This window comes from Caulobacter sp. BP25 (assembly GCF_002737755.1).
Classification (GTDB): Bacteria; Pseudomonadota; Alphaproteobacteria; order Caulobacterales; family Caulobacteraceae; genus Caulobacter.
Genome location: NZ_PEGH01000004.1, coordinates 334,552 through 424,684, shown reverse-complemented (window position 1 = coordinate 424,684; position 90,133 = coordinate 334,552). Strand labels below are relative to the sequence as shown.

Annotated in this window: 80 protein-coding genes, 1 tRNA gene and 3 pseudogenes (1 of these 84 cut by a window edge); 48 read left to right on the top strand and 36 right to left on the bottom strand. The window is 66.0% G+C overall.

Features of this window, described 5'->3' with window-relative positions; genetic code table 11:
* The 3 genes and pseudogenes from CSW59_RS03230 to CSW59_RS03220 all read left to right on the top strand — a co-directional run.
* Positions 1 to 483, top strand: a pseudogene (locus tag CSW59_RS03230) (TrmH family RNA methyltransferase); the annotation flags it as partial.
* Positions 484 to 575: 92 nt separating this feature from the next.
* Positions 576 to 992: a host attachment protein gene (locus tag CSW59_RS03225; protein ID WP_099442667.1), complete on the top strand. Its 417-nt coding sequence runs from the start codon at positions 576 to 578 to the stop codon at positions 990 to 992.
* Positions 993 to 1,091: 99 nt separating this feature from the next.
* Positions 1,092 to 2,375 carry a DUF1254 domain-containing protein gene (locus tag CSW59_RS03220; RefSeq protein ID WP_099442666.1) on the top strand — a complete coding sequence of 428 codons (1,284 nt, stop codon included), beginning with the start codon at positions 1,092 to 1,094 and terminating at the stop codon, positions 2,373 to 2,375.
* On the opposite strand, the gene CSW59_RS03215 is transcribed toward CSW59_RS03220, so the two are convergent.
* Complete coding sequence (locus CSW59_RS03215) at positions 2,372 to 3,244, bottom strand: LysR family transcriptional regulator (RefSeq protein WP_099442665.1); 873 nt, start codon at positions 3,242 to 3,244, stop codon at positions 2,372 to 2,374. The two genes, CSW59_RS03220 and CSW59_RS03215, sit on opposite strands and share 4 nt — an antisense overlap.
* A 115-nt stretch (positions 3,245 to 3,359) precedes the next feature.
* On the opposite strand from CSW59_RS03215, the gene CSW59_RS03210 reads away from it, so the two are divergent.
* The 9 genes from CSW59_RS03210 (at position 3,360) to CSW59_RS03170 (ending at position 9,134) form a co-directional block, all read left to right on the top strand.
* Positions 3,360 to 4,469 (top strand): S-(hydroxymethyl)glutathione dehydrogenase/class III alcohol dehydrogenase, encoded by a 1,110-nt coding sequence (locus CSW59_RS03210; RefSeq protein WP_099442664.1) that lies wholly within the window; start codon positions 3,360 to 3,362, stop codon positions 4,467 to 4,469.
* Positions 4,470 to 4,599: 130 nt separating this feature from the next.
* Complete coding sequence (gene fghA / locus CSW59_RS03205) at positions 4,600 to 5,433, top strand: S-formylglutathione hydrolase (RefSeq protein ID WP_099442687.1); 834 nt, start codon at positions 4,600 to 4,602, stop codon at positions 5,431 to 5,433.
* A gap of 47 nt (positions 5,434 to 5,480) precedes the next feature.
* Positions 5,481 to 5,657, top strand: a complete 177-nt coding sequence (locus CSW59_RS03200) for an antitoxin (protein ID WP_201722702.1) — start codon at positions 5,481 to 5,483, stop codon at positions 5,655 to 5,657.
* Positions 5,609 to 5,911 carry a type II toxin-antitoxin system RelE/ParE family toxin gene (locus tag CSW59_RS03195; RefSeq protein WP_099442662.1) on the top strand — a complete coding sequence of 101 codons (303 nt, stop codon included), beginning with the start codon at positions 5,609 to 5,611 and terminating at the stop codon, positions 5,909 to 5,911. Before CSW59_RS03200 ends, CSW59_RS03195 begins: the two co-directional genes overlap by 49 nt.
* 74 nt (positions 5,912 to 5,985) lie before the next feature.
* Positions 5,986 to 6,366, top strand: coding sequence for a hypothetical protein (locus CSW59_RS03190; protein ID WP_099442661.1), 381 nt, complete (start codon positions 5,986 to 5,988; stop codon positions 6,364 to 6,366).
* 175 nt (positions 6,367 to 6,541) lie between these two features.
* The gene (gene rpsD, locus CSW59_RS03185) at positions 6,542 to 7,159 is read left to right on the top strand and encodes a 30S ribosomal protein S4 (protein WP_099442660.1); all 618 of its coding nucleotides are present in this window, start codon (positions 6,542 to 6,544) and stop codon (positions 7,157 to 7,159) included.
* A 264-nt stretch (positions 7,160 to 7,423) separates the two neighbouring features.
* Positions 7,424 to 7,738 (top strand): zf-TFIIB domain-containing protein, encoded by a 315-nt coding sequence (locus CSW59_RS03180; RefSeq protein WP_099442659.1) that lies wholly within the window; start codon positions 7,424 to 7,426, stop codon positions 7,736 to 7,738.
* An 11-nt stretch (positions 7,739 to 7,749) separates the two neighbouring features.
* Positions 7,750 to 8,703: a zinc metalloprotease HtpX gene (htpX, locus tag CSW59_RS03175; protein WP_099442658.1), complete on the top strand. Its 954-nt coding sequence runs from the start codon at positions 7,750 to 7,752 to the stop codon at positions 8,701 to 8,703.
* 89 nt (positions 8,704 to 8,792) lie between these two features.
* Entirely contained in the window at positions 8,793 to 9,134 is a 342-nt protein-coding gene (locus CSW59_RS03170) for a hypothetical protein (RefSeq protein WP_236632144.1), read from the top strand.
* Here CSW59_RS03170 and CSW59_RS03165 read toward each other — a convergent pair.
* The 3 genes from CSW59_RS03165 to CSW59_RS03155 form a co-directional block, all read right to left on the bottom strand.
* Positions 9,118 to 9,534: a thioesterase family protein gene (locus tag CSW59_RS03165; RefSeq protein WP_099442656.1), complete on the bottom strand. Its 417-nt coding sequence runs from the start codon at positions 9,532 to 9,534 to the stop codon at positions 9,118 to 9,120. The genes CSW59_RS03170 and CSW59_RS03165 overlap by 17 nt on opposite strands.
* The gene (gene grxD / locus CSW59_RS03160; RefSeq protein WP_099442655.1) at positions 9,531 to 9,872 is read right to left on the bottom strand and encodes a Grx4 family monothiol glutaredoxin; all 342 of its coding nucleotides are present in this window, start codon (positions 9,870 to 9,872) and stop codon (positions 9,531 to 9,533) included. Before grxD ends, CSW59_RS03165 begins: the two co-directional genes overlap by 4 nt.
* 79 nt (positions 9,873 to 9,951) lie before the next feature.
* Positions 9,952 to 10,188, bottom strand: coding sequence for a BolA/IbaG family iron-sulfur metabolism protein (locus CSW59_RS03155; protein ID WP_066685791.1), 237 nt, complete (start codon positions 10,186 to 10,188; stop codon positions 9,952 to 9,954).
* Between the two features lie 113 nt (positions 10,189 to 10,301).
* Between CSW59_RS03155 and CSW59_RS03150 the strand changes: the two genes are divergently transcribed.
* Both CSW59_RS03150 and CSW59_RS03145 read left to right on the top strand, forming a co-directional pair.
* Entirely contained in the window at positions 10,302 to 11,237 is a 936-nt protein-coding gene (locus CSW59_RS03150; protein WP_099442654.1) for a M20/M25/M40 family metallo-hydrolase, read from the top strand.
* A 118-nt stretch (positions 11,238 to 11,355) separates the two neighbouring features.
* A complete protein-coding gene (locus tag CSW59_RS03145; protein WP_099442653.1) occupies positions 11,356 to 13,158 on the top strand; it encodes an ATP-binding protein in 1,803 nt (600 codons plus the stop codon).
* Positions 13,159 to 13,238: 80 nt separating this feature from the next.
* Here the strand turns inward: CSW59_RS03145 and purL are convergent, their stop codons facing one another.
* A complete protein-coding gene (purL, locus tag CSW59_RS03140; protein ID WP_099442652.1) occupies positions 13,239 to 15,446 on the bottom strand; it encodes a phosphoribosylformylglycinamidine synthase subunit PurL in 2,208 nt (735 codons plus the stop codon).
* A 229-nt stretch (positions 15,447 to 15,675) separates the two neighbouring features.
* Between purL and CSW59_RS03135 the strand changes: the two genes are divergently transcribed.
* Positions 15,676 to 15,858, top strand: coding sequence for a hypothetical protein (locus tag CSW59_RS03135; RefSeq protein WP_099442651.1), 183 nt, complete (start codon positions 15,676 to 15,678; stop codon positions 15,856 to 15,858).
* 202 nt (positions 15,859 to 16,060) lie between these two features.
* Here the strand turns inward: CSW59_RS03135 and CSW59_RS03130 are convergent, their stop codons facing one another.
* The 5 genes from CSW59_RS03130 to CSW59_RS03110 form a co-directional block, all read right to left on the bottom strand.
* Complete coding sequence (locus CSW59_RS03130) at positions 16,061 to 17,992, bottom strand: CocE/NonD family hydrolase (protein ID WP_099442650.1); 1,932 nt, start codon at positions 17,990 to 17,992, stop codon at positions 16,061 to 16,063.
* 109 nt (positions 17,993 to 18,101) lie between these two features.
* Positions 18,102 to 18,764 (bottom strand): phosphoribosylformylglycinamidine synthase subunit PurQ, encoded by a 663-nt coding sequence (gene purQ, locus CSW59_RS03125; protein ID WP_099442649.1) that lies wholly within the window; start codon positions 18,762 to 18,764, stop codon positions 18,102 to 18,104.
* A 122-nt stretch (positions 18,765 to 18,886) separates the two neighbouring features.
* Positions 18,887 to 19,372 (bottom strand): DUF3291 domain-containing protein, encoded by a 486-nt coding sequence (locus tag CSW59_RS03120; protein ID WP_099442648.1) that lies wholly within the window; start codon positions 19,370 to 19,372, stop codon positions 18,887 to 18,889.
* A 73-nt stretch (positions 19,373 to 19,445) separates the two neighbouring features.
* Complete coding sequence (locus CSW59_RS03115; protein ID WP_099442647.1) at positions 19,446 to 19,625, bottom strand: rubredoxin; 180 nt, start codon at positions 19,623 to 19,625, stop codon at positions 19,446 to 19,448.
* A gap of 10 nt (positions 19,626 to 19,635) precedes the next feature.
* Positions 19,636 to 20,910: a cytochrome P450 gene (locus CSW59_RS03110; RefSeq protein ID WP_099442646.1), complete on the bottom strand. Its 1,275-nt coding sequence runs from the start codon at positions 20,908 to 20,910 to the stop codon at positions 19,636 to 19,638.
* 86 nt (positions 20,911 to 20,996) lie between these two features.
* Here CSW59_RS03110 and CSW59_RS03105 point away from each other — a divergent pair, with 86 nt between their 5' ends.
* The gene (locus CSW59_RS03105; RefSeq protein WP_099442645.1) at positions 20,997 to 21,620 is read left to right on the top strand and encodes a TetR/AcrR family transcriptional regulator; all 624 of its coding nucleotides are present in this window, start codon (positions 20,997 to 20,999) and stop codon (positions 21,618 to 21,620) included.
* On the opposite strand, the gene purS is transcribed toward CSW59_RS03105, so the two are convergent.
* Positions 21,617 to 21,856, bottom strand: coding sequence for a phosphoribosylformylglycinamidine synthase subunit PurS (gene purS / locus CSW59_RS03100; protein ID WP_099442644.1), 240 nt, complete (start codon positions 21,854 to 21,856; stop codon positions 21,617 to 21,619). The genes CSW59_RS03105 and purS overlap by 4 nt on opposite strands.
* Before the next feature lie 155 nt (positions 21,857 to 22,011).
* Positions 22,012 to 22,770: a phosphoribosylaminoimidazolesuccinocarboxamide synthase gene (gene purC / locus CSW59_RS03095; protein ID WP_099442643.1), complete on the bottom strand. Its 759-nt coding sequence runs from the start codon at positions 22,768 to 22,770 to the stop codon at positions 22,012 to 22,014.
* 389 nt (positions 22,771 to 23,159) lie between these two features.
* On the opposite strand from purC, the gene CSW59_RS03090 reads away from it, so the two are divergent.
* Both CSW59_RS03090 and CSW59_RS03085 read left to right on the top strand, forming a co-directional pair.
* Entirely contained in the window at positions 23,160 to 23,477 is a 318-nt protein-coding gene (locus CSW59_RS03090; RefSeq protein WP_099442686.1) for a DUF1476 domain-containing protein, read from the top strand.
* 308 nt (positions 23,478 to 23,785) lie between these two features.
* On the top strand, positions 23,786 to 24,208 hold the full coding sequence (locus CSW59_RS03085; RefSeq protein ID WP_099442642.1) for a DUF1842 domain-containing protein: 423 nt from the start codon (positions 23,786 to 23,788) through the stop codon (positions 24,206 to 24,208).
* 51 nt (positions 24,209 to 24,259) lie between these two features.
* Here the strand turns inward: CSW59_RS03085 and CSW59_RS03080 are convergent, their stop codons facing one another.
* The 5 genes from CSW59_RS03080 to CSW59_RS03060 form a co-directional block, all read right to left on the bottom strand.
* Positions 24,260 to 24,763 carry a DNA-deoxyinosine glycosylase gene (locus tag CSW59_RS03080; RefSeq protein WP_099442641.1) on the bottom strand — a complete coding sequence of 168 codons (504 nt, stop codon included), beginning with the start codon at positions 24,761 to 24,763 and terminating at the stop codon, positions 24,260 to 24,262.
* Positions 24,750 to 25,493, bottom strand: coding sequence for a 2OG-Fe(II) oxygenase family protein (locus tag CSW59_RS03075; protein WP_099442640.1), 744 nt, complete (start codon positions 25,491 to 25,493; stop codon positions 24,750 to 24,752). The genes CSW59_RS03080 and CSW59_RS03075 overlap by 14 nt, the downstream gene beginning before the upstream one ends.
* Before the next feature lie 4 nt (positions 25,494 to 25,497).
* The gene (gene purB, locus CSW59_RS03070; protein WP_099442639.1) at positions 25,498 to 26,808 is read right to left on the bottom strand and encodes an adenylosuccinate lyase; all 1,311 of its coding nucleotides are present in this window, start codon (positions 26,806 to 26,808) and stop codon (positions 25,498 to 25,500) included.
* Positions 26,809 to 26,995: 187 nt separating this feature from the next.
* Complete coding sequence (locus CSW59_RS03065) at positions 26,996 to 28,498, bottom strand: MFS transporter (protein ID WP_099442638.1); 1,503 nt, start codon at positions 28,496 to 28,498, stop codon at positions 26,996 to 26,998.
* Between the two features lie 106 nt (positions 28,499 to 28,604).
* Entirely contained in the window at positions 28,605 to 29,954 is a 1,350-nt protein-coding gene (locus CSW59_RS03060; protein ID WP_099442637.1) for an MFS transporter, read from the bottom strand.
* A 99-nt stretch (positions 29,955 to 30,053) separates the two neighbouring features.
* Between CSW59_RS03060 and CSW59_RS03055 the strand changes: the two genes are divergently transcribed.
* Entirely contained in the window at positions 30,054 to 30,683 is a 630-nt protein-coding gene (locus CSW59_RS03055) for a glutathione S-transferase family protein (RefSeq protein ID WP_099442636.1), read from the top strand.
* 668 nt (positions 30,684 to 31,351) lie between these two features.
* Positions 31,352 to 32,833 carry an NAD(P)/FAD-dependent oxidoreductase gene (locus CSW59_RS03045; protein ID WP_099442635.1) on the top strand — a complete coding sequence of 494 codons (1,482 nt, stop codon included), beginning with the start codon at positions 31,352 to 31,354 and terminating at the stop codon, positions 32,831 to 32,833.
* 10 nt (positions 32,834 to 32,843) lie between these two features.
* Here the strand turns inward: CSW59_RS03045 and CSW59_RS20720 are convergent, their stop codons facing one another.
* The gene (locus CSW59_RS20720; RefSeq protein ID WP_161495014.1) at positions 32,844 to 33,011 is read right to left on the bottom strand and encodes a hypothetical protein; all 168 of its coding nucleotides are present in this window, start codon (positions 33,009 to 33,011) and stop codon (positions 32,844 to 32,846) included.
* A gap of 210 nt (positions 33,012 to 33,221) precedes the next feature.
* Here CSW59_RS20720 and CSW59_RS03035 point away from each other — a divergent pair, with 210 nt between their 5' ends.
* The 7 genes from CSW59_RS03035 (at position 33,222) to CSW59_RS03010 (ending at position 50,242) form a co-directional block, all read left to right on the top strand.
* Complete coding sequence (locus tag CSW59_RS03035; protein ID WP_099442633.1) at positions 33,222 to 34,580, top strand: sugar MFS transporter; 1,359 nt, start codon at positions 33,222 to 33,224, stop codon at positions 34,578 to 34,580.
* Positions 34,581 to 34,739: 159 nt separating this feature from the next.
* Positions 34,740 to 36,086: a dicarboxylate/amino acid:cation symporter gene (locus tag CSW59_RS03030; protein ID WP_099442632.1), complete on the top strand. Its 1,347-nt coding sequence runs from the start codon at positions 34,740 to 34,742 to the stop codon at positions 36,084 to 36,086.
* Between the two features lie 71 nt (positions 36,087 to 36,157).
* Positions 36,158 to 38,461, top strand: a complete 2,304-nt coding sequence (locus CSW59_RS03025) for a glycoside hydrolase family 3 N-terminal domain-containing protein (protein WP_099442631.1) — start codon at positions 36,158 to 36,160, stop codon at positions 38,459 to 38,461.
* 369 nt (positions 38,462 to 38,830) lie between these two features.
* Positions 38,831 to 44,401, top strand: a complete 5,571-nt coding sequence (locus CSW59_RS21645; protein ID WP_304441812.1) for an ice nucleation protein — start codon at positions 38,831 to 38,833, stop codon at positions 44,399 to 44,401.
* A 20-nt stretch (positions 44,402 to 44,421) separates the two neighbouring features.
* Entirely contained in the window at positions 44,422 to 45,660 is a 1,239-nt protein-coding gene (locus tag CSW59_RS21125) for an ice nucleation protein (protein WP_236632143.1), read from the top strand.
* A 155-nt stretch (positions 45,661 to 45,815) separates the two neighbouring features.
* A complete protein-coding gene (locus CSW59_RS03015; RefSeq protein ID WP_099442630.1) occupies positions 45,816 to 47,828 on the top strand; it encodes an N-acetylglucosamine transferase in 2,013 nt (670 codons plus the stop codon).
* A complete protein-coding gene (locus tag CSW59_RS03010) occupies positions 47,825 to 50,242 on the top strand; it encodes an FkbM family methyltransferase (RefSeq protein ID WP_236632142.1) in 2,418 nt (805 codons plus the stop codon). Before CSW59_RS03015 ends, CSW59_RS03010 begins: the two co-directional genes overlap by 4 nt.
* Positions 50,243 to 50,289: 47 nt before the next feature.
* Here the strand turns inward: CSW59_RS03010 and CSW59_RS03005 are convergent, their stop codons facing one another.
* The 4 genes from CSW59_RS03005 to CSW59_RS02990 form a co-directional block, all read right to left on the bottom strand.
* The gene (locus CSW59_RS03005; protein ID WP_099442629.1) at positions 50,290 to 51,090 is read right to left on the bottom strand and encodes a MaoC family dehydratase N-terminal domain-containing protein; all 801 of its coding nucleotides are present in this window, start codon (positions 51,088 to 51,090) and stop codon (positions 50,290 to 50,292) included.
* Positions 51,090 to 52,256, bottom strand: a complete 1,167-nt coding sequence (locus CSW59_RS03000; RefSeq protein WP_099442628.1) for an acyl-CoA dehydrogenase family protein — start codon at positions 52,254 to 52,256, stop codon at positions 51,090 to 51,092. Before CSW59_RS03000 ends, CSW59_RS03005 begins: the two co-directional genes overlap by 1 nt.
* 596 nt (positions 52,257 to 52,852) lie before the next feature.
* Positions 52,853 to 54,109 (bottom strand): PD-(D/E)XK nuclease family protein, encoded by a 1,257-nt coding sequence (locus tag CSW59_RS02995; protein ID WP_099442627.1) that lies wholly within the window; start codon positions 54,107 to 54,109, stop codon positions 52,853 to 52,855.
* Positions 54,110 to 54,161: 52 nt separating this feature from the next.
* Positions 54,162 to 54,371, bottom strand: coding sequence for a helix-turn-helix domain-containing protein (locus CSW59_RS02990; RefSeq protein WP_099442626.1), 210 nt, complete (start codon positions 54,369 to 54,371; stop codon positions 54,162 to 54,164).
* A gap of 84 nt (positions 54,372 to 54,455) precedes the next feature.
* Between CSW59_RS02990 and CSW59_RS20505 the strand changes: the two genes are divergently transcribed.
* Complete coding sequence (locus tag CSW59_RS20505) at positions 54,456 to 55,001, top strand: hypothetical protein (protein ID WP_143754937.1); 546 nt, start codon at positions 54,456 to 54,458, stop codon at positions 54,999 to 55,001.
* A 38-nt stretch (positions 55,002 to 55,039) separates the two neighbouring features.
* On the opposite strand, the gene CSW59_RS02980 is transcribed toward CSW59_RS20505, so the two are convergent.
* Both CSW59_RS02980 and CSW59_RS02975 read right to left on the bottom strand, forming a co-directional pair.
* Positions 55,040 to 56,218, bottom strand: coding sequence for a hypothetical protein (locus tag CSW59_RS02980; RefSeq protein ID WP_099442624.1), 1,179 nt, complete (start codon positions 56,216 to 56,218; stop codon positions 55,040 to 55,042).
* A gap of 57 nt (positions 56,219 to 56,275) precedes the next feature.
* Positions 56,276 to 57,757: a phage/plasmid primase, P4 family gene (locus tag CSW59_RS02975; RefSeq protein WP_161495013.1), complete on the bottom strand. Its 1,482-nt coding sequence runs from the start codon at positions 57,755 to 57,757 to the stop codon at positions 56,276 to 56,278.
* Between the two features lie 605 nt (positions 57,758 to 58,362).
* Between CSW59_RS02975 and CSW59_RS02970 the strand changes: the two genes are divergently transcribed.
* The 6 genes from CSW59_RS02970 to CSW59_RS02950 all read left to right on the top strand — a co-directional run bounded on the left by CSW59_RS02970 (position 58,363) and on the right by CSW59_RS02950 (position 61,282).
* Entirely contained in the window at positions 58,363 to 58,665 is a 303-nt protein-coding gene (locus CSW59_RS02970) for a hypothetical protein (protein WP_099442622.1), read from the top strand.
* Positions 58,662 to 59,006 (top strand): hypothetical protein, encoded by a 345-nt coding sequence (locus CSW59_RS02965; RefSeq protein WP_099442621.1) that lies wholly within the window; start codon positions 58,662 to 58,664, stop codon positions 59,004 to 59,006. Before CSW59_RS02970 ends, CSW59_RS02965 begins: the two co-directional genes overlap by 4 nt.
* A 9-nt stretch (positions 59,007 to 59,015) precedes the next feature.
* Positions 59,016 to 59,180 carry a hypothetical protein gene (locus tag CSW59_RS20715; protein ID WP_161495012.1) on the top strand — a complete coding sequence of 55 codons (165 nt, stop codon included), beginning with the start codon at positions 59,016 to 59,018 and terminating at the stop codon, positions 59,178 to 59,180.
* Between the two features lie 71 nt (positions 59,181 to 59,251).
* Entirely contained in the window at positions 59,252 to 59,740 is a 489-nt protein-coding gene (locus CSW59_RS02960; protein ID WP_099442620.1) for a hypothetical protein, read from the top strand.
* A gap of 40 nt (positions 59,741 to 59,780) precedes the next feature.
* Positions 59,781 to 60,935: a site-specific integrase gene (locus CSW59_RS02955; RefSeq protein WP_099442619.1), complete on the top strand. Its 1,155-nt coding sequence runs from the start codon at positions 59,781 to 59,783 to the stop codon at positions 60,933 to 60,935.
* A gap of 71 nt (positions 60,936 to 61,006) precedes the next feature.
* Positions 61,007 to 61,282 (top strand): AlpA family transcriptional regulator, encoded by a 276-nt coding sequence (locus tag CSW59_RS02950; protein WP_201722701.1) that lies wholly within the window; start codon positions 61,007 to 61,009, stop codon positions 61,280 to 61,282.
* A 151-nt stretch (positions 61,283 to 61,433) separates the two neighbouring features.
* Here CSW59_RS02950 and CSW59_RS02945 read toward each other — a convergent pair whose 3' ends face one another.
* The 3 genes from CSW59_RS02945 to CSW59_RS02935 all read right to left on the bottom strand — a co-directional run bounded on the left by CSW59_RS02945 (position 61,434) and on the right by CSW59_RS02935 (position 65,802).
* A complete protein-coding gene (locus CSW59_RS02945) occupies positions 61,434 to 64,625 on the bottom strand; it encodes a DEAD/DEAH box helicase (RefSeq protein WP_099442618.1) in 3,192 nt (1,063 codons plus the stop codon).
* A complete protein-coding gene (locus CSW59_RS02940; RefSeq protein WP_143754936.1) occupies positions 64,618 to 65,451 on the bottom strand; it encodes a hypothetical protein in 834 nt (277 codons plus the stop codon). The genes CSW59_RS02945 and CSW59_RS02940 overlap by 8 nt, the downstream gene beginning before the upstream one ends.
* Before the next feature lie 275 nt (positions 65,452 to 65,726).
* Positions 65,727 to 65,802, bottom strand: a tRNA-Lys gene (locus tag CSW59_RS02935).
* A gap of 84 nt (positions 65,803 to 65,886) precedes the next feature.
* On the opposite strand from CSW59_RS02935, the pseudogene CSW59_RS02930 reads away from it, so the two are divergent.
* Together CSW59_RS02930 and CSW59_RS02925 are read left to right on the top strand one after the other, a co-directional pair.
* Positions 65,887 to 66,224, top strand: a pseudogene (locus CSW59_RS02930) (Hpt domain-containing protein).
* A 77-nt stretch (positions 66,225 to 66,301) separates the two neighbouring features.
* Complete coding sequence (locus CSW59_RS02925) at positions 66,302 to 67,129, top strand: AIM24 family protein (RefSeq protein WP_099442616.1); 828 nt, start codon at positions 66,302 to 66,304, stop codon at positions 67,127 to 67,129.
* 115 nt (positions 67,130 to 67,244) lie between these two features.
* Here the strand turns inward: CSW59_RS02925 and CSW59_RS02920 are convergent, their stop codons facing one another.
* Both CSW59_RS02920 and gcvA read right to left on the bottom strand, forming a co-directional pair.
* Positions 67,245 to 67,577, bottom strand: coding sequence for a chorismate mutase (locus CSW59_RS02920; RefSeq protein ID WP_099442615.1), 333 nt, complete (start codon positions 67,575 to 67,577; stop codon positions 67,245 to 67,247).
* 47 nt (positions 67,578 to 67,624) lie between these two features.
* The gene (gcvA, locus tag CSW59_RS02915; RefSeq protein WP_099442614.1) at positions 67,625 to 68,581 is read right to left on the bottom strand and encodes a transcriptional regulator GcvA; all 957 of its coding nucleotides are present in this window, start codon (positions 68,579 to 68,581) and stop codon (positions 67,625 to 67,627) included.
* Positions 68,582 to 68,810: 229 nt separating this feature from the next.
* On the opposite strand from gcvA, the gene cobA reads away from it, so the two are divergent.
* Genes cobA through CSW59_RS02890 form a run of 5 tightly spaced genes read left to right on the top strand, consistent with a single transcriptional unit; the run spans position 68,811 to position 72,925 of the window.
* Positions 68,811 to 69,674: a uroporphyrinogen-III C-methyltransferase gene (gene cobA / locus CSW59_RS02910; RefSeq protein WP_099442613.1), complete on the top strand. Its 864-nt coding sequence runs from the start codon at positions 68,811 to 68,813 to the stop codon at positions 69,672 to 69,674.
* Positions 69,671 to 70,036 carry a DUF2849 domain-containing protein gene (locus CSW59_RS02905; protein ID WP_099442612.1) on the top strand — a complete coding sequence of 122 codons (366 nt, stop codon included), beginning with the start codon at positions 69,671 to 69,673 and terminating at the stop codon, positions 70,034 to 70,036. Before cobA ends, CSW59_RS02905 begins: the two co-directional genes overlap by 4 nt.
* 6 nt (positions 70,037 to 70,042) lie before the next feature.
* Entirely contained in the window at positions 70,043 to 71,701 is a 1,659-nt protein-coding gene (locus CSW59_RS02900) for a nitrite/sulfite reductase (RefSeq protein ID WP_099442611.1), read from the top strand.
* Entirely contained in the window at positions 71,685 to 72,191 is a 507-nt protein-coding gene (locus tag CSW59_RS02895) for a DUF934 domain-containing protein (RefSeq protein WP_099442610.1), read from the top strand. The genes CSW59_RS02900 and CSW59_RS02895 overlap by 17 nt, the downstream gene beginning before the upstream one ends.
* Entirely contained in the window at positions 72,191 to 72,925 is a 735-nt protein-coding gene (locus tag CSW59_RS02890) for a phosphoadenylyl-sulfate reductase (protein WP_099442609.1), read from the top strand. Before CSW59_RS02895 ends, CSW59_RS02890 begins: the two co-directional genes overlap by 1 nt.
* 4 nt (positions 72,926 to 72,929) lie before the next feature.
* Here CSW59_RS02890 and CSW59_RS02885 read toward each other — a convergent pair whose 3' ends face one another.
* Together CSW59_RS02885 and CSW59_RS02880 are read right to left on the bottom strand one after the other, a co-directional pair.
* Complete coding sequence (locus tag CSW59_RS02885) at positions 72,930 to 75,116, bottom strand: acylase (RefSeq protein WP_099442683.1); 2,187 nt, start codon at positions 75,114 to 75,116, stop codon at positions 72,930 to 72,932.
* A 96-nt stretch (positions 75,117 to 75,212) separates the two neighbouring features.
* Entirely contained in the window at positions 75,213 to 75,737 is a 525-nt protein-coding gene (locus CSW59_RS02880; RefSeq protein WP_099442608.1) for a 3D domain-containing protein, read from the bottom strand.
* A gap of 411 nt (positions 75,738 to 76,148) precedes the next feature.
* On the opposite strand from CSW59_RS02880, the gene CSW59_RS02870 reads away from it, so the two are divergent.
* Both CSW59_RS02870 and CSW59_RS02865 read left to right on the top strand, forming a co-directional pair.
* Positions 76,149 to 77,177: a S1/P1 Nuclease gene (locus CSW59_RS02870; protein WP_099442607.1), complete on the top strand. Its 1,029-nt coding sequence runs from the start codon at positions 76,149 to 76,151 to the stop codon at positions 77,175 to 77,177.
* A 4-nt stretch (positions 77,178 to 77,181) separates the two neighbouring features.
* The gene (locus CSW59_RS02865; RefSeq protein WP_201722700.1) at positions 77,182 to 77,631 is read left to right on the top strand and encodes an NUDIX domain-containing protein; all 450 of its coding nucleotides are present in this window, start codon (positions 77,182 to 77,184) and stop codon (positions 77,629 to 77,631) included.
* On the opposite strand, the gene CSW59_RS02860 is transcribed toward CSW59_RS02865, so the two are convergent.
* From CSW59_RS02860 to pepN, 3 genes are all read right to left on the bottom strand, one after another.
* The gene (locus CSW59_RS02860; RefSeq protein ID WP_099442605.1) at positions 77,628 to 77,969 is read right to left on the bottom strand and encodes a UrcA family protein; all 342 of its coding nucleotides are present in this window, start codon (positions 77,967 to 77,969) and stop codon (positions 77,628 to 77,630) included. The two genes, CSW59_RS02865 and CSW59_RS02860, sit on opposite strands and share 4 nt — an antisense overlap.
* A 148-nt stretch (positions 77,970 to 78,117) precedes the next feature.
* Positions 78,118 to 80,646, bottom strand: coding sequence for an ATP-binding protein (locus tag CSW59_RS02855; protein WP_369825735.1), 2,529 nt, complete (start codon positions 80,644 to 80,646; stop codon positions 78,118 to 78,120).
* Between the two features lie 148 nt (positions 80,647 to 80,794).
* Positions 80,795 to 83,386, bottom strand: a complete 2,592-nt coding sequence (gene pepN / locus CSW59_RS02850) for an aminopeptidase N (RefSeq protein WP_099442603.1) — start codon at positions 83,384 to 83,386, stop codon at positions 80,795 to 80,797.
* Positions 83,387 to 83,655: 269 nt separating this feature from the next.
* Here pepN and CSW59_RS20710 point away from each other — a divergent pair, with 269 nt between their 5' ends.
* The 5 genes from CSW59_RS20710 to CSW59_RS02825 all read left to right on the top strand — a co-directional run bounded on the left by CSW59_RS20710 (position 83,656) and on the right by CSW59_RS02825 (position 87,893).
* Positions 83,656 to 84,240 (top strand): hypothetical protein, encoded by a 585-nt coding sequence (locus CSW59_RS20710; protein ID WP_161495011.1) that lies wholly within the window; start codon positions 83,656 to 83,658, stop codon positions 84,238 to 84,240.
* Positions 84,241 to 84,637: 397 nt separating this feature from the next.
* Positions 84,638 to 85,753: an acyl-CoA dehydrogenase family protein gene (locus CSW59_RS02840; protein ID WP_099442602.1), complete on the top strand. Its 1,116-nt coding sequence runs from the start codon at positions 84,638 to 84,640 to the stop codon at positions 85,751 to 85,753.
* A 124-nt stretch (positions 85,754 to 85,877) separates the two neighbouring features.
* Positions 85,878 to 87,101 (top strand): acyl-CoA dehydrogenase family protein, encoded by a 1,224-nt coding sequence (locus CSW59_RS02835; RefSeq protein WP_099442601.1) that lies wholly within the window; start codon positions 85,878 to 85,880, stop codon positions 87,099 to 87,101.
* Positions 87,102 to 87,318: 217 nt separating this feature from the next.
* On the top strand, positions 87,319 to 87,612 hold the full coding sequence (locus CSW59_RS02830) for an antitoxin of toxin-antitoxin stability system (RefSeq protein WP_099442600.1): 294 nt from the start codon (positions 87,319 to 87,321) through the stop codon (positions 87,610 to 87,612).
* Positions 87,609 to 87,893: a type II toxin-antitoxin system RelE/ParE family toxin gene (locus CSW59_RS02825; protein ID WP_099442599.1), complete on the top strand. Its 285-nt coding sequence runs from the start codon at positions 87,609 to 87,611 to the stop codon at positions 87,891 to 87,893. Before CSW59_RS02830 ends, CSW59_RS02825 begins: the two co-directional genes overlap by 4 nt.
* A 69-nt stretch (positions 87,894 to 87,962) precedes the next feature.
* Here the strand turns inward: CSW59_RS02825 and CSW59_RS02820 are convergent.
* Positions 87,963 to 89,506 (bottom strand): annotated as a pseudogene (locus CSW59_RS02820) (amidase).
* Between the two features lie 184 nt (positions 89,507 to 89,690).
* Positions 89,691 to 90,133 carry the 3' portion of a thioesterase family protein gene (locus CSW59_RS02815; RefSeq protein ID WP_099442597.1) on the bottom strand. Its footprint extends 346 nt past the window's final position, so 443 of the gene's 789 nt are visible here — the last part of the coding sequence; its start codon lies off the right edge, out of view; it ends in the stop codon at positions 89,691 to 89,693.

Sequence of the window (90,133 nt, the reverse complement as noted above, 5' to 3'; positions counted from 1 at the left end):
CGCGCATCTAGCCGAGGAAGTCGCGCTGGACCGCAAGGTCGGCCTGCTGTTCGGCGGCGAGCGCGCGGGGCTGGAGACCCACGACATCGCCCTTTGCCAGGCCATCGTCTCGATCCGATCGACGAGCGCTTTCGGTCGCTGAACCTGGCTCAGGCCGTGTCTATCAACGCCTACGAATGGAAGATGACCCAGGACGACCGGCCCTGGAAGAAGTTCGAGCTGAACGTCGAGGAGCCCGCCGACCAGGCGACGCTGCTGGGCCTCTACGAGCATCTCGAAACTGAGCTCGACAAGGCCGGCTTCTACCATCCGCCCGAGAAGAAGCCGTCGATGGTGCGCAACCTGCGGGTCCCGCTGGCGCGCGCGCGCCTCACCGACCAGGAGGTCCGCACCTTCCGGGGTGTGATCACCGCGCTCAGCAAGGGGCGTGGCCGGGTTCTGGCCAAGCTGGCGGAAAAGGCGGCCACGAAGCCGACTCCTTAAGGACGGGATTGGGCGGTAGATTTGACCTGGATCATCCGCCGCCGGATCGGAGAGGCGCAGGCTGCGTTTAGTGGTTAAGAAGGAGCCTCTCCATGAACCCGGACGCCATCACCCTCGTCGTCGTGGCCGACGGCCGCCGCGCCCGCCTGCTTGAGCAAGCGCGCATCGACGGTCCGCTGCACGACCGCCCCGAATGGCTGGCCGACGTGAAGGAACATCACGATCACGCCGCCCCCAGCCACATCACCCACTCGGGCGACGCTCGGGACCGGGCTGAAAAAGTGTTCCTGACGGGCCTCGCCAAGCGGTTGGAAGTCCTGGCTGGCAAGCATCACTTCGATCAGATCGTCCTGATCGCGCCGCCGCGCGCGCTGGGCCATCTTCGCGAAGCGCTGCCGACCGGCCTCGCCAAGAAGGTCGTCGGTTCGGATCCGCATGAGCGGGTCGACGCCACCATCATCACGCTGGAAGCTGCGGTTCACGCCGCGCGCTACGCCCACGCAGCCTAGTCCCATCCCGGCGGCTCTCCGGAAGCGGTAGACGGGCGGCCTTGCGCCGCTCGTCTTTCCCGCGTTCACTCCATCCAAACAAGTGTTGGGGAGAGCGCCGTGAACCGTCGGGAGCTGCTGGCCTTGGCCGGCGCGCTGGGCCTTGCGCCAGGCCTTCAAGTCCGCGCCGCCACGCCGGCGGACGCGACGGCGGCGCGCGACGCCTATCTCTACGCCCTTCCGCTGATCGAGATGGCGACCACCCGCGCGCGGATGCTGAAAGCGCCCGGCGCGGCGATCAACAAGTTGGACCACACGCGGACCCTGGCGGATCACACGTCTCGCCGCGTGACCACGCCCAATAACGACACCCTCTATTCCTGGGCCTTCCTGGACCTGACGAAGGGGCCGACGACCCTGACCATCCCGCCGATGGGCGAGCGCTATTACTCGGCGGCCGTGATGGACATGTTCACCAACAACAACGCGGTGTTGGGAACGCGCACGGTCGGCGGCGAGGGCGGGACCTTCACCCTGGTCGGGCCGGGACAAGCCGCGACGGGACCCAACCCAACCCGCATCGCCACGCCCCATGCCTGGCTGCTGCTGCGGGTGCTGACCGACGGCGGCGAGGACCTTGCCGCCGCGCACAAGGCGCAGGACGGCTTTGTCTTGAAGGGTGCTGTCGCCTCGCCCGGCCCCGCCCATGCGACGCGAGACGCCGCGCCCGAGGCCTATTTCGCCGCCGCCCGCGCGCTGCTGGCCAGCGATCCGGCGCCGCCGACCGACCTGCGGATCTTGCGCCGCACGGCCGCCTTCCTGGGCGCAGGACCCTTCGATGCCGCCAGCGCGGCCGACGGCGTCGATGAGGCGCGGCTGATCACCATGTTCGCCAAGGGGCGGCAGACCTTCACCGGCGGCTGGGCCTATCCGCGGCCCAATCTGGGCGACTATGGCCAGGACTATATCTACCGCGCCATCGTCGCCCTGCAGGGCCTGGGCGCGCTGCCGGTGGCAGAGGCCATGTACATGAAGGCGGCCGGGGACGACGGGGCGGGGATCTTCACCGGCGATGGCCTCTACCGGCTGAGCTTGCCCGCGCGCCTGCCGCTGGACGGCTTCTGGTCGCTGTCGATGTACGAGGCCACCAGCGATGGCCAGTTCTTCTTCACCGACAATCGGCTGGGCCGCTACACGATCGGTGACCGCACGCGAGGTCTGAAGCGCAACGCCGACGGCGCGCTGGACATCTGGATCGGCCGGACCGATCCCGGCGGCGAGCGCTCGGCCAACTGGCTGCCGGCGCCCAAGACAGGGCCCTTCGCGATGTACCTGCGCGCTTATCTGCCCAGGGCTGAGCTGCTGGGCGGCCGCTTCCGCCTGCCGCCGGTGATCAAGATCTAGCCAGCCAGGGCGCGCTCCAGGTGCTCGACCAGCAGGCGCACCTTGGCGGGCAGCAGACGAAGATGCGGATAGACCGCCCAGATCCCTTCGTCGCCCGGGCGGTGGTCCTCCAGCAACGGAACGAGCCTTCCCTGCGCGATCGCTGCGTCCACGTAGAAGTTGGGCAGTTGGCAGACGCCAAGACCGCTCAGGGCCGCGTCCAGCACGGCCTGACCGCTGTTGCAGCGCCAGCGGCCATTCGGCTGGAAGGCGATCTCACGCTCGCCATCCCGGAAGGGCCAGGTGTCGCTGGCGCCGAGCACGCAGGCATGCGCCTCCAGATCGACGATCCGTTCGGGCGCGCCGGCCCGCGCCAGATAGTCTGGGGATGCGCAGAGGCGGCGGGTGCGCGAGGCCAGCCGCTTGGCGATCAGGCGGCTGTCGGTCAGCCGGCCAAAGCGGATCGCCAGGTCGAAGCCCTCGCTGACGATGTCGCGGACCGCGTCGTCCAGGTCGATCTCGATCGACAGACGCGGATGGGCCAAGGCGAAGGTATTGACCGCCGGCGCCACGAAGCGCTCGCCATAGGCCGCCGAGCAGGTCATGCGCAGCAAGCCGCGGGGTTCGCCATCCTCCTCGCCGACAGCGGCCAAGGCCTCGTCGCGATCCTGGATGAGCTGACGGCAGCGGGCCAGGAAGGCGCGCCCGGCGTCGGTCAGGCTGACCCGGCGGGTCGTACGGTAGAGCAGGCGGGTCTGCAGCCTTTCCTCAAGGCCCGCCACAGCCCGGCTGACGCCCGAGGTCGACAGGCCAAGGCGCGCGGCGGCGCGCGAGAAGCTCTCGGCCTCGGCCGTCGCTACAAACTCGTCGATGCCATCCCAGCGGCTCATGGCGCGGTGGTGGGGGAATTGTCCCTGGTGTGCAACAATGTTTTGCGCGCGGCGGGATTATCGCCGGACCCGCGCGGGCGTACCAAGGACGCTGAAGATCTCAGGAGACCTGCCGATGAAGACCCGCGCCGCCGTCGCTTTCGAAGCCAAGAAACCGCTGGAGATCGTCGAGGTCGACCTGGAAGGGCCCAAGGCCGGCGAGGTGATGGTCGAGATCAAGGCCACCGGCGTCTGCCACACCGACGCCTATACGCTGGACGGTTTCGACAGCGAGGGCATCTTCCCCTCGATCCTGGGCCATGAAGGCGCGGGCGTGGTGGTCGAGGTCGGGGCGGGCGTGACGAGCGTGGCCGTCGGCGATCACGTGATCCCGCTCTACACGCCTGAATGTCGCCAGTGCAAAAGCTGCCTCAGTGGCAAGACCAACCTGTGCACGGCGATCCGCGCGACCCAGGGCAAGGGTCTGATGCCGGACGGCACCAGCCGCTTTTCCTACAAGGGCCAGCCGATTTATCACTACATGGGCTGCTCGACTTTCTCGAACTACACGGTGCTGCCCGAGATCGCGGTGGCCAAGATCCGCCGCGATGCGCCGTTCAAGACCGCGTGTTATTGCGGGTGCGGGGTCACGACGGGGGTTGGCGCGGTGACCAACACCGCCAAGGTCGAGCCGGGCGCCAACTGCATCGTCTTTGGCCTGGGCGGCATCGGCCTGAACGTCCTCCAGGGGCTGAAGATGGTGGGCGCCAACATGATCGTCGGGGTCGATCTCAACCCGGCCCGCGAGGAATGGGGCCGCAAGTTCGGCATGACCCACTTCGTCAATCCGAACGACGTGCAGGGCGATCTCGTCGCGCACCTGGTGGCCCTGACCGACGGCGGCGCCGACTACACCTTCGACGCCACCGGCAACACCGGCGTCATGCGCACGGCGCTGGAGGCCTGCCACCGCGGCTGGGGCGAGAGCATCATCATCGGCGTGGCCGAGGCGGGCAAGGAAATCTCGACCCGTCCGTTCCAGCTGGTCACCGGCCGCGTCTGGAAAGGCACGGCCTTCGGCGGCGCGCGCGGCCGCACCGACACGCCCAAGATCGTCGACTGGTACATGGACGGGAAGATCCAGATCGACCCGATGATCACCCACGTCCTGCCGCTGGACGAGATCAACAAGGCGTTCGATCTGATGCACGCGGGTGAAAGCATCCGGACCGTGGTGACGTTCTAGTTAGAGGCGATACTCCCCCCACCTGACCGCTTCGCGGTCGTCCGCCCCCAAAGGCGGGCGGAAGGAGACCCTTCTTCCCCCTGTGGGGGAGGAGCGCGAAGCGCGGAGGGGGCGAGTGACAGGAGTGATCATGACCGTCGAGACCCTCTCCACCCACCGCGTCCACGGCGGAACGCTGCGCTACTGCCGCCACGACAGCACCAGCACCGGCACGCCCATGAAATTCACGGTGTGGACGCCGGACGGCGAGGGGCCGTTCCCGTACCTCGTCTGGCTGTCGGGCCTGACCTGCACCGAGGACAATTTCACGGTGAAGTCGGGGGTCTACGAACACGCGGCCAAGCACGGGATCGCGATCATCGCGCCGGACACCTCGCCGCGCGGGGAAGGCGTCGCCGACGATCCGGCCTATGACCTGGGGCAGGGGGCGGGCTTCTATGTCGACGCCACCCAGGCCCCGTGGGCGCCGCACTTCATGATGCATTCCTACGTCACCGGCGACCTGCTGGCGGCGGTTGAGGGCGCCTTCCCGCTGGACGGCGCGCGCAAGGGAGTCTTCGGCCATTCGATGGGCGGCCACGGGGCGCTGACCATCGCTTTCAAGCATCCTGAGCTCTTCAAGTCGGTCAGCGCTTTTTCGCCCATCGTCTCGCCGCTGAACTGCCCCTGGGGCGACAAGGCGCTGAGCGCCTATCTGGGTCCCGATCGCGCCGCCTGGCGCCCCTACGACGCCTGCGCCCTGATCGAGGACGGCAAGGGGGCAAGCTTCGACGACATCCTGATCGACCAGGGCCTCGCCGACAATTTCCTGGAAAGTCAGCTGAAGCCGCAGCTGATCGAAGCCGCCGCCGCCAAGGTTGGCCGCAAGGTCACGGTCCGCCGCCAGGAGGGCTACGACCACAGCTACTTCTTCATCTCGACCTTCATCGGCGATCACGTGGCTTTCCACGCTCAAAGGCTGTGACCCCAGGGCGCCATTGAGAGGGTATGGCGATATGCTATGCTCCTCTCATGCTCCCCGAGCCGTCCATCTTTGAGATAGACGCGGAAGCCGAAGAGGCCGCCGACGCCGAAGGCATGGCTGACGTCGCCGCCGGCCGCGTTGTGCCCCACGAAGAGGTCTCGGCCTGGCTCGACACCTGGGGGACGCCCGAAGAAAAGCCTGCTCCCTCGACGTGGCGGAAGTAGTCTGGACTTGGCGCGCGCTGGCTGATCTGACGGCCATCCGCGACTACATTGGCCAGTTCAGCCCGCTCGCCGCCCAGCGGATGGCGCTCCGTCTCAAGGCCGCCGCTGACAGCTTGGTGGAGCATCCCAAGCGCGGCCGCCTCGTGACAGCGACGCTCCGAGAGTTGGTCGTCGTTCCGCCCTATGTGATCCGCTACTACGTCGGTGATGGCGTCGTGCATATCGTGCGAATCCGACACGCCGCCCGGTTGTGACTCTTTCGTAATTCATCCTGGGTTCAGGCGGCGGGCGCTCTTCTCACGGTCAAGCTGACTGGAGGGGAAGCACCATGAAATTCGCATCGCTCGCCGCCGTGATCGTCCTGGGCCTGAGCACCTCGGCGTGTGTGATCATCGACGCCGACGAGGTACGTCACGACGTCTCGGCGCCCCGGAGCGCGTCCGAGGGTCTAGAGCCGCTGCAGGCTGTCCGGGTGGATCGGGACGATCTGGTGATCCGCGTCGCGTCCAACGGCTGCACCCGGTCCGACGACTTCGCGGTCGAAAGTCAGCGCCGCGACGGCCTCACCGCCTTCACCTTCACCCGCAAACGGCCGGACATGTGCCGCGCGCTGATCGCCGAGGGTGTCGAGCTGCGCTATCCGCTGGAGACGTTTGGCGTCGAACGCGGCGTCCAGATCCGCGTGCGTAACCCGCTGGCGCGGCCCTGAACGGGAAGGGGCGGGGACACATTGACTCCCCGCCCGCCTTCGCTCATAAACCGCGCCTTCACGCCGCCGGCTCGCCGCGCGGCGCGATGATCTTATGACGGATTGACCCGAAGCCGCCGTTGCAATCGCACCTCTTTTTAAGGGGAGCCGGCCCGGATCGTTAGAAAGACTGACTATGTCGAAGCGCCATAGCGCCAAGTACAAAATCGACCGCCGCATGGGTGAAAACCTGTGGGGCCGTCCCAAGTCCCCGGTCAACTCGCGCTCGTACGGCCCCGGCCAGCACGGCCAACGCCGCAAGCAGAAGGTTTCGGACTTCGGCCTGCAGCTGCGCGCCAAGCAAAAGCTGAAGGGCTACTACGGTAACCTGACCGAGAAGCAATTCTCGCGCACCTACGAGGAAGCCGCCCGCCGCAAGGGCAACACCTCGGAGAACCTGATCGCCCTGCTCGAGTCGCGCCTGGACGCCATCGTCTATCGCGCCAAGTTCGTGCCGACCGTGTTCGCCGCCCGCCAGTTCGTGAACCACGGCCACGTGACCGTGAACGGCAAGCGCGTAAACATCCCGTCGTACCGCTGCAAGCCGGGCGACGTGATCGCGGTCCGCGAAAAGTCGCGCAACATGGCTCTGGTGCTCGAAGCCGTCGCCTCGAACGAGCGTGACTTCGCCGAGTACGTCTCGGTCGACGCCAAGGGCCTGTCGGCCACCTTCGTCCGCGCTCCGGAACTGTCGGAAGTTCCGTATCCGGTGAAGATGGAACCGAACCTGGTCGTCGAATTCTACGCTTCGTAAGCGTCGGATCCGAACAGAGATACGGAAAAGGCCCCGGAGCGATCCGGGGCCTTTTTTGTGGTCTACCCCTTGAACCTCATCGAGCGGCTGCATAGCTCAGTAACAGCGGGACCGGGCCCCTCTGACGAGCGATGCAAGCGCTTGTGATGTCGGACCGCATCGGGTGTTCTCGATGTCCTGGGTCCGGCCGCCTAAGCCCCCCTCCCCAAAAGGCGCCGCCTCGGGCCGAGAACACCCGATCCAACTTTGGACCGGAGGTTTTATATGCCGCTTCTGATGTGCCCCAATTGCGACGCCTCGATGCAGGGCGTCCAGCGCGCTGGCGTCGAGTTCGACATGTGCCCGCGCTGCCGGGGTGTGTGGCTGGATCGCGGCGAGCTTGAGAAGCTGATGGCCTTGGAGCGGGAAGAGACCCAGGCCGTTTACGGTCAGCCCAAGCCCTACAGCCGACCCGACCACCATCACGACCATCGGCCAGACCATCGGCCAGACCATAGGCGTCACGATGACGATCATCGCGGCGGAGCCTATGGCTATAAGAAAAAGAAACGCTTCGACCTGTTCGACATCTTCGACTGACAGACAAACCGATGAACCACCTCAAGACCTACATCCTGCTCGCGGGCCTGACGGCCCTGTTCGCGGGCGCCGGCTACCTGATCGGCGGCCCCACCGGCATGGCGATCGCCCTGGTCCTGGCCGTGGCGATGAACGCCTTCTCGTACTGGAACGCTGACAAGATCGTGCTGCGCACCTATGGCGCGGTCGAGGTTGATGAGAGCCACCCCGAGCCGCTGATCCGCAACTACGCGGTCGATGTGGTGGAGATGGCGGCCAAGGCTGGACTGCCGCGCCCGCGCATCACGGTCATCGACAGCGTCCAGCCGAACGCCTTCGCCACCGGCCGCGATCCGGCCCACGCGGCCGTCGCCGCCACCACGGGCCTGCTCTCGCTGCTGACCCGCGACGAGATTCGGGGCGTGATGGCCCACGAACTGGCCCACGTGAAGAACCGCGACACCTTGGTCATGACGGTCACGGCGACGATCGCCGGCGCGATCTCGGCCCTGGCCAACTTCGCCTTCTTCTTCGGCGGTTCGCGTGATGAGGAGGGCAATGGCGGTGGCATTGGCGGGATGATCGGTGCGATCGCCATCGCCATCCTGGCCCCGATCGCCGCCATGCTGGTGCAGATGGCCATCAGCCGCTCACGCGAGTACGAGGCCGACCGCGTCGGCGCCCAAATCGCCGGCGACCCCGACTCCCTGGCTCGCGCGCTGGAAAAGATCGAGGCCTATGCTCGCGGCGGCTACGAGAACGTCCAGGCCGAGCGCAATCCGGCCACGGCCCACATGTTCATCATCAATCCGCTGGCCGGGAAGGGCGCGGACAATCTGTTCTCGACCCACCCCGCGACCCACAACCGCGTCGAGGCGTTGATGAAGCTGGGCGTCTCGCGCCAGGCTCGTCGCCCAGTCGCGGCCATGGCCACCGCGCCTTCGGTCCCGTCCAGCCCCGGCCGCGAAGCTGGTCCCTGGGGGTAGTCAGCCGATCCCCCGTGGGGGATGCTGCGGCTCCTGGCGGTTAGCGGCGTGTGGAGCGAATGGCGGGTGAAGGCTCACGCAGGGGTTTCTTGCTCGCCGGCGCCGCCCTGGTGCTGGCCGGCTGCGCAACGACGCCCAGGCTGATCGCCGGCGAGACCTGGCCTGAACTCGAACCCTTGCTGGCGGTCTCGTTGGGCCGACATGGGCTGACGATACGCATCCAGAGCCGAGGCTGCGCCGACCGCGCCAACATGGTGTTCCGCGTGGACCGCAAGGACGGTCGCGCGGTGGTGGCCTTCGCCCGCCGACGGCTGGAGACCTGCAAGGGGCCTAAAGGCTGGGCGGATTTCACGTTCAGCTATGAAGAGCTGGGTCTAAGGCGCGGCGAGCGGATCGTCATCGCCAATCCGGTCATCAGCCCTTCGGCGTGAAGCGCTCGACCATCCAGGGCAGCACGCGCGCGGGGCGCTTGGCGGCGATGTCGATCAGGACCCAGTCGGTGCGGCTCTGGGCGCACATCTCGCCGTCGGGACCGTCGATGCGGACATAGCGCTCGAAGCGCGGCCCTTTCAGTTCGCCGACCCAGGTATAGCCGATGGCGGTTTCGCCCAGCAGCAGTTCGCGGCGGTAGTCGATCTCGTGCCGGCGCGCGACCCAGCTCCAGGGCGCGCGCTGGTCCTCGCTGGTCCAGGCCTCCCAATGGGCGATGGCCAGGTCCTGCGCCCAACCCAGATAGACCACGTTGTTGACGTGGCCGTTGGCGTCGATGTCCGACGCCTGGGGCTGGAAGGTTAGGGAGAAGGCGTCGCCCGGCGGCTCGAAGAGCTTCAAGCGGCGATGACGCCCTGTTCGGCCAGAAAGGTCTTCAGCTCGCCCGACTGGAACATCTCACGGACGATGTCGCTGCCGCCGACGAACTCGCCCTTCACGTACAGCTGCGGGATGGTCGGCCAGTCGGTGAAGGTCTTAATGCCTTGGCGCAGCTCGTCGTCCTGCAGGACATCGACGCCCACGAACGCGACGCCCAGGTGGTCGAGGATCTGCACGACGACCGACGAGAAGCCGCAGCGCGGCTGATCGGGCACGCCCTTCATGAACACCACGACCGGATTCTCGGCCACGGTCTTGGCGATGAAGTCGAGGGCGGGGGAGGCGGCGGCGTCGGTCATGGAGAAAGGATCCTTGGCGAAGGCACTCAGCTAGGCGCCGTCGCGGGCGGGGTCAAGGGCGACGATCAGGCTTGGCTTGCTAGTCCGCCGGCGCGGCGGTTTCGAGCGCCAGGGCGTGCAGGGTTCCGCCCAGCACGTCGGCCAGGGCCTTGTTGACCAGCTGATGCTGGCGAACGCGCGGCAGGCCCTTGAAGGCGGGGGAGACGATCCGCGCCTTCCAGTGGTCGTTATCGCCGGCCAGATCGGTCAGCACGATCTCGGAATCGGGGAAGGCTGCGGTCAGGCGGGCTTCGAGCTCGGCGTGGGACATGGGCACGGCGGGAACTCCGGTCTTTGAAAGCGTCACGAGGCTTGAGATCGACCTTGGGCGATCCCGCTCTGGGCGAGATTTAATTGAATTCGCCGAACGGCGCACGGCATGTAAGCGCCATGATCGCGCTTTCTCGTCTCAGCCCCGTCCTGCTCGCCCTCGCGCTGGCCGCTAGCGCCGCCCATCCCGCTTTCGCGGGGCCTGGCGACAAGGCGCTGGACGACGTCCGCATCCTGTCAGCCGACGACATGCAGGGCCGCGCTCCGGGCACGCCGGGGTCCGAGAAGGCCAGGGCCTATATCCTCTCGCGCTTCAACCATATCGGCCTTGCGTCGATTGGCGAGCGGTTCGAGCAGCCGTTCACCTTCACCCGGCGCGACGGCGCGACCGTCCAGGGCGTGAATCTTGTGGCGCGCATCAAAGGAACCGAGGGTGGCAAGGCGCTGGTCGTCTCGGCCCACTATGACCACCTCGGCGTCCGCGACGGCCAGATCTACAACGGCGCCGATGACAACGCCTCTGGCGTGGCGGGCCTGCTGGCCGTGGCCGAGGCCTTCAAGGCAAGCCCGCCAAAGCATGACGTGATCTTCGCCGTGGTGGATGCGGAGGAAGGCGGCTTGCGCGGCGCGCGCGCCTTCGCCGCCGCGCCGCCGGTTCCGCTGGAGACCATCGCGCTGAACGTCAACTTCGACATGCTCAGCAAGAACGCCAAGAACGAGCTCTACGTCGCTGGCGCGTCGCCCTTCCCGTACCTGAAGCCGATCCTGGTCAAGGTGGCCATGACCGCGCCAGCAACGCTGAAGCTGGGCCACGACACCGACGCCGACGGCAAGGAAAACAACTGGAGCAACCAGTCCGACCACTACGCCTTCGGCGAGAAGGGGGTGCCGTGGGTCTATTTCGGCGTCGAAGACCATCCCGAGTATCACAAGCCGACCGATGACTTTGCGACCGTGCCGCAGGACTTCTTCAAGCGTTCCGTGGCGACCGTGGTCCAGGCGAGCCTGGCGCTGGAGCGGGAGCTGGAGGCTGTCGCCAAGGCTTCGGGGCGCTAGGTCAGGCGGACCTGGCCCGAGCCGGGAGGTATTGGCGGAAATTCTCGTTTCTCCTTCGAGCGATGCAGGGCATCGTGGTGCGTAAGGCGCAGGGAGACGTAAGATCGACACCGTCGGCATGAGGGAACGGTTGCTGAAGGCCGTACCGACGGTCGTCCTCATCGTGGGCGCCGCCGTGGCGGCTGACTATGTGCTCAACGTCCTGATCCGAGGGACGCCCTCGGCCTTCACGCCACTGACCACTTTGATCATCGCCTCGGCCGTCGCCGCGCCCCTGGCCTTTTGGTTGACCGGTCAGCGCCTGCGCCTGGAGGAGCTGCGCGACGCCCTGTCGGCCAGCGTCCAGAGCAAACAGAAGGCCATCGAGGAGGCCGAGGAGGCCCTGGCCAAGTATCGAGAGGCCGATCGCCTCTATCGGCTCCTGGGCGACAACCTGACGGACCATGTGGCCCTCTGGAGCCCCAAGGGCGAGCGGATCTACAGCTCGCCCAGTATCGAGCGGATTTCAGGCTACAGCGCCGAGGAGTTCCTGAACCTCCCGCCGGCCGCTATGGTCAGCGAGGTCGATTTTGCGCGGGTCCAGGCGATCATCGCGGGACTTCAGCCTGGCGGCCTGCCCGCCAGCGCCGACTATGAATGCATCCGTAAGGACGGCTCGGTCATCTGGGTGGAAAGTTCCTATTCGCTGCTGGGTGACTGCTCGGGCATCCTGCTGGTCACTTCGCGCGACATCACCGAGCGTAAGCGGTTGGAGCTGGATATCGCCCGGGCGCTGGAGCTGGCCGAGGCGGCCTCTGCGGCCAAGTCCGATTTCCTGGCCAATATGACCCATGAGCTGCGCACGCCGCTGACCGCGATCATCGGCTTCGCCGAGGTTCTGCGCCGGTCTGGCCGGCTGGACGAGACGTCTGCGCGGCAGGCCGGACACATCCTCGACGCCAGCAACACCCTGCTCAGCGTCGTCAACGACGTTCTGGACTTCTCGCGCCTGGAGGCCGCGGGCCTGGAGCTGGATCCGGCGCCATTCGATCCCGCCGCCATGGCCTCGTCCTGCGCGGCCCTGGTCGAGGAGCGAGCGGGCGCCAAGGGGCTCGCCATCGTCGTAGAGACTGGAGAGGCTATCGCGCCGATGAACCTGGACGGGCCGCGCCTGTCGCAGGTTCTGCTGAACTTCCTGTCCAATGCCGTGAAGTTCACCGCGCGCGGCGGGATCACGGTGCGGCTGAGCCAGACGGTCGACGGTGATCAGGCCCTGTTGCGCGGCGAGGTGATCGACACCGGCATCGGCGTCGCGCCCGAAAACCGCGAGGCGATCTTCGACCGCTTCTCGCAGGCGGACGCGGCGGTCTCGCGGCGCTTCGGCGGCACCGGGCTGGGCTTGGCCATTTCGCGCCGCATCATCGAGCACATGAGCGGCAAGATCGGCGTCGACAGCGTCGAGGGCGAGGGCTCCACCTTCTGGTTCGAGGTGCGGGGGCCGCTGTCAGATGCGCCCTCTGCTCCGGCCGAGACGGTAGAGCCGCTAAACGCCGAGGCGGGCATCCGGCTGCTTCTCGTTGAGGACAACGCCGTGAACCGCGAGTTGGTCAAGGCGATGCTGGAGCCGTTCGGCGTGATCGTGGAGACGGCCAACGACGGCGTCGCGGGCGTCGAGGCCATGCGCCAGGGCGAGTTCGATCTGGTGCTGATGGACGTGCAGATGCCGGTCAAGGACGGCTTGACCGCCACCCGCGAGATCCGCGCCCTGGAAGGCGCTCGCGGGGCGGCGACGCCGATCATCGCCATGACCGCCAACGTTCTCCCAGACCAGGTCGCCAACTGCCTGGCGGCCGGCATGGACGACCACCTGGGCAAGCCGATCAGCCCGTCGAAGCTGCTGGAGGCGGTGGCGCGGTGGGCGGGCAGGAGTCACGTGGCCTAACCAGGGCCGCCCGTTCAGTTAGGCCTTGGGCCTCTGAAACCGGCGCGGCTGGCGATAGCCCCGCGCCGGTCCTTATCCGATCAGGCCTTGGGAGCGTTCATGTAGCCCGGCAGCCAGGCCTCATGCGCCGCGCGCAGGGTGTCGAGCGGAATGCTGAACAGGCCCTCCGAGGCGAAGGCCTCGCCGCCGGCGACGCCCGCGATCATGGCGTGGACGCCGGCGTCCTTGGCCGCCTCCAGAACCGCGTCCGCGTCGGGCGTGGCGATCAGGTAGCGGGCTTGGTCCTCGCCAAACAGGTACGGGTGAGCGTGGGCCTGGCTGGTGGCGTTCAGGGTGATCCCGACCTTGCTGGCCAGGGCCACGTCGGCCGCGGCGACCAGCAGGCCGCCGTCCGACAGGTCGTGGACGCCGGCCACCAGGCCCGAGGCGATCAGGCCGCGCACGAAGTCGCCGTTCTTCTTCTCGGCGGCCAGGTCGACCGGCGGCGGGGCGCCGTCCTCGCGACCCAGGATCTCGCGCAGATAGATGGAAGCGCCCAGTTCGCCGTGGGTATCGCCCACCAGCACCAGGGTGTCGCCCTCGGCGACGTTGCCGAAGCCCGTGCGCAGGTCGTAGTCCTCGAGTAGGCCCACGGCGCCGACGGTCGGGGTCGGCGGAATGGCGACGCCGTTGGTCTCGTTGTAGAGGCTGACGTTGCCCGAGACGACCGGGAAGTCCAGCGCGCGGCAGGCCTCGGCCATGCCGTCGGTGGCGCGGACAATCTGGCCCATGGTCTCGGGCTTTTCGGGGCTGCCGAAGTTCAGGTTGTCGGTGATGGCGATCGGCAGGGCGCCGGCGGCCGTCAGGTTGCGCCAGGCTTCCGCCACCGCCTGCTTGCCGCCTTCGTAGGGGTCGGCCTGGACGTAGCGCGGGGTGCAGTCGCTGGTGACGGCGATGGCCTTGCCCGAGTTGTGGATGCGGACGATGCCGGCGTCGCAGCCGGTGGCGCTGTCTTCCAGCGTGTCGGCCATGACGTGGCGGTCGTACTGCTCCCACAGCCAGCGCTTGGAGGCCATGTCGGGGCAGCCGACGACCTTCAGCACCGCCTTCGTCCAGTCGGTCGGGGCGGGGATCGTGGCCGGGTCGAGGCGCGGGTCGAGCTTGGGCTGGACCCAGGGACGGTCATACAGCGGCGCGTCGTCGAACAGCGGGGCCAGCGGCACGTCGCAGACGGTCTCGCCGTGATGCTTCAGCACCAGGCGGCCGGTGTCGGTGGTGTAGCCGATGACGGCGGCGTCCAGGCCCCACTTCTCGAAGATGGCGTGGCCATCCTGTTCGCGGCCGGGCTTCAGGACCGCCAGCATGCGCTCTTGGCTTTCCGACAGCATCATCTCATAGGCGCTCATGCCGGTTTCGCGCTGAGGGACCATGTCCATGTTCAGCTCGATGCCCACGCCGCCCTTGCCGGCCATCTCGACCGACGACGAGGTCAGGCCCGCCGCGCCCATGTCCTGGATGGCGGCGACCGCGCCGGTGGCCATCAGCTCCAGCGTGGCTTCGATCAGCAGCTTCTCGGCGAAGGGGTCGCCGACCTGGACGGTGGGGCGCTTTTCCTCGGAGTCCTCGGTGAACTCGGTCGAGGACATGGTCGCGCCGTGGATACCGTCACGGCCGGTCTTGGAGCCGAAATAGACGACCGCCAGGCCAGGGCCCGGCGCGGCCGAGTAGAAGATGCTGTCGGCCTTGGCCAGGCCCACGCACATGGCGTTGACCAGGATGTTGCCGTTGTAGCCTTTGTGGAAGTTGGTCTCGCCCGCGACGGTGGGCACGCCCACGCAGTTGCCGTAGCCGGCGATGCCGGCGACCACGCCGTCCACCAGGCGCTTGGTCTTGGGATGCTCGGGATCGCCAAAGCGCAGCGCGTTCAGCAGGGCGATCGGCCGCGCGCCCATCGTGAAGACGTCGCGCATGATGCCGCCCACGCCCGTCGCCGCGCCCTGGTAGGGCTCGATGTAGGAGGGGTGGTTGTGGCTCTCCATCTTGAAGATGATCGCGTCGCCGTCGCCGATGTCGATGACGCCAGCGTTCTCGCCCGGACCGCAGATCACGCGCGGCCCGTCGATCGGGAACTTCTTCAGCTGGTTCTTCGAGGACTTGTACGAGCAGTGCTCGGACCACATCACCGAAAAGACGCCCAGTTCCACCAGGTTGGGCTCGCGGCCCAGGCGCTTCAAGACGACGTCGTACTCGGCGGGTTTCAGGCCGAACTCGGCGGCCAATTCGGCCATGGGCTTTTGGGGCGTGCTCATGGGCGCGCCTTCTAACCCGGTCCCCGGGATTCCGCCACAGCCCTCGGGACTTCTTCTTCGGTCCGCGAAAAGGACTTGCCGATCTTGAACGGAATTTTGGGCGGAAAATATCGAAAATTCTGTAGCTTAAGCGGAATTAAGGCGACTTGACCGGAGGAACGGGGGGACTCGGCGTTCGTTCTATCTCCGCGCGTCACGAGCGCGCCCCCAAACCGAAGGAGAAGCCCCCATGGCCGAACAACCCCGCACCCCGCCGCAACAACCGAACGATCCCCAGCGCGCAGCGCCGGGTCAGCAACAAAAGCAAGGCGTTCAGCCTCAGACCGAGCAGCATCCGGCCAAGGGTGAACCGGCCAAGGGCGAACCCGCCCAGAAGGTCGAGCAGAGCTCCGACAAGAACGCCAAGCTCTGAACTTAGCGCGCTTGAAGACCTCTCCGTAGAGGAAGGGCCGGCGGTGATCCGCCGGCCCTTTTTTGTATGCAAATCCTCCCCCTAGCGGGGGAGGTGGCGCGAGGCGCCGGAGGGGGAAGTGCTGCTGAGCTTGCCTCTTCCCTCTCCGTCGTCGCTCCGCGCCGACACCTCCCCCGCTGGGGGGAGGATTTTCGACTGACCGCTACTTGGCGTCCACGACGGGCAGTTCGATGAAGCTGGCCGTATCGCCCGCGTGGAACACCCGCTGCGTCGCCTTCACGTAGTCGCCGGGCTTGGCGAAGAAGATGTTGGGCACGAAGGTCTGGGGGTTGCGATCATAGAGCGGGAACCAGCTGGACTGGACCTGCACCATGATCCGATGGCCCGGCTGGAAGGTGTAGTTCGCCGTCGGCAGAATGAACTGGTACTTCAGCGCCTTGTTTGGCGTGAGAGCCTTGGGCTGGCTGAAGCTTTCGCGATAGCGGCCGCGGAAGATGGTCATGCCGACGGGCAGCTGATAGCCGCCCAGTTCGGGCTGGCTGGGAACCTCGTCCGGATAGACGTCGATCAGCTTGATCACCCAGTCGCTGTCGGTTCCGCTGGTCGAGGCGAACAGGTTCACCTTGGGCACGCCGGCGATCTTCAGCGGCGCCGTCAGGGGTTCGGATGTGTAGGTCAGGACATCGGGACGGCCATCGACGCTGCGTTGGTCGGTGACCAGCCACGGGGTCCAGCGGCTGCGATCGCTGAACTGCAGCGGGCGGGGGATATAGGGCACCGGCTTGGCCGGATCGGAGACATACTCGTCATAGGCCGCGTCGCCCTTGGCCGGCGCCGGCGCGGTGAAGTCGAGACCGCCCTTGGCCTCCAGATAGAGGTTCTTGGTCGTCTGGGCGTTGGTCCCGCCTTGGGGCCAGCTGGCGTAGCGGTTCCACTTGTTTTGGCCGGGGTCATAGATCAGCACCGGCGGGGTGTCGGCCTTGGCGCCGTCTTTCAGTTGCTGGTCGAAGAAGGGCTTGAGCACGTCGCGGCGGAGCTGCAGCGCGGTGTCGCCGTCCCACTTGAACGGACCCAGGTTGTAGCCGTCGTAGTTGACCTGGCTGTGCCGCCACGGGCCCAGCACCAGGTAGTTCATGTCATTGTTCTTGTCCTTGGACTCCAGCGCCGGGTACGAGTGGACCGCGCCCCAGATGTCCTCCTGGTCCCACAGACCCTGGATCCACATGGTCGGCACCTTGAGCGGCGTCTTCTCCATGGTCTTGTCGAGGGCCTGCTCGCTCCAGAAGCTGTCATAGGCCGTGTGGGCGAACAGCTTTTGCACCCAGGGCAGCTGGTCCAGGCCATGGTTCTTGGCGTAGTCGCCGGCCGAGCCCTCGCGCAGGAAGTTGGAATAGTCGTCATAGCCCTGGCGCTGGACGCTGTCGCCCGAGCCGCGCACGGTCGTCTGGCCGGTGAAATAGTCGAAGTTGATCTGGCGGAAGGCGCCGTACTGGAACCAATCGTCGCCCATCCAGCCGTCGACCATCGGGCTCATTGGCGCGGCGGCCTTCAGGGCCGGGTGCGGATTAACGAGGGCCATCACCACCGTGAAGCCCTCATACGAGCTGCCCAGCATCCCGACCTTGCCGTTGGTCTCGGGGACGTTCTTCACCAGCCAGTCGATGGTGTCGTAGGCGTCGGTCGAGTGATCGACCTCGGAGCTGTTCAGCGGGCCCTTCAGCGGCCGGGTCATCACGTAGTCGCCTTCCGAGCCGTACTTGCCCCGGATGTCCTGGAAGACGCGGATATAGCCGCCGTCGGCCACGAACGGCTCGTCGCCCTGGGGCAGGGTGGCGACCATGCGCGGGCTGTCGGCGCGGGCGGCGCGCTTGGCGGCGTTGTAGGGCGTGCGGGTGAGCAGGATCGGCAGGTTCTTGCCGCCCTTGGGTACGACAATGACGGTATAGAGCTTGGTCCCGTCGCGCATGGGCACCATCACGACGCGCTTTTCGTAGTCGTAATTGACCTTCGCGGCGACGTACTTGCCGTCGATGTCCGGCGTCATCGCCGTGATCTGGGCGTGCGCGGCGACGGCGAACACGGAAGCGGCCGCGGCGGCCAGCAGGCCGGCGCGCAGGGCGGAAACGAAACTCATGGCGGACCCTCCTAAAGAGGGCGGCACCTTAGGACCGGGATTTTCCCGCTGCTACAATATAACAGCGCCGCTAGCCCCATTTTTCGTCGGCCGGCGGAAGAAGTCGCCGTCAGGCGCTCTGGAAGATGCTGCGGAACAGGATCGCGCCGTCTTCCGAGCCAAGATCGGCGTCGAAGGCGCGGTCGGGGTGGGGCATCAGGCCCAGGACATTGCCCTTGGCGTTGACGATGCCGGCGATGTCGCGGGCCGAGCCGTTGGGGTTTTCCTTGTAGCGGAACACCACCTGGCCTTCGCCTTCGATACGGTCCAGCGTCTCTTCGTCGGCGAAGTAGTTGCCCTCGCCATTGCCGACGGTCATGACCGCGTCGCGTTGCTCGCCGAAACCGGCGGTGAAGCGGGTCTGGCCGTTGGTGATATCCAGCTCGACGGCCTTGCAGACATACTTCAGGCCCGCGTTGCGCAGCAGGGCGCCGGGCAGCAGGCCAACCTCGGTCAGCACCTGGAAGCCGTTGCAGATGCCCACGACCGCCACGCCCTTGTCGGCGGCCGAGACGACCTCCTTCATGACGGGGCTCAGGGCCGCCATGGCGCCGCAGCGCAGATAGTCGCCGTACGAGAAGCCGCCGGGCAGGACGATCAGATCCAGATCGTCCGGCAGCGCCGTCTCCTGGTGCCAGACCATTTCGACACGCGCCCCAGCGGAGCGCTCGATGGCGACCTTGCAGTCACGATCGCAGTTCGAACCCGGAAAAACGATGACGGCGGCTTTCATGGCGCGGGCCTGTAGCACCGTTCGGGCCCCGCTGTCATCCCGGCGAAAGCCGGGACCGCCGGAAACACCGCGCCTCCTGTGGTCCCGGCCCTACGCTGCGCTTCGGCCGGGATGACAGCTCGCTACGCGCACTCATCCAATTCCGGCGCCGCAGCCTCGCCGCTGGGCGCGGGGAAGGGCGACTTGAAGGTGAAGGCCGCCGGTGTCGGGCCGTGGGCCTCCAGGTGCGCCAGCTTCTCCAGCGCCTCCTCGACGGTCGGGGTGTGCCCGGCCGGGACCCACCACAGCGCCATGTAGAGGTCCATATGCTCGAACCATTCGCGGCGGCGGCGCATGATCTCGACGTGGCCGCTGCGATAGACGAAGGCGCCCAGCGAGGGGATGTCTTCCCAGACCGACAGGTTCGGGATGAACAGCGGGTCGTCGCCGATGGCCAGGTCCGTGGCGTTGTTGCCATCGCCCGTCAGACGCCAGACGAAGCCCGGCGAGGCCTCGGCCAGGGCGTTGATGCGGTCGAGGTTGTCGGCGAAGTCCTTGATCATCGGGTGGTCGATCGGCGCTTTCAGCCGTCCGACATTGACCTGGGCCAGTTGGAACTTCGCGCTCATCGACAGTCTCCCTTCCGCTCGACGCTGAACATCGTGCGGCGAAGCTTCGAGCGGAAGAGGCGGGCGCGATTTTCTACAGCTCGATCATGTCGAAGTCGGACTTCGGCGTGCCGCACGCGGGGCAGATCCATCCCTCTGGAATATCCGCCCAGCGCGTGCCGGGCGCCAGGCCCTCGCCAGGGTCGCCCTGTTCCTCGTCGTAGATGTAACCGCACGTCCGGCATTGCCAGACCTTGAAGGGTTCCGCGCTCATCGCCGCCGCCTCAGTGCATCTTGAAGCGGATCGGCACCGATTTCGGGCCGCAGACGAAGTTGGCGGTCATGCGGGTGGGCGCGCCGTCCAGTTCGACGCTGTCGAGGCGGGACAGCAGTTCCTCCCACAGCACCCGCATCTCCATCCGCGCCAGGTGCTGGCCCAGGCAAATGTGCGCGCCGTAGCCGAAGGCGATGTGCTTGTTGGGCGTGCGATCGACCTTGAAGCTGAACGGGTCGTCGAACACCGTCTCGTCACGGTTGCCGGACGGGTAGGACAGGAACAGCCAGTCGCCCTTGGCGATCTTCTTGCCCGCCAGTTCGGCGTCGGCCGTGGCGGTGCGCATGAAGTGCTTCACCGGCGTGACCCAGCGGATCGACTCCTCGATCAGGCCCGAGATCAGCGACGGGTCGGCTTTTAACTTGGCGAACTGGTCGGGGTTCTCGGCCAGGGCCCACAGCGCGCCAGCGGTGGTCGAGGAGGTGGTGTCGTGGCCGGCCGTGGCGGCGATGATGTAGTAGCTCATCGCCTCCAGGTGGCCCATCGGCTCGCCATTGACCTTGCCGTTGGCGATCAGGCTGGCCAGATCGTCGCGCGGCTTGGCGCGGCGGTCCTCGGTGATGGCGTTGAAGTACATCATGAAGTCCATGACCACCGACTGGATGCTGTCGACGCCTTCGCCGGCGTCGGTGATCGTCTTGCCGCTGCGGTTCAGGTCTGGATCGGCGTTGCCGAACAGCTCCTGGGTCAGCTTCAGCATGCGGGGCTCGTCGCTCTCGGGAACGCCCAGCACCTCCATGATCACGTGCAGCGGATAGAGGAAGGCGACGTCGCGGGCGAAGTCGCAGCGGTCGCCGTGCTCAGCCATGCGGTCGACGAAGCCGCGCGCGATCTCGCGGATCCGGGCCTCCAGCGCCCGCAGATTCTGCGGCAGCAGCGCGCCTTGGGTGATCTTGCGGTAGGCGAAGTGGTCGGGGTTATCCATCTGCACCAGCGAGCGGACCAGGTGAGGGGACCCGCCCATCATCTCGCGCACCTTGCGGTCGGCCTCGATCGTGGTCAGCACCGTGGCGCGGTCGCCGTTGTGGAACAACTCGTTCTGGCGCTCGACCTCCAGGATGTCGGCGTGGCGCGTGACCACCCAAAACGGATCGAAGCCCTCGGGCTGGGCGATGTCCAGCGGGGCTTCCTTGCGCAGCCAGGCGAAGGCCTGATCGACACGGTCGCCGTCGGCATAGGCGGTGGGGTCGACAATGTCCTTGGCGATGTCGGCGGGGATCGTCATGCAGGCCTCCTGGCTCCTCCCGAGGATGGCTCTGCGGCCATCTCAATTATTTGCTTGTTGTCCAACAAATAACTAAGTTCGGCAAGATGACGTCGTCCCTTAAGGTTCCCGAGCGCCGCACCCAGTCCGACCGCCGCCAGCAGTCGGAGGCCGAGCTGCTGCGCGCCGCCGCCGAGCTGATCGCAGAACAGGGCGTGGCGGCGGCCACCTTTGAGAATATTGGGCTACGGGCCGGCTATAGCCGGGGGCTGGTCACCCAGCGGTTCGGCTCCAAGCAGGGGCTGATCGAGGCGCTGATCGCCCGCCTGCAGGCCCGGCTGGAAGCGCAGATGGACGATCGGCGCCTGGGTCAGCTCAATGGGCTGGAGGCGGTGCTGGGCTTTGTCGACGCCTTCCTGACGAACCTGTCGCGGGACGGCGAGATGAGGGCCTATTTCGTGCTGCTGGCGGGCGCGGTGGCCGATATGTCGGACCTGCGCGCGCCCTTTGCCCTGGCGCACAAGGGCGCCGAGGAACGGCTGGAGGCGATGGTCCTATGCGGCCAGGCTCAGGGCGTCATTCGCGCTGATCTCAACGCCGATGCGGCGGCCCTAATGGTCGGGTCGTTGCTGCTGGGGCTGTCCACCCAGCTGCTGATCGATCCCGGCATGGACCTGGAGCCCATCCGGGAGACCAGCCTGGCGATGCTCAGGACGAGCTTCGCCGCTTAAGCCACGTCGATGCGGTAGCTTTCGATGACCGTATTGGCCAGCAGCTTCTCGCACATGGCCTTGACCTCGGCCTTGGCCTTTTCGGCGTCGGTTTCGGCCAGGTCGAACTCGATCACGCGGCCGACGCGAGCGTCCTTGACCGACGGCCAGCCCAGACCGTGCAGGGCGTTCTCGACGGCCTTGCCCTGAACGTCGAGCACGCCGGGCTTCAGGAACACGTGGACGGTGGCTTTCACTTTAAATCTCCTCACCCGTGGAACGGGGGAGGGGGACAGCGAAGCGGTGGAGGGGGCGTCGCCCTGCCGTCCATCACTTCGGGCTTTGCGCCCCCTCCGTCACGCGGCCTCGCCGCGCGCCACCTCCCCCGCGAGCGGGGGAGGAGAACCCAAGCTTAGTGCACGCCGCCTTGGATGACGGTGGGCATTTCCTTCATGATCCCCAGGCGGCGGGCCACCTCGGTATAGCTCTCGATGACATTGCCCAGGTCGCGGCGGAAGCGGTCCTTGTCCAGCTTCTCGTTGGTCGCGGCGTCCCACAGGCGGCAGCTGTCGGGGCTGATCTCGTCGGCCAGGATGATGCGCGAGAAGTCGCCTTCGTAGACGCGGCCAAACTCGATCTTGAAGTCGACCAGCGTGATGCCGACGGCGCTGAACAGGCCCGACAGATAGTCGTTCACGCGCAGGGCGGTGGCCATCATGTCGTCGATCTCCTGGGTCGCGGCCCAGTTGAACGCGGTGATGTGCTCCTCGGAGACCATCGGGTCGCCCAGCTTGTCGTCCTTGTAGTAGAACTCGATGATCGAGCGGGGCAGGGGCTGACCCTCGGTCAGGCCCAGGCGCGTGGCGATCGAACCGGCGGCGATGTTGCGCACCACCACCTCGAGCGGAACGATCTCGACCTCCTTGATCAGCTGCTCGCGCAGGTTCAGGCGGCGGATGAAGTGGTTCTGCACGCCGATCGAGTTCAGACGAGTCATGATGTACTCGCTGATCCGATTGTTGATCACGCCCTTGCCTTCCAGGACCGCCTTCTTCTGCGCGTTGAACGCGGTGGCGTCGTCCTTGAAGTACTGGATCAGGGTGCCGGGCTCGGGGCCCTCGTACAGGATCTTGGCCTTGCCTTCGTAAATCTTCTTGCGGCGGGTCGTCATGGCTCTCGTCGAGGCCCTTTTTGGAAGCGCGCGCCGCCCTTGCCCGGAAAAACTTCCCGAGAAACGAAAAGCGCGCGCGGCGGATAGCTGCGCGCGGCTTTCGACTCAAGGCCGCTCACTAAAAAATGTCCTTCTGAACCTACCCGAATGAGCGCGATGGCGCAAACAAAGGCGGGGAGTTTGGTTTATGTTAAGATCATAAACGTCGCCTCGGGACGATCCCGAGATTGCGGACCCGACCGGCAGGATATATGCAGCCGGCGTAGGAGCATGATAGCCGAAAGTGGACGCCGGTTTTGGCGACCATCATGCTCAAAATGTTTAAAATTAGAGCTTGCGCGGCCAGATCGGTCGATCTGGCCGCGCAAGCGGGCGACTTTGGGGCCTTCATGACCACCTTCGACGAACGCGAGCAGGGTTTCGAACGCAAGTTCGCGCTGGACCAGGAACTGGAATTTAAGGCGGCCGCGCGCCGCAACCGCCTTCTGGGCGAATGGGCGGCCGGCCTGATGGGCCTGGCGACCGCCGATGAGTACGCGCGCGCCGTGGTCAAGTCCGACTTCGAACAGCCGGGCGACGAAGACGTTTTCCGCAAGGTTTTCGAGGACTTGAAGGGCTCGGGCGTCTCCATCAGCGAAGGCGAGGTCCGCATGAAGATGGCCGAGCTGCTGGCCCAGGCTCGCGAGCAGATCAAGTCTGGCGAATAGGCGCTATCGTCATTCTCGGATGAATGGGGCCGTCCTTCGGGGCGGCCTTTTTCGTGCGCGCTCGGCGGCCCGGAAGTCGTTCGATTTTTTCTAAAAAAACCTAGGGTAGAGGCTGGGGCGCCGCGTTTCAGCAAGGCCTTGCCCTGTCCGGAATTGGTTAACGCCTTTAGGCGAGCTCCGGAGTAAAATGCTCGCATCAGTTGTTAGAAATTCAAATTTTCGCACCGGTTTTATCTGGCGCTGGATGTCGGAAGGATCAATGTGCCGCCGGGCGGTCAACGGAACCGCCAATCTAGGGAGAACGTCCAATGGCCTCGGAAGTCGGTACGCTTCACACCCAGAAGACCGCCAGCGATGTGCTGGGTCTCTATTTCGTCAAGGCGGTGGTCGGCAATGTCGGCATGCCCGGCGCGCCGATCGTCAATCTCGCGCTTTCGGTGCAGGCGGCGTCGGGCCACGTGGCCGGTATCGCCGAGATCACCCAGGCAACCGCCAGCGGTAACCACCGCTTCCCGGTGACGGGCCAGATTTATCAGACGGGCTTTGGGCCCAACCACCAGCTCGTCTCGCTGCAAGGCGAGTTCGTCTACTCGGTGCCGCCGCCGGCCATCGGCACGTTCCTGGCCAAGTTCACCGCCGCCCTGGCGGTGGATCAGCAGTGGAACGGCACCGGCGGTTTTAACTACGTGACCACCCACGTCGAGAACGTGCCGGTCAAGAATATCGCCTAACCCTCCCCAAGGCGCTTGGCCCGCGTCGCCTCAGCCGGCGGCGCGGGCTTTTTATTGGGGCCGGAAGCTGACAAACGGCGCAAGCTGGCGCCAGACCTGCGCCTTTTGCTCAAAGCTGCGCGCGGCGTGGGCGGGCGACGAAGAGGGCAGGGCCAGGGTCGGGACGCGTCCGCCGATCAGCCGCCCGCCCAGCTTGGCCGCCGTCCCGCCGTTGAACGCCACGAGCCGCAGGGCCGGCAGGGTCTGGATCAGCGCCAACAGATCGTTCGCTGCGGGGGCGCGGATGGCCGCGTCCAGGCTTCCGGGCCGCTCGGCCTGCGCGATGACGTCCCAAAGGCCAACGCCCCGCGCCTTCAAGGCTGCCAGGCGGTCCTCGTAGGCGAGGGCGACTAGCGGCGTGTCCAGCACCTGTTCCATCAAACGCCAGAAGGCGTTCCTGGTATTGCCATAGTACTGCCGCGCGGCCAGCGAGGCCTCGCCTGGCAGGCTGCCCAGGATCAGGACACGGGTGTCGGCGTCGACGATTGGGGGAAAGCCGCGCTTAACCGCCGCCATGGGGCGGATCGTTCCTCAGCCAGCCGGTGATCATCAGCCGCGCCGCGCCGGCATAGGGCGCGACCGGCGCCACCGAGTGGACGCGCGGCACGCGAAACAGCGTCAGGGTGTTCCAGGCCGGCGCATAGCCGCGCTCGACATCGCCCTTGGCGTCGTGGAACAGCAACTGGCCGCCCCAGTCCGGCCGCCAGGTGCGCGTCAGGCCCAGGGTGTAGGCCGCCAGCCGCTCGCCAACGCCGGTGTCGTCGTGCTGGGTCAGGAAGTCGCCCGGGCGGTAGCACGTGGCCTGGCCGTCGATCTTGGTGACGGTCGTCTCGCCCGTCACGGCCGAGCAGAAGCCGATGAACGCCGGACTGTTGAGGAACTCGGTCAGGGCGTGGATCGGATGGCCGGGGTCTCGGCCCGCCAGATAGGCGTCGACCATCGGATAGCCGAGATAGACATAGGCGAAGCCGTCGCGGGCTCGCAGCGTCGCCGCGCGGAGCCGCTCGGCTACCGCGTCGCCGCCCAGGGCCTGGCGCCGCGCGCGGTCCAGCACCTCGGCCTTGCCGCGCTCGTCTGAGCAGATGATGTCCCAGTCGATGGTCTGTTCGAGGATGCCAGCCAGGCGATCGACGACCGCTGGCTCGAACACGTCAGGAATGCGCGCCACGCCCTCGCGGGCGTAGGCCGCCGCGAAGGCGGCCGGATCGAGCGCCGGGTTCAGGCGCAGGATCGGCGCGTCGTCCAAGGTCTTACGCGTCCTGGCCGAAGACGCGCTTGAAGATCACGTCGACGTTCTTGGTGTGGTAGCCGTAGTCGAACAGCTCCTCGAGCTCGGCGTCCGTCAGGGCCTTGGAGACCACAGGGTCGGCCTTCAGGAAGTCGAGGAAACGGCCTTCGCCGCGCCAGACCTTCATGGCGTTGCCTTGCACGGCCGCGTAGGCGTCTTCTCTGGAGACGTCCTTGTGGGTCAGGGCCAGCATGACCCGCTGCGAGAACACAAGGCCGCCCAGCTTGTCCAGGTTCTTGGCCATGTTGTCGGGATAGATGTTGAAGCGCTCGATGACGCCGGCCAGGCGGCGCAGGGCGAAGTCGAGGTGGATGGTGGCGTCGGGACCAATGCCGCGCTCGACCGACGAGTGGCTGATGTCGCGCTCGTGCCAGAGGGCGACGTTCTCCATCGCCGGCACCACGGCCGAACGGACTAGGCGCGCCAGACCGGTGAGGTTCTCGGTCAGGATCGGGTTGCGCTTGTGCGGCATGGCCGAGCTGCCCTTTTGGCCCGGATCGAACGGCTCTTCGGCTTCCAGGACCTCGGTGCGCTGCAGGTGGCGGATCTCGGTGGCCAGGCGCTCGACCGACGAGGCCACAACGCCCAGGGCCGCGAAATAGGCCGCGTGGCGGTCGCGCGGGATCACCTGGGTCGAGACCGGCTCGACAGCCAGGCCCATCTTGTCGGCCACGTGCTGTTCGACGCGCGGATCGACATTGGCGAAGGTGCCGACGGCGCCTGAGATCGCGCAGGTGGCGATCTCGAACTTGGCCATCGCCAGGCGCTCCTTGGCGCGCTGGAACTCGGCATAATAGCCGGCCAGCTTCAGGCCGAAGGTTACGGGCTCGGCGTGGATGCCGTGGCTGCGGCCGACGCAGACGGTCATCTTGTGCTCAAGCGCGCGACGCTTCAGCGCCTTCAGCACCAGGTCGACGTCTTCCAGCAGAAGGTCGGTGGCGCGCGACAGCTGCACGGCAAAGCAGGTGTCCAGCACGTCGCTGCTGGTCATGCCCTGGTGCAGGAAGCGGGCTTCGGGACCGACGATTTCCGACACATGGGTCAGGAAGGCGATGACGTCGTGCTTGGTGACGCGCTCGATCTCGTCGATGCGGTCGCTGTCCCAGACCGCGTCGCGGCCCTTCTCCCAGATTGTCTCGGCGGCGATCTTGGGGATGACCCCAAGCTCGGCCATGGCGTCGGCGGCGTGGGCCTCGATCTCGAACCAGATCTTGTACTTGGTCTGGCTGGACCAGATGGCGGCGGCTTCGGGGCGGGCGTAGCGGCTGATCATGGGCGGGCGTTTCGGCCTGGCGAGCCGATGAGTCAAGGGAAGAGGGTTATTACTTAGCGTCGTTGGCGGTCACTTGCCCCCTCCGCGCTTCGCGCTCCTCCCCCAGAGGGGGAAGAAGGATCGCGCGGTCTTCTTCCCCCTATGGGGGAGGAGGATGCGCAGCATCCGGAGGGGGCGAGTATCGCGCCTATGCCCCGGCCCGCTCCTTCATGTGCTTGACCAGCCCAATCGCCGCCAGGGCGTAGTGGACGCCGGCCCAGGCGTAGAAGCACAGCGAGACGATGATGCCTTGCTGGGTCGAGCGGGCCGAGGCGTCGGCGCAGGCCCGGGCGAGCTCGGGCGCGGAGCCCGCCGCAGCCAGGCCGCCGGGGCAGCTCAGCGTAAAGCTGTGAGCGCCGGCCTCGCCAAACGAGCCGGCCAGGGCGTGCAGGATGCCGGTCGAGCCCGGATTGTTGAAGTTGAACTGCGCCAGGTGGTCGATCAGCCAGCCAGTGAAGACCGGTCCGCCGCCCAGGGCGATCAGGTTGAGGAAAAAGAACAGCAGCGCCGTGGCGGTGGCCCGCCGGCGCGGCTCGACCGAGTTCTGCACCACGCCGAAGGTCGGGGCTAGGTACGTGTAATGGAAGATGCCCGGGATCAGCAGGATCAGCGCCGTGGCCTCCCAGCTGGTCTGCATATAGGCGGCGATATAGATCGGCGTGCAGATCAAGAGGCCGATCGCCGGCGTCAGGGCGTACCACTTGGCGCTCTTCTTGCCCGCCCAGTCCGACAGGAAGCCGCCCACCAGCGTGCCGACCCCGGCCGAGAAGCCGCCGACCAGCCCGACGATCAGACCGACCTGGGCCAGGCCCAGGTCGAAGGCGCGCACGAAATAGGGCGGGGCGAACGCGTTGGATCCGTAGGAGCCGAAAGAGGCGATCGTGACGCCCAGCACCATGTGCAGCACCGGCCACTTGCCGAACAGGATTTTGGTGACCGCCCAGATCTCTGAAAACTCGGCCGCCAGCGAGAAGCGCGGCTTGGCGGCGGGCTCGATGACCACGTCCTCGGCCTCGATCGGACGTTCGACGATCTCCGAGTGGCCGCGCGGTGGCTCCTTGACCACCAGCTTGACGATCAGGGCCAGCAGGATGCCCGGAAGGCCGACGATCACGAAGGCCACACGCCAGCTGAACTCCTGCGCGAGCCAGCCCCCGGCCACCGCGCCGAACATGGTGCCCAGCGGGATGCCGAAGGAATAGATCGACAGGGCCGAGGCCCGCTTCTTGGGCTCGTAATAGTCGCTGATCAGCGAGTGGCTGGGCGGCGAACAGCCCGCTTCGCCCACGCCAACCCCGAACCGGTAGAGGGCCAGTTGGGCGAAGTTCGCCGCCGCCCCGCACAGCACCGTGAAGCCCGACCAGATCACGAGCGAGACCGATATGATCGTCACCCGGTTGAAGCGCTCGGCCAGCCGCGCGATCGGGATGCCCAGGATCGTGTACAGCAGAGCGAAGTAGAGGCCTCCCAGCAGGCCCAGCTGGGTGTCGGTCAGTTTCAGGTCGACCTTGATGGCCTGGCCGATGGTGGCGATGATCGTCCGGTCTATGAAGTTGAAGGTGTAGGTCGCCAGCAGCAGGCCCAGCACCGTGGCCTTGTAGCCATTCGAGTAAAGCGGCCGATCGCCGCCGGACGCACGCGCGTCGGCCATACTGACTCTCTCCCTTCAAACACTTGTTCTAATTCTTGAGGGGACTGTGACGGAGCGGAAGCCAAAGCGCTAGGGGCTAAATCTCAGCCCCTGATGCTGGCGACCTTTAGGAAACCATCTCAGCGGCGATGGTCCGGCGCGCGCGCCAGAACAGCCAGAACGACACCACGCCCATCAAGGCCGAGATGATCAGCGCCCATCGCACGCCTTCGGCTGATCCCATGCCCATAGGGCCGGCGAAGAGGTCGCTCATCAGCCCGACGCCCAGGGGGCCAAGGCCCAGGCCGATCAGGTTGATGATGAACAGCAGCACGGCCGCCGTCGTGGCGCGCATGCTCGGGTCGACGATGCTCTGGGTCGTGGCGTAGACGGGCCCGTACCACAGGGCGCTCAGCAAGTAGTAGGGCGCCAGCAGGACCAGGGCCGGGACCGCGCCGGGCAGGCTGATCGCGGCGATATAGATCGGGACCGCCAGCAGCGAGGCTATCGCCGGGGCCACGACATAGGCGCGGATGTCCTTGACGCCGTAGCGATCGGCGATCATGCCGCCCAGCCAGGCTCCGACCACGCCAGCCGTGCCCGCGATCAGGCCAATGGACAGGCCCAGGAAGCCGGCGGACTTCAGGCCGAACTGCGCCGCCAGGCTGGCCAGCTCGGCGGTATGGTTGCGGAAGAAGAACGAGGCGGTGAACGGCGCCTGGCCATAGCCGATGAACGCCTTGATCGCCGCAGCCAGGGCCACCAGCCAGAAGGTCTTCTTGGCCATCAGCACCGCCAGGGCCGCGCCGAATCCAAGGGGCTGGGCCGCGCGGGCGGCAAGATCGGCGGCGAGCTGCTTGCGCGGCTCGACCAGGGTCAGGGCGGCGATGATCGCGAACACCACGCCCGGCGCGCCGGCGACCATGAAGGCTACGCGCCAGCCATAGGCGTCGGCCACCAGCCCGCCCATGGCCATGCCGACCAGCGTGCCCAACGGAGTGCCGATCGAATAGAAAGCGATGGCGCTAGCGCGCTTTTCCTTCGGCACATAGTCGGAGATCAGCGAATGGGCGGGCGGCGTGCAGCCGGCTTCGCCAATGCCCACGCCGATGCGGGCCAGGATCAGGTGCCAGAAGTTCTGGACGAAGCCGCACAGGACGGTGAAGGCGCTCCAGAGCGCGACCGAGGCGGAAATGATCAGCGGTCTGTTTTTGCGCTCGGCCAGGCGGGCGATTGGAATGCCCAGCACGGTGTAGAACACCGCGAAGGCCAGGCCCGTCATCATGCCCAGCTGCCAGTCGGCCAGGCCCAGCTCCTGCTTGATCGGTTCGGCCAGGATATTGATCACCTGCCGATCCAAGAAGTTCAGGGTGTAGATGATCAGCAGCAGCCAGAGCGCGTAGCGCCGGTAGGCGGTTGAAACCGGCGCGATCAGGGGCGAGCCCGTTGGCGCGGCGGGGGGGGCGTCCTTAACCATGGCGTCTCTCCCTCAAACGTTCGTTCTAATCATTGAGGCCACCTTAAACGCAGGCTAAGCCGAAGGGCCACCGGCATTTGCGTCAGCGGAGGACAGAGCATGGAACTCGTGATCGGCACCAAGCGGTGGTCAAGCTGGTCGCTGCGCCCCTGGCTGGCCCTAAAGCGCACCGGACAGTCTTTCAAGGAGACCGAGATCGAGCTGCGGCGGGGCGAGGCAACGACCGCTGACATCGCCGCCTATTCCCCCAGCAAGCTCGCGCCGGCCCTGAAGGACGGCGACCTGGTGGTCTGGGACTCGCTGGCGATCTGCGAGTACCTGGCCGAGAAATTTCCGGAGGCCAAGCTCTGGCCGGCCGATCCGGCGCTGCGGGCGCTGGGGCGATCGGCCGCCGCCGAGATGCATTCGGGCTTCCAGTCCCTGCGGAGCGAGTGCCCGATGGCCTTGGGCGAAGCGCCGCGCAAGCTGGACATCTCGGAGGCCACCCAGAAGGACGTCCGCAAAATCGTCGAGCGCTGGAACCAGCTGCTCAAGCGCTCCGGCGGGCCGTTCCTGCTGGGCGAATGGTCGATCGCCGACGCCTTCTTCACGCCCGTGGCGACGCGGTTCCGGACCTATGAGATCCACCCGTCCGACTATGGCGACACGGGCGCGGCCGGCGCCTATGCCGAGCGGCTGCTGGAGACGCCGGAATTTCTGGACTGGGAGCGCAGCGCACGGGCGGGGTAGGGCGGCCACCGCCGCAGGCCCCCACCTGACCACGCTGCGCGTGGTCGTCCGCCCCCAAAGGGGGCAGAAGGAAACGCGGGCCTTCTTCCCCCTCCGGGGGAGGGGCGCGTCAGCGCGGAGGGGGCAAGTACGGGGATTGGAGCGCCTGTATGCTCGGCGTATCCGAAATGGAACCCAACAATTTCAACGACTTCTCACTTTTACACGCCGCTGGATCATCCGCGTTGAATCGCCCCGCATACTCTTCCTTACCCGATGGCTAGGAAGGGACGTCCGGCCGGCGATCGTGACGGCTGTCGGGGGTGGTCGAGCGGGATCTAGGTTCGGGCTGAAATCGCCCGGACGGTCCGGGGACCGGGTCGCCAGCCCGGCCCGCCCGTCGGGGGCCTCTTTCGGAAGCGGGTTAAAACCCCGCGCGTCGAGGGCTCACCGGATAACGACTGCGCGGAGCGTCTGGCTTCGTCGAAACGGTACTCACTACGAACACCTCCGGACGGATGTCCGGCGCTCCGCGTCCCTTCCATCCCTTCAGCGGTCACGCCGCGTGAAGCGGCGAAGTCGCGACCAATCGTCTCGATTCACGATTAACAGCCATTTCACTACGCCTCGCGACACGGCCTTAACCAAGCCGCCCCATGCTGTATCGAAACGGGACTTTGGAGGGGCGCATGGCCCAGCACGTGGAGACCCTGGTGATCGGGGCGGGGCCGGCGGGCCTCACGACCGCCTACACCCTGGCCAAGGCTGGCCGGGCCGTGACCGTGCTGGAGATGGACGCCGCTCGCGTGGGGGGCGTGGCTCGCACCCTCGACTACAAGGGCCTGAAGTTCGACATCGGCGGCCATCGGTTCTTCTCGCGCAATCCCGAGGTTCTGGACCTGTGGCGGGAAATCCTGCCCGAAGGCTTCGTGGAGCGGCCGCGTCGCTCGCGCATCTACTATCAGGGCCGTTTCTACGCGTTCCCCTTGAGGGCCTTCCAGGCGCTGGCCAATCTGGGGCCCTGGATGGCGGCCAAGTGCGTGGCTTCGTTCGCCTGGGCCAGGGTCAAGCCCATCAAGCAGCCCGAGAGCTTCCGCGACTGGGTCCGCAACCATTTCGGCGAGACGCTGTTTTCGACCTTCTTCAAGTCTTACGCCGAGAAGGTGTGGGGCATGAGCTGCGAGGAGCTGTCGGCCGACTGGGCCCGTCAGCGCATCCGGGGGCTGAACCTCGGAACGGCGATCATGGACGGCGTCCGGCGGTCTCTGGGTCTGCGGCGAAAGACGCCTGTCGCCGCGCCGACCAAGACCTTGAGTGAGCGCTTCCTCTATCCCCGCCAAGGCGCGGGCATGGTCTGGGAGGCTTGCGCCGACAAGGTCATGGCGCTGGGGGGCGACGTTCGCCTGGGCCGTCGGGTCGATGGCCTGCACTACGACAAGCTGGCGCGCATCTGGACCGTCTCGGTCGCCTGCGCCGATGGCCGCAAGGAAATCTACACGGCCGACAATGTGGTCTCCTCGGCGCCAATCCGCGAGCTGATGCAGTCGATCAGCCCGACCCCGATGAGCGTCTTCCACGCCGGCGAACTGATGTATCGGGACTTCTTGACCGTCGTGCTGATCGGCAAGCCGCGTAAGGCGCCGCCAGACACCTGGGTCTATGTCCACGACGCCTCGGTGGAGGTCGGCCGCGTGCGCGACCTGCGCGCCTGGTCGCCGGAGATGATCCCCGAGGGTGTCGAGGCAGCCTTGGGCCTGGAGTATTTCTGCTTCGAGGGCGACGCCCTCTGGTCGTTGTCCGACGCTGAGCTGATCGCCAAGGCCAAGGCCGAGATCGCCCGTATTGGCCTGATGGATCTCGACGCCGTCGAGGACGCCTGCGTCGCCCGCCAGCGCAAGGCCTATCCCGTCTATGACGAGGCCTATGCCGAGCATGTCCGGATGATCCGTCTTGACCTGAAGATGCACTATCCGGGCCTGCATCTGGTGGGCCGCAATGGCATGCACCGCTATGGCGACCAGGACCGCGCCATGATGACCGGGGTGCTGACGGCCGAGAACATCATCGCCGGCGAACGCCTTCACGACGTCTGGGACGTCGACGAGAACGCCGTCTATGAGCGTCCGACGATCCGGACCCTGCGGCCAACTCCCCAGAGGGCGGCGGCTTGAGCGGGCGGGCTCAGGCCCTGATTCCGCCCACCGGCGTCTGCTCCGGCTTTTGGCGCTTCGATTCGCCGATCAACCAGGCGGCGCCCCAGCAGGCCAGGCTCTCGATGGCGTCGGCCAGTCCGGCCATCGCGGCCAGCACGAAGAGCCCTGAAATCAACACGACCGCCAACGCCCACATGGAAAACGCCCGCATTCCCTGACCAAGCGGGGAGGGTGTTTTTTCGTTCCGGAGAGCGACGCCAAGGCCGCAAAAAATCAGACAAATGGTTGACAACGTTGTCACGCTTCCAATGAATGGCGCGTCCGCGCAAAGACGGACTCACGAACATCGTCGCTTAGGGAGTGCTCCAGTGATTGCGGTGCTGAATTTCAATTTCGGAGGCGTTCAATGAGCGACGCCGCGATCGCCAAGTCCTCGGCCCCGGGCGGAGGCGTCAAGCTGGCCATCGTCTATGTGACGTGCCTGTTCTTCATCTGGGCGCTGGTCACCAACCTGCTGGACCCGCTGCTGAAGACCATGAAGACGGTCTTCACCCTGACGCCGGTGGAAGCCAGCCTGACGGGCTTTGCCTTCTTCATCGCTTATGGCGTCATGTCGATGCCGTCGGCGGCGTTCCTGTCCAAGTTCGGCTACGCCAAGTCGGTCATGGTCGGCCTGGGCGGCATCGTCTTGGGCTGCTTCGTCGCCATCGCCGCAGCTAAGCTACACACCTTCGCCCTGGTGCTGACGGCCCTGTTCATCATGGCCTCGGGCATCACCCTGCTGCAGGTGGCGGCCAACCCGCTGATCGCCTCGATGGGCCGTCCCGAAGACAGCTCGTTCCGTTTGAACCTGTCGCAGGCGTTCAACTCCTTGGGCGCGGCCTGCGGCCTGTGGTTCGGCGCCAACTTCCTGCTCAAGGGCGAAATCTTCGAGAAGGACATCGCGATCACCGACGCCATGCGCGAGCAGGCGCTGGGCTTTGTCTCCAACGTTTATCTCGTGATCGGCGCGGGCCTGGCCCTGTTCATCCTGGCCATCTTCTTCGTGCGTCATCGGATCACTGAAGCCGCCCCGAAGACCGGTCACTTCGTCAACCCGCTGTCGGCCCTGTCGTCCAAGTGGGCGAACCTGGGGGCCATCGGCATCTTCCTTTATGTCGGCGCCGAGGTGGCGATCTCGCTGAACCTGCTGCTGTTCCTGGAAGAAGCGCACATTCTGAACATCCCGGCCGAGCAGGCCGGCAAGATGACCACTTTCTACATGGTCTTCGCCATGATCGGCCGTTTCGCCGGCTCGGCCCTGCTGAAAAAGTTCAAGGACTACTGGCTGCTGACGGCCGTGGCCGTGGGCGCGATCGCGCTGAGCCTGGTTGTGATCTTCACCAAGGACATGGTCCCCAGCCCGCACGCCGGCGACCTGAACCTGCTGCTGGCTACCGTTCCGTTGACCACGGGGCTGATCCCGGCCTTCGCCGCCCTGCTGATCGGCCTGTTCAACTCGATCATGTTCCCGACCATCTTCACCCTGACCCTGCAGCGCTCGTCGGCTCCGGCCTCGGCGACCTCGGGCCTGCTGTGCATGGCCATCGTCGGCGGCGCCTTCCTGCCGCTGGCCTTCGCCAAGATCGAGGAGATGACGGGCTCGAAGTCGCTGGCCTTCATCGCCCCGCTGCTCTGCTACGTCTACGTCCTGTGGTTCGCGCTGGTGTCCAAGAACGCCCCGACCCACGATATCGAGGACGAAGCGGTGGGCGCGGGCCACTAACGCCGCGAGATCCGTCCGAAAAGCGCCCCGGAAGGCTTCGGCTTTCCGGGGTTTCTTTTTGTCCGATCAGTTTTCCTGAAAGCGCCTATCGAAAAACCTTGGTCGTAATTCCCAGTGCTCGACACGACATTGGACGGTCTTACGAGTGAAGGAACGCGCATGGTCGCCGCCCAATCCAAGAGCCGCCGTTACATCAGCGGTTTCGGCGTTCAGGTCCTGGTCGCCATGGCGATCGGCCTGGGCCTTGGCCTGCTGGCCCGCCACTTGGGACCGGCCGAAGGGCAGGGCGGCTATGCGCTGGCCGAGACCCTGCACCAGGTCGGCGCGATCTTCGTCCAGCTGCTGCGCACCCTGGTTCCCCCGCTGGTCTTCACCGCCATCGTCGCCAGCATCGCCAACATCGCCCAGCTGCAGAACGCCGCACGCCTCGTTTGGCGCACCCTCTTCTGGTTCGCGGTCACGGCGCTGATCGCGGTGCTGATCGGCATCGCCCTGGGCCTGATCCTTCAGCCGGGCCTGCACACCACGGTCGAAGCGGCCGCCGCCAAGGCGCCCAAGACCCACGGCTCGTGGCTCGATTTCCTGACCGGCCTCGTCCCGGTCAACATCCTGGGCCTGGCCGCCTCGACCAAGATCAGCGACGTCGGCGCGGCCTCGACCTCGCTGTCGTTCAACGTGCTGCAGATCGTCGTCATCGCGCTGGTCACGGGCGTCGCGGCGCTGAAGGTCGGCGAGGCGGGCGAGGCCTTCCTCAAGTTCAACGCCTCGGCCTTGGCCATCGTGCGCAAGGTGCTTTGGTGGGTCATCCGCCTGACCCCGATCGGCACCATCGGCCTGTTCGGCAACGCGGTGGCCCAATACGGCTGGACGACGCTGGGCCAGCTCGGCGCCTTCACCGGCGCGATCTATATCGGCCTCGGCTTGGTGCTGCTGGTCGTCTATCCGAGCATCCTGGCCATGAATGGCCTCAATCCCATCAAGTTTTTCCAGGGCGCCTGGCCGGCGATCCAGCTGGCCTTCGTCTCGCGCTCCTCGGTCGGAACCCTGCCGGTGACCGAGGCTGTGACCGAGACGAGCCTGGGCGTGCCGCGCGCCTACGCCGCCTTCGCCGTGCCGCTGGGCGCGACGACCAAGATGGACGGCTGCGCGGCCATCTATCCGGCGATCGCGGCGATCTTCGTGGCCCAGTTCTTCGGTGTGCACCTGGCCTTGTCCGACTACTTCCTGATCGTCTTCGTCTCGGTGATCGGCTCGGCCGCCACGGCGGGCCTGACTGGCGCCACTGTGATGCTGACCCTGACCCTGTCGACCCTGGGCCTGCCGCTGGAAGGCGCGGGCCTGCTGCTGGCCATCGACCCGATCCTCGACATGGGCCGCACGGCCGTGAACGTCGCCGGCCAGGCCTTGGTGCCCACGATCGTCGCCAAGCGCGAGGGCATCCTGGACCTTGAGGTTTACAACGCCGCTCGGGTCCCGGCCGAGGCGGGACTGATCGCCGCGGAATAGGCTTGGCCGGTTGCGCCGCAAGGCTTTAGCGGCGAGTTTGCGCGCCTCGTAAAGCGTCCCCGGGGGATTCCATGGTTCTGAAGACGGCGAACGGCGGCCCGGAAGGGCCGAGCCGGCGTGGATTCTTGTCCGGCGCCGCCGCTCTTGCGGGTCTCTCCGTCACCGCGCCATGCGCCTTCGCCAGGGCTTCGGATCGTGTCGAGGCCCTGCTGGCCCAGATGACGATCGAGGAGAAGGCCGGGCAGCTCTCGTGCTTCGCCGACATGATCCGACCACCGATCGGCGACATGAATCCGCTGGTCAACATCCGCAACGCCCAGGCTCTGACGGCCGAGATCAAGGCCGGGCGCATCGGCGTCCTGATGAACGGCGTCGGCGCCCAGGCCGCGCTCGACACCCAGAAGGCCGCGGTCGAGGGCTCACGCCTGAAGATCCCGCTGCTGTTCGCCGCCGATGTGATCCACGGCTTCCGCACCGTCTTCCCGATCCCGCTGGCCGAGGCCGCCAGCTTCGATCCGCATCTGGCCGAGCGCACGGCCCGGGCCGCCGCTTCCGAAGCGAGCGCTTCAGGTCTGCACTGGACCTTCGCGCCGATGGTCGACGTCGCCCGTGACCAGCGCTGGGGCCGTGTGGCCGAGGGCTCGGGCGAGGATCCCTATCTCGGCGAGGTCATGGCCGCCGCGCGGGTCCGAGGCTTCCAGGGCAAGGACCTCAAGGCCGACGACAGCATGCTGGCCACGCCCAAGCACTTCGCCGCCTATGGCGCAGTGGCGGCGGGCCTTGAGTACAATTCGGTCGAACTGTCCGAGGCCACGCTGCGGGAAGTTCACCTGCCGCCGTTCCAAGCCGCCTTTGCCGCCGGCGCGATGACCGTCATGGCGGCCTTCAACGATGTGAACGGCGTCCCGGCCACCGCCAACAAGCATCTGCTGACCGACATCCTACGGGGCGAATGGGGCTTCAAGGGCGTGGTCATCTCCGACTACACCTCCGACCAGGAACTGGTGGCGCATGGCTACGCCGCCGACGATCGCGACGCCGCGCGCCTGGCGATCCTGGCCGGCGTCGACATCAGCATGCAGAGTGGGCTCTACATCCGCTACCTGCCCGAGCTCGTCGCCTCGGGCGCCGTGCCGATGGCGGTGGTCGACGCTGCGGTGCGTCGCGTGTTGGCGCTGAAGGAGGCGGTCGGCCTCTTCGACAATCCCTATCGCTCGTTGGATCCTGCCGCCGAGCGCGCTCGCACGGCGACGCCCGCCCTGCGCGCGCTCAGTCGCGAGTCCGGGGCCAGGTCGATCGTCCTTCTGAAGAACGACAAGAAGCTGCTGCCCCTGCCCAAGGCGGGTAAGCGCCTGGCCTTGATCGGGCCTTTTGGCGACGACCGCGACAACGTGCTTGGCGCCTGGGGCGGGTTCTTCGCCGACAAGTCCCTGAACGTCGACCTTGCGACCGGGCTTCGGGCCCAGCTTGCCGATCCGGCCAGCCTCACGGTGGAGCGCGGCTCGGACATCGAGGCGCCGATCGCCGGCGGCATAGAGCGGGCGGTCGCCGCCGCCCAGGTCGCTGACATCGTTCTTCTGGCGATCGGTGAGAGCGAGACAATGACCGGCGAGGCCAAGTCCCGCACGGACATCCGTATCCCGCCGGCCCAGCAGCGCCTGGCCGAGGCCGTAGCGGCGACCGGAAAGCCCGTCGTCGTGCTGCTGCGTCATGGCCGCGCCCTGGCCTTGGAAGGTCCGGTGCGCGACGCGCCGGCGATCCTGGCGACCTGGTTCCTGGGCAGCGAGATGGGTCACGCTGTCGCCGATGTTCTGTTCGGCGCGGTCAATCCGTCGGGCCGCCTGCCGGTCAGCTTTCCGCTCGACAGCGGTCAGCAGCCATTCTTCTATAATAGCCGACCGACGGGGCGCCCCGCGCCGGCTGACCCGAACGCTCAGGAGTACAAGTCCCGCTGGCGCTCGATCCGCAATGACGCGCTATATCCCTTCGGCTTTGGGCTTGGATATGCGTCGTTCGCCGTGAGTGACCTGCGCATGAGCGCTGACAAGCTGGGCTGGCACGAGACGCTTCACGTGACGGTGAAGGTCCGCAACACGGGATCGGTGCACGGCGAGCATGTCGTACAGCTCTACATTCGCGATCGCGTCGCCAGTCGCACGCGGCCTGTCCGTGAACTGAAGGGCTTCCAACGGGTGTCGCTGGCGCCGGGCAACGAGCGAGAGGTCCGCTTCGAGCTTCGACGCGAGAACCTGATGTTCGTCGGCGACAACGACTACTGGGTCGTTGAGCCTGGGGTTTTCGATCTGTGGGTGGCCAGCTGCGCGACGGACGGTCTCGCCGCGAGCTTCGAGCTGCAACCTGCTGCTTTGGGCTGATAATCGAATCGCATCGACGAGTGTCGAGCCAAATATGCGGCGATGTTATACAGCTTTCATGGTCGAAAGCGTTCGCCCGACACGGGAGTTCCGGTGTCGCTCACGCCTCGCTCTGATGGCCCAGGTTTTCATCAGGCCTTTGTCCTAAAACGGTTTTGCCGAATCCTGAGGCCCGGTCCAACAAGACCTTGCTCAACGAGGGGCGACGGCCTTCGCCTGCGGCGGCATGTCCTGTTGTAAGGACTTGGAAACAAAATATCGTTAGCCTTACAGGGCGAAGTGTGGGTGGGGCGCTGCATCGGGGGGCGTCTTTCTGCTTTGTATTTAGATGACGCGTTGCACGCGCGCGTCCGTCAGAAGGATGGATGAATGTCGATCTCGGGCCTCTCGACCGCTCAAATTTCGGCGCTGTCGGTCACTGCTATCCAGGCGCTCTCGACCACCGACATTCAGTCGCTGAGCACCTCGCAAGTCGCGGCCATCAGCGCGACCGGGATTGGCGCGCTCGCCGGCACCCAAGTCGCGGCGCTGAGCACGACTCAGGTCAAGGCGCTCACGACCACACAGATTCCGAAGTTCGCGACTTCCGTTGCTTTTAACGGCACCCAGCTACAGCAACTCTCCACCCAGCAGGTTCAGGCGCTGACCTCGACGCAGCTGGCGGCGCTCGACACATCCCGCATTTCCGTTCTTAGCGCGACGCAGCTCGGCGCTTTGTCTTCGGCGAATTTCTCGGTGCTGGACGCCACCCAAGTCGGCGCTCTGAACACCACCCAGATCCAGGGCGTTACCGCCTCTCAGTTGAAGGGGCTGTCGGCGGCGGACATTGGCGAATTCGCCAGCACCCAGATCGCGGCGATCGCGACTGATCGTCTGGCGGCCATCAGCTCGACGGCCGTTTCGGCGATGAGCAGCACCCAGGTCGGGGCGCTCAGCACGACGCAGATCAGCTCGCTCAGCGTCACCCAGATCAAGGGTCTGAACACGACCGACGTCGGCGAGCTGTCCGCCGCGCAAGTCGGCGCGCTGACCGCCGCTCAAATGGCCTCCATGGCCTCGGCTTCCTTCTCGGCGCTGAACTCAACCCAGGTCGGCGCTCTGTCGACGACGCAAGTCCGCAGCATTACCATTGACCAGATCAAAGGGCTGAGCTCCACGGACGTTGGTCAGTTCACCGGCACCCAGATCGCGGCGCTGAGCGTGGCGCAGGTCGGCGCCCTCGTCGCGACCCAGACCGGACTCCTGTCGACGACCCAGATCAGCAGCCTGGCGACGACGCAGGTGGCGGCTTTGGCGACCTCGGTGGTTACCGGGCTGAACGCCACCCAGGTGGGGGCGCTGAGCGCCAACCAAGTCAAGGCCTTGACGACGGCGCAGCTTGGCGCGCTGTCGACGACGGACATGGGCGAGCTGGCGACGACGCAGGTGTCGGCGCTGACGACGGCGCAACTGACGGCGCTGTCCTCGAGCAACATCTCGGCGCTGACGAGCACGCAGGTTGGCGCGCTGGCGACGACGCAGATCCAGGCGCTGACGACGTCGCAGCTGAAGGGTCTGACGACGACGGATATTGGCGAGCTGGCGACGACGCAGGTGTCGGCGCTGACGACGCCGCAGCTGACGGCGCTGGGGGGCAACATCTCGGCGTTCAACGCCACCCAGACGGCGGCGTTGACGACGACGCAGATCAAGGGTCTGACGACCGATCAGGTCAAGAACCTGACGACGACCGACATCGGTGAGCTGACGACGACCCAGATCGGCGCGCTGAGCGCGGCGCAGATGGGGGCGCTGACTGCGACCAACGTCTCGGCGCTGACGAGCACGCAGGTTGGGGCGCTGGCCAATACGCAGGTGGCGGCGCTGTCGACGACGCAGCTGAGCGGCCTGTCGACCACGGACGTCGGCGAGCTGTCGAGCACGCAGGTTGGGGCGCTGTCGGCGCTGCAAATCGGGGCGCTGAAGGACACGCAAGTCCAGCAGCTGTCGACGACGCAGATCGCGGGCCTGTCCTCGACGCAGGTCGGTGCGATCAGCACCACCAACATCAAGCTGCTGAACGCCACGCAGATCGGTGCGCTGACGACCACGCAGGTCAAGGGCCTGACGGTGGCTCAGGCGGGCGCGCTGACGACGACCAATGTCGCGGCCCTGGCCACGACCCAAATCTCGACGCTGTCGACGGCCCAGGTTGCGGCGCTGTCTTCGACCAACATCTCGGCGCTGAACTCGACCCAGGTTGGGGCGCTGGCCACGACGCAGGTTCAAGCTCTGACGACGTCGCAGCTGAAGGGTCTGACGACGACGGACATCGGCGAGCTGACGACGACCCAGGTCGGGGCGCTTGGCACGACGCAGGTAGCGGCGCTGACGACGACGGCGTTCTCGGCGCTGAACGCCACCCAGGTGGGTTCGCTGTCGACGAGCCAGGTCAGGGCGCTGACGGCTGATCAGGTCAAGAACCTGACGACGACCGACATCGGCGAGCTGACCACGACCCAGGTCGGTGCGCTGACAACGGCGCAGGTCGCGGGGCTGACGACGACGGCGTTCTCGGCGCTGAACGCCACGCAAGTGGGGGCGCTGACGACCACGCAGGTCAAGGCGCTGACGACCACCCAGGTCAAGAACCTGACGACCACCGACATCGGTGAGCTGACCGCAACCCAGGTCGGCGCGTTGAGCGCTGCCCAGATCGGCGTGTTGGCCACGACCCAGGCCGCGCAGCTGTCGACGACCCAGATCAGCAGCCTGGCGACGACGCAGGTGGCGGCTTTGGCGACCTCGGTGGTTACCGGGCTGAACGCCACTCAGGTGGGGGCGCTGAGCGCCAACCAGGTCAAGGCCTTGACGACGGCGCAGCTTGGCGCGCTGTCGACGACGGACATGGGCGAGCTGGCGACGACGCAGGTGTCGGCGCTGACGACGGCGCAACTGACGGCGCTGTCCTCGAGCAACATCTCGGCGCTGACGAGCACGCAGGTTGGCGCGCTGGCGACGACGCAGATCCAGGCGCTGACGACGTCGCAGCTGAAGGGTCTGACGACGACGGATATTGGCGAGCTGGCGACGACCCAGGTGTCGGCGCTGACGACGCCGCAGCTGACGGCGCTGGGGGCCAACATCTCGGCGTTCAACGCCACCCAGACGGCGGCGTTGACGACGACGCAGATCAAGGGTCTGACGACCGATCAGGTCAAGAACCTGACGACGACCGACATCGGTGAGCTGACGACGACCCAGATCGGCGCGCTGAGCGCGGCGCAGATGGGGGCGCTGACCGCGACCAACGTCTCGGCGCTGACGAGCACGCAGGTTGGGGCGCTGGCCAATACGCAGGTGGCGGCGCTGTCGACGACGCAGCTGAGCGGCCTGTCGACCACGGACGTCGGCGAGCTGTCGAGCACGCAGGTTGGGGCGCTGTCGGCGCTGCAAATCGGGGCGCTGAAGGACACGCAAGTCCAGCAGCTGTCGACGACGCAGATCGCGGGCCTGTCCTCGACGCAGGTCGGTGCGATCAGCACCACCAACATCAAGCTGCTGAACGCCACGCAGATCGGTGCGCTGACGACCACGCAGGTCAAGGGCCTGACGGTGGCTCAGGCGGGGGCTCTGACGACGACCAATGTCGCGGCCTTGGCCACGACCCAGATCTCGACGCTGTCGACGGCCCAGGTTGCGGCGCTGTCTTCGACCAACATCTCGGCGCTGAACTCGACCCAGGTTGGGGCGCTGGCCACGACGCAGGTTCAGGCTCTGACGACGTCGCAGCTGAAGGGTCTGACGACGACGGACATCGGCGAGCTGACGACGACCCAGGTCGGGGCGCTTGGCACGACGCAGGTAGCGGCGCTGACGACGACGGCGTTCTCGGCGCTGAACGCCACCCAGGTGGGTTCGCTGTCGACGAGCCAGGTCAGGGCGCTGACGGCTGATCAGGTCAAGAACCTGACGACGACCGACATCGGCGAGCTGACGACGACCCAGGTCGGTGCGCTGACAACGGCGCAGGTCGCGGGGCTGACGACGACGGCGTTCTCGGCGCTGAACGCCACGCAAGTGGGGGCGCTGACGACCACGCAGGTCAAGGCGCTGACGACCGACCAGGTCAAGAACCTGACGACCACCGACATCGGTGAGCTGACCGCAACCCAGGTCGGCGCGTTGAGCGCTGCCCAGATCGGCGTGTTGGCCACGACCCAGGCCGCGCAGCTGTCGACGACCCAGATCAGCAGTCTGGCGACGACGCAGGTGGCGGCTTTGGCGACCTCGGTGGTCACCGGGCTGAACGCCACCCAGGTGGGGGCGCTGAGCGCCAACCAGATCAAGGCCTTGACGACGGCGCAGCTTGGCGCGCTGTCGACGACGGACATGGGCGAGCTGGCGACGACGCAGGTGTCGGCGCTGACGACGGCGCAACTGACGGCGCTGTCCTCGAGCAACATCTCGGCGCTGACGAGCACGCAGGTTGGCGCGCTGGCGACGACGCAGATCCAGGCGCTGACGACGTCGCAGCTGAAGGGGCTGACGACGACGGATATTGGCGAGCTGGCGACGACCCAGGTGTCGGCGCTGACGACGCCGCAGCTGACGGCGCTGGGGGCCAACATCTCGGCGTTCAACGCCACCCAGACGGCGGCGTTGACGACGACGCAGATCAAGGGTCTGACGACCGATCAGGTCAAGAACCTGACGACGACCGACATCGGTGAGCTGACGACGACCCAGATCGGCGCGCTGAGCGCGGCGCAGATGGGGGCGCTGACTGCGACCAACGTCTCGGCGCTGACGAGCACGCAGGTTGGGGCGCTGGCCAATACGCAGGTGGCGGCGCTGTCGACGACGCAACTGAGCGGCCTGTCGACCACGGACGTCGGCGAGCTGTCGAGCACGCAGGTTGGGGCGCTGTCGGCGCTGCAAATCGGGGCGCTGAAGGACACGCAAGTCCAGCAGCTGTCGACGACGCAGATCGGGGGCCTGTCCTCGACGCAGGTCGGTGCGATCAGCACCACCAACATCAAGCTGCTGAACGCCACGCAGATCGGTGCGCTGACGACCACGCAGGTCAAGGGCCTGACGGTGGCTCAGGCGGGCGCGCTGACGACGACCAATGTCGCGGCCCTGGCCACGACCCAGATCTCGACGCTGTCGACGGCCCAGGTTGCGGCGCTGTCTTCGACCAACATCTCGGCGCTGAACTCGACCCAGGTTGGGGCGCTGGCCACGACGCAGGTTCAAGCTCTGACGACGTCGCAGCTGAAGGGGCTGACGACGACGGACATTGGCGAGCTGACGACGACCCAGGTCGGGGCGCTTGGCACGACGCAGGTAGCGGCGCTGACGACGACGGCGTTCTCGGCGCTGAACGCCACCCAGGTGGGTTCGCTGTCGACGAGCCAGGTCAGGGCGCTGACGCCAGACCAGGTCAAGAACCTGACGACGACGGACATTGGCGAGCTGACGACGACCCAGGTCGGTGCGCTGACAACGGCGCAGGTCGCGGGGCTGACGACGACGGCGTTCTCGGCGCTGAACGCCACGCAAGTGGGGGCGCTGACGACCACGCAGGTCAAGGCGCTGACGACCGACCAGGTCAAGAACCTGACGACCACTGACATCGGTGAGCTGACCACGACCCAGATCGGCGCGCTGAGCGTGGCGCAGATGGGGGCGCTGACGCCGGCCAACGTCTCGGCGCTGACGAGCACGCAGGTGGGGGCGCTGGCCACGACGCAGGTTGCGGGGCTGTCGACGACGCAGCTGAGTGGTCTGTCGGTGACGGATGTCGGCGAGCTGACGAGCACGCAGGTTGGGTCGCTGACGGCGCTGCAGGTCGGGGCGCTGAAGGACACGCAAGTCCAGCAGCTGTCGACGACGCAGATCGGGGCCTGTCTTCGACGCAGCTGGGGGCGATCACCACCACCAACATCAAGCTGCTGAACACCACGCAGATCGGGGCGTTGACCACCACGCAGCTCAAGGGCCTGTCCGTGGCTCAGGCGGGTGCTCTGACGACGACCAATGTCGGGGCCCTGGCCACGACCCAGGTCTCGGCCTTGAGCTCGACCCAGTTGGCGGCTGTCAGCGAGACCAGCTTCTCGGCGCTGAACGCCACTCAGGTCGGCGCTCTGGCTGACACGCACATCAAGGCGCTGACGGCCTCGCAGCTGAAAGGCCTGACGACGACCGACATGGGCGAACTGTCGACCACCCAGCTAGCGACGCTGTCGGTTGCGCAGATGGCCTCGCTGTCGCCCACCAACGTCTCGGCGCTGAACAGCACCCAGACCGCGGCGTTGACGACGACGCAGATCAAGGGCCTGACGACCACGCAGCTAGGCGGGCTGTCGACGACCGATCTTGGCGAACTGACCACCACCCAGGTCGGCGCGCTGACCACGGCGCAGCTGAACTTCCTGGGCTCCAACGTCTCGGCGTTCAACGCGACGCAGATGGCCGCGCTGACGACGACGCAGATCAAGGGGCTGACGAACACGCAGCTGAGTGGGCTGACGACCACCGACATTGGTGAGCTGACCACGACCCAGGTCGAGTCCTTGAGCGCGGCGCAGGTCGGCCTGCTGGCCACAACCCAGGCCGCGCAGCTGTCGACGACCCAGCTGGGAGCCCTGAGCGCGACGCAGGTTGGGGCGCTGACGACGACGGCGTTCTCGGCGCTGGACGCCACGCAGGTGGGGACGCTGAGCACCACCCAGCTCAAGGGGCTGACCACGGCTCAACTGGGGGCGTTGACGACGACGGACGTTGGCGAGCTGAGGACCACTCAGATCTCGTCGTTGGCGACCACCCAGGTGGCGGCGCTCAGCGCGACCAGTCTGTCCGCTCTGAACACGACACAGGCCGTCGCTCTGACCACTACCCAGGTCAAGGCGCTGACCAGCACCCAGCTGAAGGGCCTGTCCGCGACGGATATCGGCGAGTTGGCTAGCACCCAGGTGGGGGCGCTGACGTCGAGCCAGGTCGGCCAGCTTACCACTACGGTGATCGCCGCCCTGACGACCACGCAGATGGGCATGCTGCAGGCCACCCAAATCCCCGGCCTGACGACTACCCAGCTCGACTTCCTGTCGACGACGAACATCGAGGCGCTGACCAGCACTCAGGCCAACGCTCTGACCCAGACCCAGGTCCAGAGCCTGAGCAATGATCAAGTCACCTCGTACGTGAAGGTCATCTAGTAAGGTTCCTGCCGTCCGCGTCTTGAAGCGCGGACGGCAGGCGCCGATTTGGCCCATTGGTCCAGGTTCCTCTCGCGTGTCATGATCTTGCCCGGCTGACTCGTGCGCCGTGATCGGGCGCTCGCGTCGGCACTTCAAAGTGCTTCAGGAAGACCATGGCTGACGTCGATACGCTGGACCTGTTGAGCAAGCTGACCGCCGAGAGCTTCTCGCTCGGCGAACTGATCGGGTTGACCGCCGCCTTGGCGGATAGCCCAGCGCTTGCGGATCAAGCCTACAAGATCTGGATTCAGTTCAACGCCCAGCATCCGCAGCTGAGCGTTGCGCATTTCAACCGCGCGGTCCTTCAGGCCGCGCTGGGCGACATCGCAGGCGCGGCGGCGTCGCTGGAAGCCGCGATCGCGGTGAACGCCGACTTCCTTCCGGCCTATGTCAATCTGGGGGGCGTGCAGGAGCGCGCCGGGTTGACCGAGCTGGCGATCGCCACCTGGGAGGCCGGCGCCAACAGGTCCATCGTGCCGAACGGCGCGAACGTCGGCTACGCCTTCACATGCCTCAAGCAGATCGCCCGCCTGCTTAGCGAGACGCATCAGATGGCCCGCGCAGAAGTCGCGCTCCAGCGTGCGGCGGACCTTGATCCGCACGCGATGGACGTGATCGGTCAGCTGGTCGCCGTACGCATGTCGCAGTGCAAGTGGCCGGCCGTGCTGCCGACCGAGCGCGTCGCTCGGGACGTCATGCTCAAGGGCGTCAATCCCTTGTCGGTCGCGGCGTTGACGGACGATTCTCTTCTTCAGTTGGCTGCGGCCAATCACTTCGTCGAGCGCGAAGCCAAGGCGACGCTGGAGCAAATCCGGGCTGATCGCCGCGACGCGCCAATCGACCTGGCGGGACGCCGCCCGCGGATCGGCTACATCTCATCGGATCTCCGAGACCACGCCGTCGGCTATCTCATGGCCGAGCTGTTCGAGGTGCACGACAAGGAAAAGGTCGAGGTCTTCGCCTACTACTGCGGCAAGGAGTCCAGCGATGGGCTGAACACCCGCATCCGCGCGGCGGTCGAGCACTTCATCGACATCCGGCCGATGAGCGATGACGAAGCAGCCCAACGCATAGCCGACGACGGGATCGACATCCTAGTCGACGTGAACGGCCATACCCGTGACGCTCGGACCGGCGTCTTCGCCCGTCGCCCCGCGCCGATCCTGGTCAACTGGCTGGGCTATCCTGGCACGATGGGCAGCGACTACCATCACTACATCATCGGCGATCCTTGGATCATCCCGCCCGAGATGGAGCGCTACTATTCCGAAGCGGTCCGCCGGATCCCCTGCTACCAGCCCAATGATCGTCGCCGGAAGGTCTCCGACACCTGCCCGACCCGCCAGGAGGCCGGCCTGCCGGAGGATGGCTTCGTCTTCTGCTGCTTCAACGGAACGCAGAAGATCACCCCCCACGTCTTCGACCGCTGGATCGAAATCCTGAAGCGAACGCCTGGCAGCGTCCTGTGGCTGCTGGACAGCAATCCCGAGACCAACGCCGGCCTGCGCGACTCGGCGGAGGCGCGAGGCGTGGATCGAACCCGCTTGGTCTTCGCGCCGAAGATGCCCAACGTCGACCATCTGGCGCGTTACCCCTTGGCGGACCTGTTCCTCGACACCACGCCCTATGGCGCGCACACCACGGCGTCGGACGCTCTGTGGATGGCCGTGCCCGTTCTCACCTGGTCGGGCCGCAGCTTCGCTTCGCGGGTCTGTGGCAGCCTAGTGCGTAGCGCCGGCCTTCCCGAACTGGTGGTCGATAGCGCCTCCGCCTACGTGGAGAAGGCCGTCGAGATTGGATCGGATCCTGAGAAGGCCAAGGCCTTGCGCGCGACGCTTCAAGCCAATCGCGACAGCTGCGTGCTGTTCGACATGGACCTGCTGGCGGACAAGCTCGAGGCGCTCTATGGCGAAATGATCGCCGAGCATCAGTCCGGTCAGCGGCCGAGGCCGAACCTGACCAACCTTTCGACCTACTTCAATATCGGGACCACCCTGGATCGGGAGGGGCGCGAGATGCAGGCCGAGCCGGACCTCGATGCGCTGTATCGCGCAGAACTGGCCCGGCTCCACCTCTTGAAAGCCCAGCCTGCCGACGGGCGCATCTGGGAAGGCTTCGATCAGTGAACCGCTCGCAGCTGGAAGCGCTGCAGCTAGATGGCTACGCGCCGCGCACGATGCTGGACGTCGGGGCCCATATCGGGACCTTTTCTCTCGGCTTCCTGCAGGCGTTTCCCGACTGCGTCCCGACCTTGGTTGAGCCAAATCCCTTCTGCGAGGAGGCGCTGGCTAAGCTGCCGTTCGAGCGACACATGGCGGCGGCTTCGGACCAGACGGGGGAGGCCGAGCTTTTCCTGACCAAGGAATGGCTGCAATCGACGGGGACTTCGCTCTATCGCGAGAACACGGACTTCTTCCGCGACGAGGTGGCCATCAAGCGGACGGTGCCGAAAGCGCGGCTGGATGATCTTTTCGCGGGGCGGCGCTTTGACTTCGTCAAGATCGACACCCAGGGCTCCGAGCTGGATGTGCTGCGTGGCGGTGAGACCGTGCTGCGCGACGCGGACTACATCCTGATCGAGATTTCGCTGGTCAATTACAACATCGGCGCAGCGCCGGCCGAGGCCGTGTTCGCCCAGTTGGCGTCGATGGGTTTCGAACCCGTCGACGTCACCGAATTCCATCGCCTGAAAGGCGTTCAGGACGGCGGCCTTCTGCAGATCGACCTGCTGTTCAAGCGCCGTGCGGCGCGGCCGCGCCAGTTTGGCCGTCTGACCGCTCTCAACGACCTGGATGGATTGTTCGCTCACTTGCGCGCTCGCAAGGCTCAGAGCCCGGACTTCAAGATTCTGCTGATCGGCGGGGGGCCGGCCGGGTGGCCCGAGGACCTGCGCGACGCCACCTTGGGCGGCGCCGGTGAGTTCTCCGGCGATCTGTCCGAGCCGGCCACCTATCGCGCGATCCTGGCGCACGTCGCGCGCCACGGCCGCTTCGACTACTGCGTCGCGCCGCACGTGCTGCAGACCCTGGCGCGGCCATCCGCGCTTCTGGAGCACCTGCCGCTACTCGCCGAGCGGGGCTGGATCAGCACGCCGTCACGCTATCTGGAGCTTCTGAGGCCTGAAGGCGCCCACCGGGGCTACGCTCATCACCGATGGATCGCCGACCATGTTGACGATGCGCTGGTCCTGGCCCCCAAAATGCCGCTGATCGAGCATATGGAGTTCCCGGCCGAGACGGCCTGGAGCCAGGCGCCCGAGCGTTTCGAGCTTCAGATCGGTTGGCGCGGAGGGCTGCGTTTCGAGCTGCTGACCGGGGAGGGCGCCCTGCCGGCTAAAGACCGGGCGCTGGCCCTTCTCACGCGCTTCCTGCATGGCGTTCCCGCGAAGGAGGCGGCTGGACGCTCCGGAGTGTCGACGGTCGATATCGACGCCGAGTTGGCGGCGGCCCTGGCCCATGCCCGTGATCCGAATTCCGGCATGCACCCGCTGGGGCGGCTAAAATACTACTACGACGCGCTTGGCCTGCTCCTCGGCGCGCCACTGACGCCCGAGCGCCTGTCGGCGTTCGAGGCGCTGCTGGTGGAGGCCAAGGCGATGGACGTCGACCCGCCCGGACCCGATTGGGCGGGCTGGTCGATGCACTACCATGTGGTGCTCGAGGCGCTTGTCGGGGCGAACCTGTCCGCGCCGACCCCCGTGGCGCCCGATGACGGACCCCAGACGTTCCTGACCGGTGACGGCCAAACCCTCAACGCCAAGAAGCTCAAGGCGCATGCCGACAAGCTGGGTGCGCGGGTCGTGTTCTTTGCGGCCGCTGACGCGCGTTATGTCGAGCTCTACGCGCGCTTGCTGGCCTTGTCGGTGATCAAGTACAGCGACGTGCCGTTCCTGGTGGTCATCCACGTCATCGGCGGCGCGGATCGCCTCGCGCAGACCGCCGCCACCGTTGGCGTCGCGGATCCTAGAGTGGTCTTCATGGGCGATCGGTTCGACGGCGCGGCCGTGACGACGCGCTGCTATGAAGCGCCGCCCAAGGGGCTGATGGAAATCCCCGTCGCCCACTATCAGTCCGTGCGCTTCCAACGCCTGGGCGGCTTGCTGGACATTTTGCAACGACCCGTTTTCGTTTCGGATATCGACCTGCTGCTACAGCGCGGCGTGGAAGACCTCCTGGAGCGTTGGAGCGACGCCGACTTCGTCATCAACGAAAACGAAGACAATATGCAGGTGGGCTCTCGGATCACCGCCAACCTGCTGCTGGCGCGGCCGACACCGGCCACCGCAGTGATGCTTCGCTGGGCGCGGGCCTTCCTCGATGATCGTCTGTCTCGCGACGTCGTCACGCGCTGGATCGACCAGATCGCTCTGAACCTCGCGCGACACCATGTGGCGCTGCACGTTCCGGACGTGCGAGTGGGAACCTTCGACACCCAGCGCGACATCAACAATGTGATGTTCACCGAGTACGTTCCGGGTCACCCGTTCCGGTTCCTGTCCTTGTACCATGGCTTCGACGTGTCGACGCTGGAGCAAGACTAGGATGCGTTAAGCCCGGTTCAGGGGGGGCGGGCTTCTATCAGCAGGCTCTAAGCTTCGGCCCTCGCCCTCATGAGCACGGCGCCGCCGCTTTCGGCCCAGAGGTCGGCGCCGTCGCCATCGCGACGCCCGCGCGCCGTGATCGTCTCTCCGCAGAAAGCCGGTTTGAGGGCGCGGAAGGAGAAGCGTCTCAGGGCCCGTTTGGGCATAGCCTCAAGCAGGAGCAAGGCGAGCAGCGGGCCGTGCGCCACGAGGCCTGGATAGCCCTCAACGCGGGTCGCATAATCCAGGTCGTAGTGAATCCGGTGGCCATTGGCGGTCGCGGCGGAGAAGAAGAACAGCAACGCCGGGTCGGTAGCGGTCTCGTGGCTCCAGTCCGCCTTGGCGGGCGGATCGGTCTCTGGCGATCGCGAAACGGGTAGGGCGGCCGTGTAGACAATCGTCTGGCGCTCGACGACGTCGACCGCTCCCGACTGGCTGAAGGTCCGCTCGACGGTCACGAAGACCAAGGGGCCGCTGGCGCCTGCCTTCTCCTCGATGTTGGCGATCGTTTCGGTGAGTTCGGTTTCGGCGCCGGCAAGCAAGGGTTCGAAGAAGCGCATGTCCGCCGCCGCGAACATTCGCCGGGGCGCTTCGATCGGCGGAAGGAAAAGGCCGCGCCTGGGGTGGCCGTCGGGTCCCAGGTCAGAGCGCCTGACCGGCTCTGCGAGGCACGCCCAATGCCAGGCGGGCGGAACCTCATTGGGCGAGATAGGGCGGTCGAGGACGGCCGCGAGCCGCGCCAGGTCCGAGGCCTCCAGCACCGCCGTCCGCCGCCTCTGGCGACCGATCCACTCGGCGTACGCGCCCATCAGTAGGAGCGGGGCAGGCCAAGCACGTGCTCGGCGACATAGGCCAGGATCAGGTTCGTCGAGATCGGCGCCACCTGATAGAGGCGCGTCTCGCGGAACTTGCGCTCGATGTCGTACTCCTCGGCGAAGCCGAAGCCGCCGTGGGTCTGCAGGCACATGTCGGCGGCCGCCCACGAAGCCTCGGAAGCCAGCATCTTGCCGATATTGGCCTGTTCGCCACAAGGCTGGCTGGCGTCGTAGCGCGCGGCGGCGTCGTAGATCGTCAGGCGGGCGGCGTGGGTCTGGGCGTAGGCCCTGGCGATCGGGAACTGGACGCCCTGGTTCTGGCCGATCGGGCGGCCGAAGACGACGCGACTGTTGGCATAGTCCCGGGCCTTGCCGATCAGCCAGGCGGCGTCGCCCAGGCACTCGGCCCCGATCAGGATCCGCTCGGCGTTCATGCCGTCCAGAATGTAGCGGAAGCCCTTGCCTTCCTCGCCGATCAGGCTGTCGGCGGGGATAACGAGGTTGTCGAAGAACACCTCGGTCGTGGCGTGGTTCAACATGGTGGCGATCGGCTTGATCGTCAGGCCGGCCCCCTTGGCCGCGCGCATGTCGACCAGGAACACCGACAGGCCGTCGGCCTTGCGCGCGACCTTGTCCTTGGGCGTGGTGCGCGCCAGCAGGACCATCAGGTCCGAATGCTCGGCCCGGCTGGTCCAGACCTTCTGGCCGTTGATCACATAGGTTTCGCCCTCGCGGCGGGCGAAGGTCGAGATCGAGGTGGTGTCGGTGCCGGCCGTGGGCTCGGTGACGCCAAACGCCTGGAGCCGGATCGACCCATCGGCGATGCGCGGCAACCACTTTTCCTTCTGGGCCTGCGAGCCATGCCTGAGCACCGTGCCCATGGTGTACATCTGGGCGTGCAGGGCTGCGGCGTTGCCGCCACTGGTGTGGACCTCCTCCAAGATCGCCGCCGCCGCTGTCAGGCCAAGACCGCCGCCGCCGTAGTTTTCCGGGATGAGTACGCCCAACAGACCGGCCCTGGTCATCGCCGCGACGAACTCGGTCGGATAGGCCTTCTCGCGGTCCAGGCCGCGCCAATAGACCGGTGGGAAATCGCGGCAGAGCGCCCGCACCGTTTGGCGCAGGGCTTCGATCAGTTCGGGGTCGGCGAGGGTGGACATGGGGTCAGCTTCCAGCCTCGCGGAGGCCGCGTCCAGACTCCCGTTAAGTCAGCGTCGCCGGTTCGCTAAACGGCTCTCGGCCGCTTGCGCGGCCCCGTCTAAGCTACTGATTTTAGAAGGAATGGTGGGTGTAGTAGGATTCGAACCTACGACCCGCTGATTAAGAGCCCTCGGGTCAGACTTCGACAAAGGCCCGCAATCGGCCGCAATCTCTTGCGCAGCGAGCCTTTGGGCCACGCGGAGCGCGTCGGGCGCGCGCTGATCCCCCGCAGTTGCCCGATGGACGCCGACAACACCCTGGGGGCATAGCAGGGGAAGTCCCGGGACTGTGCGATCAGTTGATCGAACAAAGCGCTTTGCGTGCCGGGCGCATTTTGAAGTGCAAAGTTGCAAGGGGAGGCAGGGGAGGCGGCGCCGGCATCGTGCCGCGTGTCCTGCCGATTGGCCGTCAGGCCTCCCGGGAAACAAGGCGACCACTACAGGGCTGCTCCAAGCGCAGAAACACCGTCGTGGAGGCTGGGGAGCAATTGGCGGGAAGAGGATGCTCGTCGCTGCTCCTCCGATCTAAGTGCGTCCGACCAAGCCGTTTTGCGTGCTCAGGTGGAGGTTGGGGAGGAAAGTCGCTCATCCACCAGCTGCGCCAACTCCTTCACTAGCGCACCCAACTGCTGAATGTCTGGGTGGCGCGTCACGTCACCACCTGGAGCCTCAAGAATGAGGCGTGCAATGTCTGAGAAGTGCCATTGGTCTGGCTTCATCGCCTGATACCAGGGCCACCAGGCCGACGTTCGCCCACCGCCCTTGACCTGGGTCAGATCGTCCAGCCGGTTCCGCGCGGAGCTGGCGTGCTCTGCCTTGACGCTGCGGTTGTTGCCGTCTGGCGCCTTGACGCCGACGATCAGTTTTTGTGCGCCAGACCGCTGCGCCTCGATCGCGATCCAGCAGTTCTCGGGCCAGGATGGCCTACTGATCGGCCAAGCGTCGGTCACCAGATCGACGTACTGGCTGAGCGTGTAGTTCGGGTCCGTTTCGAAGTCGCCCTCAACCGACTTCGCCTGCGAGAGCAGATAGTCGCCAATCTGATCAACAACCACATCCCAAAGGTGGTCGGCTGTGAGGAGCACCGCCGCGATGGCCTGTCGGTGCTCGCCTCCACGGGCGAACCGGGTTTCCACAGCTTCGGCATAGGCCTCCAAGCCGGAGATCTGGGGCACTGCGGCAAACTCCATTTCAAGATAGCTGATGAGGTCTTCGACGAAGCGCCGCGCGCGGTCGGAGCGGATGTCCGGCACGGTCGATGCGATCAGGTTCGCGAAGGAGTCATTGGCGTCCTTTCCGCCCGCGAGCGGCAACTGGACGATCTCTCCCTTCGCCGTCTCCGGCTCTTGATCGGACATGAACACAAGGGCGACGTCTCGGGAACCTGCGCGCAGGCGGATCTCATCCAGATAGTCGGTGAGTTGGTTTGGTTGCTGGCCGGCATCGAGCTTTACCTCAATGCCCAGCACCATTGTCGTGGTCTCGATCAATATGTCGATCCGGCGACCTTGCAGGGTCATGGCTTCTCGCGTGACTTTGACATGGTCACGCGCGGTCACGGGGCGAAAGCCTGCCAGCCCGCATAGCGCATTGAGGAACAGTGCTCCCTGACCATGGCTCCCACGCGGGTCCAGCAGGTCGGCAATTACGCGGCTCATCGCGAGTTCATTGGGAACCAGGAGGCCAAACGGGTTCAGCCTTGGCGAGCCGTAGAGGTTGGCGCCAGCCTGATGAGCGGCAAGTTTGGGCATTTCCGCTTCAAGTTCGGAAAGGCCAGTGCCCACGGCGTCGAAGGCCTCTTGAGGAGAGGGCATGGTCTCCAAGTCCGATTTGGGGCCAACTTCCAGTCGAGCAAGCTAGAACGGTCTAGCTGCGGCGTACAAGGTCCTCAGGCTGCACGCCGAGGGCGTTGGCCAAGCGCTCCAGCGCCCGGATGCTTGGGTTCCTGGTGCCACGCTCCAAGTCGCTCAGGTAAGCGCGCTTCATGCCTGCGTCGAGGGCAAGCTGCTCCTGCGACATGCCCCTTGCCTTGCGGTGGGCACGCACGTTTTGGCCGAGGAGCTGCACCAAATCCATGCCGGGAAAGGGCCAGCCAAAAGTACATTGTGCTGCCCCCTAATCGTGTCATTTTCCCCATTCTTGAAACTCTCAGGGGACAAAATGTTCAATTTGCAAAGTGGACGCCGAGCGCAGCGCCTCGCCGCCGTGGTCGCATGTCAGATCATCGCGGCGTTCGCGCTGGCGGGCTGTGGAGATGGCGCGGCGCCGACCGGAGGCGGCAACGCCGCTGAGGCTGGCGTATCTCAGGGAGGGGGACTGTTTGCTGGTTTCGGAGGGCCCTCTAAGGAATTCCTTGGGCAGTGCATGCGCGTCCAGATGACGGATGGCTCCCTTCGGGACTCGTCCGTCGGTCTCATGCAGGTCGGCGAGTTCGTCGGTGTCATGGAGGGCAACCCGAACGCCAGGCTCACGTGGGAAAGGGACGGGGACGGGACGTACATTGCGCACGACGTCATTCAGGATCGGGTGAAAGGGACGGAGATGACCGTCGACCTGAAGTTCGCAGACTTCGGCGACGCGGTGGCTTCAGACGTGTGTGGACCCAAGCAAATCGCCGCCACGCGCATCGTCCTGAACGGCATTGAGCTGAAGGGCTACGACAAGGTCGCGTTCATCGACAAGCTCATGATCAAGGCGCGACCTTAATAGAAAGGGGCCGGCCGGTAGTGGCCGGCCCCAATCTCCTAGGTCATTTCCGCGACCGATTCCGCAGCGCGAGCATAGGAGGGGCGGAGGCAGAAAATCGCGCGCCGGCTGGAGTGTACCAACGGGCCGGAGGGGTTACTCAGCTCATCAAGGATGCGGCGCAAGGCGTGGCCATGGCGCCAGCCGGTGGCTTCGACAGCCCCCGACGTGAACAAGGACTCGATCGCCTCAGAGGCCGCGCTGGCCGTATCGACTTTGATGATCCGTCCAGTCGGCGCGCCGATCCCTCGGCGGAGGTCGAGCAAAGGCGATAGCGCCAGCAGCAACTCGTCAACGGACGCGGTAGCGTCAGCCGCTTCCAGCACATGTGTACGCAAATCGTTCAGGAGCGGTTCGGCTAGCTCCGCAAACTCAAGCAATAACTTTCGCGCGGTCGTGCCGTCCACATGCCCGTCCTTCTGAGTGCACTTTAATGCCCGGAAGGCCGCTCTGTTGGCACAGTCGATCTCAACTCGGAGAAGCTGGTGGTCTTTCGCGTAGACCTTGAAGCACGGGCCGTGTTGCTGGCGCCAATAACGTACGGTGATGGCACCAGCAGAGTCCGTCGCTGAGGCCCGATACCAGTCCACGCAGTAGCGGGTTCGGCCCGGGAGCCCGGTGCGCTGTAGCCGGCGAACCGCTTCCTTTGCGTCCTGGACTTCGAGATCCAAGCACGCCTCGGCAGATTTGAGCCAAGTCTCGACGGCGCCAGTATCGCAGCCGGCCGGAACGGCTTCATCTAGGGCGCGCGCCACCGTCGCGAGTGCCAGTGCCATCAAATCCAGCTGGGCGTGGAGCAACTGCTCCACAGGGCGAACGATCGGCCCGATGAAGTTGTCGGAATTGTCCAGGCTCAGATTTGTGAAGCCCTGACCATGCAGGTGTCGTCGCAGCAGACGCATGCCATTGAAGGAGACGTTGCTCATGCTGCCAAAGCGGCCGGGCGTTGAGAGCGCAGGCACCAACTCGACTTTGGCGAAGCCGAGCTCTCCGAGGCGGCCGATGGGGACTTCCAAAACGAGACGGTGCCGGTCCGTTCCCTTGGTAAGCAGATGACCAAGGTTTCCCCGGAACGCATCCATGGCGTCGGAGCTGAAGGGGGTAAGGTCGAAGCGAAAGCCAAAGGTTACCGCGTCAAGCAGCACATTAGGCAGCCGCGCCGGGCTGTTCTCACTCATCGCAATCTCTTTGTAAAAATGGGGGGGAAGGGGGCGGCGTTGTAGCCGCCCCCAGTTTCACAGGCCTTCCAGGCCTGTCTCAGCATCTTGCGGCGCGGGTGGTCGTTTCAGAGCGACACCCGTGTAGAAAGGAGCGTTGTTCGACGCAGATCGCTTCGCGCCGTAGTTCACCTCCATCAGGCTCGAAAGCCGGCGCATGGGTCCAGATCCTGCGGCCACCGCGCGGTCGTGGCCCTGTTCAACGGCGTAGTTGGCAAGGGCCGCTCGGAGGTCTGCGGACGTGACACGGTGGTCGGGCGCCCGTTCCAACTGAGTGTGAGCGAAGAGCGAGACGATATCGTCGCCGAACTTCATCCTGAGCATGGCTTCGGCATGCCCGGGAGGAAGCTCGAAGTGGCCGCGAGACATCAATCGTTCGGCTCCCTCTGCCGCCCAGGCGATGATGCCGGGCCGTTCCTCGCGCAAACTCTTTAGGAAGCGACCGTCCATTTCAGCTTGGCTCAAAGCTTGATCGAAGTGGATTACAAGCAGGCGACGATCAAGGGCTCCGGAGCTGTCGCTGATGCGAGGCAATTCGTTAGTCGCGACGACATGCAACGCGATCGGACGGATCTCCCGCTCTTGTCCGTAGCGGTGACGAGCTGTCACCGTCTCTCCCGACAACACCTGCTTGAGGATGTCAGTCGCGATGAGTTGGTTTCCAGCCAGTTCAGTGCAGTAGTTCAGCCACACGCCCTCCAAGCGGGCGCGCGAGAACTCATCGCCCCAGGTCTTCGGCGGAACAGAAGCGACAAGCTCTGGCGGAAGGAGTGAGCGCGCAACCTCAATGAACGTAGACTTGCCCGATCCGCCTGGCCCCCAAAGGATTGCCATCCGCCGATCGCAGTCCTGCCATGGCGTGACACGCAGCGCTAGGCAGCCAACGAATTCCTGCAGAGCTTGCCTCTTCCGTGGATCAGGAAGCACGCGCTCAAGGCCCGCAAGGAATCTCGGCGCGGCCGCTGTCCGTGAGAGCGCCACGTCAACACGGAAGCGGGCCTTGTGGCTTCGCGCGAGTGGTTCTGCGATGAGCGCCCGCGCGCTGGCGTCGAAGCGGACAAAGCACTCCTGGGTCGGCAAGCCTTCAGCAGCATCGTCGAAAAACCGAGGGATTTCATAACGGTCGACCAAGCGACGAACAACCTCGCGCTGATCGCGTTCTGTCTTGACAGTCCATGATCCTCTGAGCTTTTCCACCAGGTCCTTGGTGATTTCTCCTTTGCTGACGTGGACATAGTAGCCTTCGGATTGGTCGAAGATGTTCCAGTTTTCTTGAGCAAAGACGACCCCGGCGAGGTCGCCTTCCGGAGAGGCGTAACCGTCCAGGACGCTGCTGTAGGCCTTCGCCGCAGCTTCATACGAGCTGATCACGCCGAAGGGCCGGATGGTGTTGCGCGCGTCGCGCGTCAGCCCTGTGAGCACAGGCTTTTCAAGGCCTGTGGCCTGACCCAGAAGCACCTGGATGTGCGCCAATTCGCCAGCGCCCACCCCGACTTCCACGGCCTGAAGAAGAACCTCTTTGGCATCGTTCAGCGACCCCGCGCGGCGCTATCGCCGCCACAAGATCGTCAAACGACATGACCTGAGCGGCACTCTCGTCCGCGAGGTCGTCTTGTTCCTCATGAATATTCTGCGGCGCGGTGACGATTTCGTCGCCGCTACCCTGAGTCCCCGTGGTGGCTCCTGCCACCCGATCTTGTTCCGTGGCGCCCTGCGCCGTCGTCGTCATGTCCATGCCGATTACCGTCGGCTCGGTGTTGAGGTTGTTCGAGGCGTCAGCCACGGACCGCCTGTCTCGCTTGTTTCATGTGATCCAGTTCTCCTAACCAGCCCGGCCTGATCGCCGTTCTCGAAGGGCATATGCTCGTATGTGCCAGACGCGCAATCACTCGCCATAGTTGTGGCGAGTGATTCTAAAGAGGTCGTCTTGAGGCGCTTAGAAATTCGAGGCTCAAGCAGGATCGCCTAGGCGCGCTAACTCGTCCCTCGAAGCATGCGGATCGAACCGTACCGACGCAGAATATTTCGCGACGCTGATAAAAACCGGATCATCCGCATTTCATTCATGAGCCGCCATCGGGGGCGGCTCATGAACGAGAAATTCCATGACACCGGAACTGCCAACGCTCGCGCGCTTGCGAGAGCGCTTCCGTTCGCCAGGCGAAAACTTGCCCGAACTGCGCGGCATTTGCAGGCTGGACAACCCTTCCGGCGACGCTGAGGCGGAGGTCATCATCCAATACCTCCACGCTTTGGGCGCGCGCACGTCCACCTTGAAGGAGCTCTTGGACGGCATCGCCGGCCTGGAGGACGAGGAGGAATTGTCCGCCTTCGAGTGCCGCGAAGGCGTGGCGGTCACACACGCCTCCGACGGCTGGTGGCTGCTTTTCGTGGACGGCGACGCATGAGCGCCGCCCTGAACGCCACTCGCAGTTTGCCACCGCTTTGGTCGACAGAGGCCAAGGCGACCGAGGAAATCGTCCTGCCTCTGCGGCTGTCCTGCCGGTGGCACCGGCTGGTCTGGTACCCGGTCGAGCGGACCGGCGACGTGCTGTTCGGCTTCACGCTGCGCATTCTGCCGGAGTGGCGCCACTTCCACGCCTCTGAGCTGACTGCGCGCTACGCCGGCCATGAAGTCGTGGTGGACGCGGCGCATATCCCCCGGCCCGCGACCACCACGACGGAAGTCCGGCTCCACAAGCTGGACGACCTCACCCCGTTCGTCCCCAGCCATCCCATGAACCTCTAAGGAGAGCGCTTGCGCACCATCATCTTGACCATCGGCAAGGCCGCCAAGCGGCTGATCGCCGACCCGGATGTGATCGAACCTCTGGCCGAGGCCGTCCGCAAGGCGACGGCCGGCGCGTCGGAGGTGAGCTTCATCAAGATCGTCATCAACATCGTGCGCCCCGCCGGGCGCTGATCCTCACCAACATCAGCAGAGAAGGGCGAGCGGCTCCGGCCGCTCGCCCTTCTGCATTTCTGGAGACTGCTATGGTCCGAAAATACCTTGTCGCCTTCGCGACCTCGCTGGGCGCGGAGGTGAGCTGCAGCATAGTCGACCTGGCGCCGCGCGAGGTCGACGAGCTTGGCGACCTGTTCGCCTGGCTGCGCCACCAGGGGTCCATCGTGGCGTTCTCGATCCGACCGGCGACCGGGAGCATTGGGAGCGTTGGGCTGCACACTCTGCTGCGGGAGTTGTTCGGCGACATCCTGATCGACGTCTGCCTCGCGGCTGATCCGATCGAAGCCGAAGTCCCGCCGGCCTATCTGGCACCCTTCTGGCCTTTCGATCACCAGCGCGAAGGCAAGCTCGCGTCCACCGCCAACTTCCTCGGCCTGAACCTGGAGGTGCTCGCTACCCCGTCGGACGTCGAGGAGGAGGGCTGCCTGCTGCCCGGACGCCCTGGTCTCTGGATGATCAGCGCGCGTCCAATCTGTTCTGGCGAACTTTTCCGCAAATTCCCGCCAACAGCCCAGTAGCGGACGCTGGCCGCCAATCGCTGACAAATGGAGATCTGACATGCCCACCATTTCGCGTGGGCTTGCATTGAATCCGCCGGCCGTGCCGACGGGGAAGAGCAAGCTGCGCGTCTTCGACGACAAGATCCGGGGCTTCTTCATGGAGGTCCGTTCGACCGGCACGGTGACCTTCTACATTCGCTACCAGGACCAACGCTGCCGGCAGCGGGAGGTACGCCTCGGGCGCCTGGGCGACATCACCCTCGATCAAGCCCGCAAACGCGCCCAGGAGTTGCGGGCTGAAGCCGCACTTGGGGGAGACCCGGCCGGCGAGCGGGACAAGCTCAAGGGCGTGTCCACCTTCGGCGACTTCATGGAGAAGCGGTACCTGCCTCACGCCAAGGAGCGCCTCCGGTCGTACCGGGACCAGGAGAGCTTCTTCCGCCTCCGCCTGAAGGCGCACTGGGGCAATCGCCGCCTGGACGAGATCAAGGCGGCCGACCTTGCCGCGCTTCAGGACAAGCTGCGTCGCGAGGGCCTCTCCAACGCGACGGTCAATCGCTACACCGCCGCCATCCGTCGCGCCTTCAATCTGGCCCTGCGCTGGGAGGTGTACGAAGGGAAGAACCCCGCCGTTCATGCCGAAATGCGCCGTGAACAGCACCGCGAACGCTACCTCGGTGAGGTCGAGCTGCGGGCGATGTTCAGGGCGCTGAAGGAGGAGGCGAACGAGACGGCGGCCAACGCCCTGGCGTTGCTCGCCGCCACGGGCGCCCGTCGTGGCGAGGCGCTGGGCGCGCGCTGGGAGCACATCGACTGGGAGCGCCGGCTGTGGGTGGTGCCTCTGTCGAAGAGCGGACGTCGGCGGCACATCGTGTTGTCGGACGCCGCCCTGGCGATAGTCCGGCGCCAGGAGCGACAGCGGCTCGACAGCCCGTGGGTTTTCCCAAGCGCTGATCCTGAGAAGCCGTTCTGCAATCTCGCCAAGCCGTGGGCGCGGGTGAAGGCGAGGGCGGGCTTGGACCGCGATCTGCGCATCCATGACCTGCGCCACACCTTCGCCAGCACGCTGGTGGGGAAGGGGCGCAGCTTGCAGGAGGTCGGCACCCTCCTGGGGCACAGCCAGCTCAGCATGACCCAGCGCTACGCGCACCTTGAGCCAAGGCGGCTGATCGAGGCCGCCAACGAGGCCCTCCCGGACTTCAGCCGGGTCTAGGGAAACAACAGCACTTTCGAACAGAAGGCCCTGAGGCATCGCCCGGGGCCTTCTGTTTTTTGGAGACGATGATGACGCGCAAAACGATGGCGAACCTGCTGGACCACCCGCGCGCCCTGCCGGGCGACGCGATCGAGAAGGCGGCCCTAGCGGCCGCGATGGCGCCGCTGCTCACCCCGGCCCAGGTCGCCGACATGCTCACCGTGAGCGAGCGGACGCTGGAGCGGTGGAGGATGACGGGCGAGGGGCCAGAGTACGTGGCGCTCAGCCGCAAGGTGGTGCGTTACGACGCGGTAGCGCTCGCAACATTTGTGGAGGCTCGTCGGCGGATAAACACGGCCGCTTGAGCTCACGCTTGCCAAATCAGGGCCGCATCTAACTCAACCCGGATCTTGGAAATGTCAGCTTCTTGAATGATTAAGGCGCAGGTCGTCGCTGTCAGATAGTGGAGTAGGCCCATTGACTCAAAGGAACTCGACCTTCGGAGATTAAGAGCGCTCAGTCGTCGAGTGTGATGGTGATGATCGGCGCCGTTCCGAACGCGCGTTGAGCAGCGTTTCCGGCTTTTTCGTGGGCTCGGTGGTATTGGACGCGCGTCAGGGGCCCCTTTGTCTCCATCGCGAACGCCACCAAATCCTGAGAGTTGAAGCCGCGCTTGATCGCTGTCGCCAGATAGCCAGTCACGGGGTTTTGGTCGGTATCTTGGCCTGCGGCCTCGCGCTGGGCTTTGAGAACCTGGACAACAAGACTGGCTGCATAGGAGAAGCCCCGTGTCGCGAGGTCTGTGGCGATTTCGCGCGCTCTGGGACAATGCGGATAGGTTTCGACCGATCCGCCCAAAAGGACTTCGATCTCTGCTAGGGGCCGCCCGTTGACCCATGCTTCCAGAGCTTTCTTTAGTGTGGGCCAGTGCGGCGTGAGGTTGGCGGTCTTCTTGATCTTGACCGCCGATCGTGCCGCCGCTTCCGAGGAGCCTAGGAGCTCTGCGGCCAAGGGTTCGGCGGCGAACCAGTCGGTCATCCAACCGATCCATCCTCCGACGTCTTGGGGCAGAGGCTCGGTCGCCGACAATCGGTCGGCCAACGTCTGCAGAATCCCGGCGGCTGCGCCGGACTGAGCTGACAGCTCCAGGATATGTGCGGTCCATGGGGTGGTTCGGGAGGCATCAAGAGCGACTTTCAGCGCGCCAATTCTGGAGGCGAACGCTGTCTCATCGCTCTTCTTTCGGGCCTGGAAGCTGGCGAAGGAGCGCTTCTTCAGATCCTCCAAGCGATCGACCGCGTCGCCTTGTAGGCGATTGATCACATAAGAGACCTCGGGTGCCGCAGCCGACGTCTGGATGTAATCCAGGACGGCGTTCAGCGGATCATCCAGCTCGATGCATCGGTCGCTCTCGGGCAGGATTGACCGGAGTTTCTCCTTGGCATTGTTGTCTGGCACCTTGCCCGTGAACTTCAAGATTGCTTCCGGAACCAGGATGACCACGCCGTTGGCCAAATGACCGGCGCGCCCAGCTCGGCCTGCAGCGTTGAGAAGCTCGTGGGCTTTAAGGGCTTCGCGACCGCCTTCCGCCAGATCGGCCCGCTTGTCGCCCGACAGGATCGCGACTTCAGACGGCAGGTTCATGCCCTGCGACAAGGTTGTGGTGGCCACAATCACCGAGGCACCATCCTTGCGTCGATAGTACGTTTCCACGAGTCTCCGTTCGATCGGCAACAGGTCTGCCGAGTGGGGTACTGCGGCGGCCTGGTTTGGGACGAGAGACTGGCCACTCGGTCCCATCTCCTCCTCGATAGCGCTGCGCAGTTCCAACTCAAATGCCGTGTGGGGGCCCAGCTTTTGAAGCGCCTCGGCGATACGGGCTGCGTTCGTGATTGTTTGCTGGGCCGTCGTGACGAAGACGATGGTCTTGAGGCCCTGTTTAGCCGACGCCGTGGCGATGGCGGAGGACACCACGTTTGCATTCGGCAGCAAATAGGGTCCGGTGGGGCCTACGGTGCCGTCGAGACTGACGTCTGAAGCGAGAAGCTCCGAGATGGTGATGTCGGTCGTTCCAGCGTTGTTCCAGTTATGCTGCAGGCCGAACAAGACATATGGCCGAGCCTGGAGATGAGCTTTCGCCGCCTTGCCAAGGCCTTTGGTTCCCGCGAGCGCCCGTGCACTGGTTGCAGACGCCAGGATCGTTTTGACCTTCGCGGCTTCGTAGAGCACCACGCCCCGCGCTTGGCGGCTCGGTTTCCAGATCGGGTCGACGAGGAGGCATTGGCGGCCGGTCTGCTCGTGAATCCAGTCGGCGAAATCGCGGCCGTCCTTGACCATCGCAGAGAGGAAGAGAAGATCGGCCTTCGGCGTTGCCTTGAGGAAGCCAAGGACAGCGAACATGCCGTCCAACGCGCGTCGCAGTGACCCTGCCGCCGGGCTCAGCATGTGGCATTCGTCGAAGACCAGCAAACCCACGCCATCGAAGGCGGTCTCGCCCAGACTGAGCCTCGCCAGGCACATCTCGGGCGTCATGACTTCGATCCGGGCCGGCGGAGCGAGGCTCTGCAACAGAAGATCGAAGTCCGTCGTGACTGATCCATCAATGATCTCGTCGGGGAAGGCCTCCGCCAGATCATCCCTCAATTGATCAGCCAGCGCATGCGTGGGAACGAGAAAGATGACAGCCTGTTTGCGGGCCAGGACGCCGGCGATTTTGAACTCGGCGACCGTTGTCTTGCCGGCACCGGTCGGAAGCGTGAGGAGCGCCGATCGTCCCGTCTCATGAAAACCCGATTTGAGCGCTGAGCGATGGTTGGGCCACAGCAGCGGCTTCGTTTTCGCTCGATGAGCCAGCCACGATTTCCAGATGCCTTCGTCGGCCCCCTTAGGCGGCGGCAGCGTCTGAATGGATGCCTCGCCCAACGTCTCGCCGGCGCCTTTGAGCAGGCGGGCAAGATGAGCCGGGCCAGGATAGGTCGTCGTAAGCGTCCGATCGCCGAACGCTGAGGGATGCTCCAAGGTCGCCAATTCGAGCACGCGATCGAACGCTGCGCCGGATCGCTCAAAACGCACGGTGTCCACGAGGGGGTGAGGCTGGGCGAGAAGCTCGGAGGCCAACAGCTCAACGCCGTCTAACAAGGCCGCATAGAGGAGGGACGTCGCTTCGGCCGGGAGCACCTCCGGGCTGGCGCCCAACGATCCCCGTCGGCGGGCGCGGTTAAGGATATCGAGCAGATGGCCCTTGGCGAGCGCAAGAATGCTTTCGGACAGCAGCGTTTCGACCGTGAATGCGCTGGACTCGCCCCGAGCGGGCAGGGCGTTGGCGGCTTCGTTTGCATCGGGATACTGTTCCGCCGCGAGGAATAGAAGACAGGCCGCGAGCGCAGGGTGAACCTCGTCGCGGCTCAAGGGCCCCGCATCGGCCAGCGCTTCGGATACGCCTTTAGCCAAAATCTGCTGAGCGGTCGCCGCCACGAAAGCGGATGCTCGCTTGTCGTCCTTGTCGTCAGAAACGACAGCGATCAGCTCATAGGTGTCAGCGATGTTCGCCAGCCTTGCGCGAGCGGGCGGTTCAGCCGGGTCTTCGCGCAAACGCGCCGTGACCAGCTGTGCGTAGGCCTCGGTCAGTTCGAGCGGAATCCGGTCGGACGCCAAGGTGGGCAATGCCGGTGCCGAGCGGAGAAATGCGGCGGTATCCGGGTCAAACATCGGTCAGGTCGTCCATCGCGGTCGCGGTCTGGGCGTCCACATGCGAACGGGCGGCGGTCGCGAGGGCCTCGAACCATGGACGGAGTTCACTGTCCGGAATCTTGAAGACGGCTCCGAGCCGTTGGTCGGCAGTCAGCCCGGCCAAGTTTTCGTAGCCGGTGAAGATCTCAGCTCTAGCGACATCCGAGTCGACGTCTGGCGTCACAGCAAGGCTGGCGCGATATCGGCGCTTCTTGAGATCGAGTATCGCGGCTGCGGCCTTTGGGACGGCGAGCGCAGGGAGATCCGCCTGTCGCAACAACTCCCCGGCCGCAGCCAACAGTTCCCCCGACCGCTTGGCGGCGTGATAGTCTCGAAAAGACTTCATCACCTGTCCCGCGAAGATTTTCTTGGGGTCGCCCGAGCATTTGTCCTCGAAGATGATCGACCGGGCGATCGCGCCTTTCTCGACGTGGATCAGCAGGCCATCCAGTCCTTGGGTTGTCGATTTAATGTGAGGGTCGCGCATGAAATCCCCAGGACCCGCTGCCTGTTGCGCCGCTATCCAGGAAATCGCCTCGAAAATGAAGCCGTCCCTCTGCCAGGGTTTAGTCTTGGCGACCGTCAGCACCTTCTTGGCCTGATCCTTGAGCTCCGTCAGACCCAAAACCGGACTCCCCGGGTTCAACCCGGCCAGTACTATGGCGACGTGCTGCGCCTGGCCCAGGGCGATGACAGCAATGAGGTATGCAAGCTGATCGAAATCGAGAAGTGTCCACTGCTCACCCGTGCAGTGCTCGTTGACGACAACATCCTTGAGGATGAGCGGTTTCGAAGCGTTGGCCATGAAGAGCACCCCCGCTATCCCGGATAGTGTGATCCGCGCCCAATCTCAACCATCGCGCGCGATTTGCGAGGGCGATACTAAGCGTGTCGGGGACAGGCAAGAACGACCGCTTTGCGCACCAGCGGCAATATTAACTCATGGCGCAGCGGATGCGCGAAGTTGTCAGACCCTGCGATGGAGTCGCAACCGGCAGCTCTTCAAGAAGAATTCAGGGGAGTTTCAGGGGCAGCGCCCCGGATCGGCCTCAGCGGAAGCCTGGATCTCCTTACGGAGAATGGTGGGTGTACAAGGATTCGAACCTTGGACCCGCTGATTAAGAGTCAGCTGCTCTACCAACTGAGCTATACACCCATTCGCGGTTCCGAAGCACTTGCGAGCCCCGGCGGCGAGGCGCGGAACATACGCAATGATTTTGGGAGCGCAAGGGCTTTTTTCATGGCCAGACGAGATATTAGCGGAGCCGTGGATTTCGCTTACCTGGAAGGGTTCGCTGCGGGGGATTCCACGGTGATCGACGAAGTCCTGGTGCTGTTCCGCGAACAGGCCGCGCTGTGGACGCCCATGCTGGATCCGGCCCATCCGGGATGGAAGGACGCGGTCCATACGGTGAAGGGCGCGGCGCGGGGGTGGGGGCCTTTGAGCTCGGAGAGGTCTGTGAGCGCTGCGAGGCGGGGCAGGTGGGCCTGAACGCCGTCAGGACGGCTCTGGACGTCGCGCTTATGGATATCGCCGCCTATGCGCATGAACGCGCGCTGCGCGCCTTGAAGGGCTAGGAAATCTGACCCAGCTGTAATTGGCGCCGAGGCCACTGTGTGGCTAGAACGGCGGTCCAAGACACGAGGAGACGTCCATGCCCCCCAGCCCCTGGAGCCATCAGCGCAACGCCGGCGTTGCTGACGACATTGATTTCGAGATCAAGGGCGAGGACCTCCAGTTCGTTGAGATCGAGTTGGACCCCGGAGAGAGCGCCGTCGCGGAAGCCGGCGCCTTCGTCTGGAAGGACGCCAGCGTCCAGATGACGACCGTGTTCGGCGACGGCTCGGCCGACCAGGGCGGCGGCTTCATGGGCAAGCTACTGGGCGCCGGCAAGCGCCTAGTGACGGGCGAAAGCCTGTTCACGACCGTCTTCACGCATACGGGAACGGGCAAGGCCCGCGTGGCGTTCGCCTCGCCCACGCCCGGCACGATCCTGCCGCTGAACCTGGGTGAGCTTGGCGGGACGTTGATCTGCCAGAAGGACAGCTTCCTGGCCGCCGCGCGCGGCGTGTCGATCGGGCTGCACTTCCAGAAGCGAGTCATGACCGGCCTGTTCGGCGGCGAAGGCTTCATCATGCAGCGCCTGGAAGGCGACGGCTGGGCCTTCGTGCAGATGGGCGGCACCCTGATCGAGCGCGAACTGGCGCCGGGCGAGGAGTTGCACATCGATACGGGCTGCGTGGCGGCCTATACGCCGGACGTGGACTTCGATCTGGTCATGGCTGGCGGCGTAAAGAGCGTGCTGTTCGGCGGCGAAGGCCTGTTCTTCGCCCGCCTGCGCGGTCCGGGGAAGGTCTGGATTCAATCGCTGCCATTCGCCCGCTTGGCCGGCCGCATGCTGCAGGCCGCCAATCACCAGGGTGGCAACCAAGGCGAAGGCTCGATCCTGGGCGGCCTGGGCCGGATGATCGACGGGAACTAGCCTCCGACGCTGTCATCCCGGCCAAGCGCGTAGCGCGCCGAGCCGGGATCGACGCAAGCGCTGAGCTTTCCAAGGTCCCGGGTCTGCGCTGCGCTTCGCCCGGGATGACAGGTCTCTACGAGCCCCGCGTCCGGTCCCAGCTGTCGTATTCGTAGGCGATGCAGCGGTCGATCAAGGTGCGCCAGACGGGCTCGGCGATGGCCTCGGATAGACCTGACGCACGGGCTGCGACCTTAACCTTGTCGACCACGTCCTCGATCCGCGCGCGGTCGAAAACCTTCGAGCGGTCAGCCTTGATGCGCGCGGCCGCGTCCATGAACGCCTGACGCTCGGTCAGGAGTTGGACCAGGGCCCGGTCCAGGGCGTCCACGCCCTGACGCACATCGGCCATGGTCTGGCAGTCGGCGGGAGCGAGATGCTCGTCGACGTTAAGAGTCGTGATTTTCATGGGCCCCTTTAAGCGGTTTCCGGCGACAGAAACCAGACCACGCGGCGTTAAATCCCCGCGCCGTTGTCGAGGGTGCGCAGCGCCGCCTCGTGGGCCTCGGCCTCGGTCTTCAGCCAGTTCACGAACGCCTTGACCTGCGGCAGGCGGCCCTTGGCCTTTGGGTGGACGACGTAGTAGGCGAAGTCCACTGCCGTCGAGGCCTCGAACGGGATGACCAGGCGGCCAGAATCGAGGTCGGCCTGGGCCAGGGTGCGCTTGGCCAGGGCGATGCCGCGACCGTTGGCGGCGGCTTCGATCACCAGGCTGGATTGGTTGAAACGGGGCCCGCGCGCGCCATCGACGCCCCTGATCCCGCGTGCCGCCAGCCACATCGCCCAGTCCGGGCAGCTGTCGTCCGCGTCTGGCGAGCCGTCGTGCAGCAGGATGTGATGTTGCAAGTCCTCAGGGCGCTCTAGGGCGTTCTGTTCCAGCAGTTCAGGGCTGGCGACCGGGACCACGGACTCCTGCATCAGGCGGATGACCTCCAGGCCCGGATAGCGACCTGAGCCGTAGCGGATCGCCATGTCGACCTCGCCAGTGGCGAAGTCGACGACCTCCATGCCGGCCGACAGCCAGACGTCGACCTGCGGATGGGCCCGCTCGAACTTGCCCAAGCGCGGCACCAGCCACTTGGCGGCGAAGGAGGGCGCGGCGGTGAGGGTGAGGCGGCGCCCGTCCACGGCGGCGGTGAGCAGGGACGCGGCCTCGGCCAGGCGGTCGAAAGCTTCGCGTAAGGCGGGCAGGGCGGTCTGGGCGGCGTCGGTCAGCAACAGGCCCTTGGGCGTGCGCTTGAACAGGGCTGCGCCGACATAGTCTTCCAGATTCTGGATCTGCTGGCTGACCGCGCCCGGCGTCACCGATAGCTCGTCTGCGGCGCGGCTGAAGTTCAGGTGCCGCGCGGCCGCTTCGAACGCGCGCAGGGCGTTCAGAGGCGGAAGGCGGCGGCGCTCGTTGGGTCTTTCCATAGTTTTACTGAACGCCCCGGCAGAAGTCCTTGTTTGCGAATTGGCCTCTTCGCGGCCAGTTTGCAAGCGTTCGCTGGCGGATTGGCCCTTTTCGTCAGCGCACATCGTGGGGTGGCCGCCAAGGTCACCCCACTAATTTTCAAGGTTTTGGCCGGGGTCGTCCTTAGGGCGGCCCCGTCTTGCGTTCCACCGTCTTATTCCAAGCGCGTTGATAGAGGTTCTAAAGCCCATGGCCCGCCCGCCGGCCCGAAGCAGGAAGCCTGGCCTCGTCGTGATCGGCGGGACCCGCGCGCAACGCGCTTTGGGCGCGGTGTGGCTAGTCGGGGCTGGCCCTGGCGATCCAGACCTCCTGACCTTCCGCGCCTTCAATGCCCTGCGCGCCGCCGACGTCGTGGTGCATGACGGCTTGGTCTCCGAAGAAATCCTGGATCTGGCGCCCAGCCGCGCCCGGCGGATCAACGTCGCCAAGCGCAAGTCGCGCCACACCTTGCCGCAGGACGACATCAACCAACTGATCGTGGCCCTGGCCCTGGATGGCCTGACCGTCGTGCGTCTGAAGGGTGGCGATCCCTTCCTGTTCGGACGCGGCGGCGAGGAGCTGGCCGCCTGCCGCGAGGCTGGCGTCGAGTGTCATGTGGTGCCGGGCGTCACTGCCGCCCTGGCCGCCAGCGCCGGCGCCGGCGCGCCTCTGACCCACCGGGGCAGCGCTCAGGCGGTCACCTTCGTCACCGGCCACGCCGCCCATGGCGAGCCGGACCTGGACTGGGCTTCGCTGGCGCGTCCGAACCAGACGGTCGTCGTCTATATGGGCGTGTCGACCGCCGGCCTGATCGCCGCGCGCTTGGTGGCCGCCGGCCGCGCGGGCTCGACTCCCGCCCTGATCGTCGAGAGCGCCAGCCGCGCCGACGAGCGTCGGGTCCTGACGACGCTGTCGGGCCTGGCCGAAGCCGCTGAGGGTGTGAAAGGCCCTGCGCTGCTGATGGTCGGCGAAGCGATGGCCATGGCTGAAGTTCAATCTCCTCCCTCGCTTGCGGGGGCGGGGGACCGGGAAGCGCTGGAGGCGGCGCTTCGCAGGGGAGGAGAGTTCAAGTGAAAGCGATCACCGCCAACCGCCTGATCGACGGCGAGGTCGTGTTCTGGACGTCGGGCCAGTGGGTGGACCGCTTCGGCGACGCTCAGCTGTTCGACGATCATCACGCCGCCGATGTCGAGGCCGCCGTCGCTACGGGCAAGGGCCAGCCTACTGTGGTGGTCGACGTCTATCCGATCGACCTTGTCCAGTCCGACGGTCGCTGGGCGCCGCTCAGCTATCGCGAGCGCATCCGGGCGCTGGGCCCGACTAACGAACCCACGCACGGCAAACAGGCCGAAGGCGGCGATGTCATCGAGGCGCTACGTCACGCCGCCGGCTCGGCGCGCTCGACCGGCCGTGTCGATCTGATCCGCAGGAAGTAGGGCGGCATGTACCAGTACGATCTCATCGACAAGGAATTCCTGGCTGACCGTTCGGCCGAGTTCCGGGGGCAGGTTGCCCGCCGCCTGTCCGGCGAGCTGACCGAGGACCAGTTCAAGCCGCTGCGGCTGATGAACGGTCTTTATCTGCAACTGCACGCCTACATGCTGCGGGTGGCGATCCCGTACGGCTCGCTGAACGCGACCCAGGCGCGGCGCCTGGCGCAGATCGCGCGCGACTACGACAAGGGCTATGGCCACTTCACCACGCGCCAGAACATCCAGTTCAACTGGATCAAGCTGAAGGACGCGCCGGAGATCCTCGACAAGCTGGCCGACGTTGATCTACACGCCATCCAGACCAGCGGCAACTGCATCCGCAACACCACGTCCGACCCCTATGCCGGGGCCACGGCCGAGGAGGTCGACGACCCGCGCGTCTGGTGCGAGGTGATCCGCCAGTGGTCGACCCTGCACCCGGAATTCTCGTTCCTGCCGCGCAAGTTCAAGATCGCCATCACCGCCTCGGCCAAGGACCGCACGGCGGCCAAGGTGCACGACATCGGCCTTTTGCTGCGCCAGGGTCGCGATGGCCAGCTTGGCTTTGAGGTGATCGTCGGCGGCGGCCAGGGGCGCACGCCCTATGTCGGCCCGACCATCAAAGAGTTCCTGCCGACCGACCGTCTGCTGAGCTATCTGGAAGCGATCCTGCGCGTCTACAACCGCCACGGTCGCCGCGACAACATCTACAAGGCCCGGATCAAGATCCTGGTCGCCGCCCTGGGCGCCGAGGAGTTCGCCCGCCAGGTCGAGGAAGAGTGGAGCAAGATCGACGCCGTGCGCGCCGACCTGCCGCCCGCCGAGCTGGCCCGCATCCGCGCCGCCTTCGCCAAGACCCCGTTCGAGGCCCTGCCGGCGCGCTCGGAAGCGTTCGAGACGGCGAAGGCGCACGATCCGGCCTTCGCGCGCTTCGTTCGCAACAATGTTCGCGCCCACAAGCAGCCGGGCTATGCGATCGTCGAGATCTCGCTGAAGGCCCAGGAGCAGACGCCGGGCGACGCCTCGGCGGACCAGCTGGATGTCGTGGCGGATCTGGCCGAGCGCTATGGCTTCAACGACCTGCGCGTGACCCACGCCCAGAACCTCGTCCTGCCGCACATCAAGCTGGACGACCTGCCGACCGTGTTCGCGGCGCTGCAGGCGGCCAATCTGGCCACGCCCAACATCGACCTAGTCAGCGACATCATCGCCTGCCCGGGCCTTGACTACTGCGCTCTCGCCAACGCCCGCGCGATCCCGATCGCTCAGGACATCGCCCGCCAGTTCGCCGATCTCGATCGCGCCGAGCAGGTCGGCGAACTGAAGATCAAGATCAGCGGCTGCATCAACGCCTGCGGCCACCATCACGTGGCGCACATCGGCATCCTGGGCGTCGATAAGAAGGGCGAGGAATTCTACCAGCTGTCGCTGGGCGGTTCGGGCGCGGAAGACGCCTCGATCGGCAAGATCCTGGGTCCGGCGCTTCCCGCGGACAAGGTCGCCACGGCCGTCGATCAACTGGTCGGCGCCTATCTCGCTGTCCGCAGCGACGGCGAGCGCTTCCTCGACACCTATCGCCGCGTCGGCCTCGAGCCCTTCAAGGAGGCTGTCTATGCCCAAGCTGATTGAGCTCGTTGAGAACGAAGCCCGTTGGGCCGAGGACGCGTTCGTTTTCGTCGCCGATGAGGACGCGATCCCGGAAACGGGCGATGTGATCCTGACACTGGCGCGCTTCGAGGCTGAGGGCGACGCCCTGCTGGCCTCAAACAGCCGCCGGGTCGGTGTACGGATCGAGCCCGATCAGGAGGTCGAGGGGCTGGCCTATGACCTGCCGCGTCTGGCGGTGGTCGCCCTGGCCTTTCCGAAGTATCGCGACGGCCGCGCCTACACCTCGGCCCGCCTGCTGCGCGAGCGGTTCGGCTATCAGGGCCAGGTTCGGGCCGTGGGAGACGTCCTGCGCGAGCAGGCGGGCTTCATGGTTCGCTGCGGTTTCGACGCGTTCGAGCCGGCCGACGGCGCGACGCCCGAGGCCTGGAGCCAGGCCGCCCAACGCTTCCGCCACGTCTATCAGCGCGCCGCCGACGCGCGCGCCGTGGCGTTCGAGGAAAGGGCCTCCTGATGGCCTATGACGAGAGCGGAGGGACCGCCGCCGGGCTCGCCGCGCGGCTGGACGCCGAACTGCGAGAGGCTCATCCGGCCACCGTGCTGCGCGCGGCCCATGACCAGTTCGGCTCGCGTCTGGCGCTGGTCTCGTCGTTCGGCGCGGAATCGGCCGTGCTGCTGCATCTGGCTTCCCAGGTTTCCCCCAGCATTCCGGTCCTGTTCCTCGACACCGGCATGCTGTTTGGCCAGACGCTGGACTACCGTAAGACCCTGGCCGCTCAGCTCGGCCTGACCGACGTGCGCGACCTGCGTCCGGCCTATGCCGATCTCGCCACCCAGGATCCGGGCTCGGACCTTTGGCGCACCAGCGTCGACGCCTGCTGCAACATCCGCAAAGTGCTACCTCTGGACCGCGCCCTGGGCGGCTTCGACGCCTGGATCACGGGTCGCAAACGCTTCCATGGCGGCGACCGCTTGAGCCTGCCGGTGGTCGAGGCCGCCGACGGCAAGGTCAAGTTCAACCCGCTGGCCAACTGGGGCAAGGCTGAGCTCGACGCCTATGTCGCCGAGCATCAGCTGCCAGCTCATCCCTTGGTCGCCCAGGGCTTCGCCTCGATTGGCTGCTGGCCTTGCACCCAACCGTCAGAGGATGGCCGGTCGGGCCGTTGGGCCGGGCAGGAAAAGACCGAGTGCGGCATCCACGTCGCCCGCGCGCCGGGCGTGGCGCCGAACGTGGGCGGGGATATTTAGAGGCCTAATCCTCCCCCGGCCGGTACGTCTTCACCGCGTGCTTCTTCACGTCCTCGGGATAGAAATAGACGTCCCGCAGGTTCCAGTTCGCGTAGCGCGGCGCCTGGTCGTTGAAATGCGGCGAGGACGGATCTCCGCTTTCACCGCCGGCCGAGATGGCGCGGGCGCGGACCTTGTCGCCGAACTGCACGACCGCGACAAAGCTATTGCCCAGCGTGCCGTAGTATTTCTTGGTCCCCGGCCAGCGCTTGGCGCCGAACGAGGCCAGCGAGCCCCATTGGGCCGAGGTGAAGGGCACGGGGATGCTGGGCTTTGTGTCATCGAACTTTTGGACGATCGCGCCGTCATTCCGCTGGAAGCGGTTGATCTCGCCCCACGGCGTCTTCCACGAGCCGAAGTCGGCGGTCAGGCGATCGGACGCTTCGGCCAGGGCCGCCAGCTTTTCGGCCGGCGTCAGCTTGTCGGCCATATAGTCATAGGTGTTGAGCCCCTGCGCCTTGGCCGCCGGCGCGGCCTTGGCCCACGTGGCCTCGCCCCAGAACACCGCTAGGGAGGTCTCGGTCGACCGGGTGGACCACTTGCGGTCCCAGGCGCTGAGCGCCTTAACCTGCTCGGTGAGCTTGGCCTTCAGCGGGTCGCTGTCCGGCGTGGCGGCGTAGGCCGCCTCCAGCGTCGGGATCAGCCGCGCGAAGGCAGTCAGGTAAGGGTCATAGGCCTTCTCGATCAGGCCGCCCAGGGTGAGGTTCTTCACGTCCTTGAGCACCAGCTCGGCGTGGAGGCCGCGCGGGTTCTCGCCGAAGGTGTCCATGTACTTCGGGAAGTCCGCCTTCTTGGGGCTGTAGGGGCCGGCGGCGGTCCAGGGCCAGTTGTTGGTGTTGAAGGCCCAGCCGGTCGGCGGATTCACCGCCTGGGGCGTCTTGGCGAGCGGCGTCAGGCCCTTCCAGTCCGTCGCGGGATCGGAGCCGTCCACGGGCTTGGTGTAGTCGAAGCGGTCGTCGCGGACCGGAATGAACTGCGGATGCAGATAGGCGATCTGGCCCTTGCTATCGGCGAACAGGGTGTTGTTCGACGAGTTGGCCTTCAGCTCCGCCACCTTCATGAAGCTCTTCAGGTCCGTGGCCTTGGTGCGCAGGAACGACTGCTGCAGGGCTTCCACCGGCTTGTTCATCAGGGCGATGCTGATCCACTTGCCATCGGCCTCGCGGACGATCGGACCGCGGTGGGTCTTGAAGACGGTGAAGCGTTTTTCGGCCATCGACCCGTCGGCGGCGCGGTAGGGGATCGTGATCACCTCGGTCTTCAAGGGGCGGAGCGCCTGGCCGTATTTGTAGAAGCGCTGGCCATCCTTCTCGACGATCGTCTCGGCGAACTCGTCGACCACGTCGACGCCGCTGGAGGTGTGCATCCAGCCGGCTTTGGCGTTGAAGCCCTGGTAGATGAAGAACTGCCCCCAGGTGGTCGCGCCATAGGCGTTGAGGCCTTGGTCGGACGAGACCTGCATCTCCGAGCGGAAGAAGAAGCTGGTGTGCGGGTTGATCAGCAGCATGGCGTGACCTTCCAGCGTGTTCTTCGGCGCGATGGCGATTCCGTTCGAACCCTTGGGTTCCTTGAACAGCAAGCCCTTCTCGTCGGCGGTCATCGCCAGCTGGCGCTGGCCGTAGAAGCTTTCCAGCTGGGTCAGGGCCACGCGCTCGATGTCGCCGCCGATGCTGCCTTCCGAGAAGCTGAGCGCCATCCAGGGCTCGAAGCGGGTGATGACCCTGGGCTTCACGGTCGGGTGGGTCGCCAGATAGTAGTTCAGGCCGTCGGCCCAGCCGTTCATCAGCGCCTTTAGCCAGGCGGGGCTTTTGGCGTAGTCGGCCTTCAGCACGACCGGGTCGATGAATAGCTTCTGGCGCAGGTCCGCCCAGATCGCCTTTTCGCCCTCCGCCTCGGCCGTGCGGCCAAGCGCGGTCTTGAAGTTGGTCTCGACGCGGTTGAAGTCATCCTCGGCCTGGGCGTAGGCCATGCCGAACACCGCATCGGCGTCGATCTTGCCGTGGATGTGGGCGATACCCCAGTCGTCGCGGGTGATCGAGACCGCAGCCGCGCGAGCCTTCAGGCGCGGAAGGTCGTCAGCGGCGCGCGCCGGCGTTGTCGCGAGCGCGGCGCTGATGGCCAAGGCCAGAACGCTGACGGACAGATTTCGCATGGTGATCCCCAAACCGCTCATCTCAGCGGTAGAGGGGGATCCAAGCCGAGTTCGGGCATCAATTCCAGTCCGCGCGACGACGGCGGACGGCAAGTGCTATTGCGGCGGGCAGCCCTTGAACTCGCCGACCTTGCTGACCGACAGGCTGGACAGGTCGATGCTCCGCAGGGTCTTCATCGAGGCGGCGCCAACGCCGCTGAAAAGGTCAAGCTTCAGGCCCTTGATCGCCCCGCCGATATCAGAAGCGTACCAGTAGCCGTCGTGCTTGCCGCCGTCCGGCATCGGCAGGCCGACGGTTTCCTTGATGAAGAGGACCGTGCGGCGCGGGATCACCTTGGGATCGACCGCGACGGTGCGCATGGCGGCGACCTTGCAGCCCAGCGAGTCAAAGGCTCGGATGCCCTTGGCGCCGGCGTGGTACATGGTCGCCCGCATCTTGTACTCGACCGAGCCGGGCAGGGCGCCGCCGCCTAAGGCGGTGCTGATCAGCTCGCCCAGCGGATCGCCGCGCGGTGTCTCGGCGGACGCGGAGTCCTGGTTCGGAGCGGCGTTGGCGAGGGCGGGAGCGGCGAATGCGGAGATGACCGCAGTGGCCAAAATTCCGGCGAGCTTGCGTCGCATCGAGGGGGTCCTCTTATCGGCGTGTCTGTCGGGCGAGGGTCTGGATAGTCCGATCACAGCTCCGTGACAACCCTTGAGCCCGCGCAGGGCGGGTGCGGGTTCGCCCGATGGGCGAAAAACAGGCATGGATTCAGCGATTTAAAATCTGGCCTCTTCCTGCCGATTTTCGGTCCTTTGACGACTTCAAGAGGGATAACCGTCATGGGCGCGCGCATTTCCGGCGACTCGATCGGCGGCGAAAAACCCCTTTTCTGATCGCAAGGCAGGCCGCCCTGGCGGATATCGCCCTGGTGGCTTAAACCCGCTTGGCGCACGAGAGCGGGGTCGACCTTGCGCTCTATCCGGCCGCGAAGGCCTGGGTTGGGCGGATCGAAGCTGCGCTTGGCATTATCTGATCTGGAGTTCCGTCCCTTGCGTCTGTCGATCAGCCTGAAAGTCCTCGCCCTGGCCGTCGCGGTGTCCGCCCCCGCTCAATCGGCGCTCGCCTGGGGGGCTTCGGGCCACCGGGTCGTCGGCGTCGCCGCCGCCTCGACGCTGCCCGCCGACGTGCCGGCTTTCCTGCGCACGCCTCGGGCCGTGGCCGCGATCGGCGAGTACGCCCGTGAGCCGGACCGCTGGAAGGGGTCTGGCAAGATCCACGACCATAATCGCGACTCCGCCCACTTCCTCGACGTCGACGACGAGGGGAAGATGTTCGGCGGTCCGGCCTTTACCGTGGCGACCCTGCCGCCGACCCGCGCCGACTACGAAAAGGCGCTGCAGGCCGTCGGCGTCGACAGCTGGAAGGCCGGCTATCTGCCGTATGCGATCATCGACGGCTACCAGCAGCTGGTGAAGGACTTCACCTACTGGCGGGTTCTGACCGCCGCCTTGAAGCTGGAGAAGGATCCGACCCGTCTGGCCTACTACAAGGCTGACCTGAAGCGTCGCGAGGAACTCTTGCTGCGCGACCTGGGAGTCTGGGCGCACTATGTCGGCGACGCCAGCCAGCCCCTGCACCTGTCCGTGCACTACAATGGCTGGGGCGACTATCCGAACCCCAACGGCTACACCCAGTCGCGCGCGATCCACGGCCAGTTCGAGGGACCGCTGACCAAGGCTTTGGCCGATGAGGCGTCCATCAAGGCGTTGGTGCCGGCCTATAAGCCTTGTGAGTGTTCGATCGAGACGCGGGTCGTCGGCTATCTCACCGAGACCTGGAAACAGGTCGAGCCCCTCTACCAGTTGGAGAAGGCTGGCGGCCTGGTCGACACCGATCCTCGCGCCAAGGCGTTTGTGCAGACTCGTGTGGCGGCGGGCGCGACCGCTCTACGTGACCTCGTGGTCGACGCCTGGCGTGAAAGCGCCAATGGCAAGATCGGCTATCGTCCGGAGATCAGTGTGGGCGATGTCGAGTCCGGCAAGGCCGACCCGTGGCTCGATCTCTACGGCAAGGACTAGCGACGTGCTGAGGTTCGGTGCGCCCCTGCCTGGGGTGTCCTATCTAGACCGCCGGGCGGCGTTCGGCGTGGCCGAGAACGCGCTGGGCCAGATCGCCCTGGCCCAGGTGACCAAGCCCGGCAAGGCGCCGTACTTCGACCTGCCGGGTGGGGCCGTTGACGGCGATGAGACTGAAGAGCAGGCCGTCGCCCGCGAGTTTGGCGAGGAGACGGGCCTTGTCGTCGAGGCCGTCCGCCTGATCGACACCGTCTCGCAGCACTTCCTCAAGTCCGATGGACAGCCTGTCCGCAATCATGGCGGGGTCTATGTCGTCAAATTGCTGGGCGACGATCCCGCCTTGAAGGTCGAGGACGATCACGCGCTGGCCTGGCTGGATCCGCGCGACGCCGTGGTCGCTCTGCGCCACGACGCCCACGCCTGGGCGGTCGCGGCCTGGCTGCGGAAAATGCTCTAGTTCGTCGCCAGCTTGATGTTGGCGCCGGCGCGCTGCGCCATGCGCAGCTCGGTGACCTGCCGCTCGCTGAGGGCGTCACGAAGGTCTTCGTTGAAGTCCATCAGACAGGCGCGCATCGACAGGCCTCGGAGGCCGCTACAGGCGCGCTGTCCCGCCGAGCGAGCGCGATCGGCGAACTCGCTGGCGTCGGCCGGGTTCGAAAGGTTCAGGTCGCCGACCTTGATCCGGGCGATGGGGGCGTTGGTCTCGCCGGCATGGGCGGCGGTCAGGCCGATGATCGGGGTGGCGGCCAGAGCCAGGGCGGCGATGGCGGCGATACGGTTGACGATCTTGCTCATGACGGTGTCCCTCTCTCTCTTCGATGTGGCCGCCGGCGGCGGTTCGTTGAGAGCAGGTGTAGTCGCGGGGCCTGCGAAACACCCGTTACGACGGCGTCATGACGTCGAATTAAGCTTATGAATTGAAAGTAATATTCAACTCGCCTGGTCAGGCCGCCGCGAAGTCTCGCGCGATGCCGTGCTCACTTTGGCGGATCGGCAGGGCGAAGCTGACCGTCGTGCCCTCGCCCGGCGTGGACGCCATGTCCAGCACGCCCTCATGCATGCTGATCAGAGACTTGGTCAGCGCCAGGCCAAGGCCCGTGCCCTGGGTGGTCTTGGAGAACTGGCTTTCCACCTGTTCGAACGGACGCGCCAGGCGGGCGAGATCCTCCTTGGCGATGCCGATGCCGGTGTCGGCTACCGACACCCGGACCATGTCGCCAAAGGGATCGCGTCGGATCTCGGCGGTCAGGGTGACGCTGCCTGCTCGCGGCGTGAACTTGATGGCGTTGGACAACAGGTTCAGCAGCACCTGCTTGATGGCCCTATAATCGGCCTCGATCTCGGGCAGGGGCGGGAAGTCGATGCTGAGGTTCAGGCCTGCGGCCTCGGCGCGGTTGCGCACCAGGCGGACGGCGTCCTCGGCGACGTCTTCCAGGTGCATGGGCTCGAACTTCAGATTCATCTTGCCGGCCTCAATCTTCGACATGTCGAGGATGTCGTTGATCAGGGCCAGCAGGTGCTGGCCCGACGAGTGGATGTCCTGGCTGTAGCCCTTGTAGCGTTCGTCGCCCAGCGGGCCGAACATCTCGTTCATCATGATCTCGGAGAAGCCGTTGATGGCGTTCAGCGGCGTCCGCAGCTCGTGGGACATATTGGCGAGGAACTCGCTTTTGGCTCTGTTGGCGCCTTCCGCCCTGACCTTCTCGGTCTCGTACTTGCGAGCCAGTTCGGCGAGCTGCTCCTGGCTGCGCTCGAGGCCGGCCACGGCGTTTTGCAGCTGCTCCTCGTTGAGGCGACGCGTCTCTTCCTGGTTCTTGATCGCGGTGATGTCCGAGGCGGTCATGACAAGACCGCCCTCGGCGGTGCGTCGCTCGCTGATCTGGATCCAGCGACCGTCCTTCAGCTCGGCCTCGCGCACCCCCTTGGCGTCGGCGGGCGTCGAATGATCCTGCTTGATGGCGAGCGCGGCGTGGCGATTGATTTCGGCGCGCGCGGCGCCCGGCTTCAGGAGCTTGGGATCGAGGGAGAAGACGTTGCGATAGTTGCGATTGCACATCAGCAGCCGTCCATAGCGGTCCCAAAGGACGAAGGCCTCGGAAACGCTTTCAATGGCGTCGCGCAAACGGTTCTCGGCGGCTTGGGCGCGGGCTTGGGCGACCCGCTCCTCGGTGACGTCCAAAGCGACCCCGATGATGCGGGCATAGCCGTCCGCGTCTGCCTTGCCAAAGCCTTGGCCCCGGGCGTCGATCCAGAGCGAGCGTTGACCCTGCCCCGTGGAGGGCACGCGGAACGAGACGTCGAACGCGCCGTACATCGCGGCGTTGGCCAGGGCCTTGCGCAGTCGATCGCGGTGGTCCGGCGCGATGCGGTCCAAGAGGTCCTGGCCTGAGACGACGCCGCCTCCGCCCCAGCCGAACATGACGCCGGTCACGTCCGACAGGAACACTTCATCCGCGTTCAGGTCCCATTCCCAGATGCCGCAGCGGGCCGCTTCGACCGCCAGGCGGAAGCGCTGTTCGCTGTCGATGAATTCGCGCTGGGCGGCCTCGGATCTGCGGCTCTGGACCACCAGCAGCAACGCTAGAGCGATCCCGGCGGCCAGCGGGATCAGGAGGCCAAGGGCGTTGTTGGCGGCGATGTCGTCACCTGTGCTGGGCGCCGCCGACAGGACCGCCAGCGCGCCTTCGGCCACCGGCCTGACCGCGAGATCGAGGGGCTCGCCGTCGAGCGCGCGACCTTGCAGGCCGCTGGCGGCGCGCCGCAGGTCCGCCGGCTTCAGCGCGAAAGCCTGCCCCAGGGCCGTCGCGCCCTGAGCGCCGCCGCCGCGGGCGACGATCAGGGAGCCGTCGGGGAGGGCCAGGGCGTTGCTTTCGCCGGGGGAAGGCTCCTCGACCAGGCGAGCGGCGTCGCCGCTGGCGATCAGGAAGGCGCGGCTTTGGCCCAGGGACGCCAACGTCGCGACATAGAGACGGCCCGAGGCGCCCACCGAGCCGGTCCAGACCGTCCGGCCCGACGCCTCGGCGGCGCGCGCGGCCGCTTTCCAGTCTGCTCTATCATCGCGACCGGCCACGGCCAGAATTCCAGTGGGCGCCACCACGGCGACGGCGACGGCTTCGCCGCCCGCGGCGCGCAGAGCGATCTGGGCTGCGTCTGCGGTGGAGTCAGGATCGCGGGCCAGCAGATCGGCGGCGGCCGAAAGGCCCGCTCGCTGCGCGGCCAGGTTCGTCTCGACGCGCCCGGCGATCAGCCCGGCCTTCGCGGCCAGGGAGGGCGCGCTTGGCTGCGCGCGGCTCTGATCCTGAATGCGCTTGAGACCAAAGGCCGTATAGACCGCCAGAAGCAGAAGGGCCGACAGGATCGCGATGCGGGCGAAGGTCTGAGACGGCGCGCGCATACGCTCCGCCCGCGAGGCCGCGGGCGCGGTCGGTCCGGCCTTGGCCGTCCCCCCGTGTCTCGCCCTGCCTTTACCCAAACGCACGACTCCCGCGGAAACACCCCGGCGAGTCACTTCGCCAGAAGGTGAATCTAGCTTACGGGCCGTAGGGGCGTCACCGCCGAACCGTCAATTCCGTGAAGATGGGCGTATTGGTCGCAATGAACCGGCGCTGGGACGCGGCGGCTCAGGTCAAAGACTTGGCGGCTAGCTCCAGAACATTCTTGGACAGGTCCGGATGCGCCGCGATGCGTTCGAGCTCTTGCCGCATGAGCGCGCCAAGATCGGGTCTGTACCGTCGCCAGGCGCCCAAGGGCTCGACCAGGCGGGCGGCCGTCATTGGATTGAACTTGTCCACGGCCAGGATCTGGTCGGCCAGGAACCGATAGCCCGCGCCGCTGGGATCGTGGAACCGCGCCGGATTGTAGTTCGCGAAGGTCGACACCAGGGCCCGGAGCCGGTTCGGATTGGTCGGCTCGAAGGCGGGATGGCGGGTGAGGGCCATAACGCGATCTAGAACGTCCGCATTGGGGTCGCGGGCCTGAGCCGCGAACCACTTGTCCAGCACCAGAGGCTCGGCGCTCCAGCTGTCGAAGAACTTGCCCAGAGCCTTCTCGCGCGCCGCTCCGCCAATGCAGACCAGCGGGTAAAGCCCGCCGATCATGTCGGTCATGTTGCGCGAGGCGTCGTAATGGCCGATCAGGCGCGACAGGTTCTCGTCGTGAGGATCGGCCGAGATCATGTCGGCGCAGGCGTTGCGCAGCGCGCGCCGCCCCGCAGCCTTGGCGTCGGCCGAGAACGCGCCGGCGCTTTGCATTTCACCGTGCAGTCGACGCAGAAGGTCCCCGAGGTGGACAGCGATCCTGACGCGCAGCACGTCCCGCGCCTCGTGTAGGGCGAGCGGATCGGCGGGCTCGGACATCAGGGCCAGATCCGGCTCGGAGGGCAGGCCGAGCAACAGGGCCTTGAAGGCGGGTTCGGCCGCTTCATCGACCAGGGCCTGGCCCAAGGCGTCGGCGTAGCGCTCCTCGCCCACCTCGTCAGGCGTTCCGCCGGCGCGGGCCAGGATCAGATCGCGCGCCAGGGTCTGGCCCGCCTCCCAACGGTTGAACAGGTCGGGGTCCGCGCCGAACAGGACGTAGCGGTCCGAAGGGCGCGCGTCCGTCGTCAGGTTGACGGGCGCCGAGAAACCGCGCAGCGCCGAGAGGATCGGCGGCTGGGCCACGCCCGCCCAACGCACGGTCATCGACTGACGATCCAGAAGCACGATCTCGGTCTCGCGCAGAACCTCGCCGTTGTGCGACAGCAGGCCGATGGCGACGGGGATAGGCAGGGCCTTCTTGACCGGCTGGCCGGGCGTAGGCGCCGTCGATTGAGTCAGGTTTAGCGTCAGGACCTGGGCGCCGTCGTCATAGTCGGTGGTGATCGTCACGGACGGCGTGCCGGCCTGCTCGTACCAGGCGAAGAAGTCGGAAAGGTCCTGGCCCGACGCCTCGGCGAAGCAGGCGATGAAGGCCTCGACCGTCGTCGCCTGGCCGTCATGGCGATCGAAATAAAGATCGCAACCCTTCCGGAACGCGTCGGCGCCCAGGATGGTCTTCAGCATCCGGATAATCTCCGAGCCCTTCTCGTAGATCGTCGCGGTGTAGAAGTTGTCGATCTTCAGGTAGCTGGACGGCCGCACGGGGTGGGCCAGCGGGCCGGCGTCCTCGGCGAACTGGCGCGCGCGCAGGGCTTTTACGTCCTTGATCCGCTGAACGGCGGCCCCGCGCATGTCGGCGCTGAAGCTCTGGTCGCGGAAGACCGTGAAGCCTTCCTTCAGGCACAGCTGGAACCAGTCGCGGCAGGTGATCCGATTGCCGGTCCAGTTGTGGAAGTACTCGTGGGCGACGACCGCCTCGATGCGCTCAAAGTCGGCGTCCGTCGCGGTCTCCGGATCGGCCAGCAACAAGGAGCTGTTGAAGATGTTCAGCCCCTTGTTCTCCATGGCGCCAAAGTTGAAGTCCCTGACCGCCACGATCATGAACAGGTCGAGGTCGTATTCGCGCCCGAACGCTTCCTCGTCCCACTTCATAGCGCGCTTGAGGCTGTCCAGCGCATAGGCCGCGCGGGCAGCCTGGCCGGGGTCCACGAAAATCTTCAGCGCCACCTCGCGACCGCTCATCGTCACGAAGCTGTCAGTCAGAACGTCGAGGTCGCCGGCCACCAGGGCGAACAGGTAGGCGGGTTTCGGGAAGGGATCGACCCACTCGGCGAAGTGGCGCGATCCGTCTAGCGGCCCCTCGCCAACGAGATTGCCGTTGCTCAGCAGATGAGGCAGTCCCGCGTCGGCCTCGATCCGAACGCTGTAGCGGCTCAGCACGTCCGGGCGATCGGGGAAGTAGGTGATGGTGCGGAAGCCCTCTGCCTCGCACTGCGTGCAGAAGCGCCCGCCGGACATGTAGAGGCCGGTCAGGGCCTTGTTCGCCGCTGGGTCGATCTCGACCTCGGTGGTCAGGACGAACTGGTCCGGGGTCTCTTGGATGGTCAGATGTTCGGCGTCGACCGCGTATTGATTAGCGCTCAGCGCTTCGCCGTCGATCGCCACCGACAGCAGCTTTAGCCGCTCGCCGTTCAGCACTAGCGGCTCGGCGCTGGCTCCGACTCGCCGGATGGCCAGCTCGGCCCGCACGCGGGTCGCCGAGGCGCTGAGGTCGAAGACCAGCCGCGTGGTCTCGATCGCGAACGGGAAGGGGCGGTAATCGGCCAGCCGGACCGGCTGTGGCGTATCGGTGCGCATGGCTTTTAGCTAAGACGCCTGCGGCGTTTGCGCCAGCGCCAGGCGCGATTACTTGGGGCGTCTGGGTATGAAATTCGTCGGCGAGGCGTCTTCCGACGACTTAGGGGACGCGGGCGTCGCGGCGCGAGGCGCGCGCGTAAAGGCGTTCGGCGCGCGCGGACGCAGGTTGAGTTCACGCTCGAGCGCGGCCATCCGTTCGGAAAGCGAAGGCGCCCTGAAGCCCTGCTGCGCCGCCGAATAGGCCGGCGGCGGGGAGGGTGTGGGCGCGGGTGGCGCCTCCGCTGGCGGCGGGGCGTGACTTTCATGCGAACGGCCTCTTCGCCGTGCAGGTCGCGCAGTTCCAGCTCCAGGGTCGCCGCGCGGCGGGCCAGGCCCCGCAGGACCTGGGGCGTCGCCGCGTCGTTGGCGACCAGCGTAAGCAGGTCCTGGATGAGCGAGCGCATCTTCGGCGCGGCCGCGATCAACCGCGCTTGGGCTTCGATCCGCTCAGGATCGCGATCGTACTCCGACCGGGGCACACGCCATCCACCCCAGTCCTGGGGATCGGTATAGACGATCGGATAGGTGCCAGGGTCGGGATGCCGAGGCGTCTCGTCGCGCGTTCGCCAACGGTTGGGACCGCGCGCGACCCGCCAATTCTCCTGGTTTGGTCGATCTGGGGCGTCTCGGGGATCGGCGGTCAGCTCGAACGCATGGAACATGCGGCCAAGGCCGACATCGTAGGTCACGCGAACCGGTTCCGGCAAACCACCGACCCAGGCGGGAACAACGCGCTCAACGGTCGCCCAAGCGCCGACGCTGTCCACCCATACTCGCTGATTTTTCTTGAATTGCGCCTTGGTCATGGCTTTTAGAGAATCGCGTTCTGCGACAATGGCCTATCGACGCACATACTGTAAGGCCAAATATTACAGTCAGTAGCGGAGATGGCTCAACCTTTTGGTGTGTCGATACAACCATGTAATGGCCCCTCTAAGCTTGCGCGGTTGAGTTTTGGCGACCTCTCATCATCGGTAGTTCCGGAAGAGCCGGATCGCCGGGTGCGTACCGCGTCATCCAAAAGCCCTCCCAGGCGCGAAAACGCCCTTTGCGATGTGCTTGCCCGCGTTGACGTTGGGGAGTCCGGACATGAGCCTGAGGCGTTGACGGCCAGCTGAATTTCTTGACGCCGGGGCAGGCTTTCCCTTCGCGTGAACGTCGTTCAGTGTGCTCCCGAGGCCGGCCGAAAGAGCCCGGTCCAGGGAGGATCCAGTGGATTTCGACTATTCGGACGACCAGAAGTTCCTGAAGGACGAGGCGCGCAAGTTCCTCGCCGCCCATTGCGATGTCAGCGTCGTGCGCGGCGTGCTCGACAACCCCGAGCGCGCCTTCGATGAGAAGCTCTGGAAGGGCGTAGCCGAGCAGGGCTGGCTGGGCGCCTCGATCCCCGAAGAATTTGGCGGCCTGGGTCTGGGCCGCGTCGAGCTGTGCGCCATCGCCGAGGAACTGGGCCGCGCCGTGGCGCCGATCCCGTTCGCCTCGACGGTCTATGTCCTGGCCGAAGGGATCATGGCCTTTGGGGCTGAGGCCCAGAAGGCCGCGATCCTGCCGCGCATAGCCGCCGGTGAGTTGATCGGCTGCCTGGCCACCTCGGAAGGTCCGGGCGTGGTGGGGCCCGCCAGCCTGCAGTGCCGGGTCGAGGGCGGGAAGCTCTCCGGAACCAAGATCCCGGTCACCGACGGCGACGTCGCGGGCGTCGCGCTGGTGCTGGCCAGCGAAGGCGGTCGCCCAGGCCTGTTCCTGGTCGACCTGACCGGTCCTGGCGTGACGCGCGAAACGCTCAAGAGCCTCGACCCCACCCGCAGCGTCGCCAAGCTAACCTTCGTCGGCGCGGCCGCCGAGCGGGTCGGCGACGCGGGGGCGGGCTTCGAGATCGTCCAGGCGATCCTGGACCGCGCCGCCGTCCTGCTGGCCTTCGAGCAACTGGGCGGCGCTGATCGCTGCCTCGAGATGGCGCGCGAGTACGCCCTGGGCCGCTACGCCTTTGGTCGCGTGATCGCCGGCTACCAGGCCATCAAGCACAAGCTGGCCGACATGTACGTCAAGAACGAGGTCGCCCGCTCCAACGCCTACTACGGCGCGTGGGCGCTGAACGACGACGCGCCGGAGCTGCCGATCGCGGCGTCGGCGGCGCGCATCGCCGCGTCCGAAGCCTTCTGGTTCGCCAGCAAGGAGAACATCCAGGTGCACGGCGGCATGGGCTTCACCTGGGACGTCGACTGTCACCTCTACTACCGCCGCTCACGGCAACTGAGCCTCGTCGCCGGCGCGCCAAAGGTCTGGAAGGAACGGCTGGTGGGTGAACTCGAGAAGAAGAACGCGGCGTAGCAACCGCTGTTATCCCGGCCAAGCGCGTCGCGCGCTGAGCCGGGACCGCAGCAAGCGCCGGCGTTTCCGGCGGTCCCGGCTCTCCGCTTCGCTGCGGCCGGGATGACAAGTTTGGAGATCAAAGATGGACTTCAACGACTCTCCCGAAGAAGCGGCTTATCGCGAGAAGGCCCGCGCCTGGCTGGCCGAGCACGCCGCCGCCCATCGCGCCAAGTGGGGCGAGGTCAAGCCGAACACGCCCGAGCACATGGCCGCCGCCAAGGACTGGCAGGCGACCAAGGCCTCGGCGGGCTATGCTTGCATCACCTGGCCCGCGGCCATCGGCGGCGGCGGCGGCACGCCGATCCAGTCGGTGATCTTCGGCCAGGAAGAGACCAAGGCCGGCCTGGGCTACGGCTACTTCACGATCGGCCTGGGCATGTGCGTGCCGACCGTCATGGCCTTCGCCGACAACGACACCAAGAAGCGCTTCGTCTCGCCCGCCGTGAAGGGCGATGAGATCTGGTGCCAGCTGTTCTCTGAACCCGCCGGCGGCTCGGATGTCGCCGCGCTGCGCACCCGCGCGGTCAAGGACGGCGACGAGTGGGTGATCAACGGCCAGAAGGTCTGGACCACTGGCGCTCACTATTGCGACTACGGCATCCTGCTGACCCGAACAGACCCCGACGTGCCCAAGCACAAGGGCCTGACCATGTTCTGGATCGACATGCGCGACGCCGCCGTCGAGTGCCGGCCGATCCACCAGATGTCGGGCGGGCGCGAGTTCAACGAGGTCTATTTCACCGACCTGCGAGTCAAGGACAGCCAGCGCCTGGGCGAGGTCGGCGACGGCTGGAAGGTGGCCCTGGTCACCCTCATGAACGAGCGGCTGGCGGTCGGCGGCTCGGCCGGTCCGAACTATCGCGAGATCATGAAGCTGGCCCGCGAACTGTCGGGCGTCGCCGGCCCGGCCCTGAAGGACCAGGGTTTCCGCGACAAGCTGGCCGACTGGTACGTCCAGTCCGAGGGCCTGAAGTTCACCCGCTTCCGCACCATGACCGCCCTGTCGCGGGGCCAGACGCCGGGACCGGAAAGCTCTATCGGCAAGATCATCTCGGCCAACCAGCTGCAGGAGCTGGCCAACACCGCCGTCGAGATGGAGGATCAGTACGGCATCCTCGTTGATCCGGGCCAAGCCCCGGCCGAGGCCGCATTCCAGCAGAGCCTGATGTGGGCGCCTGGCCTGCGCATCGCCGGCGGCACCGACGAGATCCTCAAGAACATCATCGCCGAACGGGTCTTGGGCCTGCCCGGCGATGTCCGCCTCGACAAGGACGTGGCGTTCAAGGACATGCCGACGGGACGTTGAGGGTGACGCTGGACCTCCTGGGCGGAGCGCTCGAGAGGTCGGTTGCCGGAGGGGCGCTGGAGTCTCGAACCGACCAGCGGTCCGTCTGTTTTCGGCTCCGGACGCGGAATGCCAAGGTGATCACGGAAGAAGGAACGGGCATAGCCGCATCCGACCCTAGCCTACGACGTATGAAAGACGTATATACGTTTTCAGTATCTGACCCGGAGCGCGACTGATGGCTAAGGACGCGGTCTTCACCATGAAGCTCGAACCGCAGTTGCGGGACGCCTTCATCGCCGAGGCGCAGGCCGTCGATCGACCGGCCTCGCAGATTGTGCGTGACCTGATGCGCGACTACGTCCAGCGCCAACGCGATCAGCGCGATCATGAGGCCTTTGTCCGCGCCAAGGTCGAGGCGGGGCGTCGCGACCGCGTTGCGGGCCTGGACCAACCAAACGACGATGTCGAAGCTGAATTCGCCGCGCGCCGCCGCGCGCTTGAGGGAAAGGCGGATGAGGTGCGGGGGTGAACGTCCGTTGGACAGCCTCAGCACGATTGGATCGTCTCGACATCATGGATTACATCGCCGCCGAGAGTCCGCGAGCGGCCGTGCGCATGGACCAACTGTTTTCCGATGCGGCGTCGTCCCTCGCCGAGTTCGCGATGAGGGGGCGACCTGGACTGGTTGCGGGGACGCGAGAACTCTTCCCTCACGAAGCCTATCGCTTAGTCTATGAAATAGACCACGACACAGTGTGGATTCTTGCCCTGCTCCACGCCTCACGGCAGTGGCCGCCGCTTCGCGAATAGGTCGCCATCAGGCCTTTCATCGGACTGTCATGCATTCGGTGAGAGGGCGCATCGCGCCCAAGCTTTCCCCTATGGCGCCACTGTCTTCAGGAAGGTCGGCGGCTTGCGGTGGTGGGTCGCCTGCTCGTAGGCGTAGCCGAGGTTCAGCAGCAGCTTCTCGCTCCAGGCCGGGCCGATGAAGGACAGGCCCACCGGCAGACCCGTGACATAGCCCATCGGCACGGTCAGGTGCGGATAGCCGGCCACGGCGGGCAGGGTGGTGGACGAGCCGCCATAGTTGTCGCCGTTCAGCGGGTCGATGGTCCAGGCCGGACCCGTGGTCGGGGCGACGATGGCGACCGCGCCGGTGTCCTTCAGGATCTTGTCGATGCCTTCCGGCCCAGCCAGCCGCTTGGAGTCCGCCAGGGCCTTCAGGTAGTCGGGATCTGTCAGGCCCTTGGTCTTCTCCGCGCGCTCGAAGCTCTCCTGGCCGAACCACTCGAACTCCTTCGGGGTCGCCTTGTTGAAGGCGATCAGGTCGGCCAGCGTGCGAGTCGGGACCTTCTTCGGATCGGTCGAGGCCAGATAGGCGGCCATGTCGGCCTTCAGCTCGGTGTAGAGGACCACGCCCTCGGCCTTGCCGATTGGGCCTTCGTCGAAGTCCTTGACGTCGACCAGGGTGGCGCCCTGGGCTTGGAGCTCTTTCAGGGCGCGCTCGAACACCGCGTCGGTCTTGGGCGAATAGCCGGTGCAGAAGCGCGCCACGGCCAGCGTCACGCCCTTTAGCGCGTCCTTGGAGAGACCCTTGGCGTAGTCGGTCTTGCGGGCGTCGGCGTCCTTGGTGGCCGGGTCGGCGGGATCGGCCCCGGCGATGATGGTCAGCACCTTGGCCGCGTCCTCGACCGTGGTGGTCATCGGGCCGGCGGTGTCCTGGCTGTGGCTGATCGGTACGATGTGGGTGCGCGAGACGAGGCCGACGGTGGGCTTGAGGCCGACGAGGCCGTTGATCGCCGCTGGGCAGGTGATCGAGCCATCCGTCTCGGTGCCGATGGCCAGGGGCGCCAGGCCCGCCGCCACCGCCGCGCCCGAGCCGCTGGACGAGCCGCAGGCGCTGCGGTCCAGGACGTAGGGGTTGCGCACCGTGCCGCCGACCGCGCTCCAGCCGCTGATCGACTTGTTGGAGCGGATGTTGGCCCATTCCGACAGGTTCGCCTTGCCCAGCATGACGAGGCCCGCGTCCCGCAGGCGCTTGGCGATCGGGGCGTCGCGGCCGGTGATATTGTCCTTCAGCGCCAGCGAGCCGGCGGTGGTCGGCAGGGGATCGGCGCTTTCGATGTTGTCCTTCAAGAGGATCGGGACGCCGTGCAGAGCCGAGCGGACCCTGCCCGCCTTGCGCTCGGCGTCCAGCGCCTTGGCCTCGGCCAGGGCGTTAGGGTTCGTGGCGATCACCGCACGCAGCGTCGGGTTCTTGTCCTGGATCGCCGCCAGCGCCGCCTTGGTCGCGTCCTCCGCCGATTGGGCGTGAGCGCTCGTCGCGAGCAGGGCCAGGGCGGCCGCGCCGGCCAGGCAGGCGATCTTGGTCATGGACGTTTCCCCTCGCGCGACCGCGACTCTGACGGCCGAGGCGTGAGCATGGGGGCAAAATTCCGCGTTCGCCAAGGGGCGCGGACTTTTCCACGTCCGATTTTCCCGGCGAATGCCGGGACCCAGATCGAACCCGCCGAAGTATCGGTGAATGCTTGGTCGATTGGCGAGAAACCTCAAGCCGCTCCGGATGTATCTGGGCCCCGGCATTCGCCGGGGAAGTCGGAGTCTAGTCTACACGAACACCGCAACGTTCTGCCGCGCCAGGAGCAACGGCCGGCCCTTGGAGTCCCAGACCTGCATCTCCTGGGTCGAGTAGCCATGGCCGATCGTTTCGGCCTTGCTGCGCAGCAGACGCCAGCCGTCGTCGTTGGGATCGGGCAGGCCCACCACGTCCAGCGACCAGGTCATGGTCGAGATCGGCCCGAACTGACGGAACAGAGTCATGGCCGGCGGCGGCGGGGCGTCGCCCAGCGCGATCAGGGCCGACAGCGAGGTCGCGCCTGGATCGCGGTGGCGGATCCACAGCAGATACTCCGGCGGCTCGCCCGTGCCAGGCCGACCGCCGCCCGCGACGCGGAAGTCGAATTGCCGGACGAAGCTGGGCGCCATGCTGGTGTCGCCCTTGTGGAACGGCTCGCACTGATCGGGCGGGGCGACGGCCGGGCAGGGGACGT

Coding starts and splice junctions, on each gene's coding strand:
- CSW59_RS03225 (WP_099442667.1), top strand. CDS start 576: ATGAACCCGGACGCCATCACCCTCGTCGTCGTGGCCGACGGCCGCCGC.
- CSW59_RS03215 (WP_099442665.1), bottom strand. CDS start 3,244: ATGAGCCGCTGGGATGGCATCGACGAGTTTGTAGCGACGGCCGAGGCC.
- CSW59_RS03210 (WP_099442664.1), top strand. CDS start 3,360: ATGAAGACCCGCGCCGCCGTCGCTTTCGAAGCCAAGAAACCGCTGGAG.
- fghA (WP_099442687.1), top strand. CDS start 4,600: ATGACCGTCGAGACCCTCTCCACCCACCGCGTCCACGGCGGAACGCTG.
- CSW59_RS03200 (WP_201722702.1), top strand. CDS start 5,481: ATGCTCCCCGAGCCGTCCATCTTTGAGATAGACGCGGAAGCCGAAGAG.
- CSW59_RS03190 (WP_099442661.1), top strand. CDS start 5,986: ATGAAATTCGCATCGCTCGCCGCCGTGATCGTCCTGGGCCTGAGCACC.
- rpsD (WP_099442660.1), top strand. CDS start 6,542: ATGTCGAAGCGCCATAGCGCCAAGTACAAAATCGACCGCCGCATGGGT.
- CSW59_RS03180 (WP_099442659.1), top strand. CDS start 7,424: ATGCCGCTTCTGATGTGCCCCAATTGCGACGCCTCGATGCAGGGCGTC.
- htpX (WP_099442658.1), top strand. CDS start 7,750: ATGAACCACCTCAAGACCTACATCCTGCTCGCGGGCCTGACGGCCCTG.
- grxD (WP_099442655.1), bottom strand. CDS start 9,872: ATGACCGACGCCGCCGCCTCCCCCGCCCTCGACTTCATCGCCAAGACC.
- CSW59_RS03150 (WP_099442654.1), top strand. CDS start 10,302: ATGATCGCGCTTTCTCGTCTCAGCCCCGTCCTGCTCGCCCTCGCGCTG.
- CSW59_RS03145 (WP_099442653.1), top strand. CDS start 11,356: ATGAGGGAACGGTTGCTGAAGGCCGTACCGACGGTCGTCCTCATCGTG.
- purL (WP_099442652.1), bottom strand. CDS start 15,446: ATGAGCACGCCCCAAAAGCCCATGGCCGAATTGGCCGCCGAGTTCGGC.
- CSW59_RS03135 (WP_099442651.1), top strand. CDS start 15,676: ATGGCCGAACAACCCCGCACCCCGCCGCAACAACCGAACGATCCCCAG.
- CSW59_RS03130 (WP_099442650.1), bottom strand. CDS start 17,992: ATGAGTTTCGTTTCCGCCCTGCGCGCCGGCCTGCTGGCCGCCGCGGCC.
- purQ (WP_099442649.1), bottom strand. CDS start 18,764: ATGAAAGCCGCCGTCATCGTTTTTCCGGGTTCGAACTGCGATCGTGAC.
- CSW59_RS03120 (WP_099442648.1), bottom strand. CDS start 19,372: ATGAGCGCGAAGTTCCAACTGGCCCAGGTCAATGTCGGACGGCTGAAA.
- CSW59_RS03115 (WP_099442647.1), bottom strand. CDS start 19,625: ATGAGCGCGGAACCCTTCAAGGTCTGGCAATGCCGGACGTGCGGTTAC.
- CSW59_RS03110 (WP_099442646.1), bottom strand. CDS start 20,910: ATGACGATCCCCGCCGACATCGCCAAGGACATTGTCGACCCCACCGCC.
- CSW59_RS03105 (WP_099442645.1), top strand. CDS start 20,997: ATGACGTCGTCCCTTAAGGTTCCCGAGCGCCGCACCCAGTCCGACCGC.
- purC (WP_099442643.1), bottom strand. CDS start 22,770: ATGACGACCCGCCGCAAGAAGATTTACGAAGGCAAGGCCAAGATCCTG.
- CSW59_RS03090 (WP_099442686.1), top strand. CDS start 23,160: ATGACCACCTTCGACGAACGCGAGCAGGGTTTCGAACGCAAGTTCGCG.
- CSW59_RS03085 (WP_099442642.1), top strand. CDS start 23,786: ATGGCCTCGGAAGTCGGTACGCTTCACACCCAGAAGACCGCCAGCGAT.
- CSW59_RS03080 (WP_099442641.1), bottom strand. CDS start 24,763: ATGGCGGCGGTTAAGCGCGGCTTTCCCCCAATCGTCGACGCCGACACC.
- purB (WP_099442639.1), bottom strand. CDS start 26,808: ATGATCAGCCGCTACGCCCGCCCCGAAGCCGCCGCCATCTGGTCCAGC.
- CSW59_RS03065 (WP_099442638.1), bottom strand. CDS start 28,498: ATGGCCGACGCGCGTGCGTCCGGCGGCGATCGGCCGCTTTACTCGAAT.
- CSW59_RS03060 (WP_099442637.1), bottom strand. CDS start 29,954: ATGGTTAAGGACGCCCCCCCCGCCGCGCCAACGGGCTCGCCCCTGATC.
- CSW59_RS03055 (WP_099442636.1), top strand. CDS start 30,054: ATGGAACTCGTGATCGGCACCAAGCGGTGGTCAAGCTGGTCGCTGCGC.
- CSW59_RS03045 (WP_099442635.1), top strand. CDS start 31,352: ATGGCCCAGCACGTGGAGACCCTGGTGATCGGGGCGGGGCCGGCGGGC.
- CSW59_RS20720 (WP_161495014.1), bottom strand. CDS start 33,011: ATGTGGGCGTTGGCGGTCGTGTTGATTTCAGGGCTCTTCGTGCTGGCC.
- CSW59_RS03035 (WP_099442633.1), top strand. CDS start 33,222: ATGAGCGACGCCGCGATCGCCAAGTCCTCGGCCCCGGGCGGAGGCGTC.
- CSW59_RS03030 (WP_099442632.1), top strand. CDS start 34,740: ATGGTCGCCGCCCAATCCAAGAGCCGCCGTTACATCAGCGGTTTCGGC.
- CSW59_RS03025 (WP_099442631.1), top strand. CDS start 36,158: ATGGTTCTGAAGACGGCGAACGGCGGCCCGGAAGGGCCGAGCCGGCGT.
- CSW59_RS21645 (WP_304441812.1), top strand. CDS start 38,831: ATGTCGATCTCGGGCCTCTCGACCGCTCAAATTTCGGCGCTGTCGGTC.
- CSW59_RS03015 (WP_099442630.1), top strand. CDS start 45,816: ATGGCTGACGTCGATACGCTGGACCTGTTGAGCAAGCTGACCGCCGAG.
- CSW59_RS03005 (WP_099442629.1), bottom strand. CDS start 51,090: ATGGGCGCGTACGCCGAGTGGATCGGTCGCCAGAGGCGGCGGACGGCG.
- CSW59_RS03000 (WP_099442628.1), bottom strand. CDS start 52,256: ATGTCCACCCTCGCCGACCCCGAACTGATCGAAGCCCTGCGCCAAACG.
- CSW59_RS02995 (WP_099442627.1), bottom strand. CDS start 54,109: ATGCCCTCTCCTCAAGAGGCCTTCGACGCCGTGGGCACTGGCCTTTCC.
- CSW59_RS02990 (WP_099442626.1), bottom strand. CDS start 54,371: ATGGATTTGGTGCAGCTCCTCGGCCAAAACGTGCGTGCCCACCGCAAG.
- CSW59_RS20505 (WP_143754937.1), top strand. CDS start 54,456: ATGTTCAATTTGCAAAGTGGACGCCGAGCGCAGCGCCTCGCCGCCGTG.
- CSW59_RS02980 (WP_099442624.1), bottom strand. CDS start 56,218: ATGAGTGAGAACAGCCCGGCGCGGCTGCCTAATGTGCTGCTTGACGCG.
- CSW59_RS02970 (WP_099442622.1), top strand. CDS start 58,363: ATGACACCGGAACTGCCAACGCTCGCGCGCTTGCGAGAGCGCTTCCGT.
- CSW59_RS02965 (WP_099442621.1), top strand. CDS start 58,662: ATGAGCGCCGCCCTGAACGCCACTCGCAGTTTGCCACCGCTTTGGTCG.
- CSW59_RS02960 (WP_099442620.1), top strand. CDS start 59,252: ATGGTCCGAAAATACCTTGTCGCCTTCGCGACCTCGCTGGGCGCGGAG.
- CSW59_RS02955 (WP_099442619.1), top strand. CDS start 59,781: ATGCCCACCATTTCGCGTGGGCTTGCATTGAATCCGCCGGCCGTGCCG.
- CSW59_RS02950 (WP_201722701.1), top strand. CDS start 61,007: ATGACGCGCAAAACGATGGCGAACCTGCTGGACCACCCGCGCGCCCTG.
- CSW59_RS02945 (WP_099442618.1), bottom strand. CDS start 64,625: ATGTTTGACCCGGATACCGCCGCATTTCTCCGCTCGGCACCGGCATTG.
- CSW59_RS02940 (WP_143754936.1), bottom strand. CDS start 65,451: ATGGCCAACGCTTCGAAACCGCTCATCCTCAAGGATGTTGTCGTCAAC.
- CSW59_RS02925 (WP_099442616.1), top strand. CDS start 66,302: ATGCCCCCCAGCCCCTGGAGCCATCAGCGCAACGCCGGCGTTGCTGAC.
- CSW59_RS02920 (WP_099442615.1), bottom strand. CDS start 67,577: ATGAAAATCACGACTCTTAACGTCGACGAGCATCTCGCTCCCGCCGAC.
- gcvA (WP_099442614.1), bottom strand. CDS start 68,581: ATGGAAAGACCCAACGAGCGCCGCCGCCTTCCGCCTCTGAACGCCCTG.
- cobA (WP_099442613.1), top strand. CDS start 68,811: ATGGCCCGCCCGCCGGCCCGAAGCAGGAAGCCTGGCCTCGTCGTGATC.
- CSW59_RS02900 (WP_099442611.1), top strand. CDS start 70,043: ATGTACCAGTACGATCTCATCGACAAGGAATTCCTGGCTGACCGTTCG.
- CSW59_RS02895 (WP_099442610.1), top strand. CDS start 71,685: ATGCCCAAGCTGATTGAGCTCGTTGAGAACGAAGCCCGTTGGGCCGAG.
- CSW59_RS02890 (WP_099442609.1), top strand. CDS start 72,191: ATGGCCTATGACGAGAGCGGAGGGACCGCCGCCGGGCTCGCCGCGCGG.
- CSW59_RS02885 (WP_099442683.1), bottom strand. CDS start 75,116: ATGCGAAATCTGTCCGTCAGCGTTCTGGCCTTGGCCATCAGCGCCGCG.
- CSW59_RS02880 (WP_099442608.1), bottom strand. CDS start 75,737: ATGCGACGCAAGCTCGCCGGAATTTTGGCCACTGCGGTCATCTCCGCA.
- CSW59_RS02860 (WP_099442605.1), bottom strand. CDS start 77,969: ATGAGCAAGATCGTCAACCGTATCGCCGCCATCGCCGCCCTGGCTCTG.
- pepN (WP_099442603.1), bottom strand. CDS start 83,386: ATGCGCACCGATACGCCACAGCCGGTCCGGCTGGCCGATTACCGCCCC.
- CSW59_RS02835 (WP_099442601.1), top strand. CDS start 85,878: ATGGACTTCAACGACTCTCCCGAAGAAGCGGCTTATCGCGAGAAGGCC.
- CSW59_RS02830 (WP_099442600.1), top strand. CDS start 87,319: ATGGCTAAGGACGCGGTCTTCACCATGAAGCTCGAACCGCAGTTGCGG.